The sequence below is a fragment of the Afipia sp. 1NLS2 genome, assembly GCF_000178995.1.
Classification (GTDB): Bacteria; Pseudomonadota; Alphaproteobacteria; order Rhizobiales; family Xanthobacteraceae; genus Afipia.
The window spans coordinates 392,609-504,225 of record NZ_ADVZ01000001.1; the positions used below are offsets into that span (position 1 = coordinate 392,609).

Annotated in this window: 108 protein-coding genes, 1 tRNA gene and 1 pseudogene (2 of these 110 running past the window's edge); 42 read left to right on the top strand and 68 right to left on the bottom strand. The window is 62.4% G+C overall.

Translation table 11 applies throughout. From position 1 onward, the window contains the following. Positions 1-487 carry the 5' portion of a M3 family oligoendopeptidase gene (locus AFIDRAFT_RS01880; protein WP_009337308.1) on the bottom strand. It extends 1,385 nt beyond the left edge of the window, so only the first 487 of its 1,872 coding nucleotides appear in the window; it begins with the start codon at positions 485-487; its stop codon lies beyond the left edge, outside the window. Positions 488-616: 129 nt separating this feature from the next. Here AFIDRAFT_RS01880 and AFIDRAFT_RS01885 point away from each other — a divergent pair, with 129 nt between their 5' ends. The 3 genes from AFIDRAFT_RS01885 (at position 617) to AFIDRAFT_RS01895 (ending at position 6,383) form a co-directional block, all read left to right on the top strand. Continuing rightward, complete coding sequence (locus AFIDRAFT_RS01885) at positions 617-2,113, top strand: sigma-54-dependent transcriptional regulator (RefSeq protein WP_009337309.1); 1,497 nt, start codon at positions 617-619, stop codon at positions 2,111-2,113. 288 nt (positions 2,114-2,401) lie between these two features. Continuing rightward, positions 2,402-4,534 (top strand): L,D-transpeptidase family protein, encoded by a 2,133-nt coding sequence (locus AFIDRAFT_RS01890; protein ID WP_009337310.1) that lies wholly within the window; start codon positions 2,402-2,404, stop codon positions 4,532-4,534. A 277-nt stretch (positions 4,535-4,811) separates the two neighbouring features. Next, complete coding sequence (locus AFIDRAFT_RS01895; RefSeq protein WP_040297715.1) at positions 4,812-6,383, top strand: peptidoglycan L,D-endopeptidase MepK; 1,572 nt, start codon at positions 4,812-4,814, stop codon at positions 6,381-6,383. 16 nt (positions 6,384-6,399) lie between these two features. Here AFIDRAFT_RS01895 and AFIDRAFT_RS01900 read toward each other — a convergent pair whose 3' ends face one another. From AFIDRAFT_RS01900 to AFIDRAFT_RS01910, 3 genes are all read right to left on the bottom strand, one after another. Then, positions 6,400-7,365 (bottom strand): sensor domain-containing diguanylate cyclase, encoded by a 966-nt coding sequence (locus AFIDRAFT_RS01900; protein WP_009337312.1) that lies wholly within the window; start codon positions 7,363-7,365, stop codon positions 6,400-6,402. 115 nt (positions 7,366-7,480) lie between these two features. Then, the gene (locus AFIDRAFT_RS01905; RefSeq protein ID WP_009337313.1) at positions 7,481-7,750 is read right to left on the bottom strand and encodes a DUF2312 domain-containing protein; all 270 of its coding nucleotides are present in this window, start codon (positions 7,748-7,750) and stop codon (positions 7,481-7,483) included. A 179-nt stretch (positions 7,751-7,929) separates the two neighbouring features. Continuing rightward, a complete protein-coding gene (locus tag AFIDRAFT_RS01910) occupies positions 7,930-8,232 on the bottom strand; it encodes a DUF1244 domain-containing protein (protein WP_009337314.1) in 303 nt (100 codons plus the stop codon). A gap of 156 nt (positions 8,233-8,388) precedes the next feature. Between AFIDRAFT_RS01910 and AFIDRAFT_RS01915 the strand changes: the two genes are divergently transcribed. Together AFIDRAFT_RS01915 and pyk are read left to right on the top strand one after the other, a co-directional pair. Beyond that, positions 8,389-8,964: a DUF1036 domain-containing protein gene (locus AFIDRAFT_RS01915; RefSeq protein ID WP_009337315.1), complete on the top strand. Its 576-nt coding sequence runs from the start codon at positions 8,389-8,391 to the stop codon at positions 8,962-8,964. Next, positions 8,961-10,397: a pyruvate kinase gene (pyk, locus tag AFIDRAFT_RS01920; protein WP_009337316.1), complete on the top strand. Its 1,437-nt coding sequence runs from the start codon at positions 8,961-8,963 to the stop codon at positions 10,395-10,397. The genes AFIDRAFT_RS01915 and pyk overlap by 4 nt, the downstream gene beginning before the upstream one ends. A gap of 2 nt (positions 10,398-10,399) precedes the next feature. Here the strand turns inward: pyk and AFIDRAFT_RS01925 are convergent, their stop codons facing one another. From AFIDRAFT_RS01925 to AFIDRAFT_RS01940, 4 genes are all read right to left on the bottom strand, one after another. Further along, complete coding sequence (locus tag AFIDRAFT_RS01925) at positions 10,400-10,780, bottom strand: hypothetical protein (protein WP_009337317.1); 381 nt, start codon at positions 10,778-10,780, stop codon at positions 10,400-10,402. Positions 10,781-10,860: 80 nt separating this feature from the next. After that, positions 10,861-11,493: a tetratricopeptide repeat protein gene (locus AFIDRAFT_RS01930; protein WP_009337318.1), complete on the bottom strand. Its 633-nt coding sequence runs from the start codon at positions 11,491-11,493 to the stop codon at positions 10,861-10,863. 107 nt (positions 11,494-11,600) lie between these two features. After that, positions 11,601-11,726, bottom strand: a complete 126-nt coding sequence (gene ykgO, locus AFIDRAFT_RS01935) for a type B 50S ribosomal protein L36 (protein ID WP_002718645.1) — start codon at positions 11,724-11,726, stop codon at positions 11,601-11,603. A gap of 212 nt (positions 11,727-11,938) precedes the next feature. Then, positions 11,939-12,883 (bottom strand): LysR family transcriptional regulator, encoded by a 945-nt coding sequence (locus tag AFIDRAFT_RS01940; RefSeq protein ID WP_009337319.1) that lies wholly within the window; start codon positions 12,881-12,883, stop codon positions 11,939-11,941. A gap of 151 nt (positions 12,884-13,034) precedes the next feature. On the opposite strand from AFIDRAFT_RS01940, the gene AFIDRAFT_RS01945 reads away from it, so the two are divergent. Beyond that, positions 13,035-13,736 (top strand): pirin family protein, encoded by a 702-nt coding sequence (locus AFIDRAFT_RS01945; protein ID WP_009337320.1) that lies wholly within the window; start codon positions 13,035-13,037, stop codon positions 13,734-13,736. A gap of 159 nt (positions 13,737-13,895) precedes the next feature. Next, on the top strand, positions 13,896-14,495 hold the full coding sequence (gene wrbA / locus AFIDRAFT_RS01950; RefSeq protein ID WP_009337322.1) for an NAD(P)H:quinone oxidoreductase: 600 nt from the start codon (positions 13,896-13,898) through the stop codon (positions 14,493-14,495). 32 nt (positions 14,496-14,527) lie between these two features. Here the strand turns inward: wrbA and AFIDRAFT_RS01955 are convergent, their stop codons facing one another. Beyond that, the gene (locus tag AFIDRAFT_RS01955; RefSeq protein WP_009337323.1) at positions 14,528-14,947 is read right to left on the bottom strand and encodes a DUF3175 domain-containing protein; all 420 of its coding nucleotides are present in this window, start codon (positions 14,945-14,947) and stop codon (positions 14,528-14,530) included. 86 nt (positions 14,948-15,033) lie between these two features. Here AFIDRAFT_RS01955 and AFIDRAFT_RS01960 point away from each other — a divergent pair, with 86 nt between their 5' ends. Continuing rightward, the gene (locus tag AFIDRAFT_RS01960) at positions 15,034-15,771 is read left to right on the top strand and encodes a haloacid dehalogenase type II (RefSeq protein WP_009337324.1); all 738 of its coding nucleotides are present in this window, start codon (positions 15,034-15,036) and stop codon (positions 15,769-15,771) included. On the opposite strand, the gene AFIDRAFT_RS01965 is transcribed toward AFIDRAFT_RS01960, so the two are convergent. Then, positions 15,772-16,008, bottom strand: coding sequence for a DUF3297 family protein (locus AFIDRAFT_RS01965; protein WP_009337325.1), 237 nt, complete (start codon positions 16,006-16,008; stop codon positions 15,772-15,774). It lies immediately after the preceding gene. A 313-nt stretch (positions 16,009-16,321) separates the two neighbouring features. Here AFIDRAFT_RS01965 and tkt point away from each other — a divergent pair, with 313 nt between their 5' ends. Genes tkt through AFIDRAFT_RS02000 form a run of 7 tightly spaced genes read left to right on the top strand, consistent with a single transcriptional unit; the run spans position 16,322 to position 25,919 of the window. Next, positions 16,322-18,418, top strand: coding sequence for a transketolase (tkt, locus tag AFIDRAFT_RS01970; protein WP_009337326.1), 2,097 nt, complete (start codon positions 16,322-16,324; stop codon positions 18,416-18,418). Next, entirely contained in the window at positions 18,415-21,258 is a 2,844-nt protein-coding gene (locus AFIDRAFT_RS01975) for a bifunctional transaldolase/phosoglucose isomerase (protein WP_009337327.1), read from the top strand. Before tkt ends, AFIDRAFT_RS01975 begins: the two co-directional genes overlap by 4 nt. 9 nt (positions 21,259-21,267) lie before the next feature. Then, positions 21,268-22,302, top strand: coding sequence for a phosphogluconate dehydrogenase (NAD(+)-dependent, decarboxylating) (gnd, locus tag AFIDRAFT_RS01980; RefSeq protein ID WP_009337328.1), 1,035 nt, complete (start codon positions 21,268-21,270; stop codon positions 22,300-22,302). Between the two features lie 14 nt (positions 22,303-22,316). Further along, the gene (gene zwf, locus AFIDRAFT_RS01985; protein WP_009337329.1) at positions 22,317-23,843 is read left to right on the top strand and encodes a glucose-6-phosphate dehydrogenase; all 1,527 of its coding nucleotides are present in this window, start codon (positions 22,317-22,319) and stop codon (positions 23,841-23,843) included. Next, a complete protein-coding gene (gene pgl, locus AFIDRAFT_RS01990; protein ID WP_009337330.1) occupies positions 23,840-24,580 on the top strand; it encodes a 6-phosphogluconolactonase in 741 nt (246 codons plus the stop codon). The genes zwf and pgl overlap by 4 nt, the downstream gene beginning before the upstream one ends. Beyond that, positions 24,580-25,119, top strand: a complete 540-nt coding sequence (locus AFIDRAFT_RS01995; protein ID WP_009337331.1) for a gluconokinase — start codon at positions 24,580-24,582, stop codon at positions 25,117-25,119. The genes pgl and AFIDRAFT_RS01995 overlap by 1 nt, the downstream gene beginning before the upstream one ends. Next, positions 25,116-25,919 (top strand): Cof-type HAD-IIB family hydrolase, encoded by an 804-nt coding sequence (locus tag AFIDRAFT_RS02000; protein WP_009337332.1) that lies wholly within the window; start codon positions 25,116-25,118, stop codon positions 25,917-25,919. The genes AFIDRAFT_RS01995 and AFIDRAFT_RS02000 overlap by 4 nt, the downstream gene beginning before the upstream one ends. On the opposite strand, the gene AFIDRAFT_RS02005 is transcribed toward AFIDRAFT_RS02000, so the two are convergent. Both AFIDRAFT_RS02005 and trhA read right to left on the bottom strand, forming a co-directional pair. Beyond that, the gene (locus tag AFIDRAFT_RS02005) at positions 25,916-27,724 is read right to left on the bottom strand and encodes a glycoside hydrolase family 15 protein (protein ID WP_040297965.1); all 1,809 of its coding nucleotides are present in this window, start codon (positions 27,722-27,724) and stop codon (positions 25,916-25,918) included. The two genes, AFIDRAFT_RS02000 and AFIDRAFT_RS02005, sit on opposite strands and share 4 nt — an antisense overlap. Positions 27,725-27,851: 127 nt before the next feature. Next, the gene (gene trhA, locus AFIDRAFT_RS02010; RefSeq protein WP_009337334.1) at positions 27,852-28,553 is read right to left on the bottom strand and encodes a PAQR family membrane homeostasis protein TrhA; all 702 of its coding nucleotides are present in this window, start codon (positions 28,551-28,553) and stop codon (positions 27,852-27,854) included. Between the two features lie 170 nt (positions 28,554-28,723). Here trhA and AFIDRAFT_RS02015 point away from each other — a divergent pair, with 170 nt between their 5' ends. From AFIDRAFT_RS02015 to AFIDRAFT_RS02030, 4 genes are all read left to right on the top strand, one after another. Beyond that, on the top strand, positions 28,724-30,187 hold the full coding sequence (locus AFIDRAFT_RS02015; protein WP_009337335.1) for a YcjX family GTP-binding protein: 1,464 nt from the start codon (positions 28,724-28,726) through the stop codon (positions 30,185-30,187). Next, positions 30,184-31,254, top strand: a complete 1,071-nt coding sequence (locus AFIDRAFT_RS02020) for a YcjF family protein (RefSeq protein WP_009337336.1) — start codon at positions 30,184-30,186, stop codon at positions 31,252-31,254. The genes AFIDRAFT_RS02015 and AFIDRAFT_RS02020 overlap by 4 nt, the downstream gene beginning before the upstream one ends. A 67-nt stretch (positions 31,255-31,321) precedes the next feature. Beyond that, positions 31,322-31,564 carry a hypothetical protein gene (locus AFIDRAFT_RS02025; RefSeq protein WP_009337338.1) on the top strand — a complete coding sequence of 81 codons (243 nt, stop codon included), beginning with the start codon at positions 31,322-31,324 and terminating at the stop codon, positions 31,562-31,564. Between the two features lie 211 nt (positions 31,565-31,775). Beyond that, positions 31,776-31,976: a cold-shock protein gene (locus tag AFIDRAFT_RS02030; protein WP_009337339.1), complete on the top strand. Its 201-nt coding sequence runs from the start codon at positions 31,776-31,778 to the stop codon at positions 31,974-31,976. Between the two features lie 183 nt (positions 31,977-32,159). Here the strand turns inward: AFIDRAFT_RS02030 and AFIDRAFT_RS02035 are convergent, their stop codons facing one another. From AFIDRAFT_RS02035 to AFIDRAFT_RS02045, 3 genes are all read right to left on the bottom strand, one after another. Further along, the gene (locus AFIDRAFT_RS02035) at positions 32,160-32,405 is read right to left on the bottom strand and encodes a hypothetical protein (protein ID WP_009337341.1); all 246 of its coding nucleotides are present in this window, start codon (positions 32,403-32,405) and stop codon (positions 32,160-32,162) included. Positions 32,406-32,528: 123 nt separating this feature from the next. Continuing rightward, positions 32,529-33,296, bottom strand: coding sequence for a hypothetical protein (locus AFIDRAFT_RS02040; RefSeq protein WP_009337343.1), 768 nt, complete (start codon positions 33,294-33,296; stop codon positions 32,529-32,531). A gap of 57 nt (positions 33,297-33,353) precedes the next feature. Continuing rightward, positions 33,354-34,112, bottom strand: a complete 759-nt coding sequence (locus AFIDRAFT_RS02045; protein WP_009337344.1) for an N-acetylmuramoyl-L-alanine amidase — start codon at positions 34,110-34,112, stop codon at positions 33,354-33,356. 98 nt (positions 34,113-34,210) lie between these two features. Between AFIDRAFT_RS02045 and AFIDRAFT_RS02050 the strand changes: the two genes are divergently transcribed. Then, positions 34,211-35,056 carry an alpha/beta hydrolase gene (locus tag AFIDRAFT_RS02050; RefSeq protein ID WP_009337346.1) on the top strand — a complete coding sequence of 282 codons (846 nt, stop codon included), beginning with the start codon at positions 34,211-34,213 and terminating at the stop codon, positions 35,054-35,056. 4 nt (positions 35,057-35,060) lie between these two features. Here AFIDRAFT_RS02050 and AFIDRAFT_RS02055 read toward each other — a convergent pair whose 3' ends face one another. The 13 genes from AFIDRAFT_RS02055 to AFIDRAFT_RS02115 all read right to left on the bottom strand — a co-directional run bounded on the left by AFIDRAFT_RS02055 (position 35,061) and on the right by AFIDRAFT_RS02115 (position 51,129). Beyond that, positions 35,061-36,074 (bottom strand): LLM class flavin-dependent oxidoreductase, encoded by a 1,014-nt coding sequence (locus tag AFIDRAFT_RS02055; protein WP_040297718.1) that lies wholly within the window; start codon positions 36,072-36,074, stop codon positions 35,061-35,063. 56 nt (positions 36,075-36,130) lie between these two features. Next, complete coding sequence (locus AFIDRAFT_RS02060; protein ID WP_009337349.1) at positions 36,131-37,042, bottom strand: ketopantoate reductase family protein; 912 nt, start codon at positions 37,040-37,042, stop codon at positions 36,131-36,133. Positions 37,043-37,139: 97 nt separating this feature from the next. After that, a complete protein-coding gene (locus tag AFIDRAFT_RS02065) occupies positions 37,140-38,342 on the bottom strand; it encodes an NnrS family protein (RefSeq protein WP_009337351.1) in 1,203 nt (400 codons plus the stop codon). A gap of 171 nt (positions 38,343-38,513) precedes the next feature. After that, complete coding sequence (locus AFIDRAFT_RS02070) at positions 38,514-39,239, bottom strand: Crp/Fnr family transcriptional regulator (RefSeq protein ID WP_040297967.1); 726 nt, start codon at positions 39,237-39,239, stop codon at positions 38,514-38,516. Positions 39,240-39,352: 113 nt separating this feature from the next. Further along, positions 39,353-39,904, bottom strand: coding sequence for a DUF2478 domain-containing protein (locus tag AFIDRAFT_RS02075; protein ID WP_009337355.1), 552 nt, complete (start codon positions 39,902-39,904; stop codon positions 39,353-39,355). Continuing rightward, entirely contained in the window at positions 39,873-40,445 is a 573-nt protein-coding gene (mog, locus tag AFIDRAFT_RS02080) for a molybdopterin adenylyltransferase (RefSeq protein WP_048756846.1), read from the bottom strand. The genes AFIDRAFT_RS02075 and mog overlap by 32 nt, the downstream gene beginning before the upstream one ends. A gap of 5 nt (positions 40,446-40,450) precedes the next feature. Further along, positions 40,451-40,807, bottom strand: coding sequence for a hypothetical protein (locus tag AFIDRAFT_RS02085; protein WP_009337359.1), 357 nt, complete (start codon positions 40,805-40,807; stop codon positions 40,451-40,453). A gap of 12 nt (positions 40,808-40,819) precedes the next feature. Beyond that, positions 40,820-41,644 carry a peptidylprolyl isomerase gene (locus AFIDRAFT_RS02090; RefSeq protein ID WP_009337372.1) on the bottom strand — a complete coding sequence of 275 codons (825 nt, stop codon included), beginning with the start codon at positions 41,642-41,644 and terminating at the stop codon, positions 40,820-40,822. Between the two features lie 5 nt (positions 41,645-41,649). Continuing rightward, positions 41,650-42,402, bottom strand: a complete 753-nt coding sequence (gene narI, locus AFIDRAFT_RS02095) for a respiratory nitrate reductase subunit gamma (RefSeq protein WP_009337373.1) — start codon at positions 42,400-42,402, stop codon at positions 41,650-41,652. 13 nt (positions 42,403-42,415) lie between these two features. Further along, positions 42,416-43,117 carry a nitrate reductase molybdenum cofactor assembly chaperone gene (gene narJ / locus AFIDRAFT_RS02100; RefSeq protein ID WP_009337374.1) on the bottom strand — a complete coding sequence of 234 codons (702 nt, stop codon included), beginning with the start codon at positions 43,115-43,117 and terminating at the stop codon, positions 42,416-42,418. Next, a complete protein-coding gene (gene narH / locus AFIDRAFT_RS02105; protein WP_009337375.1) occupies positions 43,117-44,637 on the bottom strand; it encodes a nitrate reductase subunit beta in 1,521 nt (506 codons plus the stop codon). The genes narJ and narH overlap by 1 nt, the downstream gene beginning before the upstream one ends. Continuing rightward, complete coding sequence (locus AFIDRAFT_RS02110) at positions 44,634-48,377, bottom strand: nitrate reductase subunit alpha (protein ID WP_009337376.1); 3,744 nt, start codon at positions 48,375-48,377, stop codon at positions 44,634-44,636. The genes narH and AFIDRAFT_RS02110 overlap by 4 nt, the downstream gene beginning before the upstream one ends. A 10-nt stretch (positions 48,378-48,387) precedes the next feature. Then, positions 48,388-51,129 (bottom strand): nitrate/nitrite transporter, encoded by a 2,742-nt coding sequence (locus AFIDRAFT_RS02115; RefSeq protein ID WP_009337377.1) that lies wholly within the window; start codon positions 51,127-51,129, stop codon positions 48,388-48,390. A 210-nt stretch (positions 51,130-51,339) separates the two neighbouring features. Here AFIDRAFT_RS02115 and AFIDRAFT_RS02120 point away from each other — a divergent pair, with 210 nt between their 5' ends. Both AFIDRAFT_RS02120 and hemN read left to right on the top strand, forming a co-directional pair. Further along, positions 51,340-52,038 (top strand): cyclic nucleotide-binding domain-containing protein, encoded by a 699-nt coding sequence (locus AFIDRAFT_RS02120; RefSeq protein ID WP_040297720.1) that lies wholly within the window; start codon positions 51,340-51,342, stop codon positions 52,036-52,038. Positions 52,039-52,174: 136 nt separating this feature from the next. Continuing rightward, positions 52,175-53,527: an oxygen-independent coproporphyrinogen III oxidase gene (hemN, locus tag AFIDRAFT_RS02125; RefSeq protein ID WP_040297721.1), complete on the top strand. Its 1,353-nt coding sequence runs from the start codon at positions 52,175-52,177 to the stop codon at positions 53,525-53,527. A gap of 9 nt (positions 53,528-53,536) precedes the next feature. Here the strand turns inward: hemN and AFIDRAFT_RS02130 are convergent, their stop codons facing one another. The 4 genes from AFIDRAFT_RS02130 to ubiT are packed head-to-tail and all read right to left on the bottom strand — an operon-like array spanning position 53,537 to position 56,490. Then, positions 53,537-53,977 carry a hypothetical protein gene (locus AFIDRAFT_RS02130; protein ID WP_245258098.1) on the bottom strand — a complete coding sequence of 147 codons (441 nt, stop codon included), beginning with the start codon at positions 53,975-53,977 and terminating at the stop codon, positions 53,537-53,539. Continuing rightward, a complete protein-coding gene (gene ubiV, locus AFIDRAFT_RS02135) occupies positions 53,974-54,918 on the bottom strand; it encodes a ubiquinone anaerobic biosynthesis protein UbiV (RefSeq protein WP_009337381.1) in 945 nt (314 codons plus the stop codon). Before ubiV ends, AFIDRAFT_RS02130 begins: the two co-directional genes overlap by 4 nt. 49 nt (positions 54,919-54,967) lie before the next feature. After that, a complete protein-coding gene (ubiU, locus tag AFIDRAFT_RS02140; RefSeq protein ID WP_009337382.1) occupies positions 54,968-55,945 on the bottom strand; it encodes a ubiquinone anaerobic biosynthesis protein UbiU in 978 nt (325 codons plus the stop codon). Further along, positions 55,936-56,490 (bottom strand): ubiquinone anaerobic biosynthesis accessory factor UbiT, encoded by a 555-nt coding sequence (gene ubiT / locus AFIDRAFT_RS02145; RefSeq protein ID WP_009337383.1) that lies wholly within the window; start codon positions 56,488-56,490, stop codon positions 55,936-55,938. Before ubiT ends, ubiU begins: the two co-directional genes overlap by 10 nt. A gap of 122 nt (positions 56,491-56,612) precedes the next feature. Between ubiT and AFIDRAFT_RS02150 the strand changes: the two genes are divergently transcribed. Together AFIDRAFT_RS02150 and AFIDRAFT_RS02155 are read left to right on the top strand one after the other, a co-directional pair. After that, positions 56,613-58,142 carry a UbiD family decarboxylase gene (locus AFIDRAFT_RS02150; protein ID WP_040297723.1) on the top strand — a complete coding sequence of 510 codons (1,530 nt, stop codon included), beginning with the start codon at positions 56,613-56,615 and terminating at the stop codon, positions 58,140-58,142. Next, positions 58,139-58,744 carry a UbiX family flavin prenyltransferase gene (locus AFIDRAFT_RS02155; protein WP_009337385.1) on the top strand — a complete coding sequence of 202 codons (606 nt, stop codon included), beginning with the start codon at positions 58,139-58,141 and terminating at the stop codon, positions 58,742-58,744. The genes AFIDRAFT_RS02150 and AFIDRAFT_RS02155 overlap by 4 nt, the downstream gene beginning before the upstream one ends. Positions 58,745-58,749: 5 nt before the next feature. Here AFIDRAFT_RS02155 and AFIDRAFT_RS02160 read toward each other — a convergent pair whose 3' ends face one another. Continuing rightward, the gene (locus tag AFIDRAFT_RS02160; protein WP_009337386.1) at positions 58,750-59,793 is read right to left on the bottom strand and encodes an FAD-dependent oxidoreductase; all 1,044 of its coding nucleotides are present in this window, start codon (positions 59,791-59,793) and stop codon (positions 58,750-58,752) included. A 28-nt stretch (positions 59,794-59,821) separates the two neighbouring features. Then, positions 59,822-60,835, bottom strand: coding sequence for a cysteine synthase A (cysK, locus tag AFIDRAFT_RS02165; protein ID WP_009337387.1), 1,014 nt, complete (start codon positions 60,833-60,835; stop codon positions 59,822-59,824). 200 nt (positions 60,836-61,035) lie between these two features. Here cysK and AFIDRAFT_RS02170 point away from each other — a divergent pair, with 200 nt between their 5' ends. Then, positions 61,036-62,085 carry a tellurite resistance/C4-dicarboxylate transporter family protein gene (locus AFIDRAFT_RS02170; RefSeq protein WP_009337388.1) on the top strand — a complete coding sequence of 350 codons (1,050 nt, stop codon included), beginning with the start codon at positions 61,036-61,038 and terminating at the stop codon, positions 62,083-62,085. 18 nt (positions 62,086-62,103) lie between these two features. Here AFIDRAFT_RS02170 and AFIDRAFT_RS02175 read toward each other — a convergent pair whose 3' ends face one another. From AFIDRAFT_RS02175 to AFIDRAFT_RS02215, 9 genes and pseudogenes are all read right to left on the bottom strand, one after another. Then, positions 62,104-62,343 carry a hypothetical protein gene (locus tag AFIDRAFT_RS02175; protein WP_009337389.1) on the bottom strand — a complete coding sequence of 80 codons (240 nt, stop codon included), beginning with the start codon at positions 62,341-62,343 and terminating at the stop codon, positions 62,104-62,106. Then, positions 62,337-62,723 (bottom strand): metal-sulfur cluster assembly factor, encoded by a 387-nt coding sequence (locus AFIDRAFT_RS20455; protein ID WP_433994105.1) that lies wholly within the window; start codon positions 62,721-62,723, stop codon positions 62,337-62,339. Before AFIDRAFT_RS20455 ends, AFIDRAFT_RS02175 begins: the two co-directional genes overlap by 7 nt. A gap of 3 nt (positions 62,724-62,726) precedes the next feature. Beyond that, a pseudogene (locus AFIDRAFT_RS20460) lies at positions 62,727-62,978 on the bottom strand (NifU N-terminal domain-containing protein); the annotation flags it as partial. Between the two features lie 62 nt (positions 62,979-63,040). After that, the gene (locus AFIDRAFT_RS02185; protein ID WP_009337391.1) at positions 63,041-63,574 is read right to left on the bottom strand and encodes a DUF2249 domain-containing protein; all 534 of its coding nucleotides are present in this window, start codon (positions 63,572-63,574) and stop codon (positions 63,041-63,043) included. A gap of 20 nt (positions 63,575-63,594) precedes the next feature. Further along, positions 63,595-64,944 (bottom strand): hypothetical protein, encoded by a 1,350-nt coding sequence (locus AFIDRAFT_RS02190; protein ID WP_009337392.1) that lies wholly within the window; start codon positions 64,942-64,944, stop codon positions 63,595-63,597. Between the two features lie 62 nt (positions 64,945-65,006). Then, complete coding sequence (locus AFIDRAFT_RS02195) at positions 65,007-65,267, bottom strand: DUF2249 domain-containing protein (RefSeq protein ID WP_009337393.1); 261 nt, start codon at positions 65,265-65,267, stop codon at positions 65,007-65,009. A 348-nt stretch (positions 65,268-65,615) separates the two neighbouring features. Further along, positions 65,616-66,437, bottom strand: a complete 822-nt coding sequence (locus AFIDRAFT_RS02200; RefSeq protein ID WP_009337394.1) for a universal stress protein — start codon at positions 66,435-66,437, stop codon at positions 65,616-65,618. A gap of 279 nt (positions 66,438-66,716) precedes the next feature. Next, a complete protein-coding gene (locus AFIDRAFT_RS02210; protein ID WP_009337396.1) occupies positions 66,717-66,998 on the bottom strand; it encodes a DUF2249 domain-containing protein in 282 nt (93 codons plus the stop codon). Beyond that, complete coding sequence (locus AFIDRAFT_RS02215) at positions 66,979-67,392, bottom strand: hypothetical protein (RefSeq protein WP_040297725.1); 414 nt, start codon at positions 67,390-67,392, stop codon at positions 66,979-66,981. The genes AFIDRAFT_RS02210 and AFIDRAFT_RS02215 overlap by 20 nt, the downstream gene beginning before the upstream one ends. Positions 67,393-67,545: 153 nt before the next feature. Here AFIDRAFT_RS02215 and AFIDRAFT_RS02220 point away from each other — a divergent pair, with 153 nt between their 5' ends. Continuing rightward, a complete protein-coding gene (locus tag AFIDRAFT_RS02220) occupies positions 67,546-67,866 on the top strand; it encodes a DUF6522 family protein (RefSeq protein WP_009337398.1) in 321 nt (106 codons plus the stop codon). Positions 67,867-68,066: 200 nt separating this feature from the next. Here AFIDRAFT_RS02220 and queD read toward each other — a convergent pair whose 3' ends face one another. The 3 genes from queD to AFIDRAFT_RS02235 all read right to left on the bottom strand — a co-directional run bounded on the left by queD (position 68,067) and on the right by AFIDRAFT_RS02235 (position 69,855). Continuing rightward, complete coding sequence (gene queD, locus AFIDRAFT_RS02225; RefSeq protein WP_040297727.1) at positions 68,067-68,435, bottom strand: 6-carboxytetrahydropterin synthase QueD; 369 nt, start codon at positions 68,433-68,435, stop codon at positions 68,067-68,069. A gap of 175 nt (positions 68,436-68,610) precedes the next feature. Then, the gene (locus tag AFIDRAFT_RS02230) at positions 68,611-69,096 is read right to left on the bottom strand and encodes a pseudoazurin (protein WP_009337401.1); all 486 of its coding nucleotides are present in this window, start codon (positions 69,094-69,096) and stop codon (positions 68,611-68,613) included. A gap of 96 nt (positions 69,097-69,192) precedes the next feature. Next, positions 69,193-69,855 carry an alternative oxidase gene (locus tag AFIDRAFT_RS02235; protein WP_009337402.1) on the bottom strand — a complete coding sequence of 221 codons (663 nt, stop codon included), beginning with the start codon at positions 69,853-69,855 and terminating at the stop codon, positions 69,193-69,195. A gap of 275 nt (positions 69,856-70,130) precedes the next feature. Here AFIDRAFT_RS02235 and AFIDRAFT_RS02240 point away from each other — a divergent pair, with 275 nt between their 5' ends. Beyond that, complete coding sequence (locus tag AFIDRAFT_RS02240; protein ID WP_009337403.1) at positions 70,131-70,829, top strand: Crp/Fnr family transcriptional regulator; 699 nt, start codon at positions 70,131-70,133, stop codon at positions 70,827-70,829. A 23-nt stretch (positions 70,830-70,852) separates the two neighbouring features. Here the strand turns inward: AFIDRAFT_RS02240 and AFIDRAFT_RS19945 are convergent, their stop codons facing one another. The 3 genes from AFIDRAFT_RS19945 to AFIDRAFT_RS02250 are packed head-to-tail and all read right to left on the bottom strand — an operon-like array spanning position 70,853 to position 71,900. Beyond that, entirely contained in the window at positions 70,853-71,008 is a 156-nt protein-coding gene (locus tag AFIDRAFT_RS19945) for a hypothetical protein (RefSeq protein WP_009337404.1), read from the bottom strand. After that, entirely contained in the window at positions 71,005-71,307 is a 303-nt protein-coding gene (locus tag AFIDRAFT_RS02245) for a cytochrome C oxidase subunit IV family protein (RefSeq protein ID WP_245258100.1), read from the bottom strand. The genes AFIDRAFT_RS19945 and AFIDRAFT_RS02245 overlap by 4 nt, the downstream gene beginning before the upstream one ends. Positions 71,308-71,315: 8 nt before the next feature. Continuing rightward, positions 71,316-71,900 carry a cytochrome c oxidase subunit 3 gene (locus AFIDRAFT_RS02250; RefSeq protein ID WP_244469034.1) on the bottom strand — a complete coding sequence of 195 codons (585 nt, stop codon included), beginning with the start codon at positions 71,898-71,900 and terminating at the stop codon, positions 71,316-71,318. Between the two features lie 223 nt (positions 71,901-72,123). Between AFIDRAFT_RS02250 and AFIDRAFT_RS02255 the strand changes: the two genes are divergently transcribed. The 4 genes from AFIDRAFT_RS02255 to AFIDRAFT_RS02270 are packed head-to-tail and all read left to right on the top strand — an operon-like array spanning position 72,124 to position 76,689. Next, the gene (locus tag AFIDRAFT_RS02255; protein WP_009337407.1) at positions 72,124-72,576 is read left to right on the top strand and encodes a c-type cytochrome; all 453 of its coding nucleotides are present in this window, start codon (positions 72,124-72,126) and stop codon (positions 72,574-72,576) included. A gap of 13 nt (positions 72,577-72,589) precedes the next feature. Further along, positions 72,590-73,939 (top strand): cbb3-type cytochrome c oxidase subunit I, encoded by a 1,350-nt coding sequence (locus AFIDRAFT_RS02260; RefSeq protein WP_009337408.1) that lies wholly within the window; start codon positions 72,590-72,592, stop codon positions 73,937-73,939. A 28-nt stretch (positions 73,940-73,967) separates the two neighbouring features. After that, on the top strand, positions 73,968-74,777 hold the full coding sequence (locus AFIDRAFT_RS02265; RefSeq protein ID WP_009337409.1) for a CbbQ/NirQ/NorQ/GpvN family protein: 810 nt from the start codon (positions 73,968-73,970) through the stop codon (positions 74,775-74,777). A gap of 7 nt (positions 74,778-74,784) precedes the next feature. Beyond that, positions 74,785-76,689, top strand: coding sequence for a nitric oxide reductase activation protein NorD (locus AFIDRAFT_RS02270; RefSeq protein ID WP_009337410.1), 1,905 nt, complete (start codon positions 74,785-74,787; stop codon positions 76,687-76,689). Positions 76,690-76,763: 74 nt separating this feature from the next. Here the strand turns inward: AFIDRAFT_RS02270 and AFIDRAFT_RS02275 are convergent, their stop codons facing one another. The 3 genes from AFIDRAFT_RS02275 to AFIDRAFT_RS02285 all read right to left on the bottom strand — a co-directional run bounded on the left by AFIDRAFT_RS02275 (position 76,764) and on the right by AFIDRAFT_RS02285 (position 79,434). Next, on the bottom strand, positions 76,764-77,705 hold the full coding sequence (locus tag AFIDRAFT_RS02275) for an SUMF1/EgtB/PvdO family nonheme iron enzyme (RefSeq protein ID WP_009337411.1): 942 nt from the start codon (positions 77,703-77,705) through the stop codon (positions 76,764-76,766). 7 nt (positions 77,706-77,712) lie between these two features. Beyond that, a complete protein-coding gene (gene nirK, locus AFIDRAFT_RS02280; protein WP_009337412.1) occupies positions 77,713-78,840 on the bottom strand; it encodes a copper-containing nitrite reductase in 1,128 nt (375 codons plus the stop codon). Between the two features lie 519 nt (positions 78,841-79,359). After that, positions 79,360-79,434: transfer RNA gene (locus AFIDRAFT_RS02285), tRNA-Val, on the bottom strand. Between the two features lie 147 nt (positions 79,435-79,581). On the opposite strand from AFIDRAFT_RS02285, the gene AFIDRAFT_RS02290 reads away from it, so the two are divergent. After that, entirely contained in the window at positions 79,582-80,034 is a 453-nt protein-coding gene (locus tag AFIDRAFT_RS02290; RefSeq protein ID WP_040297729.1) for a DMT family transporter, read from the top strand. Positions 80,035-80,037: 3 nt separating this feature from the next. On the opposite strand, the gene cpdR is transcribed toward AFIDRAFT_RS02290, so the two are convergent. Next, positions 80,038-80,406 carry a cell cycle two-component system response regulator CpdR gene (cpdR, locus tag AFIDRAFT_RS02295; RefSeq protein WP_002718512.1) on the bottom strand — a complete coding sequence of 123 codons (369 nt, stop codon included), beginning with the start codon at positions 80,404-80,406 and terminating at the stop codon, positions 80,038-80,040. Between the two features lie 187 nt (positions 80,407-80,593). On the opposite strand from cpdR, the gene AFIDRAFT_RS02300 reads away from it, so the two are divergent. Beyond that, complete coding sequence (locus AFIDRAFT_RS02300) at positions 80,594-81,481, top strand: N-formylglutamate amidohydrolase (RefSeq protein WP_197083237.1); 888 nt, start codon at positions 80,594-80,596, stop codon at positions 81,479-81,481. A 569-nt stretch (positions 81,482-82,050) separates the two neighbouring features. Continuing rightward, the gene (gene hisN / locus AFIDRAFT_RS02305; protein ID WP_009337415.1) at positions 82,051-82,833 is read left to right on the top strand and encodes a histidinol-phosphatase; all 783 of its coding nucleotides are present in this window, start codon (positions 82,051-82,053) and stop codon (positions 82,831-82,833) included. 4 nt (positions 82,834-82,837) lie between these two features. Here the strand turns inward: hisN and AFIDRAFT_RS02310 are convergent, their stop codons facing one another. Then, positions 82,838-83,734: a LysR family transcriptional regulator gene (locus AFIDRAFT_RS02310; protein WP_040297975.1), complete on the bottom strand. Its 897-nt coding sequence runs from the start codon at positions 83,732-83,734 to the stop codon at positions 82,838-82,840. Positions 83,735-83,830: 96 nt separating this feature from the next. On the opposite strand from AFIDRAFT_RS02310, the gene AFIDRAFT_RS02315 reads away from it, so the two are divergent. Then, positions 83,831-84,586 (top strand): sulfite exporter TauE/SafE family protein, encoded by a 756-nt coding sequence (locus tag AFIDRAFT_RS02315; protein ID WP_009337417.1) that lies wholly within the window; start codon positions 83,831-83,833, stop codon positions 84,584-84,586. Positions 84,587-84,601: 15 nt separating this feature from the next. Here the strand turns inward: AFIDRAFT_RS02315 and AFIDRAFT_RS02320 are convergent, their stop codons facing one another. Next, on the bottom strand, positions 84,602-85,546 hold the full coding sequence (locus AFIDRAFT_RS02320) for an alpha/beta fold hydrolase (RefSeq protein ID WP_040297733.1): 945 nt from the start codon (positions 85,544-85,546) through the stop codon (positions 84,602-84,604). Positions 85,547-85,820: 274 nt separating this feature from the next. Here AFIDRAFT_RS02320 and AFIDRAFT_RS02325 point away from each other — a divergent pair, with 274 nt between their 5' ends. Beyond that, entirely contained in the window at positions 85,821-86,285 is a 465-nt protein-coding gene (locus AFIDRAFT_RS02325) for an Hsp20 family protein (RefSeq protein WP_009337419.1), read from the top strand. A gap of 61 nt (positions 86,286-86,346) precedes the next feature. Here AFIDRAFT_RS02325 and AFIDRAFT_RS02330 read toward each other — a convergent pair whose 3' ends face one another. Next, on the bottom strand, positions 86,347-87,219 hold the full coding sequence (locus AFIDRAFT_RS02330; protein ID WP_009337420.1) for a sigma-70 family RNA polymerase sigma factor: 873 nt from the start codon (positions 87,217-87,219) through the stop codon (positions 86,347-86,349). 106 nt (positions 87,220-87,325) lie between these two features. Between AFIDRAFT_RS02330 and AFIDRAFT_RS02335 the strand changes: the two genes are divergently transcribed. Continuing rightward, positions 87,326-87,784 carry a carboxymuconolactone decarboxylase family protein gene (locus AFIDRAFT_RS02335; protein ID WP_009337421.1) on the top strand — a complete coding sequence of 153 codons (459 nt, stop codon included), beginning with the start codon at positions 87,326-87,328 and terminating at the stop codon, positions 87,782-87,784. Between the two features lie 42 nt (positions 87,785-87,826). Here the strand turns inward: AFIDRAFT_RS02335 and AFIDRAFT_RS02340 are convergent, their stop codons facing one another. Then, positions 87,827-88,624 carry a hypothetical protein gene (locus tag AFIDRAFT_RS02340; protein WP_009337422.1) on the bottom strand — a complete coding sequence of 266 codons (798 nt, stop codon included), beginning with the start codon at positions 88,622-88,624 and terminating at the stop codon, positions 87,827-87,829. 479 nt (positions 88,625-89,103) lie between these two features. Between AFIDRAFT_RS02340 and gltB the strand changes: the two genes are divergently transcribed. Further along, on the top strand, positions 89,104-93,873 hold the full coding sequence (gltB, locus tag AFIDRAFT_RS02345) for a glutamate synthase large subunit (RefSeq protein WP_009337423.1): 4,770 nt from the start codon (positions 89,104-89,106) through the stop codon (positions 93,871-93,873). Between the two features lie 131 nt (positions 93,874-94,004). Beyond that, positions 94,005-95,462, top strand: coding sequence for a glutamate synthase subunit beta (locus AFIDRAFT_RS02350; RefSeq protein ID WP_009337424.1), 1,458 nt, complete (start codon positions 94,005-94,007; stop codon positions 95,460-95,462). A gap of 68 nt (positions 95,463-95,530) precedes the next feature. Here AFIDRAFT_RS02350 and AFIDRAFT_RS02355 read toward each other — a convergent pair whose 3' ends face one another. From AFIDRAFT_RS02355 to AFIDRAFT_RS02365, 3 genes are all read right to left on the bottom strand, one after another. After that, positions 95,531-95,911, bottom strand: a complete 381-nt coding sequence (locus AFIDRAFT_RS02355; protein ID WP_197083236.1) for a DUF1236 domain-containing protein — start codon at positions 95,909-95,911, stop codon at positions 95,531-95,533. 194 nt (positions 95,912-96,105) lie between these two features. Continuing rightward, on the bottom strand, positions 96,106-97,671 hold the full coding sequence (locus AFIDRAFT_RS02360; protein WP_009337426.1) for an SGNH/GDSL hydrolase family protein: 1,566 nt from the start codon (positions 97,669-97,671) through the stop codon (positions 96,106-96,108). 162 nt (positions 97,672-97,833) lie between these two features. Beyond that, positions 97,834-99,192, bottom strand: a complete 1,359-nt coding sequence (locus AFIDRAFT_RS02365) for a lytic murein transglycosylase (protein WP_009337427.1) — start codon at positions 99,190-99,192, stop codon at positions 97,834-97,836. 263 nt (positions 99,193-99,455) lie between these two features. Here AFIDRAFT_RS02365 and galU point away from each other — a divergent pair, with 263 nt between their 5' ends. Together galU and AFIDRAFT_RS20465 are read left to right on the top strand one after the other, a co-directional pair. Then, positions 99,456-100,328, top strand: a complete 873-nt coding sequence (gene galU, locus AFIDRAFT_RS02370; RefSeq protein WP_009337428.1) for a UTP--glucose-1-phosphate uridylyltransferase GalU — start codon at positions 99,456-99,458, stop codon at positions 100,326-100,328. Positions 100,329-100,708: 380 nt separating this feature from the next. Then, positions 100,709-100,849, top strand: coding sequence for an AAA family ATPase (locus tag AFIDRAFT_RS20465; protein WP_156786827.1), 141 nt, complete (start codon positions 100,709-100,711; stop codon positions 100,847-100,849). A gap of 584 nt (positions 100,850-101,433) precedes the next feature. On the opposite strand, the gene AFIDRAFT_RS02375 is transcribed toward AFIDRAFT_RS20465, so the two are convergent. From AFIDRAFT_RS02375 to AFIDRAFT_RS02390, 4 genes are all read right to left on the bottom strand, one after another. Continuing rightward, positions 101,434-102,456 carry an ABC transporter substrate-binding protein gene (locus tag AFIDRAFT_RS02375; RefSeq protein ID WP_009337429.1) on the bottom strand — a complete coding sequence of 341 codons (1,023 nt, stop codon included), beginning with the start codon at positions 102,454-102,456 and terminating at the stop codon, positions 101,434-101,436. A 15-nt stretch (positions 102,457-102,471) separates the two neighbouring features. Further along, positions 102,472-103,230: an SGNH/GDSL hydrolase family protein gene (locus AFIDRAFT_RS02380; RefSeq protein WP_009337430.1), complete on the bottom strand. Its 759-nt coding sequence runs from the start codon at positions 103,228-103,230 to the stop codon at positions 102,472-102,474. Positions 103,231-103,261: 31 nt separating this feature from the next. After that, positions 103,262-104,740 carry a sensor domain-containing diguanylate cyclase gene (locus tag AFIDRAFT_RS02385; protein WP_009337431.1) on the bottom strand — a complete coding sequence of 493 codons (1,479 nt, stop codon included), beginning with the start codon at positions 104,738-104,740 and terminating at the stop codon, positions 103,262-103,264. A 168-nt stretch (positions 104,741-104,908) separates the two neighbouring features. Continuing rightward, positions 104,909-106,531: an outer membrane beta-barrel protein gene (locus AFIDRAFT_RS02390; RefSeq protein ID WP_009337432.1), complete on the bottom strand. Its 1,623-nt coding sequence runs from the start codon at positions 106,529-106,531 to the stop codon at positions 104,909-104,911. 219 nt (positions 106,532-106,750) lie between these two features. On the opposite strand from AFIDRAFT_RS02390, the gene AFIDRAFT_RS02395 reads away from it, so the two are divergent. Further along, on the top strand, positions 106,751-107,761 hold the full coding sequence (locus tag AFIDRAFT_RS02395) for a KpsF/GutQ family sugar-phosphate isomerase (RefSeq protein WP_009337433.1): 1,011 nt from the start codon (positions 106,751-106,753) through the stop codon (positions 107,759-107,761). 3 nt (positions 107,762-107,764) lie between these two features. Here the strand turns inward: AFIDRAFT_RS02395 and AFIDRAFT_RS02400 are convergent, their stop codons facing one another. From AFIDRAFT_RS02400 to AFIDRAFT_RS02415, 4 genes are all read right to left on the bottom strand, one after another. Further along, positions 107,765-108,208, bottom strand: a complete 444-nt coding sequence (locus AFIDRAFT_RS02400; RefSeq protein ID WP_009337434.1) for an NfeD family protein — start codon at positions 108,206-108,208, stop codon at positions 107,765-107,767. A gap of 10 nt (positions 108,209-108,218) precedes the next feature. Beyond that, a complete protein-coding gene (locus tag AFIDRAFT_RS02405) occupies positions 108,219-109,208 on the bottom strand; it encodes an SPFH domain-containing protein (RefSeq protein WP_009337435.1) in 990 nt (329 codons plus the stop codon). Between the two features lie 127 nt (positions 109,209-109,335). Beyond that, positions 109,336-110,361, bottom strand: coding sequence for a ferrochelatase (hemH, locus tag AFIDRAFT_RS02410; protein WP_009337436.1), 1,026 nt, complete (start codon positions 110,359-110,361; stop codon positions 109,336-109,338). A 72-nt stretch (positions 110,362-110,433) separates the two neighbouring features. Continuing rightward, positions 110,434-111,617 carry the 3' portion of a M3 family metallopeptidase gene (locus tag AFIDRAFT_RS02415; protein WP_009337437.1) on the bottom strand. The gene runs 919 nt beyond the window's last position, so 1,184 of the gene's 2,103 nt are visible here — the last part of the coding sequence; the start codon falls outside the window, past its right edge — the gene reads right to left on this strand; it ends in the stop codon at positions 110,434-110,436.

Sequence of the window (111,617 nt, forward strand, 5' to 3'; positions counted from 1 at the left end):
CCGGCACCTGCATCGCCTTTTCGATCAGTTCGTCGTCGATGCGGTTGAGTTCGAGCGTGAAGAACAGCAGATGCGTCGAGGCATTGGTGAGACGCTCTGACACATCGCCGTAGAATTTGGTGATCGCCGGATCGACCGTGTCGCCCGCATGGATCAGGCCCGCATAGGAAATCAGCCGTCCGGCGAGATCGTCGATCGCCTCAAAGGATTTCACGGCTTCCGCCAGCCACTCGCCCGCGCCGGGCTTGGAAAGCGCATCCGCGATCTTGCCCTTATAGGCCGCCTCGAACGCCACGCAGTCGGCATCGAGCTTGTCGAGGTCGCGCGCGATCTCCGGCGCGGTGATCGACGAATAGAGATCGCCCAGATTCCACTCGGGCAGCTTCGCCGTCTTCTTCACCGCCTTTTTGGCCGCGGGTTTCGCAGGCTTCGCCGCCTTCTTGGTCTTGGCGGGTTTACGCAGAGCGGAGGACGAACGTGCAGCCATTATGTGTTCCTACCCGTGTTGTTCGTGTGCTGGCAGCGCGAACGTCCGCCAACTCTTAAGAGGCCGTTAATCGGCATCGGCGAGAGTGCCCCGATTCGAGACAGATAAACCTGCTGACCGAGGAATTCCATGGCCGCGACTATTCTGATTGCCGATGACGATGCCGTCCAGCGCCGTCTGCTGGAAAATATGGTGCAGCGTTGCGGCTATCAGACCATCGTCGTCGAAAGCGGTGACGCCGCCATGACGGTGATCGCAGATGAGATGCGCACCGTCGATGCCATCGTGCTCGATCTCGTGATGCCGGGTCTCGACGGCCTCGGCGTGCTGTCGAAGATGCGCGAGATGGGCCTGCATATTCCGGTGGTGGTGCAGACCGCGCATGGCGGCATCGACAACGTGGTCTCCGCGATGCGCGCGGGCGCGCATGATTTCGTGGTCAAGCCGGTCGGCATCGAGCGGCTTCAGGTGTCGTTGCGCAACGCGCTCGACGCCAGCGCCCTGAAAGGCGAATTGCAACGCATCCGCCACTCGCGCGAAGGCCGCCTCACCTTCAAGGACATCGTGACCCGCTCGGAGGCGATGGGGCATGTGCTGGCGATGGGCAAGAAGGCCGCAGCCTCGGCCATTCCGGTGCTGATCGAAGGCGAATCCGGCGTCGGCAAGGAGCTGGTCGCGCGCGCCATTCACGGCTCCTCGGAGCGCGCCAGCAAGCCGTTCGTCACCGTCAATTGCGGCGCGATCCCCGACAACCTCGTCGAGTCGATCCTGTTCGGTCACGAGAAGGGCGCCTTCACCGGCGCCACCGAACGCCATGCGGGCAAGTTCGTCGAAGCCTCCGGCGGCACGCTGTTCCTGGATGAAGTCGGCGAACTGCCGCTCACCGCGCAGGTGAAACTGCTGCGCGCCCTGCAACAGGGCGAGGTCGAGGCGGTCGGCGGCCGCAAGCCGGTCAAGGTCGATGTCCGCATCATCTCGGCGACCAACCGCAATTTGCTCAACCATGTGAAGGCCGGTCATTTCCGCGACGACCTGTTCTATCGCCTGCATGTGCTGCCGCTGACGATCCCGCCGCTGCGGTCGCGGCGCGAGGACATCCCTCATTTGTTACGCCATTTCCTCGCGCGCTTCAGCGCGGAGGAAAACCGCGCCATTGCCCGCGTCGGCGCCGACGCCATGGCCCGCCTCGTCAATGCCGACTGGCCGGGCAATGTCCGCCAGCTCGAGAACGCCGTCTATCGCGCGGTGGTGCTGTCCGACGGCGAGGAGCTTCGGGCCGACGACTTCCCCGCCATCAATGGCGGCCCTCTGGGGCCGGACGCAGGTCCCGAGATCGGACCGCTGACGCTCGCGCAACCTGCGCGGGTGGCCGCCCATGAAATCCCGATCGCCCCTGCCCAGTCCGCACCGGCCCTCCTGCCGCACGGCGCCCTGACGATGCTGGACGAGGACGGCGAATGCCGCGCGCTCGACGAGATGGAAGCCGAGATCATCCGCTTCGCCATCTCGCATTATCGCGGCCAGATGTCGGAAGTGGCGCGGCGGCTGAAGATCGGCCGTTCCACGCTGTACCGGAAGATGGACGACATCGCCGCTGTTCCCGCCGGGAAGAACCAAGAATCCTGAAAAAGACCCCGCCCCTTCGAACCGTTGCGGCTTGGTGACAGACCAAGAGAAAGCACGCAGGGGTGGTTGCGGATCACCGTCAGCACGGTCAGTTTCCCGTGACACGTTCCGGCGCAAGCTAGGCGCATTGTGTCCGTGCGTGTACACTTGTTGATGGTGCGATGAATCGACCGGGCGCGATACGCCGGGGAAACGAACCGGTGAGAGCCGGGTTTCACCTGGGTGCGGGCTTAAATGAGACAAACTTGCTGTTTCAGGCCGAAACAGCCTCGCTCAGGGAACTCGATAATGCATGACTTCTCGACCGGCCGCAGCGGTTACGATCGCGTGCTGGCAGCCGTCGCAGCGACCTTCCTGCTGACCGGCACCGTAACCTTTGCTCATGCCGACCCGGCGAAGCCAGCGGATGCCTCCATCAGCGCCGCAGTTCCCACACCCGACACCTCGAACGTCCCACCGCCGACCGCGGCCGACGTGAAGGCCGATGCACCGAAAGCCGACGCCGCAAAGGCCGCGGACACCGCAAAGCCTGCTGCATCCGAGCCGGCCAAGACAGATGCAAAGGCGGACAACAAGCCCGCCGACGCGTCGAAGGCGGATACAGCTAAAACCGAGCCTGCGAAGTCCGAACCGGCGAAGGCCGATACGGCCACGACAGCGCCCGCCGCTCCGGCCAAGACGGATAATGCCAAGACCGAAACTCCGGCCGCTGCTCCTGCCGTCGCCACACTCGATCCGTCCGCCGAGGCGCTGCGCAGCCTGGTGACGACGAAGGCCGGCAAATATTTCGACCGCAAGAAAGAACGCGAGGCGGTGGAAGCCTTCTACAAGGACCGCAACTACGCTCCGCTCTGGACCAAGGGTGCCGCGGCAACCGCGCGCGCCAATGACGCGAGCGCGCGGCTGAAGAAGGCGGATGAGGACGGCCTCGATCCGGAGGATTATCCGGTGCCGAATTTCACCGCCGCCACAACCGCGGATGCGCAGGCCGATGCCGAACTGAAGCTGACTGAAAGCGTGCTCGACTATGCGCGCCACGCCCAGAGCGGCCGCATGCACTGGTCGCAGGTGTCCGGCGACATCCAGTACCCGGAGCACTACCCCGACCCGACCGAAGTGCTGATCAACGTCTCGACCGCGCGCAATGCCGGCGCGGCGCTTGAGACCTACAATCCGCCGCACAAGCTCTACAAGGAATTGAAGGCCAAGCTCGCCGAGCTGCGCGGCAAGACCGACGAAGGCAAAAAGATCGCCGACGGCGAGACGCTGCGCTTCGTCAAGCCGACCAAGAAGAACCCGAACCCCACCGTGATGGACGACGCGCGCGTGCCTGCGCTGCGCGCCAAGCTCGGCGTCACCGAGAATGCGAGCGACACGCACTACGATGCGACCGTCGCCGCCGCCGTGCGCAAGTTCCAGAGCGCGAACGACCTCAAGGCCACCGGCGTTCTCGACAACCACACGGTCGCGGCACTCAACGGACCGCGCAACGACCGCAAGATCGATATCATCCGCGTCAACATGGAACGCTGGCGCTGGCTGCCGCGCGATCTCGGCGCACCCGCGCTCGGCGATGCCTATGTCATCCTCAACATTCCCGATTACAGCCTCCAGTTGATGCATAATGGCGCAACGGCCTGGAAGACCCGTGTCGTTGTCGGCAAACCCGGCAAGCACGCTACCCCGCTGCTGACGGAGACGATGAAGTACATCACCGTCAATCCGACCTGGAACGTGCCGCCGTCGATCATCTACAACGAGTACCTGCCCGCCCTGCAGCAGGACCCGACCGTGCTCGAGCGCATGGGCCTCAAGCTCCAGCGCAATCCCGATGGCACTATCCGCATTTCGCAGCCGCCGGGCGAAGCCAACGCGCTCGGCCGCATCCGCTTCAACTTCCCGAACAAATTCCTGGTCTATCAGCACGACACACCGGACAAGTATCTGTTCGCCAAGAGCGAGCGCGCTTTCAGCCATGGCTGCATGCGGGTGCAGAATCCGGATCAGTACGCCGCGACGATCCTGGGTATCGCGCTGCCGAAGGATCATTACACGCCGGAGAAAATCCGCAGCATGTATGGCCACAACGAGATCAACATCAACCTGCCGACGCCGCTCCCGGTCAACATCACCTACCAGACCGCGTTCGTGGACGACGCCGGCAAGCTCGAATTCCGCAAGGACATCTATGGCCGCGATGCGACCATGATCAAACTGCTGAAGGAAGGCGGCCGCCGCAACCTCGAAACCGTCGTCGCGCATTCGCAGCCGAACTACGTACGGCCCACCGGCAACATCAATATTCCGGGCGACGGCTACGCGGACCGCTCCTCGGCACCGAACTTCTTCCAGATGCTGTTTGGTGGCGGCGGACGCGCCGAGGTCGAGCCGGAACCGCGCGGCCGGCGCCGCTACCGCTAAACGCATAAATTTTTCGGCTCGGGTTCCCCAACTCCGAAATCCACCTTACGCAATAAAATCAGGGCCCCGCCGCAAGCGGGGCCCTTTGCGTTAACCCTGTCTCCGGAGGCGATATAAATACCGGCCATTTTTTGCCACAGTCGGCCCGTTAGCTCTCGATTGCGTGATCGGGGATGGGGGTAAATTTCCATTAACCGGCCGACGTTACACACAATTCATCATCTCCGCTGCGTGGGGTAGCGGGGGTCTCTTCCTGGGCGTTCCAACAGGACGATAAGTGGCGGGCGATCATCTACGCGGCATTAGCCTTTGGCCTGTGCGGCACTCCTTGCGAGTGAGCGCAGCCGCTATGCTCCTGCTGTTCGCCGGCGCAGGCGCGGTGCATGACGCGACCGCCAGCAACGACACCCGCACCCTCTCCTTCCACCACACTCATTCCAGCGAAGACCTCACCGTCACCTTCAAGCGCAACGGTCGCTACGACGCCGACGCGCTGAAGAAACTCAACCACTTCCTCCGCGACTGGCGCAGCCAGGATTCGACCACGATGGACCCGCATCTGTTCGACATCCTGTGGGAGGTCACTCGTGACGTCGACGCCAAGCAGCCGATCCAGATCATCTCGGCCTATCGCTCGCCCAAGACCAACGCCATGCTGCGCCGCCGCTCGGCGCATTCCGGCGTCGCGCGCTTCAGCCAGCACATGCTCGGCCACGCGATGGATTTCTTCATTCCCGGCGTGCCGCTTGAGAAGATCCGGTTCGCCGGGCTTCGCCTGCAACGCGGCGGCGTCGGTTTCTACCCCACCTCCGGCTCGCCCTTCGTGCATCTCGACACCGGCAACATCCGCCACTGGCCGCGCATGACGCACGACCAGCTCGTGCGCGTGTTCCCGGACGGCAAGACGGTCCATGTCCCCACCGATGGACGTCCGCTGAAGGGCTACGATCTCGCGCTCGCTGAAATCCGGCACCGCAAGGGCGATGAGGCCACGACGGCCAGCAGCCGCAGCCTGCTCGCCTCCCTGTTCAAGGGCAAGCAAGCCTCAGAGGACGACGACGAATCCTCCGCCTCCACACCGGCTGCCGAAACACCTGCCAAGCCCAGTCTGATCGCCGCGGCGGCAGACAAGGTGAAGGACAAGATCGCCGAGATGGTGCCGGTGCCGCGTGCACGGCCGGTTCAGACCGCCAGCTATCGCGTCGCCTCCGCAGTCCCCGTCGAAATTCCGCTCGCTCCTGCCAAAGCAGCCAAACAGCCGCAGACCATGGCCGAGATGATCGAGGCCCGCGTCCGCTGGGATGACGCCGCGATGACGCCGAAGCCCGCATCGGCCGAACAGATCGCCGCTGTGAAGGCGCGTGCCGCCGATCCGCAATCCACCGCGTCGCTGCCCGCCAACGTCGCCAACGCGATGGCCTATGACGCGCCGCAACTGCTCGACCGCAACAAGATCGTCGCCGCAAGCGGACCCGTTCCGCCGACGCACATCGCTGCCCTCGCGCGCGATGCGATGTCGGTGCGCGCCAGCACCGTGCTCGGCAAGACACGGCGCGGCTTCTCGCATTCGCCCGCGACCATGCTGCGCCTCGCCAGCGCCGATCAGGTAAGCGACATCTGGCTGCGCGCGATGGTGCTGACGCCGAGCGCCAATAACGCGCTTTACACCTCGGTGATGGGCGACTGGGACATGAGGCCGATGGTCGCGCATTTCGTGAAGCCTGCGCGCGCGGTGACGATGACGTTCTCGCTCGATCCGCAGATCGGCCCCGCCTGTGACCGCTTCAGCGGCCCGGCGATCGCTTCAATGCCGACCACGACTTTCGTGCAGACCGCTTCGCTGCGGTAAATTCAAGAGGCCATCGTCAGGCGGCGGCTTCCGGATTCATCGAGCGGCTGCCCACTTCATCATTGAACAGATGAACTTTGTTGCGGCCGGCAGCCTTTGCGGCATACAGCGCAATGTCGGCATCCGCGAACAACTCGGTGATACGCCGGCGATGCGGACGGCCGATCAGGGCAGCCCCGATCGAAGCACCGACCTCGAGACGAAGACCATTCCAGAAGACCGGACGAGATAGCATCGCGACCGTTTGCTCCAAGACGCTCTCGATCCGTGCGGGATTCGTGGGGGCACGCAGGATGAGTGCGAATTCGTCGCCTCCCAGCCGGGCGACCAAGCCGGCATTGCAGAAGGCCCGCTTCAAACGCATTGCGATCTCGCGCAGACATGCATCTCCGGCCTCATGCCCGAACGTATCATTCAGTTCCTTGAAGCGGTCGAGATCGATGAGGACAAGCGCCGATGCAAAACCATGGTTCAGAGTGTCACCGATAACCTCACGGTAGCGCTGCTGAAACAAAGAACGATTGGCAAGCCCGGTGAGTGGATCGGTTTCGGCTTGCAGCCGCAGGCTCTCCATCGCTTGCCGGTCTGAGGTGATGTCCTGCTTGGAGCCGAAGATGCGGACAGGCCGCCCGTTCTCTCTCACCGCATTGATCGAAAGCCGCATCCAGCGCTTTTCGCCGTCCCACGTCCTGATCTCCGTATCGAGCGAAACGGAACGGCCGCTCCGGATCACCTCGGCGCGGGCGATTTCCATGTTGCGTCTGGATTCAGGGGTATAAAGGTCGACGATGCTCGCGCGCCGCAGCGCGCTGTCCATCGGATAAGCAAAGAGTTTGTAGACTCCGGACGTCCAGGTCAGGCGTTCCGTCTCAAGCTCGCATTCCCATGCGCCGATACGAGCATGACCCAAGGCCTGGTCATAGAGACGCGCGTAAACCTCAGCCCACTGAAGTTCCGAAACATGGCCTGCTTCATCTCTCATTCGCGACCGGTGGCCTCTGGGAGATTGTCTCTTTCTCCATGGTTAAGGCCACAGCGTTAACGAATCTTATACTTATTGCCTGCCTGGAGGCGCCATCCACAGGATGGTCTACGCCTCACAGCATGCCGAGTGCCTGCATGTAGGTTTCGAGGATGGTTTCCTGCTCCTCGCGCTCGTTGGCGTCCTGCTTGCGCATCCGCACGATGGTGCGCAGCGCCTTGACGTCGAAGCCGTTGCCCTTGGCCTCGGCATAGACGTCGCGGATGTCGTCGGAGATCGTCTTCTTTTCTTCTTCCAGCCGCTCGATGCGCTCGATGATGGCCTTGAGCTGATCCTTGGCGAAACGGAGGGCGACGTCTTCCTTCACGGCGGCGGCTGTGGCCATCGGGTACTCCTGAACTTTGATGAGGCGGCGCCGGCCGGGCGGCAAAGCGTCTTTCGTGACCACACTCATCCAGTCGGAGAGGCGGCGTCAAGGCAAGGCACCGCGCCGTCCACAATGCCCACAGGGTGGTTTTAAAAAGCTCGCGCCTCACGCTTTTTTTCAGCGTTCCGCGCGCGGCGTCAGTGACCGCTGGCGGCCTTCTTCATGGCCGCAATCTGCTCGGGTGTCGCCTCGCTTTGGTACTTCGCCTTCCATTCCTCGTAAGGCATGCCATAGACAGCCTCGCGGCCCTCATCCTTGGTCATCGGCACGCCCTTTTCGTCGGCGGCGTCCTTCATCCAGTTCGACAGGCAGTTGCGGCAAAATCCCGCCAGATTCATCATGTCGATGTTCTGCACGTCGGTGCGCTTCTGCAAATGCGCGACGAGACGGCGGAAAACGGCCGCCTCAAGCTCGGTCTGGGTGGCTTTATCGATGGCCATGATGCTCCTCATCCTCCGGCTGCGGCCCGAATGGCCGCCCCTGTTTCGATCTTCCGCTGGAAACTACAACCAGCACATAAACCCGGCAGCGGATTTTACCAGCCCCCGCGTTCCGCGCGATTGGAATTGCGCCCGCGTTTGAGATAGCCTGCGCCCATGCCGAAAGTGAATTTGCGGTTGCCCACCTTGCGCCTTTTCCTGCCTCTCCTGTTCGGACTAGCTCTCGCGCTTCCGGCGCTGTGCGCGTCCAGCACACCAGCGCGGGCCGATTTCCGGCTATGCAACAACACCTCGAGCCGGGTGGGTATCGCGCTGGGCTACAAGGACAGCGAAGGCTGGGTCACCGAAGGCTGGTGGAATATCTCCTCCCACGCCTGCGAAACGCTGCTCAAGGGCACGCTGGTGGCGCGCTATTATTACATTTACGGCCTCGATTACGACCGCGGCGGCGAATGGTCGGGCCAGGCCTTCATGTGCTCGCGCGACAAGGAATTCACCATCAAGGGCACCGAGAACTGCCTCGCCCGCGGCTTCGACCGCACCGGCTTCTACGAGGTGGATACCGGCGAGCAGCGCTCCTGGACAGTGCAACTGACCGAAACCACCGAGCAGAACCTGCAGCGGCAGCAACAGCCGACCCTGCCGGGATTGCCGAACGCGCCCGGCGCCGGCCAGCCCGGCGGCATTCTCCCCGCACCTGCCCCGCTTCCCGCACCGGGAACGAAGCAATGAGGCGGCTGCGTCGCGTCCGGATTCTCGCAACGCTCGGACCTGCCTCGTCCGACAGCGTCACGATTCGCAAGCTGTTCGAAGCGGGAGCCGACGTCTTCCGCATCAACATGAGCCATACCTCGCATGACAAGATGCGGGAGTTGATCGCCACCATCCGCAACATCGAGAGCAGCTACAACCGGCCGATCGGCATTCTCGTCGACCTTCAGGGCCCGAAGCTGCGGCTCGGCGCCTTCAAGGAGGGCGCGGCGATCATCACCAACGGGCAGAATTTCGTACTCGATTCCGATCCCGCGCCGGGCGACAAGACACGCGTCCACCTGCCGCATCCGGAAATCCTGCGCGCGCTGAAGCCGGGCGACGCGCTCCTGATCGACGACGGCAAGCTGCGCCTGATCGCGGAGGAAACCTCACACGATCATGCCGTGACACGCGTCGTGATCGGCGGGCGCATCTCCGACCGCAAGGGCGTGAGCCTGCCCGACACCGACCTGCCCGTCTCGGCCATGACGCCGAAGGACCATGCCGATCTCGCCGCGGCCCTCGACGCCGGCACCGACTGGATCGCGCTGTCGTTCGTGCAGCGCGCCGATGACGTGCACGAGGCCCGCCGCATCGTGCGCGGTCGCGCGGCGATCATGTCAAAGATCGAAAAGCCGCAGGCCATCGAACGCCTTGAGGCGATCATGGATGCCTCCGACGCCATCATGGTGGCGCGTGGCGATCTCGGCGTCGAAATGCCGGTCGAGCGCGTGCCGGGACTTCAGAAACAAATGACGCGCATGGCGCGGCGCATGGGCAAGCCGGTCATCATCGCGACCCAGATGCTGGAATCGATGATCGCCTCACCGGTGCCGACGCGCGCCGAAGTCTCCGACGTCGCGACCGCGGTGTTCGAGGGGGCCGACGCCGTGATGCTGTCGGCGGAATCCGCGGCTGGCAAATATCCCTCCGACGCGGTGATGATGATGGATCACATCGGCGAGGAGGTGGAGCGCGACCCGACCTTCAGCAGCGTGATCGACGGGCAGCGCCCCGCGCCGGAAGCTACCGCCGGCGACGCCATCGCCGACGCCGCGCGGCAGATCGCCGAGACGCTGCATTTGCCGGCCATCATCTGCTGGACCAGTTCGGGCTCGACGGCCATTCGTGTCGCACGCGAGCGGCCCCGCTGTCCGATCGTCGCGATCACGCCGAATGCCGTGGTCGCACGCAAGCTTGCCTTGTTGTGGGGCGTGCATTGCGTGGTGGCCGAGGACGCGCAGGACGGCGACGACATGATCCAGCGCGCGGGCCGCATCGCCTATCGCGACGGCTTCGCCAAGGCTGGCGAGCGCGTCATCGTCGTCGCGGGCGTGCCGTTCGGCACCCCGGGCACCACCAACATGGTGCGCATCGCCACTATCGGCTCGGACAGCGACGCCAATATCTGATTTCAGGCGGCGCTTGTCCGCTCAAAGTGGATCACCTGCCAGACGAACAGCACGACGCTCACCAGCACCATGATCGAGCCCGCGCCCGCCAGCGGCTCACCCTCATGCTTGCCCATATGGATCATGGCGACGCCGATCGCCATCACAATGGTCCCGGCGATCCAGATCATCACCTGCAGGCGTGCCACCCGTGCGGCATCGAGTGCCGGATGCAGGCGGTAGAACAGCCCGAACAGAAATAAAGACACCCAGCCGAGCAGGTTGAGATGGGCGTGGGCTGCAAGGGTTGAATGATCCTGCGAGATCGCCATCGCAAGGCCCCAGATCATTCCGAAGGTGAGGATCAAGGCGGCGACAAGGAAACTGAGCGACGAAGCTCTCATGATGCAATCCCCCAAATAAAGCCAAGACATAGCAAAACCGCCGCTCCACATGAAGCGGAGCGGCGGTCCGATGCACGGTTTCAAATGTCGCGGCCTTCGACCTTTTCCGACAGGGTCTTCACCATGTCCGGCACCTTGTCGAGGTGCGGATTGATGGCGAGCGCGCGGCGGAACACGTCCAGCGCATGCTTGGCGTCGCCGGTTTCCTCGAGGATGACGCCGAGCCCCGCCAGCGCACCGAAGTGGCGCGGCTCACGGCGCAGCACTTCCTCGATATCTTCCATCGCGCGGTTGTAGTCGTTCTTCTTGTAATAAAGCGTCGCGCGCCTGTTCCAGGCTTCCGTGTAATCGGGACGCAGCTTGATGATGGCGTCGAGCAGTTTCAGCGCGACGTCGGATTCGTTGTTCTCCAGCGCGATGCTCGCGCGCGCCATCAGCAGCGCGACAGTGTCGCTCGGCGTCTTCATCCAGATCGCCCAGATCCGCGCCTCGACCGCGCGCGCGCTTTCCTCGTCGGGCGCTGCCTTCAGCGCATCGAACAGAAAGTCGAGGCTCTTGCCATGGGCTTTGACGGACGGAAGCTGTTTCGGCGCTTGCGGCAGCTTCTGCCTGAGGTGGGAGTCGGGCTGCGCGGCTGCGGGCGCAACAGCAAGCAGCGCCGCGAGTACAAATCCAGCCGGAACATTCACGGCGACACGCCGGGTCAATTTCATGCAAGGATTTTAAACGCGCAAAACGCCGCCTGCAAAGGGCAAGCGGCGTCAAACAGATGTGATGATTTAGGGAGTGCCGGACAGCGTCCGGCAAACGTCAAAGGTGATTAGCCCTGACGCGCCTTGAAGCGGCGCTGCACCTTGTTGATCACGTAAACCCGGCCCTTGCGGCGGACCAGACGGTTGTTGCGGTGACGACCACGGAGCGATTTCAGCGAGTTACGGACCTTCATGGGACATGCTCTTGCGAAAGGCCGTATCGACAGGCCGAGTTGCATCAATATCTATGGGCGCCCGGGCGGCAGGGCCATCGCCGGGATGGCCGGTTTCTAGAGAGCGCAGGGCGGAATGTCAATGCAATCAAGGCTTTTTCTGAACGGCGGGGGATAAAGGAAGGCCATTTTCTCAAGTTTCATCACTGAAATCCTTGGGAAAATCCAGCCTCTCAGCCCGCCTCCGGTTCCCTGCGAGATTTTGCGGTAGCCGCCTTGCCCAGCCGGGCCAGATGGGTGGCGAGGAACTCGACCAGCGCCTCCACCCGGGCGGGGCGCGGACCGCCCGGCGGCATCACCAGATGCACCGCCCCTTCCGGCTGCTTCCAGCCCTTGAGGATGACCTCGACCTGCTTCCTGGCGATCGCCTCGCCGATGATGAAGTCCGGCAGGTCGGCAATGCCGAGCCCGGCGATCAGCGCGGGAAGCACCGCCTCGCCGTTGTTGATCCGCAACTGGCCGGAAGGCCGTACCGACACCGCCTCGCCCGCATCGTTGAAATAATGCCAGACCTCCGGCGTCGTCCGGTAGGCATAGGTAAAGCAGCGATGCTGGGCGAGATGCATCGGATGCGTCGGCCGTCCGTATTTCTTGAGGTAAGACGGCGCAGCCACGGTGTAGACCGGCATCGGGCAGAGCCGCCGCGCCACCAGCGAGGAATCCGGCAGCCGCGCGATGCGCACGCCGATGTCGAACCCCTCCCCAATCAGATCAACCATCGCGTCGCTCAAATGCAGATCGATCGACACATCCGGATATTGCGCGAGAAATTCCGGCAGGAGCGGCGCGATCACCCGCTGGCCGAATGTCATCGGCACCGCCAGCCGCACAAGCCCGCGCGGCGAGGCCGCCTGCGACAGTGCCTCGTTTTCAGCCTCTTCGCCGTCCGCCAATAGTTGCGCCGCGCGCACCGACAGCGCGCGACCGGCATCGGTCAGCGCCAGACGGCGCGAACTGCGGTTGAACAGCCGCGCGCCCAACCGCTCCTCCAGCCGCGTCACAGCCTTCGAGACTGTCGCTTTCGACAGAGCGAGTTCGCTCGCGGCGGCAGCGAAGGACCGCAGTTCCACCACCTTGGCAAAGATCGCCATCGCCTCGAAATCGGGAAGTTTCGACATGCCGGCTCCAATGCCGGGCGGGCACTCCGGCAATTATCATTGGTTTATATTTAGAAACGATGAGTTTCAATAGTTTCTATTTTTAGACCATGCGGAAAGGCCTAAATCAGCGCCATCGAAACCCACAACCCCAGGCAATGGAGGACATGACATGATCGAACTTCGTCCCTTCAGTTCTCTTGGCGGCGCCAACCACGGCTGGCTCAACGCCAAGCATCACTTCTCGTTCGCGAGCTACTACGATCCCGCCCGCATGAGCCACGGCGCGCTGCGCGTCTGGAACGACGACGAGATCGCACCCAACACCGGCTTTCCGGCGCATCCGCATTCGGACATGGAGATCATCACCTATGTCCGCGAAGGCGCGATCACGCATCAGGACTCGCTCGGCAACAAGGGTCGCACCGAAGCCGGTGACGTTCAGGTGATGAGCGCAGGCTCTGGCATCCGCCATGCCGAGTACAACCTCGAGCCGGTCAAGACGACGCTGTTCCAGATCTGGATCGAGCCGACGCAGCAGGGCGGCCAGCCGTGCTGGGGCGCAAAGCCTTTCCCGAAGGGCAATCGCTCCGGCAAGTTCGTGGCGCTGGCCAGCGGCTTCAAGGACGACGCCGACGCCTTGCCGATCCGCGCCGAAGCACGGGTGCTCGGCACCACGCTGAAGGCGGGCGAGAGCGTCGATGTGGCGCTCAACGATAACCACAAGGGTTATCTCGTGCCCGCGACCGGCGCGGTCGAGATCAACGGCGTCCGCGCCAATGCACGCGACGGTGTCGCGATCAGCAATGAGCCGAACCTGCGCATCACCGCGCTGGAAGACTCCGAACTCGTGCTGGTGGAGACGGCGGCATGATCGATCTCTTGCTCGCGATGCCGGTGGTGACCGCAAGCCTGCGGACGCTGCTCGGCCATGCCCGGCACTGCCGCGCGCGCCTGCACTGACACCAACGCCGTGGCCCTCACGGGCCACGGCCCCTTCTCTCAATCACCTTGAATTTAGTTGGAGCCTCCGATGCCAAAAGTTCTCGTTCTTTATTATTCTACCTACGGCCACATTGAAGCCATGGCCAACGCCGTTGCCGAAGGCGCGCGCGAGGCAGGCGCAACCGTCGACATCAAGCGCGTGCCTGAGACCGCCCCTCTCGAAGTCGCAAAAGCCGCGCATTTCAAGCTCGATCAGGCTGCCCCAATCGCCAAAATCGAGGATCTTGCGAATTACGACGCCATCATCGTCGGCACCGGCACCCGCTTCGGCCGCATCTCCTCGCAGATGGCGAGCTTCCTCGATCAGGCCGGCGGCCTGTGGGCGAAGGGCGCGCTGCACGGCAAGGTCGGCGGCGCATTCTCCTCGACCGCGACCCAGCACGGCGGTCAGGAGACGACCCTGTTTTCCATCATCACCAACCTCCTGCACTTCGGCATGGTGATCGTCGGGTTGAACTACGGCTTCGCCGGACAGATGGGCGTCAAGGAAGTGACCGGCGGCGCACCTTACGGTGCGACGACGATTACTGATGGCGACGGCTCACGCATGCCGAGCCAGAACGAACTCGATGCCGCGCGCTATCAGGGCCGCACCATCGCCGAAACCGCGAAGAAACTGCACGGCTGATTTTCACAAGGCGGCGTATCGCAATCTTTTGCCTACGCCGCCTTGCCGAAAGCCTTGCGCAATTCGCCTTTCGCAGCTTCCAGCTTCTTGCGCCGTGTGGCGGGCAGGTTCTTGCCTGCGCGGTTGATATAGAACACCAGCATCGACATCGCCGAGCGATATGGATCGCTCTTGCGCCGGTGGCTATGCTCGGCCGAACGCTTCAGTGACCGTGCGATCGCCTTCGGGCTATCCTGTTTGAAGACATTATGCTTGAGATCGAGCGCGTCGCTGGTCTGCGTGACGTGCTTCGACCATTTCTTCACCGGACGCTTTGCGGCATGTGGACCGGCTTTGCGCGTCCGCCGCGCCGTGGGTTTGGCGCTTGCCTTTTTGTTACGTGCCTTGCGCGCATGGGTGCCGCGCAATTTTGATGTTGCCGTCCGTTTGCGCCGTGTCGCGGTTTTTGCCATGGTTTGCGTCCTTCGCGATTGAGACGAGCACCTAACGCCTCGTGCCGTTTCAGGTTCGCAATCGCTCTTTGCAAAATGGACCGCCCATGACCATCAAAGCCTTCGTGTTCGACGCCTATGGCACGCTCTACGATATCCAGTCGGTCGCGGCCGTCACCGAGGAGGCCTTCCCCGGCCATGGTGATTTCATCACGCAGGTCTGGCGGATGAAGCAGCTCGAATACACCTGGCAGCGCAGCATGATGCAGCGCTATGCGGATTTCTCGGTCGTGACACGGGAATCGCTCGTCTATTCGTTGAAGCTGCTCGGCCTCACCTACAGCGACGCCGTGTTCGAGCGCATCATGGACAAATACATCCACCTCGACCTGTATCCGGACGCCAAGGCAGCACTTGCGGCCTTGAAAGGCCACAAGCTCGCCATTCTGTCGAACGGCAGCAGCCAGATGCTCAACGATCTGGTGAAAAACACCGGCCTCGATCAAACCCTTGACGCCACCATCAGCATCGACAGCGAGCGCATCTTCAAGCCCGCGCCGCAGGCCTACACGCTGATCGAGAAAAGACTCGGCGTGAAGCCGAGCGAGGTGATCTTCGTCTCGTCAAATCCGTTCGACGTCGCGGGCGCGAAATCCTTCGGCCTCAACGTCGCATGGATCGAACGCGTCACCCCGCAGGCGATGGCCGCCGAGATTAAGCCCGGCGCGCCGGTCGCTCCCGTCACCATGTTCAAGGCCGTGCGAACGCAGATGGACGAGTTGGGATTCCTGCCGGATCACCGCATCCGCGCATTGTCCGACCTGCCGAAGCTCGTCGGAAAATAATCAGCTCTTGAAGTACGGCTCGACGGTACCGGAAAATTTCATGGTGATCGGATTGCCGTGGCGGTCCTTCGCCGAGCCGACGCTCATGCGCACCCAGCCCTCGCTGACGCAATATTCCTCGACATTGGTTTTCTCGACGCCCTTGAAGCGGATGCCGATATCGCGAGACAAAACCTTCTCGTCGTAAAACGGGCTGTTGGGGTCCACCGAGAGGCGGTCGGGCAATTCCTCGCTCATCATCGTCCTTTAATTGTCGCCGCAGGCATGCCTGCCATGCGTTGCCGTGTGCCAGTTAAGGTCAGTCAGAACGGCAAATGTCCGCTTTTGAAATAATACATCGCGAGATAGCCGATCGCCAACCCGATCACCACACCTATTGCCACTCTCATGTGCGCCTCCGTTGCCTCATCATAGGCGCATCTTCACGTCGTCGCGACACCGCCCGAAACGGGAACCATCCCGTCTTACGTCCGTTTTATTCCAGTTATAGCTTTGCCGCCGGGGCACGGACGCAAGACAGACGTTTTCAGCCACGCCGGGAAAATCACCAATGGATGCTCCGCGCTCGACACCGAATGATCAACCACGCGCCCAGGCCGACATCGATCAGCTCTGCATCAACACCATCCGCACCCTCACCATCGACGCCGTGCAAAAGGCCAATTCGGGCCATGCCGGCGCGCCGATGGGGCTCGCGCCCGTCGCCTACACGCTGTGGCAGGAGGTGCTGCGCTACGACCCCGATGAACCGCTATGGCCAAACCGTGACCGCTTCGTGCTGTCGTGCGGCCATGCCTCGATGCTGCTGTATTCGCTGTTTCACCTGTCCTGCATCAAGCGCCTGAAGGACGGCAAGGCAACGGACAAGCTCGCGGTGACGCTCGACGACATCGAGCATTTCCGCCAGATCGACAGCGTGACGCCGGGCCACCCCGAATACGGCCACACCACCGGCGTCGAGACCACCACCGGTCCACTGGGACAGGGCTGCGGCAACAGCGTCGGCATGGCGATCGCCTCGCGCTGGCTGGGCGCGCATTACAACAAGCCGGGACACACCATTTTCGACTTCAACGTCTACAACATCTGCAGCGACGGCGACATGATGGAGGGCGTCGCCTCGGAAGCCGCCTCCCTCGCGGGCCATCTCGGGCTCGACAACCTGTGCTGGATCTACGACAGCAACACCGTCACCATCGAAGGCCACACCGAACTCGCGTTCGATGAGAATGTCGCGGAGCGTTTCCGCGGCTATGGCTGGCATGTCACCCATGTCGCGGACGCCAACGATTGCAACCGTGTGCGTGCCACGCTGGAGGAATTCCGCGAAACCAAGGGCCGCCCCACCCTGATTATCGTCAACAGCGTGATCGGCTACGGCGCGCCGGACATGCAGGGCACGTCGAAAATCCACAGCGACGCGCTTGGCGCCGACGAAGTGAAAAAGACCAAGGCGTTTCTCGGCTTCCCGCAGGACAAGGATTTCTACGTGCCGGACGGCGTGCGCGAACGCTTCCATGCCGGCATCGGCCAACGCGGTGCCGCCGCGCGCGCGGCGTGGGAAAAGGGCTTTGCGCAATACGCGAAGGAGTACCACCGCGAGGCCGGACAGATCGAACGCTGCCTGAGGCATGGATTACCCGAAAACTGGGCCAGCACCCTGCCCGTCTTCAAACCGGACGCGAAAGGCATCGCCACGCGCGAGGCTTCGGGAAAAGTGCTGAACGCCATCGCCGAGGAATTGCCGTGGGTGCTGGGCGGCGCGGCCGACCTCGCACCGTCAACCAAGACCAAGCTTACCAGCGAAGGCATGACCGCGCTGGAAAAGGCCACCCCCGGCGGACGCAACATGCATTTCGGAATTCGCGAACACGGCATGGGCGCCATCGTCAACGGCATGGGTCTGTGCCATCTGCGCGCTTTCGGCGCGACCTTTCTGATTTTCTCTGACTACATGCGTCCGCCGATCCGGCTCGCCGCCTTGATGCGGCTGCCGATCTTCCATGTCTTCACCCACGATTCCATCGGCGTCGGCGAAGACGGGCCGACCCATCAGCCGATCGAACAACTGGCAGGCCTGCGCGCCATCCCGAACCTCGTCGTGCTGCGCCCGGCCGACGCCAATGAAGTAAGAGAGGCTTATAAAGTCATCGTCAGCCTCAAGGACGAACCGGCAGCGCTGATCCTGAGCCGCCAGGCCCTGCCGATTTTCGACCGCGGTAAATATGCTTCCGCGTCCGGGGTCGCACGCGGTGCCTATGTGATGGCGGATAGCGACGGCGAGCCGCAGGTCATCCTGATCGGTACCGGCAGCGAGGTACAATTGTGCGTCGCAGCCTTCGAGGAGTTGAAATCACGCGGCATCCGCGCCCGCGTGGTCAGCATGCCGTCATGGGATTTGTTCGAAAAACAGGACAAATCCTACCGCGACACCGTGCTGCCCCCGCATATCACCGCGCGGGTGGCCGTGGAGCAAGGCTCCCCCATCGGCTGGGATCGTTACGCAGGCCCTTCCGGTGCCATCATCGGTATGCATACTTTCGGCGCGTCGGCTCCGCTGAAGGATCTGTTGAAGAAATTCGGCTTCACACCGGATAAGGTCGTCGAAGCGGCATTGCGTCAAATCGAACAGAACAAGGCATCATGAATCCTCTCAAAGAATTGCAGAACCATGGCCAGTCGATCTGGCTCGACTTCCTCGCGCGCGGCTTCATTGCCAAGGGAGAGCTGAAAGCGCTGATCGAGCGCGACGGCGTACGTGGCGTCACCTCCAATCCCTCGATTTTCGAGAAAGCCATCGGCACCGGCGACGAATACGATGCCGCATTCGCAAAGCTCCTGAAGGGCGGCGACCGCTCGGTGATCGATCTCTATGAATCCGTCGCCATCGAGGATATCCAGAACGCCGCCGACGTTCTGCGGCCTGTCTATGACGAACTGCATGGCCATGACGGCTACGTCAGCCTCGAAGTCTCGCCCTATCTCGCGCGTGACACCGAGGGCACGCTCCAAGAGGCGCGGCGGCTGTGGAAGGCGGTCGGCCGCAAAAACCTGATGGTGAAGGTGCCGGGCACAAGCGAGGGCCTGCCCGCGATCGAGCAACTCACCGCCGAAGGTCTCAGCATCAACATCACGCTGCTGTTCTCGCAGAAGGTCTATGCCGACGTGCTGGAGGCCTATATCTCGGGGCTGGAGAAATACGCCGCAACCGGCGGCGATCTCTCCAAGGTTGCCAGCGTCGCCTCGTTCTTCGTGTCCCGCATCGATACCGCCGTGGACCGCCAGCTCGATGACAAGATCGCCGCCGCCAACGACGATGACCGCAAGGCGCAGTTGGCTGCGCTGAAGGGCAAGGTCGCCGTCGCCAACGCCAAGCTCGCCTATCAGCATTATAAAAAGGTCATCGCCTCCGACCGCTGGAAGGCACTGGAGGCGAAGGGCGCGCGCGTGCAACGCCTGCTCTGGGCCTCGACCGGCACCAAGAACAAGGCCTACAGCGACGTGCTGTATGTCGAGGACCTGATCGGCAGGGACACGGTGAACACCGTGCCGCCCGCGACGCTCGATGCCTTCCGCGATCACGGCAAGGTCCGCGATACGCTGGAGGAGAATATTCAGGAGGCCGAAGGAATCCTGTCCGGCCTGAGGCTGGCCGGCATCTCGCTCGATGCCATCACTGACCATCTGGTGGACGACGGCGTGCGGCTGTTCTCGGAAGCCGCCGACCAGCTCCTCGGCGCGGTCGCCTCCAAGCGCGCGCGGATGCTGGGCGCGAAGATCGACACGCAGGCGCTTGCGCTCGGTGACGATCTCACCCGCACCACCAAGGCACTGACCGACGACTGGCGCGCCGAGGGCAAGGGCCGCAGGCTGTGGAAGCGCGACGCCTCGGTGTGGACCAATCACGACGAGGCCAAATGGCTCGGCTGGCTCGACGCCGTCGAGCGCGAGCAGGATTCGCTCAAGCTCTACCAGCGCTTCGCCGACGCGGTGAAGCGCGCGAAGTTCACCGATGCCGTGGTGCTCGGCATGGGCGGATCGAGCCTCGGGCCGGAAGTGCTCGCCACCACCTTCAAGCAGGCGAAGGGCTTCCCGAAGCTGCACATCCTCGACTCCACCGATCCCGCGCAGGTGCGGCGCGTCGAGAAATCCATCAACCTCACCCGTACACTGTTCATCGTCTCCAGCAAGTCCGGCGGCACCACCGAGCCGAACGCACTGATGGATTATTTCTTCGCGCGCGTGGAGAAGGTCAGCGGCCAGAAGCCCGGCGTGCACTTCATCGCCGTCACCGATCCCGGCTCGTCGCTGGAAAAGGTCGCGCGGCAGCGTAACTTCATCCACGTCTTCCATGGCGAGCCGAGCATCGGCGGCCGCTATTCGGTGATCTCGCCGTTCGGCCTCGTGCCTGCGGCCGCGGCAGGTATCGATCTTAAAAAATTCCTCGCAGCGGCGGGCGCGATGGCGCATGCCTGCGGCGCGGACGTGCCGCCGCACGAGAACCCCGGCATCCAGCTCGGCCTGGCACTTGGTGCTGCGGCCCGCGCGGGCCGCGACAAGGTCACGCTGTCGGCCTCGAACCAGATCGAGGACTTCGGCGCATGGACCGAACAATTGATTGCCGAATCTACCGGCAAGAACGGCCGCGCGCTGATCCCGCTCGCCGACGAGCCGCTCGGCAAGCCGGACGTGTATGGCGATGATCGCGTTTTCGTCGATCTCGCCTTGAAAGGCGACACCTCGCGCGAGGCCGCCCTCAAGGCGCTTGAACAGGCAGGCCATCCGGTGATCCGCATCGCGGTGACGGACGCCGCTCATATCGGCCAGGAGTTCTTCCGCTTCGAGATGGCGACGGCGGTCGCGGGCAGCGTGATCGGCGTCAACCCTTTCGACCAGCCGGATGTCGAGGCCGCCAAGGTCAAGACCCGCGAGCTCACCGCCGCTTTTGAAAAATCCGGCGCGCTACCGCAGGAAGAACCGCTCGTCACCGACGGCAACCTCGCGGTCTATACCGACCGCAACAACGCCGAGGCGCTGCGCGAAGCAGGCGCGAACGGCACGGTGGAATCGTGGCTCAAGGCGCATTTCTCGCGCATCGAGTCCGGCGACTACGCCGCCCTGCTCGCTTATATCGACCATAACGACAAGGACATCGCCGCGCTTCAGAAGGCGCGCATTGCCATCCGCGACAACAAGCATGTCGCTACCTGCGTCGGCTTCGGCCCGCGCTTCCAGCACTCCACCGGGCAGGCCTACAAGGGCGGGCCGAACACCGGCGTGTTCGTTCAGATCACCGCCGACGACGCCAAGGACCTGCCGGTGCCGGGACAGACGGCGAGCTTCGGCATCATCAAGGCGGCGCAGGCACGCGGCGATTTCGACGTGCTCACCGAGCGCGACCGCCGCGCCCTGCGGCTTCACATCAAGGGGGACGTTTCCAAGGGTCTTGCCGCCATCAACAGCGCGGTCGCCAAAGCACTGTCATAGGAAGACACCATGCAGATCGGACTTGTCGGCCTTGGCCGGATGGGCGGCAACATCACGCGCCGCCTGATCGAAATGGGCAAGCACGAGGTCGTCGTGTTCGACGTCAATCCCAAGGCGGTGGACGAACTGGCGCAGCACGGCGCCATCGCCACCGCCTCGTTAAAAGATGTCGCGGCGAAGCTGAAAGCGCCGCGCACCGTCTGGATCATGCTCCCTGCTGGCAAGATCACCGAGGACACGATCCACGCGCTCTCCTCCATTCTGCAAAAGGGTGACACCATCATCGATGGCGGCAACACCTTCTGGCAGGACGACGTACGCCGTGCGCAGGCATTAAAGGAAAAAGGCATCCACTACATCGATGTCGGCACCAGTGGCGGCATCTGGGGCTATGAGCGTGGCTACTGCATGATGATCGGCGGCGACAAGGCGAATGTCGACCGGCTCGATCCGATCTTCGCAACGCTCGCGCCCGGCGAAAGCGGCGTGCCGCGCACGCCCGGACGTGAGGCGCGCGACCCCCGCGCCGAGCAGGGCTACATCCATGCCGGGCCTGTCGGCGCCGGACATTTCGTCAAGATGGTGCATAACGGCATCGAATACGGGCTGATGCAGGCTTACGCCGAAGGCTTCGACATTCTCAAGAACGCCAACATCGAGGCGCTGCCGCCCGAGCACCGCTTCGACGTCAATGTTGCCGATGTCGCGGAAGTCTGGCGGCGCGGCAGCGTGATCTCGTCATGGCTGCTCGATCTCACCGCCTCCGCACTCGCGCGCAACGATAGGCTCGACCAATATTCCGGCTTCGTCGAGGATTCCGGCGAAGGCCGCTGGACCATTGCCGCCGCGATCGACGAATCCGTGCCCGCGGAAGTGATTACCGCCGCTTTGTTCGCGCGTTTCCGCTCACGCAAGGAACACACCTTCGCTGAAAAGATTCTCTCTGCGATGCGCGCAGGCTTCGGCGGCCACAAGGAGCCGCAGCAGCACCCTGACGCGCCAGGCGCCAAGGCGCCGGAGAAGCTCAAGCCCAAAGACGACTAAGCAGGAGTCTGCCCATGATGAATGCCGATACCGTGAACGCACGCGAGCGGATTCCGGATTCGTGCTGCTTCGTGATCTTCGGCGTCACCGGCGATCTCTCCCACCGGCTGGTCATTCCCGCACTCTACAATCTGGAAGAATCCGGCCTGCTGCCGGAAAAATTCTGCATCATCGGCGTGACGCGCACCGAGACCCAGAGCAAGACGCTCAAGACCGACCTGATGAAGGGGCTTGAGAAACATGCCACCCGCCCGGTGAAACAGGAGATCGCCGACAAACTGTTCGGCTGTCTCACCTCGATCCATGCCGATCCGAGCGATCCCAAATCCGTCGAGAACCTGAAGGCGCAGCTTGAAAAGGCCCGCAAAGACAAAGGTGTCACCAACCATCTGTTCTATCTTGCCGTGCCGCCCGGCGCGTTCAAGCCGATCAGCGAGATGCTGGGCGCAGCCGGCCTGCTCAAGGAAAAAGATGGTGCGTGGCGGCGGCTCGTCATCGAAAAGCCGTTCGGCACCGACCTGCAATCCGCCAAGCAGCTCAACGCTGATCTTCTCAAGCTTGCCGACGAGCACCAGATTTATCGCATCGACCACTATCTCGGCAAAGAGACGGTGCAAAACATCCTCGTGCTGCGCTTCGCCAACGGCATGTTCGAGCCGATCTGGAATCGCAACCACATCGATCATGTCCAGATCACCGTGTCGGAGACCATCGATGTCGGCACGCGTGGCAGCTTCTACGAACAGACCGGCGCGCTGCGCGACATGGTGCCGAACCATCTGTTTCAGTTGATGGCGCTGGTGGCGATGGAGCCGCCCTCGCGCTTCGATGCGCATTCGGTGCGCTCGGAGAAGGGCGAGGCGCTCGCCGCGATCCAGACCCAGACCGAGGCGGAGGCGCTGAAGAATTCAGTGCGCGGGCAATACCTCGCGGGCCGCATCGGCGACCGGCAGGTCGGCTATTACCGCCAGACCAAGGACGTCTCGCCGGACAGCACGGTGGAGACCTACGCCGCGCTGAAACTCACCATCGACAACTGGCGCTGGGCGGGCGTGCCGTTCTATCTGCGCACCGGTAAGGCGCTCGCCGCCAAACGCACGGAAGTCGCGATCCGCTTCAAGCAGGCGCCGTTCTCGATGTTCCGCACCACCGAGGTCGAACGGCTGTCGCAGAACTATCTGGTCATCGGCATCGAGCCGACCGAAGGCATCATGCTGCAGTTCAACACCAAGGTGCCCGGCCCACAGGTGACGATCGACGGTGTGGAAATGAAGTTCAGGTACAAGGACTACTTCAAGGCCTCGCCGAACACCGGTTACGAGACGCTGATCTACGATTGCATGATCGGCGACAACATCCTGTTCCAGCGCGCCGATGGTGTGGAAGCCGGATGGGCAGCGGTGCAGCCTTTTCTCGACGCGTGGAAGAAAGCCGGCGGCAAGGGACTTGCGATGTACCAGGCCGGCACCGACGGCCCCGAGGAAGCGCACGAGCTGCTGGAGCGCGACGGCCGCCGCTGGCGCGCCATCGATGGCGAATGACAATGCCCCGTCCGCGCATCATCATCGAGCGGGACGCGGTGGCCCTCGCCGAGCGGGCGGCGGAGCGCGTCGTTGCACGCGCCAGAGAGAACACCGGCGAGCCTGCGATCTGCCTCACCGGCGGCTCCACGCCAAAGCGGCTCTATCAATTGCTGGCGACGCCGGAATGGCGCAACCAGTTGCCGTGGCAGCGGGTGCAGTGGTTCATCGGCGATGACCGCTTCGTGCCGCCAGACGACGAACTCAGCAATATCGGCATGGCGCGCCATGCGTTCCTCGACGGCTGCGCGCCGCCCGAGAACATCCACGCGATCCCGACGGATGCAGCCTCGCCGGTTGAGGCCGCGCGGGCCTACGAACAGACCTTGCGCGAATTTCAGGCTCGCCATCGCACCGACGGCGCACCGCTGTTTGATCTCGTGCTGCTCGGCGTCGGGCCAGACGGCCACACCGCCTCGTTGTTTCCGGGCTATCCCGCCGCCTCCGAGACCGAGCATTGGGTTGCAGGCGTGCCGCAGGCGCATGTCGCACCCTTCGTGCCGCGCGTCAGCCTGACGCTGCCGTGCCTCGCGCAATGCCGCGAGATGCTGTTACTCGCCTCCGGTCACGACAAGCGCGCGATCCTGTCGCGCGTGCTCGCAGGCGAAGATTTACCAGCCGCACACGCGCAGTCGGCACGCGGCGAGACATGGTGGCTAATCGACAGGGCGGCAGCTCCAGAGTCCTGTGAGGCGTGATGGCAACCGATGCCGTCAGGATCATTGTCGTGATGGGCGTATCCGGATCGGGCAAGACCACGATCTCGGAGGCGCTTGCCGCGCGCACCGGTTTTGCAGAAGCCGACGGCGACGATTATCACCCCGCCGCCAATATCGAAAAAATGAAGGCTGGAATTCCGCTGACCGACGACGATCGCCTGCCCTGGCTGCATGCCATCGCGGACGCCATCGACCGTTACGCCGACGACAACACGCCGGTGATTATCGCCTGCTCCGCGCTGAAACGTGCCTACCGCGACATTCTCGTGCATGGCCGCAAGGATGTACGGATCGTCTACCTGAAAGGGCCAGCCGATTTGATCGCACAGCGCCTTAAGCATCGCAGCGGTCATTTCATGCCGCCAGAGTTGCTCAAGAGCCAGATCGACGCACTGGAACCACCGCAGCCCGGCGAACATATCCTTACAGTCGGCATCGACGCACCGGTGGAGCGCATCGTGGATACAATCATCACTGCCTTGCACCTCCCCGACAAACCAGGAGCCCGCACCTCATGAGCCCCGTTCGTCTGGTGGTTTCCGATGTCGACGGCACGCTGGTCACGCGCGACAAGCAATTGACACCCGGCGTCATCGCCGCTGTGCATCGCCTGCACACGCGCGGCATCGCATTCACAGTCGTCAGCAGCCGCCCGCCCTTCGGCATACGGATGCTGTCGGCGCCCTTGAAGCTCATGTTGCCGATGGGCGCGTTCAACGGCAGCACGCTCTTCAGCCCCGACGGCTCCATCATCGAGAACCACACCATTCCGCACGATGCCGTCGATGTCGCGCTCGACCTTCTCAACGAGCGGGGCGTGGAGATATGGCTGTTCACCGCGGAACGCTGGCTGGTGCGGCGCGGTGACACCCCCTATGTCGCGCGCGAGCGCCATACCATCGATTTCGAGCCGGAAGTCGTCGACGATAATGCGCTTCCGCGCGACGGCATCTGCAAGATCGTCGGCGTCAGCGAGGATTTCGAGTTGCTGGCAGCCTGCGAGCCAGACCTCAAAGCGGCGCTCGGCAAAGCCGCCCATGCGGCACGTTCGCAGAATTACTATCTCGACGTGACGCCACCCAGCCTTGACAAAGGCACCTTCGTCGAGGAAAGCGCTGCCCGGCTCGGCATTCCGCTCAAGGAGGTCGCCGTTATCGGCGACATGGCCAACGACCTGCCGATGTTCCTCAAGGGCGGGATATCGTTTGCGATGGGCAATGCCAGCGACGCGGTGAAGAAGCGCGCGACCTACACAACGTCATCCAATGAAGAAGACGGCGTGGCATCCGCCATCGACAAAATTCTGGCGCTTGCCTAGTTCTTCTTCGCGCGCTGCACGGCGGGTTTGTCGGGATGCAGTGCCGCAAAGATGTTCTGCGCGCTGTTGATCATCGCGATATGCGTCAGCGCCTGCGGGAAATTCCCGGTCTGCCGCCGCAGGGTCGGGTCGTACTCCTCCGACAACAGGCCGACATCATTGGCGATGCCGTGTACCCGCAAATAAAGCTCGCGCGCGTCGTCGACACGCCCGAGCAATACATAGACATCCGCAAGCCATAGCGTGCATGCCAGGAACGCGCCCTCGATCGGCTGCACTTCGCCGTCACGCGCCTCCTGCGGATCGTGCCGCAGCACGAATCCATCCTTCATCATGCGCCGTTCAATCGCGGCGATGGTGCCGATGATGCGCGGATCGTCCGGCTTGAGAAAGCCCACGGCGGGCAGCAACAGCAGGCTCGCATCCAGCATCTTCGAGCCATAGGCTTCGACGAAAGTATTTTCCTGCGCATCGAAGCCATTGGCGCAAATCTCGGCATGGATGCCGTCGCGGATGGCGCGCCATTCCTCCACCGGCCCTTTTCTGCCGAACTCTTCGACAGCAAGAACGGCTCGGTCAAACGCCACCCAGCACATGACCTTGGAGAATACATAATGGCGAGGCACGTCCCGCCGCTCCCAAATGCCGCAATCAGGCTCCATCCACACCTGCGCGAGATGCTTCAACAGCGCCGTCTCGACCGGCCACGTCTCGCCATTGAGCTGGATCTTGTGCACCCGCGCCTGATGGAAGGCGTCCATCAGCTCGCCATAGACATCGAGTTGCAACTGCGCGTGCGCGGCATTGCCGAACCGCACCGGCTTCGAGTTTTCATAGCCCGGCAGCCAGTCCGCCTGCCATTCCAGCAGGCGGCGCTGGCCGGTGATGCTGTACATGATCTGCATGTCGGCGGGCGCACCCGCCACCGAACGCAGCAGCCATTCGTGCCACGCGACGGCTTCCTCGACATAGCCGCTGTCGATCAGAGCGAGCAGCGTGAAGGTGGCGTCGCGCAGCCAGCAGAACCGATAATCCCAATTCCGCGCCCCGCCGACCTTTTCCGGCAGCGATGTCGTCGGCGCCGCGACGATGCCACCGGTCGGCGCGTAGGTCATGGCCTTCAGCGTGATCAGCGAACGCTGGATAAAGTCGCGATGCTTGCCCTTGAAATTGCAGCGAGAGGACCATTCCGTCCAGAACGACTCGGTCTCCTCCAGCGCGATCTCGATATCGATCGCCTCGGGCACCGGGAGATGCGAGGGATTGTAAGTCATCACGTAATGATACGTCTCGCCCTGGTGCACCTTGAAGTCGGAGACGGTGGTCATGCCTTCGCCGCGCATCTCGACATTGCTGCGCAACACCACCATGTCCGGCCCCGCGACCGCCTGCAGCGTACCGTCATCGAGCCGCCGCACCCATGGCACGTTGGCGCCGGAGCCGAAACGCAGCAGCAACTCCATCCGCATCTCGACCACGCCGGCATCGCCGCGCACCAGCCGCACGATGTCGGACGCCTCGCCACGCGGCGGCATGAAATCAATCAGCGTGCAGGTGCCGCTTTTGCAACTGAATGTGGTTTCGAGAATGAGGGTGCCGTCGCGATAGGCGCGTTTGGCGGTGACTGCCGCATCCTTCGGTGCAATCTTCCAGCGGCCATGCTCGGGCGTGCCGAGCATGGCCGCGAAACAGGCGTCAGAGTCGAATGTCGGCCAGCACAACCAGTCGATCGAACCGTCACGGCTTACAAGCGCGGTGGTGAGGCAATCCCCGATCAGGGCATAGTCTTCAATGGGAGACGGCAAAAACAACCTCGCAAACGGCATAATAAAACCGCGCCGAAAACGATGCGCGAAAACATAACCGCCGGGGCGTTGAAAAGTTCAACGTCCGCGTCTGAATTTCGTTGCAAGGTGAATGGAGGCGCAAGCCTCAGTTCGCGATCAGCACTGTATCGAGCACCGCGCTGTAATGGCAGGCAGCCGCGAGCAGCACGAAGCCATGCCAGATCGCGTTATGGAAGCGCAGCCGCTCCCAGGCATGAAAGATCACGCCGGCCGAATACAGCACACCCCCGATGGCGATCAGCCACAGCGTCGTGCTGGAGAGCGACGCCGCGATGGAATCGTAGGCTATCACTCCGCTCCAGCCGAGCGCCAGATAAAGTACGACGGCGAGCTTATCGAATCGGCCGGGGTAAAAAACCTTCAGCGCGATGCCTATCAGGGCAACGGACCAGACCCCGCCCATCAGCAGGAAGCCAAGCCTGCGGTCGGTCATCTGCGCCAAGAACGGCGTGTAGGTGGCGGCGATCAGCACGTAGATCGCCGAATGGTCGAACCGGCGTAAAACCCACTTCACCGGCGAGATCGGCCACAGATTGTAGATGGCCGAGAATGCCAGCATGGCGATGAGCCCCGCGGCATAGATCGAGGTGGTGACGAGATTGAGCGTCGAGGCATAGACCCCCGCGAGCACGATCAGCGTGGTCGCGGCGATCAACCCGAGCGACAGGCCGGTAACGTGAACGATGCTGTCGGCGATCAGTTCGGCCCGGTCGTAACACCAGTGCTTGGCTCCACGGCCGGGCAGCGGCGGGAAGGCCGTCAGATCTTTCAACCGGAAAATCGTCATCTATCAACCACTACGCTTTCGATCCAACCCTACGCCTTGACCCACAACAAAGCCCTACCGCCCCACAACGCGACAATTCCGGACGATCCACGTCATCTTGATTTTGGGTTCCATCATCGCCAGCTTTTTAGAGGTACCCACGCTATCCTCCCCTTTCATTTGATCGAATTATGGCACCAGGCCTGTCTGACATTCTTGACGATCTGCGGCTGTCGGCGCGCTCGCTGCTCGACTACAGCGAAAGCCTGCTCAACCCGACGGTCCGCCTCGGCGTCACAGGCCTGTCGCGCGCGGGCAAGACGGTGTTCATCACTGCACTCGTGCATGGCTTCCTGCGCGGCGGCCGCTTTCCAGTGTTCGAGTCGCTGTCCAGCGGGCGGATCGCGCGGGCGCGACTGGAGCCGCAGCCGGACGACGGCATTCCGCGCTTCGCCTACGAGGCGCATCTGTCCACGCTGATCGAGAAGCGGCTGTGGCCGCAATCGACCACCGACATCAGCGAATTGCGGCTCGCCATCGACTACCAGCGCGAGAACGGCGCGATGCGCACGCTGACGCTCGATATCGTCGACTATCCCGGCGAATGGCTGCTCGACCTGCCGCTGCTGCACAAGAGCTACGAACAATGGTCGGCGGAAAGCATTGCGCTGTCGCGGCAGGTGCCGCGCGCCGCGCTCGCCAGACCTTGGCATGAGCATCTTGAAAGCCTTGCGCCCGTCGCGCCGGAGAACGAAGCGGCGGCGGTGACGGCGGCAAAGCTCTTTACCGAATATCTGCGCGCCTGCCGCCACGAGCAATTCGCCATGAGCCTGCTGCCGCCCGGCCGCTTCCTGATGCCGGGCGCGCTTGCGAACTCGCCCGCCCTCACCTTCGCGCCGCTCGATCTGCCCACAGGCGGCACGCCTCCCGCAGGCTCGCTGTGGGCGATGATGCGCAGACGCTATGAGTCCTACAAAGACATCGTGGTGCGGCCATTCTTCCGCGACCATTTCGCCCGGCTCGACCGCCAGATCGTGCTGGTCGATGCGCTTGCCGCATTCAACGCCGGGCCGGAAGCCCTGCGCGACCTCGAAGGCGCGCTTGAAGGCATTCTCGATTGCTTCAACACCGGACGGCGCACGCTGTTGAGCATGATGTTCCGTCCGCGTATCGATCGCATCCTGTTCGCGGCCACCAAGGCCGATCACCTGCATCACCTGAGCCACGACCGGCTGGAAGCAATCCTGCGGCGGATGGTGGAACGCGCTGCCTCGCGCGCGGAATTCGCAGGCGCGACCACCGACGTGGTGGCGCTCGCCGCCGTGCGCGCCACCCGCGAGGCAAGCGTGCAGCATCACGGCGAGACGCTACCTTCCATCATCGGCACGCCAATGAAAGGTGAAGTCGCAGGCAAAGAGACGCTCGACGGCGAAAGCGAGGTCGCGACGTTTCCCGGCGACCTCCCGGCGTCACCGGATGCTCTGTTCAGCGAGGGGACGTTCAAGGGTTCAGGCTCCGCGCATCCCGGTGAAGCCGATTACCGCTTCCTGCGTTTCCGCCCGCCCCGGCTCGACGCCACGCAAGGCGAGCCCGCGCTGCCCCACATCCGCCTCGACCGCGCGCTGCAATTCCTGATCGGAGACAAACTGCAATGAGCGAGCGCAGCCATCCGCGCAAACCTGCTTCGTTCCGGCTCGACGATCCGCGCGTGACCGTTGCGGAAGCCGGCGAGAGCGGCCGTGCTTCGCATGGCGGCATCCGCATCACACCGGAACCGGATGCGCCTGCACTCCCGGCACCCGTCGCGACGCCTCACCCGCGCCGCCGCCGCTTTCCGTGGGGCGGGCTGTTCTGGACCGCGCTGGGCGGGCTTGTGGTGCTCGGCCTCGGCTTGGGTGCGGCCAACCTGATCGAGGACCTGTTCGCGCGCAGCGATGCGCTGGGCTTCACCGGCCTCGCGCTCGCGGTTCTGTGCGCGCTGGCCTTCGTCGTGATCGTCGCGCGTGAAGCACTCGCGCTCGCCCGGCTCGACACCATCGAACAGTTGCACGCCCGCGCCGACGCCGTGCTCGTCTCGGATGATCGCAAGGAGAGCGATGTCATCGTCCGCGATCTCTTGAAGGTCGCGCACGACAATCCACAACTTGCCCATGCCCGCGCGGTGATGCAGAGCCACACCCACGACATCATCGACGGCGCCGACATGCTGCGCCTCGCCGAACGGACACTGATGGCGCCGCTCGACCAGGAGGCGCGGCGGCTGATCTCGAGCGCGGCCTCGCGCGTCTCCATCGTCACCGCCGTCAGCCCTGGTGCTGTGATCGACATGCTGTTCGTGTTCGCGGCAGCGTTGCGGCTGGTGCGGCAACTCGCGCGGCTCTACGGCGGGCGACCCGGCACGCTCGGCATGATCCGGCTGATGCGACACGTCATCGCACATCTCGCCGTCACCGGCGGCATGGCGGCAAGCGACAGCCTGATCCAGCAGGTCCTCGGACACGGCGTTGCTGCGAAACTCTCCGCGCGGCTTGGCGAAGGTATTTTGAATGGCCTGCTCACCGCGCGCCTTGGCCTCGCCGCCGTCGACGTGACACGGCCGCTGCCGTTTTCGGCGCTGCCCCGCCCGGTCCTGTCCGATCTGGTGAAGGACCTGATGCGCCGCGCCGATCCGGCCGCCCGGATCGAAGCACAAAAAAATCCCGATTCCCCCGAACCGGAATGAACCCGCCCCGCGGGTCGCGCAACCAACGATTATCGGGCCAGTCCGGCCCTTTCATCGGAGAACGACCATGTTGCGCAAACTCACCCTTGGACTTGCCGCCGCCACCGCCCTGACCGTTGCCGCGCTCGCACCCACCGCCGCATCCGCCCATGGCTGGCATCACCATCACGGCTGGCACGGCGGCTTCGGTTACGGCCTCGGCGTCGGCCCGGTCTATGTCGGCGGCCCGGTTTATGACGACTGCCTGCGGCGCCAGCGCATCATGACGCGCCACGGCTATCGCTGGCGGACGGTGAACGTCTGCTACTGATCCGTGCGGTCACGAAGACCACTTTCCGGCCTGTCCCCCGGCCGGAAGGTGGTCTCTTCGCATTGCAATATACTCCCCGGCACACCGCCTCCGGCCCGGTACCACCCGGCGAATTCGGCTTTGCCGCTTTACCCCATGCATAAATTGCGTATCGTGTGCGCCGTTGGACACGCATCCGCGCGCCGACTGGTATCTTTCTGGAGAGTGACTAATGGCTAAAGGGACTGTGAAGTGGTTCAACCCGACCAAGGGCTACGGTTTCATCCAGCCCGCAGGCGGCGGCAAGGATGTGTTCGTGCATATCTCTGCGGTTGAAAAGGCGGGTCTGACTTCGCTGAACGAAGGACAGACCATCGAGTTCGAGGAAGTCGCCAACCGCGGCAAGACGTCGGCAGAAAACCTGAAGGTTTGATCCCGGCCTTCGCGAACCTGAAGTCTCTTCGGGTCCGCGCTCAATTCGGCACAAGATCGTTGATCGACTAAATCAAACCGACTGGGCAAGTCCCGAGGCCATCCACCGTCATTCGGTCGATTGGCCTTTTTATTTTGCCTGCATTTCGCTGGACCTACTGGCACAACAGCACAAGACGCAGGTTCAATACGAACACGGTCCCATCATGCGATCTTCGAGCGCGCGCCAGGCCCGCGGCGACATCCGCGGCATGCGCGGGTTATAGCTCGAACAATCCGTCGCCTTGTCGCCGGGCATCAGCACGCCGCCGCAATACGGACAGGCATTGTCATTGGCATGCGAGGGCCACACATCATCGTCTGCCTCGCGCACTTCCGCGGCAAAGAATTTGACGACGTTGTCCGGAGAAGAATTTATATCGCCCGTCATGCATGTACCTCATTGTCGATGAGGCGCACCATGCCAGCAAGATCATGCCGTAGCGTTCAAGCAAAGGCTCAAATTTTATCGGAGATTTTCAGCCCCGGGTTTACTCCCCGGTGAGGCAGGAACCTACCGTGCGATAATCAGGCCGCGGCTCGTGACCACCACCCAGCGCCCGTCCTGCCGGCGGATTGCATCAACCCGGCCCACGCCCGGCAATGGGTCGCCAGCATAGACCTCGAAAATACCGGCTCGGCCCTCGACCAGTGCGCCGCCATTGGCGACGGCGCGCACGACCCAGCCGTCGATGGTCGGCAATCGGGCGATCTGCGGCGCGGGCTTGGCCGGAACCGGCGCAGGCGCGGCGGGTGCGGGAATGCTGCCGGTCGCGTCGGCGGCTTTTATCTTCTCGAGCGCCTCGCCGAACTTGGCGATCTTGCTGGCATTGGTTTTGGCGGCGTTTTCAGCCGACATCTTCAACGACTGCAATTCGGAATTGACCTGCGCGAAAGCGTTATCGATCGCGCGGTTGCGCTCTGCCACGGCGGCCTGCGCCTTGTCATCCCTGCCGAAATGCTCGTTCGAGAACCAGGTGGTGCCGACGCTGCTCATCACACCGACAAGCGCCGCCACCCCGATCATCAGGGCCATCGAGGAGAACTGACGGGGGTTCTGCGGCTGCGGAGGCGCATCGCCGAACACGATATCTTCCCAGGAGCCCTGCGGCGGCAACCGCTGCAGCGTGATGTTTTTCGACCCGTCTCCGGAAAAATCCTTGGCCTTGCTCTCCGGAGAACCCTCGCTTTCGGCGCGTGCCGAAGCGGCGGGAACGAGCGACTGGCCGCCGCCATCACCCTGCGAATTGCCGGTATGGTGACTGTCGTCCTGCTCGTTCATGGCCCTGATCCCAAAGCTGTTTGACACTTTGGTAACCATGAATTTCTTGATGAATCGTTACGATCGGGCCGCCATCGCCTGCCGGGCCATCAGGAGCCGCAGCATCGTATCGATGCTGGAGCGATCCACTCGCCCATCGACCCGCGCGGGGCGGAAATGCCGCTGGAAGGCAGCGACGACGGCCTGCTTGGTCTCGCATGGATCGGAGAGCGCCACCCCGTATCCGTAAGTCGCGAGCGCCTCGACGAAAGCATCCAGTTCGCGCGGATTCGCTTCGAACCCCTCGTCGGATAGCGGCGCGGGCGCGACCCACAGCCCGACGCCCTCCGCCGCGAGCCTTTCCCACGGAAACCATTCGCCGGGGTCCTGCTTGCGCAGCGGCGCGATGTCCGAATGCGCCAGCACCTGATCGCGCGGGAGCGCCCGGCGTGCCGTGATGTCACTAGTGAGCGCGATCACCGCATCGATCTGCGCGTCCGGAAATGGCGGGCAGCCGCCGTCATGCCCCGGATTGACGATCTCGATGCCGATCGAGCGCGCGTTGAGGCCGCTCCACTCGCGCCAGCGCGAGACGCCCGCGTGCCAGGCGCGCTTGTCCTCGGCAACAAGCTGCACGATCTCGCCGCTCTCGCGCACGACATAATGGGAGGAAACTTTCGCCTCCGGGTCGCACAGCCGCGCCAGCGCCGCCTCTTCTTCCGGCATTCCGGTGTAATGCAGCACCACGACATCCACCGGACTCCCGTCACGCTCGTCGAAATTCGGCGAGGCGACGAAATGCGATGCGAATTTTGAGTCGGGGGCAGTGTCCGTCATCGCGCCATCAAGCCGTCGCCGCGATGCCACGTCAATGGCTGTTGGCCGGATGGAGCGGCTTTGCTAGCGTGGATTCTCTTTTCCAACCGGCTTTTCCGATGTCAGACACAAATGCTTCGCAGATCGTCTATCGCGGCATGACGCGCGCCCTGCTCGACGACGCCTACAACAACACCAAGGCCGTCGCCGACAGCCCGCAATGGCTCGTCGAATGGACGCATCGCAGCCAGGAATCCCGCAGGCGCTCCGATGCCGTGCTCGATTCGGCCTATGGACCACGCGAACGCCAGCGCTTCGATTACTTTCCCTCGGGCCGCAGCGGTGCGCCGCTGTTCGTCTTCATCCATGGCGGCTACTGGGTGCGCAACGCCATCGGGATGTTTTCGTTTCTCGCCGATGGACCGAACGCGCGCGGCATCGATTTCGCGGCTCTCGGCTATACGCTCGCGCCACAGGCACGGCTCGATGAGATCGTGGACGAAATCCGCCACGGCCTGACGCACCTGCAAAGGGCCACCGGATTCGGTTATGACCGTGAACGGATTTACGTCGGCGGCTGGTCGGCTGGCGGCCACCTCACCGCGATCACCGCCGATCATACGGCGGTGCGCGGCACCATGCCGATCAGCGGGATCTTCGACCTCGAACCGCTGTCGCTGAATTACCTCAACGATCCGCTGCAACTGACACCGGACGAGATCCGCGACCTCAGCCCGCAGCACCAATTGTGCGCGAGCCTGCCGCCCACCCGCATCATGTCAGGCGGAAACGAACTGCCCGAATTGCAGCGACAGTCCGCCGACTACGCCCGCGCCGCGCAGGCCGCTGGCCTCGACGCAAAGCTCTACGTGCTGCCGGGCCATCATCATTATTCGATCATGGACGAACTGGCGAAGCCGGACGGCATCCTGACGCAGACACTTGTGGAGCTCTGCGACCGGTAGGCCCTCACGCCAGCAGCTCGCGTACGCGCGGCATCACCTCGCGGCCGTAGAGTTCGATGCAGGTCATCAGCTTGCCGTGCGACAGCGTGCCGGCGCTGTATTTCAGATCGAAGCGCGACGCGCCGAGCGCCTTCACCGTCGCCGCGATCTTGCGCGCCACCGTGTCGGGCGAGCCGAGGTAGAGCGAGCCGCGTTCGATCTCACGTTCGAACTCCTCCTTCTCCATCGGCGGCCAGCCGCGTTCCGCGCCGATGCGGTCGCGCATACCTTTATAAGGCAGCCAGAATTCCTCGCGCGCCTGTTCGTCGGTCGCGGCGATATAGCCCGGCGAATGAATGCCGACCGGCTGCATCGGCGTTTTGCGCTGCTCATGGGTGCGGCGATAGAGATCGACATAGGGCGCAAAGCGCTGCGGATCGCCGCCGATGATCGCGAGCATCAGCGGCAGTTGATAATAGGCCGCGCGCACGACCGATTGAGGCGTGCCGCCGACGCCGATCCATGCCTTCAGCCGCCCGTGCTCGATGGGCGGGAAGATGCTCTGATTGACAAGCGGCGGTCGGATCGAACCTTCCCAGGTGACGGGCTCCTGCTTGAGTACCTCGACAAAAAGATCGAGCTTCTCCTGAAACAGCCGCTCGTACTGATCGAGCGGAAAACCGAACAGCGGAAAGGATTCGGTGAACGAGCCGCGCCCGAGGATGACCTCCGCACGCCCGTTCGAGGCGGCATCGAGCGTCGCGAACCGCTGGAATACGCGGATCGGATCGTCGGACGACAGCACCGTGACGGCGGTGCCGAGGCGGATGCGCGTCGTCTGGCCGGCAATCGCGGCCAGCACCGTTTCCGGCGCGGAGATCGCGAAGTCGGCGCGATGATGCTCGCCAAGGCCGATGAAATCGATGCCGAGACTGTCGGCCAGCACCGCTTCCTCGATCACGTCGCGGATCACCTGCGCGTGGGGCAGCAATTGCCCCGACGCATCGGCGGTCACGTCGCCGAACGTATCCAGTCCCATTTCGAGCAAGAGGCACCTCCGTCGCGGATAACAATGCGGCGGATGGGCCGCAGCGCCTATCTAGGTGCTTTTCCCGCGCGTTCCAGTTCGCGCAGTTTCACGGCCACCTGAAGCGCGAGGTTCGAGGGCGTGGGGATGCCGAATTCGGCCCCCTTGCGGACGATATGGCCGTTGAGGAAATCGATCTCGGTGGGCCTGCCGCGCGCCAGATCCTGCGCGGTGGAGGCATATTGATCCGGCATGACCTTCACCAGCGCGTAGGTCTTCTCGCGGATATCGGGCGAGACCGCGATGCCAAGCTCCGATGCCACCGCGATGCATTCGAGAATGGCGCTGTCCATCACCTCTTTCGTGCCCTCCACCTCGAACAGACGGCCGTAAGGCAGTTGCGCGATCGCCGACAGCGCGTTGTAGGCGCAGTTGATGATGAGCTTGTCCCACAGCCGCGGCAGCACCTCGCCCGACACCACGGTCGGGATCGCAGCATCCGCGAAGGTTTTCGCAATGTCATCGCTGCGCGGCGACGGGCCGATGATGAGATCGCCGCGCCCGTGATGCTGGATGTGGCCGGGCCCGCCCATTCCGGCCGCGACATACACGACGCTCGGCAGCACGACCTGTTTGAGCACGGCCGCGAGGCGTTCGGCATTGTCGACGCCATTCTGCAGCGAGATGACGACGGCATCGTTCTTGAGATGCGGCGCGATCTGTTGTCCCGCCTCCTCGGTGTCGGCGGACTTCACGCAGAACAGCACGACATCGGCCCCGGCGACGGCGGAGGGGTTGGTATTCGCACCGATCGGAATGACGCCATCGAAGATCGCGCTCTCAAACCGCAGGCCACCGCGTTTGGTGATGGCCTCGACATGCACCGGACGGCCGATCAGCGTCACCTCATGCCCGCCGCGCGCAAGCATGCCGCCGTAGAAACACCCAACGGCTCCAGCGCCCATCACTGCGATCTTCATGTCTGCTTCCCGTATTTATGGCGACAGACGATGTAGCAGATCGCACGAGCGGTCCAAAGTTAGCAGTTCGTGATACGTGACCTGCGCGTCAGAGATATCAGTCCCGATGTGAGGCTGCCCGCGGCCTCATCAGCGAAGGTCCATAGAAAACCGCGAAGCCAAAAAACGCGATCACCCAGGCCAACGCCGCAATATCCAGCAATGCGCCGCTCCAAACCGGGACCATGACCGCGGCGATGCGCGCGAGCGCGGCGATGATGACGGCCAGATAGATTCCCTGCGTCGACCACGAAGCCATCAGTTGCTGGCCGGTATGGCCCAGGCTCGCGCGCGTCATCACCGCCAAGGTCATGACGCCGGCGCCTCCCGCCATCCATGCATGGATGGCCGCGCTTGCGGGAAAAAGATCGAAGGCCGCCGCCGACGCCAGCAGAAAACCGGCCGGGATAAAAGCGTATCCGACATGCAGGATGAGAACGAGGCGCTCCTTGAATGTGCGATCCCCTGCCCACCGGCCGAGGCGAATGACATGCAGAATACCGGCCGCCGCAAGCAGGGCGCCGGCAAGAGGGCCGTCCCGATGAACAACCCACACCAGCAGCGTCACAGCGCTGAAGATGACGACCGCAGTATCGAATTTTGCAAAAGGAGACGGCAGGCGTCCCGGATTTTCGCGCACCAGCCAGTTGCGCGTGAAGCTCGGGATGATGCGCCCGCCAATCAGCATGATGAGCAGAACCACGACCGCGATTCCGACGCGAATGCCGTAATCCGCCGCGCCCGACACATGCGCCTCAAGATGAAACGCGATATTCCCGATGAGGAGCAGAACGACCAGCACGACGACCTTGAGATTACGCCAGTTCCGTCCCGCGAAAACCTCGCGCCCTGTGGCGGCCGCAATCAGCGCAAGAAAACTGGCGTCGATCAGCATGGCCGCGAGCCAGCCGATCCCCGCCGAACACGTCACGGAAAAACGTCCCAACAGCCACACGACGACCAGCACAAGCAACGGCCTGCCCTGTACCGGAAGCCGCCCGGTCCAACTCGGAATCGCCGTGAACAGAAAGCCGGTGATGACCGCCGGCAAATAGCCGTACAGCATTTCATGCACATGCCAGTCGCGCGGAACGAACGCGGTCCACAGCGTCAATTCGCCGAGAAACACCGGCAACCAGACCAGAATGGCAAGCCCCGCGTAGACCGCGCCCAGCAGGAAGAAAGGCCGGAATCCGTAAGATAGAATGGCGGGTCCTTGATAATCCCGGAGCCGCGGCACCGGCGAACGCTGTGTCATCATGCACCCAAGGCGGGATCGCTCCGGCAACTCCCCGATCGGCGCGTCCAAAAAACGAAGGGTTACATCCGCGCGACCGGTGGCCGGATCACGCTCTGCGAATAGTGAAAAGAAGCGCCGACAGAGATGACGTGGATCAATATCCGGCGTCTTTGCGGAAATAGCTGAACACGATCATCGCGCCCACGCCAGATCCTCGACGCGCGCGACATTCATCAAACGAACGCCTCTCGGAACGTTGACGATGAGTTTCTTCCGTTCCAGCCGCCGCAACGTGCGGCTGGCTGTTTCAATCGTCATGCCAAGGAAATCCGCGATGTCCCGCCGCTTCATCGGCAGCGGCAGGGTCTCCGGTATCTCGCCAAATCGCGCAAGCCGATCACGCCAGCCGATGAGAAACAGCGCAATCCGCTGCTCTGCCGAATGGCTCCCCAGCAACAACATCTGGTTTCTGGCCAAATGAAGCTCCCGCACTTCGAACTCATTCATGCTTCGCAGGATGTTCGGCTTGGATTCGACAAACCGTAAAAACTTGTCCCGGGAAAACCGGCAGGCAATAATCGGCGTAATGGCATCGGCCGAGAAACTGTAGCGGTCGGAGGATGTCGCTCCGAGAAAATCGCCCGGCAGGCCAAACCCGACAATATGACGCCGCCCGTCCGGCAACAGCCGATACAAGCGTGCGACACCCTGCGTCAGGTTGAAGACGTGGCGGGCCTTGTCGTCTTCGGAGAACAAGGCATCCTTCGTCGCAAAGTGCGTTTCCGGGCCAAGCCTTTCCATGGCGGAAAGCTCGGGCGCATCGAGTGCCGCGCAGATGCTGAGCGGCCGCGCCTGACAGTGCAGGCAGCGGCGCGGATAACCGCTGGGGAATTCTTCCGACAGGATCGATTGCGGCATCAGGCTCTGCCACGACGGATGCTTGGTTTCCATGCTCGTCCTCGCCATTTGCCCGTTACCTTCGTGTATCGGCATCCGTGAATACTCTTGTGTGACCAAAACCGGGCGGCGCTCTATCCGAGTCTCGCAAGCCAGCGCTCGATCTGATCGATGTCCCCCGGCAGCTCGGTCGCGAATTCATCTGCGAAATTCCGCCAGGCCTCAAGATTGCGCGCGGGAACGCCGATCACGACAGGGATGCCGCGCTCGAGCGCCTTGGCCATCACCCCGCACATGCCGCCTCCCTCCGCCTCTATTTTCCCGAACTTGTTCAGGACAAGAAGCGACGGGTTGGTCTCAAAGCCGCGCTCGATTTCCATCGCGGCTTCGAGCAAGGCTCCGACATCGAGGCGGCAGCCGCTCGCGCCCGAGCCACGGTCGTCGAACAGCACCGTGCGGCGTCCGCTGACGAGATCTTCCAGCACCACATCGCAACTCGGGTCCACGCCCTCGAATGCCGGGTATTGCAGAACGCCGGCCAGTGCCAGACCGCGTGCCTGGCACTGGCTGACGATCCATTTGAACAGCTCATCCGGATATTTGTCGTTCTCGTAGACGATCGCGCCAATATCCGGCGCGCTGTCCTGGACCGGCTCAATTGCCCGGGCGGAATGCAATGCACACATCGGAATCGACCTCGATTCGGCGCGCCCCGATCAGCTCGAGGCAATACGGAATGGCTGGAAAAATGGCGTTCAGGCAGACTTCGATAGCCGCCGGGCGCCCCGGCAAATTGACGATCAAGGAACGGTTGCGCGTCCCGGCGAGTTGCCGCGATAGAATCGCGGTTGGCACATGCTCCAGGCTGACCCGCCGCATCAATTCCCCAAAGCCAGCCAGTTCGCGGCCGATCACCATGCGCGTGCCTTCAGGCGTAAGATCGCGCGGCGCTGGACCCGTGCCGCCCGTCGTCAGAACCAGATCGCAGCCTTCACGGTCCGACAATTCGATCAATGCGCTGGCCACGCTCTCGGCGCCATCGGGCACGATCTTGAAAATGATGATCCAGTTTGAGCGGATGGCCTTCTTCAGAAAATCGCCGACGGCCTTCCCGCTCTTGTCTTCATAAATGCCTTCGCTCGCGCGGTCGGAGACGACAAGGACACCGATCCGCGCCAGCGTTCCCGATCCGACAAAAGAGTCCGGTCCGTCGCGGTCGATATCCATGTGGTTCATGAGCAGCCTCCATGTCCGCCGCAGGTGCAACCTTCATGAGAGTGGCCGCCCTCCTCCGGCGCAGCCGCCATCGCTTCGTCATGCTTCAGCGACCAGCCGACCATGTAGGTCAGGCATCCCGTGCCGGGATCGCTGGCGCGCTCCAGAACGTTCATCAGCCCGAGCCAGTCCTCGCTCTCCGCAAGGCTGGAAAAGCGCCGCACCGCTCCGGACGCATACTCACCGACGGTTTCGCCAAACCGGCTTGTCATGGCATCCACGCGGGCCAGCAACGCCACGTCGCCACAAGCAACCAGCGCTTCGGCGGCATTCGCTTCGTCATCAAAGCCGCGTATCACTTCACCGAGTTGCATGCCGGGCTCCCTCTATTGCACCAATGGCGTGTCCGTCGCCGCCAGCGAGATACCCGTGATCTCGGCTTGGCCCGCAAGGATCGAGATGTATTGCGCGAGCGCACGATGCTCGACGCTGGTGGCGAGATAACCCGCGATCCGTTCTTTCGCGAGTTCGAACGGCAACGTCTGCCCTTCGGCGCGGCGATCCAGCCGCACCACATGGAAGCCGTACCGGGTTTCTGCAATCGCCATCTCGCCCGGCTGCATCCGCTCCAGCGCCGCCTCGAATTCAGCCACGGTCTGGCCGCGCGAGATCTGACCAAGACGGCCGCCCTCCGCCGCGGAGGTCGAACACGCCGAATGGTTCGATGCCATGTCGGCAAAAACCGCCGGATTTTCCTTCACCGCCGCGAGAATGGTTTCGGCCTGCTCACGCGCCGCCACCCGTGCCGCCTGGTTGTCACGTGGCGCGGCGATCAGGATGTGGGCGGCCTCGTAAAGATCGCCGAGCCGGAAACGCTGAATGTTCTGTTCGTAGAAGCGGCGGCAGGCCGCCTCATCCGGCTCCGGCGTCTTGACCTCGCGCTCGACCAGCGCGCGCATCGCGGCTTCCTCGGCGGTTTCGCGCCGCCCATCCGGATCGCACAGCGCCTCGGTTTCGATGCCGAGCCGAGCTGCTTCCTGCAACAGCAGTTCGCGCACCACGAGTGCGCGCGCCGCCGCCTGCCAGGCATGGATCGGCTTGTCCGCCGGATGGTTCTGCACCTCCTGCGCGATGGCTTCGCGGGAAATTACCACGCCGTTGACGCTGATTGCCTTCGGCTTCGGCAAAGCAGTTGAGACCGAACAATCCATGGCCTTTACTCCGCAGGCTGGATCGGCGGCGGGGCGGGCATCCGGGTTGCCGCGACAGGCACCGGGCCGCTGCCCGGACGGCTGCGCACAACCTGATAGCCGCGGCGGCCGAGGTACCAGACCGGTGCGCTCCAGATATGCACGAGGCGCGTGAACGGGAAGACGAGGAAGATCGTCATGCCGAGCATCAAATGCGCCTTGAAGATCGGGTGCACGTCGAGGACATAGTGCGCAGCATCCGGCTGCAACGTGACGATGGCCTGCGCCCAGTTCATGAACTTCACCATCTCATGGCCGTCGAGATGTCCAGCCGACACCGGAATGGTGGCTAGGCCGAGCAGAAGCTGCGCGAACAGGATCAGGAGAATCGCGGTGTCGCCGAACGACGAGTTGGCACGGATTCGCGGATCGAACAGCCGGCGATGCGTGAGCAATGAAATGCCAACAAGGCACATCAGACCGGCGATGCCGCCGGCGGTCATCGCCAGTATCTGCTTGAAGGTGTGCGAGATGCCCATCATGTCGAACACCCAGATCGGCGTCAGCAGGCCGACGAAGTGGCCGCCAAAGATCACCAGAATTCCGATGTGAAACAGGTTGGAGCCCCACATCAACTGGCGGCGGCGCAGCAACTGGCTCGAGCCACTGCGCCATGTGTATTGCTCACGGTCGAAACGGAACAGGCTGCCGAACAGGCAGACGATGGCGCACAGATACGGATACCAGCCGAAGGCGATGGAATTGAGCGTCGTGTACATCTGTCCCTCCTTCTCAGGCTGCCGGTGATTTGACGGCGCGCGAGGCGTGGCGCAGCCGTGACTGCAATCCGTCGCGGCCGCATGACGATTGGCTCTGCGCGGCGGGTCCGAAATTGACTTCCTCTTCTTCCCACGCGGCATCGAGCGCTGCGAAGTCCATCGGATCTGGGTCCGGCCCCTTCAACAATTCCTCGACCGCATCGCGCTCGGGCTGCTGCTCGGCAATCGCAACCAGTGCATCAAAGACAGCCTTGTAGTTCGATTCGCGGCGCTCCAGCCGCTCGGCGATAGCGGCGAGAATGTGCGCGGGTTGCCCCAGCAATTCGCGCGCCGCCGCAATCGGCTGGGTCGACAGAAATTCGAGGAACAGCGGAATGAAATCCGGCAGATCATTCGCGGTGATGAAGAAGCCCGCGTTCTCATACAGCGTCTTCAGATCGACCATCGCCTGGCCACGGTCGCGGCTTTCGCCGTGAACATGCTCGAACAGATGCAGCGCCAGCGAGCGGCTGCGGTCGAACAGCAAGCCATAACGCTCCTGCAGATCATAGAGATCGCTAGCCGCCAGCTCATCAAGCAGCACATCGAGCTTCTCGCGCGCGGCGAGCGGCACCAGCGCCTCATCATCCAGCACCGCGCCGAACAGCGGCGCGGCTGCAACGAGGTCTTCCGAAGGATAGGTCAGAAGCGCGGACAACACCTTGAACGTCTTCATCACACCACCTCCATCGGGTTCTTGGTCTTGCGGGGCGAACCGAACAGATTGACCTCGGTTTCGCCGCCGCCGCAGCCATTGCCGAACGAGAAGCCGCACGAGCCGCGCATGTCGTAGGCGTCGGCACCGAGTTCGCGGTGCGCGGTCGGGATCACGAAACGGTCCTCGTAATTGGCCAGCGCCATGATCTTGTACATCTCGTCGATCTGCGCGCCCTTGAGGCCGACACGATTGGCAATGGCCTCGTCGATCACGCCGTCCACCGTCTTGGCACGCATGTAGCTGCGCATCGCCAGCATGCGCTCGAGCGCGAGCGCCACCGGCTCCTCGTTCCCCGCGGTCAGGAGATTGGCGAGATAACGCATGGGAATCCGCAGCGAGCGGACATCGGGCATCTCACCGTCGAGGCCGATCTTGCCGGCCGACGCCGCCGAAGTGATCGGCGACAGCGGCGGCACGTACCAGACCATCGGCAGCGTGCGGTATTCCGGATGCAGCGGGAACGCGACCTTCCATTCCATCGCCATCTTCCAGATCGGCGATGCCTTGGCGGCTTCCAGCCACGCATGCGGAATGCCCTGACGCTCGGCTTCGGCGATCACGGATGGATCGTTCGGATCGAGGAAGACGTCGAGCTGCGCCTGATAGAGGTCGCGCTCGTCCGGCTTGCTGGCGGCTTCTGCGATGCGGTCGGCATCGTAAAGCACGACGCCGAGATAGCGGATGCGGCCGACACAGGTTTCCGAGCACACCGTCGGCTGCCCCGCCTCGATGCGCGGATAGCAGAAGATGCACTTCTCGGATTTGCCCGACGACCAGTTGTAATAGATCTTCTTGTAGGGGCAGCCGGAGACGCACATGCGCCAGCCGCGGCACTTGTCCTGATCGATCAGGACGATGCCATCCTCCTCGCGCTTGTAGATCGCGCCGGATGGGCACGACGCGACGCAGGTCGGGTTGAGACAGTGCTCGCACAACCGCGGCAGATACATCATGAAGGTGTTTTCGAACTGGCCGTAGATGTCCTTCTGCACGCCGTCGAAATTGTAATCCTTCGAGCGCTTGGCGAACTCGCCGCCGAGGATTTCCTCCCAGTTCGGCCCCCACTGGATCTTCTCCAGCCGCTCACCGGATATGAGTGAGCGCGGCCGCGCGGTCGGCATCGCCTTCATGTCCGGCGCGTTCTGCAGATGCTCGTAATCGTAGGTGAAGGGCTCGTAGTAATCGTCGATTTCCGGCAGGTCGGGGTTGGCGAAAATATTCGCCAGCACCCGCCATTTACCGCCGATGCGCGGCGCGATCGAACCGTCGCGCCGGCGCACCCAGCCGCCTTTCCAGCGCTTCTGGTTCTCCCAGTCCTTCGGATAGCCGATGCCGGGCTTGGTTTCGACGTTATTGAACCATGCGTATTCCATGCCTTCGCGGCTGGTCCAGACATTCTTACAGGTCACGCTGCAGGTGTGGCACCCGATGCACTTGTCGAGATTGAGCACCATGGCGATCTGGGAACGGATTTTCATTCTGCAGCCTCCAGGCTTGCGCTCGATGCGGCGACAGGCTCGTCCAGCCAATCCACCTTTGTCATCTTGCGGACGATCACAAATTCATCGCGGTTGGAGCCGACGGTGCCGTAGTAATTGAAACCGTAGGCCTGCTGCACATAACCGCCGATCATATGGGTCGGCTTGAGCACGACGCGGGTCACCGAGTTGTGGATGCCACCGCGCTGGCCGGTCTGCTCGGAGCCCGGCATGTTCACGATCTTCTCCTGGGCGTGATACATCATGCACATGCCCTGACGGACGCGCTGCGACACCACCGCACGCGCTACCAGCGCGCCGTTGGTGTTGAACACCTCGATCCAGTCGTTATCGACAAGGCCCGCGCTCTTCGCATCGATCTCGCTGATCCAGACAATCGGCCCGCCGCGCGACAGCGTAAGCATCAGAAGATTGTCGGTGTAGGTCGAGTGGATGCCCCACTTCTGGTGCGGCGTGAGGAAGTTCAGCACGATCGACTTGTTGCCGTTCGGCTTGCGGTCGATCACGGGCTTCACCGACTTCGTGTCGATCGGCGGCCGATAGACGCAGAAGCCTTCGCCGAACGCCCGCATCCACAGATGATCCTGATAGAGCTGCTGACGGCCGGTCAGCGTGCGCCACGGGATCAGTTCGTGAACGTTGGTGTAGCAGGCGTTGTAGCAGACGCTTTCCGACTCAAGCCCCGACCAGATCGGCGAGGAGATGATCTTGCGCGGCTGCGCGACAACGTCGCGGAAGCGGATCTTCTCGTCCTCCTTCGGGATCGCGAGATGGGTGTGGTCGCGGCCGGTGAATGTGCCGAGCGAACTCCACGCCTTCACCGCAACCTCGCCATTGGTCTCCGGCGCGAGCGAGAGCAGCACCTCGCAGGCGTCGATATCGGTGTCGATCTTCGGCAGGCCCTTGCTCGGCCCCTCCTCGGTCACGACCCCGTTGAGACGCTTGAGCAGCGCAACCTCGTGCTCGGTGTTCCAGTTCATGCCTTTGCCGCCATTGCCGAGCTTGCTCATCAGCGGGCCAAGCGAAGTGAACTGCTTGTAGAGATTCGGATAGTCGCGCTCGACCACAGCGACCGCCGGCATGGTCTTGCCGGGGATCGGATCGATCTCGCCTTTCTTCCAATCCTTGACGTCAAACGGCTGCGCGATCTCGCCGGGCGAGTCGTGCATGATCGGCGTCAGCACCACGTCTTTCTCGACGCCAAGCACCTCAGGCGCGACCTGCGAGAACGACTTCGCGATGCCCTTGTAGATTTCCCAGTCGGAACGCGACTCCCACACCGGATCGATCGCGGCAGTCAGCGGGTGGATGAAAGGATGCATGTCCGAGGTGTTGAGATCGTTCTTCTCGTACCAGGTCGCGGTCGGCAGCACGATGTCCGAGTACATGCAGGTGGTGGACATGCGGAAGTCGAGCGTGACGAGAAGGTCGAGCTTTCCTTCCGGCGCCTCCTCGTGCCAAGCCACCTCGGACGGCTTGCGGCCGCCGACATCGCCGAGATCCTTGCCGATCACGCCGTGGCTGGTGCCGAGCAAATGCTTGAGGAAATATTCGTGCCCCTTGCCCGACGCACCGAGCAGGTTGGAGCGCCAGACGAACAGATTACGCGGCCAGTTCTTCGGATTGTCCGGGTCTTCGCAGGACATCTTCAGTTCGCCGGACTTCAGCGCCTTGGCGACATAGTCCTTGGCTTCCATGCCCGATGCCTCTACCTGCATCGCCACGTCCAGAGGATTGGTCTGAAGCTGCGGCGCGGACGGCAACCAGCCCATGCGCTCGGCGCGGACGTTGTAATCGATCAACGCGCCATCCCACGGCCCCATCGGCGCGGTCGGCGACAGCACGTCCTTGACGTCGAGCGTCTCGTAACGCCACTGGTCGGTGTGCGCGTAAAACGCCGAGGTCGAGTTCATCTGCCGCGGCGGCCTGCTCCAATCGAGACCGAAAGCGAGCGGCACCCAGCCGGACTGCGGCCGCAGCTTTTCCTGACCGACATAATGCGACCAGCCTCCGCCGGACTGGCCGACGCATCCGCACATCACCAGCATGTTGATGATGCCGCGATAGTTCATGTCCATGTGGTACCAGTGATTAAGACCGGCGCCGACGATCACCATCGAGCGGCCGTGGGTCTTCTCGGCATTGCGGGCGAATTCGCGCGCCACCGTGATGATCTGATCGCGCGGCACGCCGCTGATCTGCTCTGCCCAGGCCGGCGTATAGGGCTCGATCTCGTCGTAACCCTTGGCGATGTTCTCGCCGCCGAGGCCACGATCAATGCCGTAATTGGCGACGAACAGATCGAACACCGAGGCCACCAGCGTTTCGCCATCGGCAAGCTGCAACGTCTTCACCGGAATGTTGCGCGTGAGCACGCCCGGATGATCGGTGCCGCGAAAATGGTCATGCTCGCGATTGCCGAAATACGGGAATCCGACCTTGGCGACGTCGTCCTGAATATCCATCAGCGACATGCGCAGCCTGGTGTCGCCGCCCGCCGCCTTCTCCTCGAGATTCCAGTTACCTTTCTCGCCCCAGCGGAAACCGATCGAGCCGTTCGGCGCGACGATTCCGCCGCTGACCTCGTCATAGGCGACGGTCTTCCACTCTGGATTGTTGGCCTCATTGAGGCCGTCGACGAAATCCGACGCGCGCACGAAGCGATCCGGAATGTAATGATCGCCCTGCTTCACCAGCCGCACCAGCATCGGCATGTCGCTGTAGCGGCGCATGTAGTCATCGAAATACGCCGTCTTCCTGTCGATGTGGAATTCGCGAAGGATGACATGGCCCATCGCCATCGCCACCGCCGCATCGGTGCCCTGCTTCGGCGACATCCACATGTCGGCGAATTTCGACGCCTCGGAATAATCCGGGCAGATCACCACGCTCTTGGCGCCCTTGTAGCGCGCCTCGGTGTAGAAATGGGCATCCGGCGTGCGCGTCTGCGGCACGTTGGAGCCCCACAGGATCAGGAATCCGGCGTTGTACCAGTCGGCACTTTCCGGCACGTCGGTCTGTTCGCCCCAGGTCTGCGGCGAAGCCGGCGGCAAATCGCAGTACCAGTCGTAGAACGACATGCAGACGCCGCCGAGCAGCGACAAGTAGCGCGCACCCGAGGCGTAGCTGACCATCGACATCGCCGGGATCGGCGAGAAGCCGAACACGCGGTCGGGGCCGTGAGCCTTCACCGTGTACGCATTCGCCGCGCCGATGATCTCGTTGACCTCATCCCAGTTCGCGCGGACGAAGCCGCCAAGGCCGCGCCGCTTGGTGTAAGCGGCGCGCTTTTCCGGATTCTCGACGATCGACTTCCACGCCGCGACCGGCGTCAGCGTCGCCCGCGCTGCGCGCCACAGCTTGAGCAGCCGTGAGCGCACCAGTGGATATTTCACGCGATTGCCGGAATACAGGTACCAGCTATAGCTCGCGCCGCGCGGACAGCCGCGCGGCTCGTGGTTCGGCAGATCGGGCCGCGTACGCGGATAGTCGGTCTGCTGGGTTTCCCAGGTGACGATGCCGCCCTTGACGTAGACCTTCCACGAACACGAGCCCGTGCAGTTCACGCCGTGCGTGGAGCGCACGATCTTGTCGTGCTGCCAGCGCTTGCGGTAGCCGTCCTCCCACGACCTGTCTTCCGTCGTGGTGATGCCGTGACCGCCGGCGAATTCGGTTCTGGTTTTCGTGAAGAACGAAAGCCTGTCAAGAAAATGGCTCATCAGCCTCTCCTTACTGGGCCGGCTGGGCAACCGCCGTTGCGCCACGCCGCTCGATGTCATGAAGCAGGCCGCCCTTGCGGGTGTAGACAGCCCAGGTGATCGCCACGCAGGTGACGTAGAAGATGAAGAAACCCCACAGCGCCGCTTCCACGCCGCCGGTCATGTCGATCGACGTGCCGAACGATTTCGGGATGAAGAACGCGCCGAACGCAGCAATCGCCGAGGTAAATCCGGTAATCGCGGCGGATTCCTTCTCCGTCTGACGCGCGCGCGTGGCGGCGTCGGCCTCCGGCATCAGGCGATCCATTTCCTTGCGCATGATGTTCGGGATCATCTGGAAGGTCGACGCATTGCCGACGCCGGTGACGAAGAACATCAGGAGGAACATCGCGAAAAAGCCCCAGAACGCACCGGGCTGCTCCCTGATGCCGGTGAAGTAAAGGATGCCGAGCACGCCGGCCATCATCAGGATGAACACCCACAGTGTGACACGGCCGCCACCCCACCTGTCGGCGATCCAGCCGGTGCCCGAGCGTGACAACGCACCGACCAGCGGCCCCAGAAAAACGAACGGCAGCACATGAACGTCCGGGAACAGAATCTTCGCCAGCAGCGGGAAGCCCGCCGAGTAACCGATGAACGAGCCGAACGTGCCGGTGTAGAGCCAGCACATCACCCAGTTATGCTTGCGCTGGAAGATCACCGCCTGATCGGCGAACGACGCCTTGGCCGAAGCGATGTCGTTCATGCCGAACCACGCGGCGAATGCGCTGGCGGCAATGAACGGGACCCAGACGAAACCGGCGTTCTGCAGCCACAGCGGCACCTGATGCGGACCGTCCGCGACCATCACCGGCTTGCCGCCGAACCAGCCGAGCACGCCGGCGGTGATGACGAGCGGCACCACGAACTGCACCACGCTGACGCCAAGATTGCCGAGGCCGGCGTTCAGCGCGAGCGCGTTGCCCTTCTCCGCACGCGGGAAGAAGAAGGAGATGTTGGCCATCGAGGAGGCAAAGTTGCCGCCACCTAAGCCGCACAATAGCGCCAGCGCCAGGAACACGACGTAAGGCGTCGAAGGCGACTGTACCGCATAGCCGATTCCGACCGCCGGGATCATCAGCGACCATGTCGCGAGCGTGGTCCACAGCCGTCCGCCGAAGATCGGCACCATGAACGAGTAGAAGATGCGCAGCACCGCGCCGGAAATGCCCGGCAACGCCGCCAGCCAGAACAGCTCGGCCGTGGTGAACTTGAACCCGACCGATGGCAGCTTCGCCACCACCACCGACCAGACCTGCCAGATCGCGAACGACAGCAGCAACGACGGAATTGAAATCCACAGATTGCGCCGCGCGATGGCGCGCCCTTTTGTTTCCCAGAACTCGCGATCCTCCGGCCGCCAGTCGGTGAGCACGACGCCTGCCAGCGCGCCGATGTGCTCGGGCTTGTGGATCTCCTCCATTTCGGGGAATTGCGGCAGCTTCCGCAGCGCCTCGCCGGCAAGACCGCGCTCCATCTGCCGTACCGCGAGATGCATCCAGAGCAGCGAGACGGTGACGATGAGGAACAGCAGCATGAAGCAACTGGTCCATAGCCCGGTCAGATCATTCAGCGCACCGAAGGCAATCGGCAGCACGAAACCGCCGAGACCGCCGATCATGCCGACAAGGCCGCCGACCACGCCGACATTATTGGGGTAGTAAACCGGGATGTGACGGAACACCGCCGCCTTGCCCAGCGCCATGAAGAAGCCGAGCACGAACACCGTCACCGTGAACGGCACCACGCCCATTTCCAGGTGGAAGCCGACCGAGCCGGTCACGGTCCGCACCACATAATCCGTCGGCGGATAGGACAGGATGAACGTACAGGCGACACCAACCAGCAGAGACCAGTACATCACCCGCCGCGCGCCGTAGCGATCGGCGAGGTGCCCGCCATAGGCGCGGAAGATCGACGCCGGGATGGAGAACATCGCCGCAATCATGCCGGCGGCCTTCAGATCGACCCCGTAGACGTTGATGAGATATTGCGGCAGCCACAGCGCGAGCGCCACGAACGCGCCGAACACAAAGAAGTAATAGAGCGAGAAGCGCCAGACCTGGATGTTCTTGAGCGGAGCAAATTCGAGCCACATGCTCTTCGGCTTCTCGCCGCGTGCGCGCCGCTCGCGCATCACCGGATCTTCCTCCGAGAAGACCCAGAAGATGACCGCCATCACCGCAAGAGCCGCCGCCCAGACCTCGGCGACCGCCTGCCAGCCGAACGCGACCATGACGAACGGAGCGAGCAGCTTGGTGACCGCAGCTCCGACATTGCCCGCGCCGAAGATGCCGAGCGCAGTGCCCTGCTTTCCTGCCGGATAGAACCGCGAGACATAGGCGACGCCGACCGCGAAGGAGCCGCCCGCGATGCCGACGAAGAACGCGGCGACCAGGAATTGCGGATAGGTGTGCGCCCAGGTGAGGAAATAAGTCGCGACCGCAGCCGCCAGCATCACGATGGTGTTGACGCGGCGCCCGCCATACTGATCGGTCCACGCGCCGAGAACGAGGCGGATCAGCGATCCACTGAGGATCGGCAAGCCGACCAGCAGGCCGAACTCGGTCTCATTGAGGCCGAGCTTCTGCTTGATGCTGATGCCGATGATGGAGAAGATCGTCCAGACTGCAAAGCAGACCGTGAACGAGATCGTCGAAAGCCAGAGCGCCCGCCCTCGCGCGGCGTTACCTTGATTGGGCCCACTCACGGAGCATCTCCAAATCAGTTGCGATCGGAGATTGCTGCCCGGGCCATGGAATTGATTTGCGTTGGATCAAGCCATAATGATCGTCCCTGACTTATATAAATAGAGGCAGTTCAGCTTGACCCAGTCCTCATGATGAGTGATGTTTGGGATACTTGAATTTGATAAACATCACACCTCATCTATCGGCCACGATGAAGCGGAGCGCCGGCATTGCGTCCTCATGAAACCGAAGAGCTTCGACAGCTTCCACTGTTTTCCGCAATGAGTCCGGAAAATATGGAGCGGCTGCTGGACGCCGCATTGCTGCAGAAATTCCCGGCAGGCGTCGTCCTGATTCATGAAAACACCCAGGCCGATTTTCTGCATGTGCTGATCGACGGCCTTGCCGAAATTTATACCGAACAGGGTGGCGGAGAATGGGGCATCTCACTGATTAATCCGGTCTCCACCTTCATTCCCGCGGCCATCATCAGCAACCAGCCCTACCTGAGTTCGGCAAGGACGTTACTCGAATCGCGTGTCCTGCTGATTCCGGCCAAGCGAATCCGCGAGATTTTCGATCAGGACATCGTCTTCGCCCGCGTGATCGCGAAAGAGCTTGCACGCGCGTATCGCGGATCGGTCAAGAAGCTCAAAGGATACATGGCCAGGTCAAGCGTCGAACGCCTGGCCAACTGGATACTGACTGAAGCCCAGAAAGATACCCATCAGGGAAACGTCGTCATTCCCTTCGACCGCGGCACGCTGGCATCGCATATCGGTACCACGCGTGAAAACCTGTCGCGCAACCTTGCGTATCTGACAGACCATGGCGTGCGGATTCGCGGGCGCGAAATCGTCATCGACGACAAGGATCAACTCATCATCTTCGCACGCCCCCAGCGGTTAATCGACGACCCCGCGTCCTGAAGCTGCGCCCCGTCACGCAAGACACCGCAACAGCACCGATATTGCGTTAACGCAAAGCGGGCGAGGCGGATTTGCTGAATGCTGTTTCGCGATCCTGACATCGGAGAGATCGCACATGACCCTTCCCCCCATCCAGATGCGATCCGACCTTAACCATCGGTATGGCGAAGAGCGTCTGCCGCGCTACACCAGCTATCCGACCGCGCCTTACTTCTCCGAATCGATCACGCAACACACTTACCGCCAATGGCTTGCAGGAATCCCGCAAGGCAAAACAGTGTCGCTCTATCTGCACATTCCGTTCTGCCAATCCATGTGCTGGTATTGCGGCTGCAACACCACCATCGTCCGGCGCAATGAGCCCGTTGCCGAATATCTCGCAGCATTGAGCCAAGAGATCGAGAGGGTGACGGACCATATAGGGCAACGGCTCAAGGTCGGTGCAGTGCATTTTGGCGGCGGAACGCCAACGATCATGACGCCGGACCAGTTCTCGGACCTCATGACTGTCCTGAGACAAAAATTCAATTTTCTGTCCGACGCCGAAATCGCCATCGAGATCGACCCGCGCAGGCTGACCCGCGAGATGTCGCTTGCACTCGGCGCGAACGGCATCACGCGGGCAAGCCTCGGCGTCCAGAGCTTCGATCCCGCCGTTCAGCAGGCCGTCAACCGCATTCAGAGTTTTGAAGACACCGCCGCCGTGACTGAAGGATTGCGGGCGGCGGGTATCAACAGCATCAATTTCGACCTGATCTACGGCCTGCCGCATCAAACAGTGGCATCATGTTTCGATACCGTTCAGAAGTGCATGCAGCTTCGCCCCGACCGCTTCGCGGTTTTCGGCTACGCCCATATCCCGACGTTCAAGAAGCACCAGCGCAAGATCGACGAGGCCGCGCTTCCGGATGGAGAGCAGCGCCACCTTCAGGCCAACATGATCGCCCATTGCCTGACCAATGCTGGCTATCGGCAGATCGGCCTCGATCATTTTGCTCTTCCCGCCGACAGCCTGACGACGGCACAGGCGGCGGGACACCTGCACCGCAATTTTCAGGGTTACACCACCGACGACAGCGACATCCTGATCGGCTTCGGCGCAAGCGCAATCGGGCGGCTGGAACAGGGCTACGTTCAGAACGAAGTCGCGCCCCTGACCTATCGGACGCAGATCGGTAACGGCAACCTTCCGACCCGCAAGGGTTATGCACTGAGCGCCGACGACCGCCTGCGCGCAGACATCATCGAGCGGATCATGTGCGATTTTCGCGTCGATCTACAGCAGGTCTGCGCGAGACACGGCACAAGGCCGGAGACTTTGCTGCGATCGGCCGACCGCCTGGACATGCTGATCGCCGACGGCATCGTCCGGATCGAGGGATCTGTGCTTTCGGTCGAGGATGACACACGCCACCTCGTGCGCAGCGTCGCCGCCGCATTCGACGCCTATCTCGGCGCACCCGGTCCGGTCTATAGCCGCGCGGTGTGACGCCGGCAGCTACCGTTTGAGCACGCTGACCGCGCGCGGCAACTCATTGCGAGGGCAATTCAGGGTCGGCGGCTCGATGTCGCGCAAGGCCGCGGCACCGGCCTCCGCCGATCGGCCGATCTCGTCGAACAGAAGCGCCATTTCCGTGAAAACCGTGCGGTCCTTCTCGTTCTCCGTCAGTTGATCGAGCTCGGAGAGCAGCATGAGAATGGCGTCGATCCGGTCTTTGTGATCGCGCGCGCGAAGCAGCGACCGCCTCGACAGGCGCTGCTCCTCAAGATTGGAGAATCGCTCGAGAGCATCGCTGAGAATCTCGCGGCAACTGCAGTCGAGATCCATGCGCGTCAGCACGGTCTGCAATCGCCCGATCAAATCCAGCGCTTCACAGGTACGGCCCTTCTCAACCATCACCGCCTCCTCACCACATCGCGCCACGTCGTTGCGCTTCACTGTACGGCGTCCCGCATCTGCGGCTCGCGAATACGCGACTCCGCGCCTGCCTCATTGGCAACGAACACCGCCCCCGCCTGCCCGTGCACGAAGCCATTCGCGAATGGCACATCGGGATAGATGCACGACAATTCATGCATGCCGTCTTCATGGGACCGGCCACCGTCGATCACATCCCGGAAGACCCGAGCCACCGCAACCATGTCGCATTGCTGCGGCGACAGGCGAAGCGCGCCGACACCGGCCATCGCAAGATCGTCCACCTCTCCGAGCAAATTCGCGCAGGCATGGGACATGGTCTGCACGCCGTTCATGGCGAGGAACGGCTCACCGTCGAGCGTGGCGACAGCCAATCCATCGGGGTCCTTCTCGCAGACGAAACGGCAATTGTCCTTCGACAGCTTGTGAAGGCGGGCATGATAACAGCGCGCGGAAATAGCAAGCGGCACGCGGCCAAACGCGAAGACCTCCGTCGTCACGTCAGGCAGAGCCGTCGCGATGGCCCGGATCGAATCCATCGGCAGTTCGGGCGGCAAGCAAATTCGTTGCGCGCCCCGGCGCGCAAAATAGGATGCCGTCGCCTCGTTGTAGATGTTGACGAACGGTCCGATCGCGTGCGGACGATCCGCGAGCGATCCAAGGCAAGTGAGGTCGTTCGCCTCCACCATGAAATCGGTGTTCTCGGCTAGTTCCGCCATCTGCTGACGCTCCCGCTTCAGCGACACGAGAATCAAGGATCCAAGAACTACCTGCTTGCCGCAGGCCGCGAGCCGTTCGATCACCGCAGGCATATGCTCGGCGAAAAACGGCGAGCGCTTCGAGCAGACGATTTCGCCGATGACGGCCACATCCACAGGAGCCTCCTCGGCCACGCGGAAATAGAAGTCCCGCCACTGATCGGGAGCCCAGTTGTAGAGCACAGGCCCAAGGGTCAACTGCATCAACGCAACCTCTTATGAAATGCGCCGTCAATGGCGGACGGGGATGACATCATCGCCAGCTCTTGCGATAGGCTCCTGCCGTTGTTGACTGGCCTTCGGTGAGGGCGACAAGATCACCGGACGGGCTTGCAAAATCGCTTTCCAGTCCCGCGAGAATCTGGCGGAAGCTGCGGACCACGCGCTCGATATAGGCGCGGCCACGTTGCCGGCCTTCGATCTTGAGCGCCGTCACGCCTGCCTTTCGCAAGTCCGGCAACATGGATGTCGCATCGAGACTGACCGGGTCCTCGAAAAGATAGCCGGCGCCGTGCTCGGTCTGAAAACGGCCCTTGCAAAGCGTCGGGTATCCGACAGGCTCTCCCGCAGCGAACTTGTTGACTGTGAACGCGCCAAGGCGCGAGATCAGTTGCCCATCCTGCTCGCGATAATGAACATGGCTCGCGGGCGAGCAGACGCCATTCATGTTCGGAGATTCTCCCGTGGCGTAGGAGGAGAGCGAGCAGCGCCCCTCCTCCATCACGCAAAGACCGCCGAAGACGAAGACTTCCGTCTCGCAATTGACCTCCCGCGTGATCGCCGCGATCTCGGGCACACTCAGCACGCGCGGCAGAACAACCCGGCGCACGCCAAATGCCTTCACGTAGTAATCAATCGCATCCGGATTGGACGCCGCCGCCTGGACCGACAGATGCAGGCGCTGATACGGATGATGCCGGACCGCATAGTCGAGAACTCCGACATCCGCGACGATCAGCGCGTCCGCCCCGGCGTCAGTGGCAGCGTCTACCGCGCGTTCCCACACGTCGAGCGATCCCGCCCGCGCGAATGTGTTGATGGCGACAAGAACCCTGACGCCATGGTTGTGGGCGTAAGAAATTCCGGCCTTCAATTCCTCGGGGCTGAAATTCAGGCCGGGGAAATTACGCGCGTTGGTTTCATCGCGAAATCCGCAATACACTGCATCCGCGCCCGCATCGACGGCAGCCCTGAGCGCGGCAGGCGTACCGGCAGGGCAGATCAATTCCATGGCCGCCCCTCTGCTGCCAGCCCGCTTTGTTGCTGACCGGGCGGACTGCCGATGACACCACGCAGAAACTGCGCGGCAATGGGCGACAACGGCCCCAGCCAGGCGATAGATTCCGCGACGATGTCGATCCCGGCTTCATCGATCGCATTGCGCAACGCGACCGCAGCCTCCATATCGCCCTCGACCTTAATATCCCGGGAAAAGAACAGCGCGTCGCCATCACAGGAGCCATCCACGAGGCCAATCAGCGCCGCGATGGTCCCCGTCACCCTGACGTCGATCTGCTGCGGCATCGACCTGACTGCGACAACTTTTGGATTGACCCGCGCGGGCTCGAGCACGAAGACAAAGGGCAAGTCTGTCGGGTCCAGTCCAAATCGTTTGGTGGCGTGAGTGCCGAGGCGATCGAAGATTTGCGGGTGCCGCTTCTGGATTCCATGCAGGCATGCGCCAAGCACAGGCTGCAACGGCAGCAGCGGCAGGTATTGCCCGACAAACGCCAACACCGGCGGCACTCTCGAAATGAACGGGCCGGACGCCGGCATCAGAGTCTCCTCTGTGGCGTTCATATCATCCGCACCAGGGGAATTCCTTGCTCTAGGACAACGAATGTTGAGGCCTTCTGCTTCAGGAAAGGCGCAGGAAATCCTTTCCGGAGACCACGCCTCTGTTGCGTCGCGACCAGCCACTTTTCAAAGGCCTGCGCAGCTTTCTCTCCTATCTCGAGACCCAAGGCCAACTTGTCCGCATCCGCGAACCGGTCTCGGTCGTCCACGAGATCACCGAGATTCACAGGCGCGTGCTTCAGCGCAACGGTCCCGCGCTGCTGTTTGAATCACCCATTAAGGCCGACGGCGCAGCCTCCGAGATGCCTGTCCTCGTCAACCTGTTCGGCACGCGCGAGCGCGTTGCCTGGGGACTTGGCGTCGACCCCGAGCATTTACCGGTCCTCGGCCAGGCGCTCGCGGAGTTAAGCGAACCGGAGCCGCCGCACAGTCTCGCGGACGCGATGGCGAAACTGCCGCTCGCGCGCGGGATCATGGCGATGCGCCCTAAGTCCATTGATACACCGCCCGTGCATGACATCGTATGGCGAGACGATTCAATCGATCTCACCCGATTGCCAGTGCAGGTTTGCTGGCCAGGCGAACCCGCTCCGCTCGTCACATGGCCGATGGTCGTCACCCGGCCGCCGGACGACGAGACGGACGCCAACGTCAATGTCGGCGTCTACCGCATGCAGGTGCTGGACCGCGATCGCCTGATCCTGCGCTGGCTCGCCCATCGCGGCGGCGCGCGCCATCATCATCTGTGGAAGGCGCGCGGCCTCGACATGCCGGTCGCGATCGCGATCGGCGCCGATCCGGCGATGATGCTCACGGCGGCGCTCCCCTTGCCGGAAACGCTTTCGGAATTTCGCTTCGCCGGTCTTCTGCGCGGAGCGCGCCTGCCGCTCGCGCGCTGCATCAGCGTTCCGCTGATGGTGCCTGCGGAAGCCGAGATCGTCATCGAAGGTACCGTCTCTCCCGACGAAACGGCCCCCGAAGGGCCGTTCGGCGACCACACCGGCTATTATAATGCCGTCGAGAATTTCCCCGTGATGCGCGTATCCGCCATCACCATGCGCTGGAAGCCGACTTATTTTTCAACCTTCACCGGACGCCCGCCGGATGAGCCGTCCCGCATCGGCGAAGTTTTTAACGAACTTCTTGTGCCGTTGGTGAGAAAGCGGATTCCGGAAATCGTCGATCTGTGGCTGCCTCCCGAAGCATGTTCGTACCGGATCGCAGTCGCGTCGATCTCAAAGCGCTATCCGGGACAGGCGCGGCGGGTGATGCTCGCACTGTGGTCGATGCTGCCGCAGCTCACCTACACGAAATTCCTGATCCTCGTCGATCCGGACATTGATGTCCGCAACTGGTCCGATGTGATGTGGGCGATCGCCACGCGCTCCGATCCATCGCGCGATCTCGTGACGCTGACCGATACGCCGATCGACTATCTCGACTTCGCGTCCCCGAAGCCCGGCCTCGGCGGCAAGGTCGGCATCGATGCGACCACGAAGCTGCCGCCCGAAACGGATCGCGAATGGGGCCGGGTCCTTGACATGGACGAAGCCGTGGTCGCGCGCGTGAGCGAGCTTTGGCAACGGCTCGGCCTTCCATCAGACTTCGAATCCACGGAGAAACAACAATGAGCGGCCGCTTGCGAATCGTGGTCGGCATCAGCGGCGCCTCGGGTGCGGCGCTCGGCGTACGCGTCGTCGAATTGCTGGCGGAAACCGGCCAATGCGACATCCATCTGGTCGTCACGCATCATGCCGAACGAACGCTGCTGCACGAAGTGGGTCGCAATGCACTGTCGGCGCTCGCTGCAATGGCCACGCGCCATCATGCGGATGAAGACATCGGCGCGAGCATCGCCAGCGGCTCTTTCCGAACAGCGGGCATGATCGTCGCCCCCTGCTCGATCCGCACCTTGTCCGCGATTGCGACCAGTGCCGCGAAAAATCTTCTGGTGCGCGCGGCGGACGTTCAGCTCAAGGAGCGGCGCAGGCTCGTGCTGATGGTGCGGGAAACGCCGCTGCATCTCGGCCATCTGCGGGCGATGACCGCTGCCACGGAAATTGGAGCGATCATTGCGCCGCCGGTACCCGCTTTTTACCACAAGCCCGCGTCAATGGCCGCAGTGATCGACCAGATCGCGCGCCGGGCGATCGATCTTCTCGACCTCGATCTTCATCTTCCTGTCCATGAATGGGAGGGTGAAGACCGCATCCGGGATGCGGGCCAACGATAGTCCGATCAGGACATCAACTCGAAGGACGAGCGCATCACTTCGTTATGGATGAATCCGCGCTGGACATAAGCAAGCGTCATCTCGGCCAAGGAAGGCGCGAGCAGGAAGCCGTGGCGATAGAGCCCATTGACCGATATCTTTTTCCTGCTCACCACGATGCGCGGCAGATGATCCGGAAACGCAGGCCGAAGTCCCGCGCCGACTTCAAGGATATATGCATCCCTGAAGGCCGGATGAATGACATAGGCCGCGGTCAGCAATTCAAGGGCTGAGCGCACGCTGACGGCGGTATCCTCGCTTTCAATGCTGGTGGCACCGATCATGAAGCAATTGTCCTCGCGCGGAATGACATAAATCGGCCAGCGCGGATGAAGCAGGCGGACCGGGCGCGACAGTTTGAAATCCTGCATCTCGACGACGACCATCTCGCCCTTGACGCCACGCAGATCTGAAAACTTGTCTCTGGCGGCAAGACCGCGGCAGTCGATCACAATGCCGTCGGTTTCAAGCGCGAGCTTGTCCAGATCGCAGTCCGATTCAAACCGGATGATGCCGCCGGCGGCGACGAACCTCGCATGCAGTTGCGGCAACACGGCGCGCGGCTCGACATGCCCTTCTCCCGCGAAAAACAGGCCCGCGTGAAACCGTCCATACAGCGCCGGTTCAAGCTCTCCGATCCTCTCCGCGTCGAGGCGATCATGGCCCGTCGTCACCCGCGCGAAGCGTTCGAAGTCCGGGCGGTCACGCGGCTGAGCCACGACAAGGGAGCCGTTAAACGACGTGCCAGGAAGATGCTGGCGCCACAGTTCGAGCGAGCGGGTCCCGAGATGCGTGATCAGCGGCTCGGAGACTTCGCCTTCGCACCATGGCGCCAGCATGCCCCCTGCCCAGTGGCTGGTCGCATAGGTCATCTTGATGTCGTCACGATCAAGCAGCGTGACGTCATAGCCCGCACATGCAAACAGCAGCGCCTGCCAGCTCCCCGCAACACCGGCGCCGATCACGGTGACGGAAGACTCTCCTTTCGGAGAAGGCGGCTCTCTCAACATCATCCCTGTCCCGAACTGGATACGCGGGTTACCGCCTCCGCTTCGTTGTATTGGCGATCTTCCATGGCTCCAGCCCGTCGAACAGCAACGTCGACAGATAACGCTCGGCGAAGGACGGAAGCAGCACGACGAGGTTCTTGCCCGCATTCTCCCGCCGCGAGCCGATCTCGGCCGCCGCCTGCAACGCCGCGCCGGACGAGATGCCGACCGGCACGCCTTCCAGCCGCGCGACAAGCCGCGCATTGGCGATCGCATTCTCATCCGAGACCCTGACCACCTCGTCGTAAATCGCGGTGTCGAGGACTGCCGGCCTGAAGCCCGCGCCCAACCCCTGAATCTTGTGCGGCCCGGGCTCGCCGCCCGACAGCACCGCCGAAGTCTCCGGCTCCACCGCGACGACCTGAACCGACGGCTTGCGGCTCTTCAGCACCTGCCCGACGCCGGTGATGGTGCCACCCGTGCCGACGCCCGCCACGAAAATATCGACCGTGCCGTTGGTATCGTTCCAAATCTCCTCGGCCGTGGTGATGCGGTGGATTTCCGGATTGGCCGGATTTTCGAACTGCCGCACGATCACCGCATCGGGCAGCGTGGCGGCGAGCTCCTCGGCCCTCGCGATCGCGCCCTTGATGCCCTTGGCGCCATCGGTCAACACCAATTGCGCGCCCATGAACACCAGCATCTTCCTGCGCTCCACCGACATGGTCTCAGGCATGGTCAGGATCAGCCTGTAGCCCTTCGCCGCCGCCGCAAAGGCCAGCGCAATGCCGGTATTGCCGGATGTCGACTCGATCAGCGTGGTTTTCCCCGGCGCGATGCGGCCGGCCGCTTCCAGCGCCTCGATCATCGCGACCCCGATACGATCCTTCACCGAGCCGATAGGATTGAAGAACTCCAGCTTGGCGATGAGATTGGCGACGACGTCTCTTTCCTTGGCGAATTTATCCAGCCGCACCAGCGGCGTATTGCCGATCGTCTCCGTGATCGAACCATAAACGCGGCCACGACCCGGTAGATTCAGGGGAATAGCAGGCTTATTCATCGGTCCGTCCAATATCTCCGGCTCACGGCACGATAAAATCGTCGCTCGATCATCCGGTCTCTTAATCCTATCGGGCGATGGCCGGCGTTTCTTTGCTCCGGCGCAAATTTGCATTGATGCGGCTGCCGTATAGAGATAGTCCGCAAGAGTATGAGGCGACGGCGGGCGCGGAAGCGCCGCCGAACGCCAGGAGATCATCGATGACCGTCAACCCTCGCAGAGGGGGCCTCGCCTTCAATCTTGAAGATCTGTCGCCTGCCTATTTCGGGCTGGTCATGGCCACAGGCATCGTCTCGCTGGCCGCCTTCATGATGGAGCATCCGGACATTGCGATTGCGCTGTTCTATCTGAACATCGTGCAGTACGCCGTCCTTTGCCTGCTCTACGGCTTGCGGGCCTGGCGTTACCCGCAGCGATTCTTCGGCGACATGATCGCCCATCTTCGCGGGCCAGGTTATTTCACCACGGTGGCCGGCACCGGCATTCTGGCCAGCCAGTTCATGGTGCTGCACGAAAATGTCGCGGCCGGCGTGGGACTATGGATGTTCGCCATCCTGCTCTGGATCGGTTTGACCTACACCATCTTCACGGCCTTCACCGTGAAGCGCAGCAAGCCGACGCTCGACAAGGGCATCAACGGCGGCTGGCTGCTCGCAGTCGTCGCGACACAGGCTCTTTCCGTATCCAGCGCATTGCTCGCTTCGCGCATCGGGCAGCCCTACCGGCTCGAGCTCAACCTGATGGCCCTGTCGATGTGGCTATGGGGCGGCATGCTGTACATCTGGATGATGTCGCTGATCTTCTATCGCTATGCGTTCTTTCAATTCTCGCCCGGAGACCTCGCTCCACCCTACTGGATCAACATGGGCGCGATGGCGATCTCGACACTGGCCGGCTCCCTGCTCATCCAGAACGCGCCGCACGCACCCTATCTGGCGTCGCTGCTACCCTTCCTGAAAGGCTTCACGGTGTTCTATTGGGCGACCGGAACATGGTGGATACCGATGCTGCTGCTGCTCGGCATCTGGCGTTACGGCTATAAGAGATTTCCGTTCGAATACGATCCGCTGTACTGGGGCGCGGTGTTTCCGCTCGGCATGTATGCGGCTTGCACCTGGCAAATGGATCGCGCCATGGAGTTCGGCTTTCTGGCCGGACTGCCGCGCGTCTTCTTCTATGTCGCGCTGGTGGCATGGACGATCACGTTCGTCGGCATGTTGCGCACGCTGGCGCGCGGGCTGAAGCACTAACGACGCAGCACAATGCCCTCACCAGCTGAGCTTGCGTGTCAGGCGGTGAAGAAGGACGTCGAAGCGGCGTGACGCCGCAGGATCGCTGACGCGCAGCATCACGCAGGCTTGCCCGGCGAGACGGCAAGCCTGCTCGACTTCTCCAGCTGCGGCGAGAGCCGTCAGGCTTGTCAGCAGAATCTCGGGCAAGCGCGCGTCTCCCGCGGTCACCTCATCTTCGCCCGGACGGCGCGCTGGCGCGGCGGCCTCGCTCACCATTGGCTCCCGATCCCCAGATGCGCTTTCGCTTCGGGCGTCATCATGTCCGGCGTCCAGCGCGGCTCATAGGTCAGTCTGACATCGACAAACTCCACCCCGTCGACCGAACTCGCCGCCTCGCCCGCGCCAGTCTTCAGATAATTCGTCGCCGGGCATCCCGGCGTGGTCGTCGTCATCGTCACGATGGTGACGCCGCCATCCTCGACCGTGACATCGTAAACGAGGCCGAGATCGACAATATTGTAGCCAAGCTCCGGATCGATCACCCGCCGCAACGCTTCGCGAATCTGTCCGGTGGCGGTCGCATCGCCCTCCTCGCCTGATGCGCTGGCGTGGGCGGAGGCGCCGGGCGGCGTCCGCACCACCGGCGCGCCGGACATGAAGTGCTCCATGATGGCTCCAAGGATCGCAGGCTTGAGATGCTGCCAGTCCGAGCCCGACCGCGTCACGACGATCGAATCCTTGTTGAGCAACACGCCGGCGACACCGGGGATTGTGAAAAGCTGCTCGGCGAGCGGTGAGGAAGCGGCCTGCTCTTTCGTCTTGAGATTGAGCGTGCCCTCGGGCAGCACCTCACGGCCCGGGAGAAATCTGAGCCGTTCGGAATCCTGCGTCTCTTCCGTCTGTATGAACATCGCACACCTCCTGCGTGAGACCTCGCGGCCGCGGTGAACCAGCGCCTACGAAAACCGTTCGTTCATGCGGCGGCCATATCGGCCGCGCCGATCCGCACCAGGATCTTGTAGGTCTTGCCGTCACTCTCGAAGCCGCCACGCCAGGCATGGCCACGCTTCGCAAGCTCAGGAAGCAGGAAAATCGGCTCGCGGCACAACAAGGCGGACAGCACCTCGCCCTTCTTCAACTCTTCCGTGGCTGCCAGTATGCGTACCATCGGTTCCGGCGGATCGAGATCGCGGTTGTCGAGATGTCGAGCGGGATCGGGCCATTCCGCTGTGTCCTGTGCGGGCGCAGCCACCGGCGGCTCCGATTTTGCCGCTCCCTCCGCCGGACGGAAAAGAACCTCCCAATCCCCCCCGCCGATCTCGCGCGCTTCATGACTGAATCCCTTGGAACCGAGCACGCTGAAAAGCGGCGTGGGCTTGAAGGTCGCGAGCAATTTCAGCCCCTGCCCCGGCTGGAGCTTGGTTATCGCCCCCATGATTTCTCCAAAGGGTTCGCCGCCATTCCGAAGTATTGGCCGGACATCCAGTTCAACGAACGATGTTGTCATCGCATAATCTCCTCTTTTGATCAGGTGTGGCACGACAGCAGAAGGTGGGGGAGCTGGACGCCCTGCGGCAGGCGCGCCTCCGCCTTCACATCCGCCAGACGGCGTGTACGTATCAGTTGCGCGGTAATGCCTGTGGTCCCAACGGCCATGACAACGGCGGCGAACCGGAAGGCAGTCGGCGCATCCGCAAGAAGCGCAACAGCGCCGACCCCAACCGCGGCAAAATAGAGAACGAACCACTTGATCGCGCGCGCCTCCACCACAAGGTCCTGCACGCGCGGCGTCTGGATCTTGCCGAGCACCGGCCCATAACATTCAAGCCAGGTGAGAAATGCCACGATCTTGTAGAGCTGGGAGAGGCCAAGCCCCGTCAGCCAGCCGAACGCGACCAGAAAGACCACGGCGCCGACGTGATCGCTCAAGCGCCCCAATGCCAGAAGAACCACGATGAGCATGACCGAAGCCGCAAGATAACCAAGAGCGATCCCGGCCGTGCGACTGTTCAGCTCGATATTGCGGCGCTTGCGTGCACGATAGAGATGAACGGCATCGAGGCCATAAAATGCGAATGCCGGAAGTGCGACGGCCAGCGCGGCAAGAAATGTCAGCGACAGGTTGCCTTCAAAAAGAACCGTGACAATCCCGCCGATAATTACGATCGCGAGCGCCGCCGTACCCAGTGAGAACGCGCCTTTCGGTCTCGCGCCATCAAGCTCCGGCGCCAGCATGAACATCGCGAGCAGCCGATAGCTCACGCCGACCGCCGTGAAGGTGAGCCAGCCGCCGAGGCCCGCGATCGCATGAATGGGAAGCCCTGCTCCCACCAACGCAAGGAGCGGCCTGGATTGGATCACACCGCCCAATACGAGAGAGAAGATCACCCCCAGCGCCACCGTTGCCACGACGCTCGCAAGACCCGCCGCGACGAACCACGCCGGCAACGGCACGACCTTCGACGCAATCATCGTCCGTACGAGATTGTACAACACCAGCGCGAAACCGAGGCTCAACAGGATGGCAGCTGTCGTGAAGAACGGAAAGCCAATGTCGATGCGCCCGCCGAATTGCAGAAACGCGAGAATCAATGCCGCAAGACCCGCAACCAGCGAAACAAGCGCGGGTACCGCGAGCGCATTGCTATGGAGCGGTTGCGCCACAAGAACCGGCAGAAACTGGAGAAGCGCGCCGCACATCAAGAGGCTGAGCCAGCCGATGGCGACGACATGAACGAGGATCAGCGTATCGGGCGATGCGATCGCCACGGCCGGAAAACCGAAGCCCGTGGCCATCATGATTTCCGCCGCGAGCAACGCAACGAGCGCCGCGGCAAAATAGGACATCGACCATCTCGACAGTGAAACGCCGACCATGCAGACCTCCTTTCAAGGCCCGCGCCGGTGCATGGAATTCCGGCGCGAGCCTTGGGAAAGACTCAGGCGGCCTTTGCGAGCTTGCCGATTTCCACCTGCCAGACCTCCGGTCCGCGCTCGACATAGGTCCAGGAGAACTGCTTCGGATATTCAGCCTCGAGCTGATAGTAGAGTGGTTTCGGATCGTGATCGTTGACCAGGATGAAGCTGCCGCCGGGCGTCAGCTTGTTGACGAGTTCGAAGATTTTCGCGTGCCGCTGCGCCGGGATCAGGGTGCGCACATCAACCTTGTTGACGCTCGAATTCTTGGTGGCATCGGTCATATTCAGGCTCCTACCATGGGATTGATCTCAATCGGCTGGCGCTTGCGCCGCACCGCGTCCGCGAACGCGCGGAACATCGTCTCCCGAAGACCACTGCGTCTATTGATGTCTGCGGCCTGCTGTCTTCAGATGGACTGGAGCATCGTCCCCAAAAGATACATTGTCAATATATGTTTTAAGGGCAATTTCTGCCGCCGCAATCTGTAATGTCCCGATCGCGCGGGTATCTTTGCAAACGGCAAAGGCCGCCGATACTTTTGCGGTCGAGAATTCTTGCTTCACAAAATCGAGATCGGGGATGTCATGACGCGGAAACGATCGCCGCGCCTGCTTCTGTCGTTAGGCGTCTCAGCGCGACAAAAGTACACATCGCGACGGGCGGGTGATGAAATGCTGCGTCACCCCGCCAAGAACCCACTGCCGCAACCGTGAGTGACCGTAGGCGCCAGCAACGATCACGCCCGCGCCCATATCGGATGCGATAGCCTCCAGGTTCTCCGGCGTATTGGTATCTTCCCTCGTGATCGCGGAAGCAGCTACGCCGTGTCGGAGCAGCCAGGCCGCCACGTCATTGGCCCGCTCGCTCGCCGCTGGTTCGCTGAGCGCATCGCAGACTTCGGCGACGGTGACTTCTTCCGCCTTTTGCAGAAGCGGCAGCGCATCGGCAACCGCGCGCCGCGATTCCCTGGTGTCTTTCCACGCAACGAGAATCCGGCGCACATCCAGCCATGTCGCCGAAGCCGGCACGACCAGAACCGGGCGCCCAGCCTCCATCACCAGATCGGATGGGCTGGCCATGGCGTAAGGATCGCTGTCTCCATCCTCCTGTGCGGCGGTGACAACGATATCGACGCTACGGGCTTGTGCCGGAATGAAATCCTTGGCGATGGTCAGGCTGTCGCGCCATTCGATGGTCTTGATGCGTCCATCCAATGCGTGGCGGAATTCCGCCTCCGCATTGGCCAGGCTTTTGCGAAGGCCCGCTCCCTCGCGCTCCAACAGTTCGGCTCCATACGAGCCGTCGGTATAATAGAGTGGCGCAGGCAGTATTGTTGCCGCCATTCCGATCACACGCGCATTGAAACGCTCAGCGAGTTCGGCCGCGACTGTCAGACAAGCTCTATTCGAGCTGCCGACCGCCATGCTGACGCCAATCGATTTGTACCCCATGGTAGCCTTCCCGTGCTCAGCGGGCCTGAATGGCTAATGATAGCGGCCCGGGGCAGGCATGGCATGAGCTAAATCAAACGGAACGCCATATTTTATGCGCGGCTGCGACCGCCACCCAGTCCCGAAGCAGGCCCCTGTCCTCCTTCGAAAAGGCGGCCCGGCGCCTGATATCTTCCAGCGTCTCGCCGGGGTGGCACCTGGCGAAGTCCCTGCCGATCAGCGCCTCCAGAGAGCTCCATTCCGCTTCGCTATCAGGCAGCACGTACCGATGCGAGTTGCTTAACATTCCGGCCTCCCATCCTCGCGGGCACCTTCGTGCGCAAGCTGACGCAGGCGAACGCGCCAGCGATCGGGGCCTTGTTCCAGATAAGACCACCCGCATCGTGAACCATGAGATGCCTCCAACTGCATGCGCAGCCGCCTGGGATCGTGGTCAACGACGATCTGCAACGACTGATCCGGCGTCAGATGTTCGAACAGGCGGAACAGGATTGCATGACGGTGTGGCGGCTCGATGTCGAGAACGTTGATCACCCGCTCGTCAATGCGCGGTTCGGTCATGTCCGGCCTCCTTGGAAGCGATAGCCGACGCAGGATGATCGGCCTTCCATTCGAGCTCGAGAAACAGCGCTTCGACGTGGCGGATCAGCTGTTCCGCCTCGTCAGGCCCAAGCAACCGCTGCAAAGCGGCATGGAAGTATGGCTTGAGGATCTTCCCGGTCACGCCGCGTTCGGCGCACATCAAATCGACGATGTTGCGTGCCAGTGACGAAAGTCCGCCCGTCGTAGTTGGGTTCAGAATGATGTTGAGTTCGCGCTCCACCTGGGCCCAGTTGGCGCGCGAAATGTGCGTCAGCACGTTGCTGATGTGCGGATGCCCGCGAAAGACAGCAAAAATACGGAACGCAAGCTCCGCCGTTGAAAGACGGGCGGGCGTCGCAAGGCTGCGATCCATTGACGGCGGCGATGGGAGCGTCTGACAAAGAGCCGGGCTATGCGCGGAACGGGACCCCGTCTGCATTTCCATATGAATGGTCACGGTTGATCTCCTGCCTAAAAGATGTACTTTAAGTATATCTTTTATGGTGTTTTGGCAAGGAGAAATGCAATGGCCAAGGGTCTCAAGGAGAACGGCCTGGCGGCAACCCACCAGGGCGCAGTCGACATCCGCGACGATACATTCATGGTGGACGCAGCGCTTATCGGCGAACTGCTGGGTCTTTCTGCCTCACGCGTGCAGCTCCTGATGCGCCAGGGAGACATCACCAGCGTCTGCGAGCGTGGATTCGAAGAACACGCCGGAGAATTCCGCCTCAGCTTCTTTTACAGCAATCGCCGCGCGCGCCTGAGCACGGATCTGGAAGGCCGCATATTGCGCAAGTCGATCATCGCCTTCGGCGACCGCCCGCTGTCAGAGACGCCAGCCTGAAACAGATGCCGCGGAATTTCCTGCTCTCACAAAACAGGGAATTTTGCTGAACCGAACAATGAATTGCACCCGGAGCATCTGGCTTTTGTTTCTCCAAATGCCAGCACCAAAGCCACCGCTGACCACCGCCAACACTTATCTCAATTTGCAATCGGGCAGGGTCAACGCGTTTACGTTGTGCCGAGAGTCAGAAATCTTGCTCATACGATTGGATCGAGCCCATCGTATTCCGCCCAGCAATCGGGCGTCTCGTAGACTCTGACGCTGAAAAGTTGCGGCAGTCGTTGTTTTGCCTTCTCCCATATCCAGATGGCGATGTTTTCGGCCGTGGGATTTTCCAATCCAGGGACATCATTCAGACAATTATGATCGAGCCTCTTGAGAAGCGGCTCAAACGCTTCTTCCACATCGAAAAAGTCGACCACGAATCCTGTATGCGGATCGGTGGATCCGTTCAGAACCACCTCTATCCGGTAGGAATGACCGTGCATCCGATGGCAGCGATGGGCCGGCGAAACATTGGGAAGCCGGTGCGCGGCTTCAAATCTGAATGCCTGGGATATTTTCATCGGACACCAAAATGTTGTGATAACCCGCGCACGGATTCTTCCGAGCCGGCGGCTGACGTGGAATCAGATTAATGCCGCCCATAATATAATGGGCGGACGCCTGACGCCCGCCCATTCCGCTCCTGATTATCGACGATCCCGGCAACCGCCGATGATCGGCCTTGCGTAAATACGCTCAGCGAACCGCCGCGCTCTTTATCGATGATGGGCCTTCCGCCCGCTGAGACTGATCCAGAAGCGCCGCCATCCGCTTGGCCGGGGCTGGCGGAATCTTCACCTGCCGGACCGCATCGAGATTCGGCGCAGCGTTTCCGACCGCGATCAGACCCACCATTCCCATCCCGAAATGCGGAAGACAACGATAGCCATAGAGACCCGGCGTCTGGAAAGTGACTTTCAGCTCCTCTGAAAGCTTGCCCTTAAAAGGTTGCGCTCCATCCGGAAGCATGCCGGGAATCGTTTCCGCATCATGCCCCTTGTCCGTAGGGATGAAGCGGACCGTATCTCCCGGCTGAACGCGGAGAAAGGCGGGCTCAAACATCATGACCTGCCCATCCGATCCCTTGTTCAACATCTTGACCTCAAACTCTGCCGCCTGGGCAGAAATTGAGAGCAAAACAGCACTCACGACTCCAAGCGTCAACGCACAATACTTTTTCATGATTCGACTCCGTTGTCGTCACAACCGTGACTTCGGCGTCGCTGCTAGCGCGATTTCCGATGAGCGTTTTTGTTCTAGAGCAAGCTGCGCGACGAATCAGGAAATGCTGCTGATGCGATCGGGGAATGTCTGTCCCTGCATGAGTGCATCGGCAAAAGCGTGATGGAGATCGCGGTGAATTGCCTCATCTTCCAGCATCGACGCGATCATATCGCGAACCTGCGCATCGGGCGCCAATGCCCAATAGGCAATCGCCAATGCCGGAGCCGGCTGCATCGCGCGCTCGCCGGATTCGATTTGCGACAGATACTTTGAATACCCCTGAACCGCCTGCTCGGCAAAATACGCGGCCAGACGATGGGCCGTCCCGGCCGAGATGAGGTACAGAAAAAAATAGGCATTATAGAAAATACCTTGCACGAGAACGATCAGGAAGCGTTCCCACGCATTTGGCTTCGCCAGCGCCACAAACGCCATGAGATGCGTGCGCTGGCTTTCCGCCTCATCCATGAATGTCCGAACCCATCCGCCGTCGTCGAGCATCCGCCGCAAGCACTTGAGGTGGAGCAGGGTTGCCACAACCATCGGCGGCACGGCTGTCACCGTCTCCAGAACAATGACCTGATCGCCGTAGCGGCTATTGAAAAAAGTATTCCCTGCCATCCATGCAACCAGCCGCGCCAGGCCAAATGCAATTCGGTCGGGGATTCTCTCGGGAGTATGATGGCGAAGCAGGTTCGTCTTATCGATATTGAGCATATCTCGTACCTGCTGCCGTAGCCCTGAGGCCGGTTGAGGCGATCTTCCTTGCGGACACAGCCATGCCGGGCCCGCATTCTAAAACCTGACCTGTTGCAAACAGCCGGTCTTTGTTCTGGCGCAAAGAGCTTCACTCAAATATCGGCCCCAATCTGCGCGCCCCCTCAATTACGAGGCCATATTATTGCGTTAGCGCAATCAATCGAACATCGGAGTGAAGTACATTGCGGCGGTGATCATTCATCATCAGACCTGAAACCGACGAAGCCCGTCACATGGCGCATCATTCCGACCTCAATATTCTCGGTCGGACCGAGTTGTTCCGTGATGTAACTCCGGCGACATTGATCGAGATTCAATCTGCGGGGTTTCGCACCAAGCTCGCCAGCGGCGAGGTGCTATTCCAGCAGGGCGACAGTGCATCATCCCTGTTCAGCGTCATTGCAGGTCGCCTTCGCGCCACCCAAACGACTCCGGACGGTCAGCAGATCATCATCCGCTATCTCGCTCCGGGGGAAATGGCCGGTCACGCCACTCTCGCCCGTGGCGTTGTCCATCCCAGCACGGTCACAGCCGTTGACGATTCTCATTTAGTCGGCTGGAGCAGCGAAACGATCTGGAAAATCATGGAACAGCACCCGGCTGTCACCATGAACGCGCTTGCCGTGCTGTCGGCGCGCTACCATGAAATCCAGCTTCGGCTTCTTGAGCTTTCGACCGAGAAAGTCGAACGTCGCATCGGCCATACCGTCCTGAGGCTGGCAAATCAGGCAGGCCGCCGTACCGCACGCGGGATTGAAATAGCGTTCCCTCTATCTCGCCAGGATCTCGCCGAGATGGCCGGCACGACACTTCATACAGTCAGCAGGATCCTCAGCAGATGGGAGGACCTTGGTATCGTCGATTGCGGGCGACGTCAGGTGGTCGTGTGCAAACCGAACATGCTGGAAACTATTTCCGACGAACCGAGCTAGCCAATGCACCCCTCCTTCCACTTCTACTGTGAAAGAAAAAGCATTGTCGCGATGGCAACTGACATAAAAGCAGCTGCAAAAGCTCCCGGAAGATTCATCGCGCCCTTGCGATACATGAAGACGATAAAGGCAAGAATCGCCGGAGTGGAAATGACCAATCCGAGCTGTGCTTCATTCATCGTATGGCCTCATAGCTCAGGAGTATGCATCCCCCATGCGCAAGGGTGCAGCCAATGGCATGAATGGCGAGAACCGATCCGCCGAGCATGACCAGATAAATCGAGAACAACAGCCGCCATCCGCGTGAGCTCGAACGCAGATCCAGAAAATAATTCAGGATCGCCGAGGCTTTGAAGCCCGCGACCGCCAGAATCAACGCGGCTTGAATCATGAATGGCAGCAGGCGGCCTTGCGATGCGCCCACGCTCATCGTTGCGATCGTCAACGCGACCAGCACAATCCAGATTTTTGTCAGCACCGCCACTGTCAATGCAACAGGTAGACGATCGGGTAAATCAGCACCCAGATCATATCGAGCATGTGCCAGAAGGCCGCCCCTGTTTCCATATTCTCCACGCTGTTGGCGAAGAAGACGATTCCAAGGATCAGAAGGCCGAGAACGATATGCAACGCGTGAAAGCCGGTGATCATAAAGTACAGTCTGAAGAACGTATTGGTTTCGATACCAATTCCTTCGTTGAAAAGCTGCGTGTACTCCACACCCTTGATCGCGAGGAAGATTGTTCCAAGCACCATCCCGGCAGCAAGGAACAACCTGCCCGGCCCGTTGTGCCGCCGTTGAAAAACAGCGGCAGCGACGAGAAAGCCGCTGGTCACCAGTACAAGCGTATTGATTCCGGCAAGCAACGCACTGAGGTGGAATCGCGAGTTGTCGAATAATTGCGGATCCAGCACACGCGCGACGGAAAAGCCAACAAGAAACACCCCGAATACGGCGATCTCTCCGAGGATCAGAATCCACATCATTGGATTGCCAGGCAGCGCAGACAACGGCCCCCAGTCAGCGGGCGCCACCGCCACCTCCACGTTGTCATTCGAGCGCTGGATCAAGCCTGTCTCCACCATGTCAAAACAATCGCATCGCGAAAACCCGGATCGGGTTGCGCGCAAATGACATGAAGCTCGACTTCCCTCGCCTTCCTTGTTCTGGCGCAAAGAGCGAAGCAAATTTTTACCTATATTCCGGCCGCGTCGGACAACCGCTCCGGCAAATGAACACTGACGCCGCAGAACGACATACGGGTCTCTGCTTACACAAAGGAACGGCTGTTCAATGAGTGAGAGATTTACCAAAGCGGCCGCCAGAAATATTTTCTATGGGGGCTCGATCTTCTTTTTTATCGTCTTCATAGGCCTGACAGCACAGACGCACTACTACATCCGCACATCCAGCACAGACGAGGCAACGCTGACGGATAGCGTTCAGCGCGGCAAGCACGTGTGGGAGAAGAATGCGTGCATCAACTGCCACACCCTGCTTGGCGAAGGCGCTTATTTCGCCCCTGAACTCGGAAACGTCTGGGTGCGCTATGGCGGCCGCGAGGATCCCACCGGCGCACGGGAAGCGCTGACGGCCTGGATGCACTCGCAGCCGAGCGGCATCGAAGGACGCCGGCAGATGCCGGATTTTCACCTGACCGATCAGGAAGTGAACGATCTGATCGATTTCCTGGAATTTACCAGCCGCGTCAAAACGCAAGGCTGGCCGCCGAAGACCTCGGGCTGAGGAGCCAAAGACAATGAAATATCCAACTCAACGGGTCGCTCTGGCCTACTTCACCTGCGCCATGATTCTGTTCGGCGTGCAGATCATATTCGGCACATTGGCGGGCACCGTCTATGTCTTCCCGAATTTCCTCGCCAACATCATCCCCTTCAACGTCTTGCGCATGATCCACACCAATGCGCTGATCGTGTGGTTGCTGATGGGATTTTTCGGCTGCGGCTATTACCTCATTCCCGAGGAGGCCGAACGCGACATCGAGAGCCCGTTCCTTGCCTATGTGCAGCTTGGGCTCCTGATGTTCGGTGCGCTGGCGGCGGTCGCCGGCTATCTTCTGGGCGTCCATGAAGGGCGCGAATTCCTTGAGCAGCCGCTCTGGATCAAGGGCGCGATCGTCGTGGTGGCGCTGATCTATCTCTACAACGTCTCAATGACGATCCTGAAGGGCCGCAAGACCGCGATTGGCAACGTGCTGCTGCTCGGCATGTGGGGCATCGCGGTGTTCTGGCTGTTCGCCTTCTACAATCCGGGCAACATCGCGCTCGACAAGGTCTACTGGTGGTACGTCGTCCACCTCTGGGTCGAGGGCGTGTGGGAGCTCGTGATGGCATCCGTGCTCGCCTTCCTGATGATCAAGATGACCGGCGTCGATCGCGAAGTGATCGAGAAGTGGCTCTACGCCATCGTCGGCCTGGCACTGTTTTCCGGCCTGCTGGGCACCGGACATCATTATTACTGGATCGGCGCGCCGGGCTACTGGCAATGGATCGGCAGCATCTTCTCGACCTTCGAGGTCGCGCCGTTCTTCGCCATGGTGATCTTCGCCTTCAATATGGTCTGGAAGGGCCGCCGCGACCATCCCAACAAGGCAGCGATGCTGTGGTCGCTCGGTTGCACCGTCGGCGCATTCTTCGGAGCCGGCGTGTGGGGCTTCATGCACACGCTGTCCTTCATCAACTATTACAGCCACGGCACCCAGGTCACTGCAGCCCACGGCCACCTCGCCTTCTTCGGTGCCTATGTGATGCTCAATCTGGCGATGATCTCCTACGCCATGCCTTATTTGCGCAACCGGAAGCCCTACAACCAAGTGCTCAATATGTGGAGCTTCTGGATCATGACGTCTGCCATGGCGTTCATGACTTTCACCCTGACCTTCGCCGGTGTCGTGCAAGTGCACCTGCAGCGCGTGCTGGGCATGAGCTACATGGAGGTGCAGGACCAACTTGTGCTGTTCTACTGGATGCGCCTCGGCTCCGGAGTGTTCGTCCTGATCTCGTGCCTGCTGTTCCTTTACTCAATCTTCGGACCGGTGAAGGAGGAGCAGCCAGCTCACATCAGCATGCCGCTGCAGGCGGCCAAGTAACGGCTTCAATGCCACAAGGAATACTTCCATGCTGAAGAGCGTCAACACTGCGGAAAAAGAACCTGACTTGCCGTTCTATGCACCGACCGGCTCGGAATGCGAGATTTTCGAACACGCTTACCGCAATCACCTGCCGGTCCTGCTCAAAGGACCGACAGGCTGCGGGAAAACCCGCTTCGTCGCCCATATGGCGGCGCGGCTCGGCCGGCCTCTTTATACTGTGTCGTGTCATGACGACCTGACCGCCGCCGACCTGACCGGCCGCTATCTCCTGAAAGGTGGCGATACCGTCTGGGCGGACGGCCCTCTCACGCGCGCCGTGCGCGAAGGTGCGATCTGTTATCTCGATGAGGTCGTCGAAGCGCGCAAGGACGTCACGGTCGTTCTGCATCCCGTCACAGACGACCGGCGCACATTGCCGCTCGAGCGCACCGGCGAATTGCTGCAGGCTCCACCTGAGTTCATGCTCGTGGCCTCCTATAATCCCGGCTACCAGAATGTGCTGAAAACATTGAAACCAAGCACGCGACAGCGTTTTCTGTCCATGGAGTTCGGCTTTCCCACGCTGGAAGTCGAGGCCGCGATCGTTTCTCATGAAAGCGGCCTGCCGCAGGACCGCTGCATTCCTCTGGTCAAGGTCGCCCAGGCGCTTCGCGGCCTGAAGGGACAGGACATCGAGGAAGGCGCTTCGACGCGGCTGGTGGTTTACTGCGCCGTGCTGATCCGCGACCGCGTGGATTACGACACCGCGCTGCGCGTCGCCCTGATCGAGCCGCTATCCGACGATCCGGAAATCGTGGATGGATTGAAGCGCGTCGCGCAGATCGCACTGGGATAGTCTTCCAATGTCACTCTTCGAGCCGGAAGAGACGATCGGGCGATACTGGCATCGTCTGATCGGCTCGTCCCGCAGCTATCGCGGCTATCCCGACGCGGCTGTGACGCTCGACAGCATGCGCACACGCATCGGGTTGTTGTTCCGGGCCTTCGGAGGCGATGGCGCCATTCGCATCGTGGCAGGCGCCGCAACTCATTCCCGGCACAGGCTGAGCCTCAAGCAGGCCGTGGGTCTCGGAACAGAGGCGCTGGAGCGCCCGACACTCGATACCAGCACGCTGCGCCTGCCTGCACGGATCGATCTGTTCCCCGACAGACGCGACAACGAGGCGCTCTATGAATGGCTGGCCGCATGGTTCGCCCATGCCACGGAGCCGCGTCATCACAGCGACCCGTTGCGGAGCGACCTTTATCGTCTGCAAGCGGCGCTACGGACAACGCGCGCGGCGCTCGCTGCATGGCCGGGCCTCGCACCAATCTACGCACGATTGCGAGCCGCAACGCTGCAGGTGAGGCCCAGGCGCGGATTGCCCAAGATGGAGGCCGAGATCGAGGCGGCTATCATCAGCCTGCTGAACGCGGCCACACCGGAGCATGACGGAATCCTGCAGGCCATCGCCACGAATACCCAATTCGATACATTTGTCGCGCCGCGCGGTTACCGGACATGGTTGCCGGTGCCGATGTGGGGTGAGATCGCCGCCGATGGCGCCGGCACGCCCGATACCGAGGCCGACGATTCCGGCGGCGATGCCATTACCCCCGATGCAAAGCGACGCACCGGCATCAGGAAATCGACCGACCGCAGCGACAGGGGCGATCCACTGATGTTGCATCGTTTCGAGACCATTTTCAGCCTTGCCGAAATGATCAACGTCAACCGCGAGGTCGAGGACGACGACGAGGACTCCGCTCGCCAGGCCGCCGAGGACACGCCGGAGCTGACGATCGGCTCCAACAAGAAGAACCCTGCAACGCGCCTGAAAATCGATCTCGATCTGGCGCCGCGCGAGGCAGAAACAACGCCTCTGATTGCGGAACGGGTTTATCCGGAGTGGGACTGGAAGCGGCAAGCCTACCGCCCCGATTATTGCCGGGTAATCGCCGGGCCCGCCCCGGAAGAAGGCGAAGACTGGTCGGCAGATCCCCTTACACAGCGGAATATCCGTTACGTGCGCCGTCAGTTCGAGGCCCTGCGGCCACGCCGCCAAACCATCCACGCCCAGCCCGACGGCGACGATCTCGATCTGTCCATGCTTGTCAGGACGATCGCCGACCGTCGCGCCGGCGAAGCCGGAACCGATCGCGTATTCATCGATGCGCGGCCGGCAGCGCGCGATCTCTCACTCGCCGTCCTGATGGACGTTTCGCTTTCAACCGACGCATGGATGCAGGATCGCCGGGTTCTTGATGTCGAGAAAGGCGCGCTGCTGGCGCTGACACATGGTCTCACGGCATGCGGCGACGAACACGCCATCTATACGTTCACCTCGCGACGCCGCACGAGCGTGACAGTCTCAACGATCAAGGAGTTTGACGAGCCTCTCGACCGGCGGATCATTCGCAGAATCGAAGCGTTGACGCCGGGGCAATATACCCGCATCGGAGCCGCCGTTCGCCATGTCACCACAGAACTGGCACAGCGGCCACAACGGCACAAGCTACTGTTGCTGCTGACCGATGGAAAGCCGAACGACATCGATCATTACGAAGGCCGCTACGGAATCGAGGATACCCGAATGGCGATTCGCGAAGCCCGAAAGGCCGGCTTGCGGGTGTTCGGCGTCACCATCGACGAGAACGCCCGCGATTACTTTCCGCATATCTTCGGGCGCGGCGCCTATTCGATCGTCCGGGACATCGCGCGACTTCCCGCAGCTCTGCCAGCGATCTACCGCCAGATTACGACATGACCCAGAACGCGCAACGTAACCGCGGCATTCCTTTTTGTATTTGATACGATAGCGCGGGGCCGTCAGCTCCCGTGTCAGGCCGCTGGCTTCAATTGCTCGAATGCGCGCCCCACCATACGCTTCAACCATGACCGGTCATCGCGAACGAGGCGAAATCCCAGATTATCGGGCGGCGTACCAGTGCTGCAACCGCCGCCTCGCGCATCGCGAATGAACGAGCTGACATAGCTGCGATGCGCACCCTGGACCACGCGCACGCCGCAGTTTGTCGTGGCCTCACCGACAGGGCGATTCTGGGAATCCAGATCGTGCCGGATGAAGCAGGTATCGGTCCATTCCCAGACATTTCCGGCAACATCCAGCAAGCCATGCTCGTTGATGCCAAAACTTCCGGTCGTACGCGGCCCGCGGTCACCATTGCGCTCGCGCGCGGATTCCTGCTCGTATTTGGCAAGCCAGCGCTGGCTGAAATCCGTCGTATCGGTTTCGATCGCATCGTCTTTGGCGCGCGATCCCGCGGCAAAGACCCATTCTTCGTCTGTCGGCAAGCGCCACACTTCGCCGGTCTTCCCGGACAGCCATTGCGCATAGGCGATGGCATCCTCCCAGCTTACGCCGGTCACCGGAACGTCGGATCGCAGCGAACCAGCCTGTGCGATCACCCGGCAAGCTCCATCCTGCACACAACGGCCGAAGTCCGCTTCGCTGACTTCTGCTTTCATGATGACCAGTGAATCCGGAAGTCGCGATCGAACCAACGGCGCGTTCACCGGCATCCGGTCGCGGCTGAAATCGCCAGCGACGCGATAGGAGAATTCCGCAGGCGCGAGCGTGACGGTTTCAATCGCGGTCACCGCCTGACCCGGAGCGCGATGAAAAGCGAAAGGCGCTCCGGCCGCAGCCAACGGCAAAAACGAGACCAGTGTGATTTTGAGAAGGGCTTTCGTCGAAAACAGCGTCAGCATGATATCGGCCCCATCGGCAGTTTCCCGAAGCGGGAAACTGCCTGCCTTCATTGCGCTATCAGATGTTCCCTTGAGGCCTTTGCAAGGCACCAAGCTTGTCGGCCGGCTTGATCGGAGACGGCGGCTGAACCTGCTTCATCAGATCGTCATCCCACTTGCCATCGACCTTGAATTGCGCGGTCGCGCCAAGCTCCACAGCCTCGATCAGGTTGTGATTCACATATGCGTAGATGCCCGGCTGGCGGAACGTGTAGAGCGCAGCTCCCGCAGAGCCTCCACGAATGAACCACGTCTCGAGATCCTTCTCGGGCGGATTGGCGAACTTGCCCGTCTCCCACACATAGTCTCCGTGCCCGCCGATCAGATGAGGCCGCGTGTCCCGGTTTGCCTGGGAATGGATGATCAGCACCCTCTCCCCGACTTTGGCCTGAAGGGCGTTCTTGCCGGTGAGCGAATCGACCCGGCCGTTGAACACTTCATGGGTGGGAATGAGCTTCCGCATCACTTCGACCGTGTCGGGATAGGAATCCCCCGCCGATGCATAGGTCTTGTACTTACCCTTGTCATCGCGCGGCACGTAGAAGTCCTGCTCACCGATGTAGTACGCCTTGTCGTAGTGCAGCGGCTTCCCGGTCTCGTCCTTCAGTCCATCGCGCGGCAGCACCATGACGGCACCGTTCATGCCGGAAACGACATGCCAGGGAATCATCGAGCCGCCCGGCGCGCAGTGATAGACGAACACGCCGGCACGAGTTGCCTTCCATCGCAACACCACCTGTTCGCCGGGGTTGATCAACGTCAACGCACCGCCGCCGAGCGCGCCAGTGGACGAATGGAAGTCGATGTTGTGCGCCAAAGTGTTGGTGCTGGGATTGATCAGCGTCAACTCGACATAGTCGCCCTGATGCACCACCATCATCGGGCCCGGCACCGAGCCATTGAAGGTCATGGCATGAATTTTGGTGCCGTCATTGTCGATGACCAGCTCCTTCTCCTGAACCTCCATCCTGAACTGGATGACGCTGGGAGGAGCCTTGGTGGCCTGTTCATGCGGATGAATGAAAGGCGGCGCGACCAGATTGACCTTGACGTGTGGCAGGGATGACAGTTCGTCCGCCAATGCCGGAGCTGTGACCAACAGTGCTGAAACGGCGGCGCAAGCGAGCATTGTACGGCGGGTAAGCATGATAACCTCCATCACGGCTTGAATTCCGTAATGGACAATCTGCCGTAAAGCCTCGCTCCTCTTTGTGGAGCGACAAACTCAAGCAAACTAAAACAATCATTCGTACGATATAATTTTACCGAAAGCCCCGATCGCCGCGCGAACATGAATTTGAATCAATGACTGCACGGCTGCATTCCCGACAGGGCACGCCGGACCATCATCAAAATTAAGAACGATCAACGCCTGCAATTGCGGCTTGATCCTCGTCAACGACAGGATCGCGGATGGTCTAAGACCAACAGACAATCGCCACCATAAAAAGGAGCGTTCAACGGCTCGCGCTCACCCGCGACATGGATCGGTTTACGCAACACACGATCCGCCACCTCATGGCAACGCACGTTCGCAGGTCGAGGGAAACGCCGGTTTCGTGGAAACGGCGGGACTTATGGCTCGGCCACGACGAGGGCCGAATGACCCGACGACCTGGAGGCAATCGGGATGTTACGAAAAGTCCCGGCGCTTAGCAGGGAAAGATGGTGGGCGCGACAGGGATCGAACCTGTGACCCCTTCCATGTCAAGGAAGTGCTCTCCCGCTGAGCTACGCGCCCGGTCCAACCCGGTCCATCTGTTCGGGAAGCCGACCCTATATCGATTTGGTCCCAGCGGCGCAAGCCGCGATGTCCGAAAGTCGCCTAGTCCCTGACCGCCACGGAAGGCCACTATTGGCCATCAAGCGGGATTCGTGGGGTATCAGCATGGGGATTCTGGAATTTCTCACTCTGGCGGCATTCGCCATCGTCGCCGGGGCGTCGATCGTTTTCCAGGCCGCCGTCAATGCCGACCTGCGCGCGGCCCTCAATTCCGCCTCGTGGGCGGCTTTCATCAGCTATGTCGGCGGCGCGATCGCGATGGCGGTGTACGTTTTCATCAGCGGCTCGTCCTGGCTGACGGGCGCCGATATCGCCAAAACCTCGTGGCTGTCATGGTTCGGCGGCCTGTTCGGCGCGGTCTATGTGGTGGCCGCGATCCTGCTTTTGCCGCGGCTCGGCGCGGCCACGCTGCTGGCGCTGTTCGTCACCGGCCAGATGCTGATGTCGGTCGCGCTCGACCATTACGGCATTCTCGGCGTGCCCCAGCACAGCATCGACCTGCCGCGGCTGGCCGGTTGCGCCCTCTTGGTGCTCGGGGTGGTGCTGATCCGGGCCTGACTCTCAGGCGGCCAGCATCTTGTTCACTTCGCTCACCAATTCGCGCAGATGCACAGGCTTGGCCAGCACCTTGGCGTTCTTGGGGGCTTCCGAATCGGAATTCAGCGCCACCGCAGCGAAGCCGGTGATGAACATGATTTTGATGTCGGGATCGAGTTCCGAGGCCCGGCGGGCGAGCTCGATCCCGTCCATTTCCGGCATCACGATATCGGTTAGAAGCATTTCAAAGGGTTCTTCCCGCAACCTCTGATAGGCTGACAGTCCGTTGTCGTAGGACGAGACCTGAAAACCGGCATTCTCCAGCGCTTTCACCAGAAAGCGGCGCATGTCGTTATCGTCTTCGGCCAGGAGAATTTTATGCTGGATATTCATGGCAGTCGGGAATCCGGGTTGGGAATTTCGGTTGGTTCCCCCATCTGACCGACAGAGGGTAAATTTCGGGTGAAGGTGCCCTCGCTCTTGCCCGAATGGAAGCCTTTATGGACAATCGGGATGCTGTAGAAAAGGGTGTCACAGCCGGCCACCGTGCCGAGGCGTGGCTACCCGAAGGAGCCCAATGATCGACGAGTTTGACGACGCAATTTCTCCTCCGTTCGAGATTCACGAACCGGAAACGTGGCGCGCCCCGATCATCTTCAACTCACCCCATTCCGGCTCGGTCTACCCGGCAGAATTCCTCGCCGCGACGCGCATCGACCACGACATGCTGCGCCGGTCGGAGGATTCCTTCATGGACGAGATCGTCGGCCACCTCGCCGACGAGGGCTTTCCGGTGATGCGGGTGCACTTTCCGCGCTGCTATGTCGACGTCAACCGCGAACCCTATGAACTCGATCCCCGGATGTTCGACGACCGGCTGCCGAGCTTCGCCAACACCCGCTCGATGCGGGTCGCGGGCGGGCTCGGGACCATTCCGCGCGTTATCGGCGACGGGCAGGAAATCTATCGCGAGCGGCTGTCGGTGAACGAGGCGCTGGCGCGGATCGACCTGCTCTACAAGCCCTATCATCGCGCGTTGCGGCGGCTCGCGACCAAGGCGCAGCAGTTGTTCGGCTACGCCATCGTCGCGGATTGCCACTCGATGCCATCCGTCGGCGTGTCGCGCGAGGACAAGCGCCGCCCCGACGTCGTGCTCGGCGACCGCTACGGCACCTCATGCGCGGCGGCGCTCGCCGATACGGTCGAGGACATCTTCACCAACCTCGGCTACAGCGTCGGGCGCAACAAGCCCTATGCCGGCGGCTTCATCACCGAGCATTACGGCAATCCCGCAAGCGGCCTGCATGCGATCCAGATCGAGCTCAACCGCGCGATCTACATGGACGAGCGGCGGCGCGAGCGTGGCCCGCAATTCCGGAAAGTGGCGGCCGATTTCTCCGCATTGGCGGAAGAACTGACAGCATTGCGTTTCGATGCATCCGGCCCGTTCGAGGCAGCGGCGGAATAAAGCCGATCCATCCCGACGCTCGGCGCGGCTCGAAGCGCATAATTCTGCGTGGCTGGCAGCGGGCTCGATAAAAAACATGCGGGCAAGAAAAAAGGCCACTCGCAAGCGAGTGGCCTAAGTCTAGGGAGGAAACGCCCAAGGAGGGCAGCAACAGCGCATCGCGCTATCGCGTTGCATCAATATGCATTGCACCGCACCCAAATTCAAGTCCAATCGTTCAATTAGCCATGCGTTCAGAACATGCCGAAACGGCAAAACTGCACGACGGTTCGCAATAACGACTCTGTGATTTCAATCAGTTATAATGTTAACCGCATGGCCGGACAGCAAAATCTTAGACCAAGTTATGAATTATGAAGTCAGTCTTATGACGGCCATTCATGTTGCGGCGCTTGAATAGAATCTTTGCTCAGAAATTGTGCGCGTTGCGTATTCTTTTGCTGTCCGGCGTTTGCTCCGGGCTACACTCTTTTTCAGGGCGTCGGATTCCGGGACGCTGAACCAGGACTTCCAGGCAAGGCAGCGACGCGCCGCACAGGCCAAAGCAGCAAACAACAAAAAGGTTCTCCGTGACGGTCATCGATTTTACTGCCTTCATCGAACGCCTGGCTTCGGCCTCCGGCGACACCATCCTGCCGTTCTTCCGCACCTCTCTCGGCATCGACAACAAGAATGCCGGACGCGATCTCGACCCCGTCACCGAGGCGGACCGCGGCGCGGAAGCGGTGATGCGGCGGATGATCAAGGAGAGCTTTCCCCAGCACGGCATCATCGGCGAGGAATTCGGCACCGAGCGCCCCGACGCCGAATATGTCTGGGTGCTGGATCCGATCGACGGCACCAAGTCGTTCATTTCCGGGATGCCGATCTGGGGCACGCTGATCGCGCTCACCCATCGCGGTCAGCCTGCCTATGGCATGATGCATCAGCCCTATATCGGCGAGCGGTTTTCCGGCGACAACGGCGCGGCACTCTATCAAGGCCGCACCGGCAAACGGAAACTCTCCACCCGCCGCTGCGCCTCGTTGGCTGAGGCGACATTGTTCACAACGAGCCCCCGCCTGATGAACGACGCCGACCGCGCGCAGTTCTCACATGTCGAGCAGGAAGTGCGGCTGTCGCGCTACGGCGGCGATTGCTACTCCTATTGCATGCTCGCGGCCGGTCATCTCGATATCGTCATCGAGACCGAGCTGAAGCCGCACGATGTCGCGGCGCTGATTCCGATCGTGCACGGCGCGGGTGGCATCATGACCACGTGGGAAGGTGAAGGTGCCGAACACGGCGGGCGTATCGTCGCCTCCGGCGACAAGCGGCTGCACGACACCGTCCTGAAGATGCTGCAGGGCTGACGCTTCACGCCTGCGCGACCGTTTTCAGATAATCCAGAAGCTGCCGCGCCGCCTTCGGCAGGGCGTGGCCGGCGCGCGTCGCAATCGCCAACTGCCGGTCCGCCCACGGATCGCTGATCCGCACCGCCTTGATCTTCATGGCCTGCGCGCAACGCCGCGCGGCGATCTCGGGAATGATCGCAACACCCGCGCCCGCCTCCACCAGCCGCCCGATCGCGTCGAACGTCTTGATCCGCGCGCGCATGTTGAGCCGCCGTCCGAGCCGCGCCGCATGGGCGGCGAGATGATCCTGCAGCGCGGAGCCTTCCGAGAGGCCGACAAAAGGGCGATCCGCGATCCCGGCAAACCCGATCTGCCGCCGCCGCGCCAGTTCGTCGGTGCGCGCGCAGATCAGCACCAGCCGGTCGCCGCAGAAGCGGAAATGATCGAGTCCTTCGCCCATCGCGCTTTCGACGGCGACGCCGATATCGCCGATGCCCGAGGCCAGCGCCAACGCGATATCCGCGCTCTTGCGCTCCTCGACATCGATGCTGATCGCCGGGTGCTTCGCCAGAAACGGCGCAAGCGTTCGCGGCAGATGCTCGCTGGCCGCCGAGGTGTTGGCGAGGACGTGGATATGGCCCCTGACGCCGCCGGTATAGGACGCGGCCTCGCTGCGCATCTCGGCCACCTGATGCAGCACCAGCCGCGCATGATCGAGCAGCTTTTCCCCGGCCGGCGTCAACTTTACGCCGAGCCGCTGCCGCTCCAGCAGGGTGACGCCAAGCGCCTCTTCCAGATGCCTGATCCGCGCGCTGGCGGAGGCGAGCGCGAGGCCTGCGCGGCTCGCGGCGCGGGTGATATTGCCCGCCTCGGCCACGGCGACGAACAGGTTGAGGTCGATGAGATCGAACGGCCGCACCGGCACCAGCTTTTCCACCAGCCTTCGGCCTATCCGAAGGCTTTCTCCGTAACCTCCAGATTGTGCGGAGCCGCCGTCCCGGTCAATGTGCGCGCCATGCTTGACCCGATTCTCTTCGCCATCGCTTTCGTCTTCATGCTTGCCGGATTCGTGAAAGGCGTGATCGGCATGGCGTTGCCGACCATCGTCATCGGCCTGCTCGCGACCAGCATGCCGCCGGCCCACGCGATCGCCATCGTCATCGTTCCGGCGATCCTGACCAACATCTGGCAGACCTTCAGCGGCCCCTATCTGAAGGACATCGTCAGGAGGCTGTGGCCGCTCTTGCTGTGCACCTGCCTCGGCGTCTGGTCGGGCATGGGTTTCCTGTCGGGCCCCTACGCGCCTTACGGCACCATCCTGCTCGGCATCCTGCTCGTGGTGTATTCTATCGTCGCCCTGGCGCGCGCCCAGTTCTATCTGCCGAAGGGGAAAGAGACGTGGATCGGCGCGGTCTGCGGCTACGTCTCGGGACTGATCGCCGCCGCGACCGGCGTGCAGGCGATCCCGACCATGCCCTACCTGCAGGCGCTCGGCATGGAACGCGACGAGTTCATTCAGGCGCTCGGCGTGTTCTTCACCACCTCGACCACCGCGATGCTGTTCAACCTGTCGCACGCGGGCTTTCTCACGCGCGACGTGGCCCTGCCGTCAGCCCTCGGCCTCGCGACGGCGCTGATCGGCATGTATCTCGGCCAAACGCTGCGGCGGCGATTGCCGCCCGAAACCTTCCGGCGCTGGTTCCTGTATTCGATGATTGCCCTTGGCGCCTATCTGGCGATCAACAAGATCGTGCAGTTGCACCTGCTGTAGGTCGGCAGGCGTATCCTAGAACAGCGGCGTGCCGGGAACGAAGGCGTCGAACGCGGCCCAGAACTGGGCGCGGTAGCGATCCTGCTCCTGCAGGATCTCGTGTTTCGCCCCCGCGATCACAAGATGCGATCCGGTTCGCAGATGATAAGCGAACTCCTCGATCGCCGCCGTGGACACCACGGTGTCATGGCTCGCCGCAATCAGCAGCAACGGCTGGCGAATGCGCGAGGGATAGGTCGTCGCGCGGAAGCCGAGGATGGTGCGGAACGCGGCATCGGTCCACCCGACCGTCGGCGAGGCGATGCCGAGCGTCGGGTCTTCCTCCAGAATAGAAGCATTGCGCGCATAGCGCACCGGATCGCTCGTCACCGGATTCTCCGCAAACGGCCCGGTGCCGACCAGCTTACTGCTGCCGCCCGGAATGTAGTTTCCGCCCATCCCGGCAAACCGCATGGTGCGGATCAAAGTGCGGATCGGCCAGCCGGTCGTGCGGCCCGGCAGGTCGATCATCGGCGCGGTCATCACGATACGGTCGAACCAGCGCGAACCGCCATGCAGCACCCGCAACAGCACCGCGCCGCCCATCGAATGCGCCAGCGCGAAATAAGGCGGCGGGCAGTCCGGCATCACCACCTGCTGCACGAAAGCGGCGACGTCGGCCTCATAATCCCTGAAGCTACGGACATAGCCCTTGCGGTAGTCGCTCAACTGCCGCGCCGAATGGCCTTGGCCCCGCCAGTCGATCATCGCAACCGCAAAGCCCCGCGCGCGCAGATCGCGCACCGTCTCGAAATATTTCTCGATGCACTCGCCGCGCCCGGTGAAGACACAGACCGTGCCCTTGCGCCCGGCGGGCGGCGCCCATCGCGCGAAACGCAACTCCACGCCGTCGCGGGCCTTGATGGTGCCGGAAACGACATCGTCCGGCACCGGATTGGCAGGAATGGAAAGCAGCGTCATGAAGGGAAAACCAGACGGGATGGCACGAATGTTAACGGGTCGGAACGCGCCGGAAAACTCGCCGCAGCCCCTCTTGAACACGTTTTCTGCTTCACCCATATCAGTTTCGTGCAGGCCAGTTAAGGCTGCACGCAGAACGAAAACCCGGCCAATCCGGCGGGTTGTCTGCTCTTTGGAAAAAGAGCCGCGCGTTGTGCTTGCGAGACAAACCTTCCGGCCGACAGCCGGAATCCCTCTCGTGTCATACGCGCCGGTCGCTCAATGGAGGACTAACATGCGTACTTTCGATCTCACCCCCTTCTATCGTTCCACCGTCGGCTTCGACCGGCTGTTCTCGCTGCTCGATCAGGCCGCGGGTGACGGCGGCAACGGCTATCCGCCCTACAACATCGAACGGACCGGCGAGAACGACTTCCGGATTACGGTCGCCGTCTCCGGCTTCTCGCAAAATGACATCTCCATCGTTGCGAAGGAGAACACGCTGACGATCAAGGGCGAGAAGGTCGCGAACGAGAACAGCCAGAACGAAGTGCTGTATCGCGGCATCGCCTCGCGCGCATTCGAGCGCAGCTTCCAGCTTGCCGATTTCGTGCAGGTGAAGAACGCCTCGCTCGAGAACGGCCTGCTTCACGTCGATCTCGTTCGCGAGATTCCGGAAGCCGCCAAACCGCGCCAGATTCCGATCAGCAACGGTCCGGCGCCGAAGCCCGTCACGACGGACGGCAAACAGGCGGCCTGATCGCCCGTCACGACGACATACGTCTCCCGCAACTGCGCCCCGGCATCCGCCGGGGCGTTTTTCATGTGTTGAGGATCGCGACGTCGAACCCCTTTATGCGGTCCGGGTCGGCGACGGCCTGAATGCCGGCAATGCGGTCGCCCACGATGCGAAGCTCCAGCACGAGGCGGAGCCGGCCGCCGAACACCACCGCAATCGCCATTGCACCATCGACCACCGCAGGCTGCGCCGCCTGCGCGCGCCCCTTGAAGGTGTTCGCCACCGCCTCGGCACCGCGCAATTCGACCGCGCCGCCCATTTTCGCCGCCACCGCATCCGACCTGAACACGACCTCCGGATCGAGCACCGACAACAGCGCTTCAAAGTCGCCATTCTTGGAGGCCGCAAGAAATGCATCGACGATTACGCGCTGACGGCTGAGATCGGCCTCGGGCGTCTCGACCTCGGGTTTTGCCGAAGCGCCTTGCACGCGGCGGCGAGCGCGGCTCGCCAGTTGCCGCGCGGCGGCAGGCTGACGCCCGACAATCGGCGCGATGTCCTCGAACGGCACAGCGAACATGTCATGCAGCACGAAGGCCAGACGCTCGGCCGGTGACAGCGTATCGAGCACGATCAGCAGTGCAGCGCCGATGGAATCCGCAATTTCCTGTTCGCCGTTTTCATTATCGGCGGGTTCCGGAACATGCGGCCCCAGCTGCTCCTCGCGCCGCGACTTACGCGCGCGCAGCATGTCGAGACAGATCCGCGCCACCACGGTCGTCAGCCAGCCGCCAAGATTTTTGATCTCATTGGTGTCGGCGCGGCCAAGCCGCAGCCACGCCTCCTGAACCGCGTCCTCCGCCTCGCTGCGCGAGCCCAGCATCCGGTAGGCGACGGCCCGCAAATGCGCGCGGTTGGCCTCGAACCTCTCCGCCAGAAAATTTTGTTCGCTCATCGGTCACATCTCCGCAGCCTGCTTCGTCACCTGCCTGACGAACCGATCCAGCCGAATGTGACATCGGCGGGAACCACAGCGTCAAAAAGTCAGAAGGAGATTTCCGATGCAAGCACGTATGAACAACCCGGCCTTGCTCAATCCCGACGCCATGAAGGCGCTCGGCGCCCTCAATGAAGCGGCGAAGAAAGGCAATATCCCCGTGACATTCCATGAACTGCTGTGCCTGCGCGCCAGCCAGATCAACGGATGCAGCGTCTGTATCGACGGCCATTGGCGGATCGCGAAGAAAGCCGGCGAAACCGATGAGCGGCTCTTTGCCGTCGCGGCCTGGCGCGACACGCCCTACTTCACGGCGGCCGAACGCGCAGCCCTCGCCCTCACCGAGGCCATGACGCGGCTCAGCGACAGGGCCGATCCCGTTCCCGACAAAATCTGGGACGAACTGATACGCCATTACAACGAGACCGATATCGCCTCTCTGCTGCTGACGATCGCCAGCATCAATGTCTGGAATCGCCTCAACATCGCGACCAAGCAGCAGGCGGGCTTCTGGAAGCCTTGAAACAAAAAGGGCGGCCGGTCATCGGGCGCCCTTTTTGTTGTCTCAATCCATCGGCTGTACCGGCGGCATCGGCCCGGTCGGCTTCAGCTCGATCGTGTCCGCATCCGGCGCAGGCTTGGCCTCAACCTTTGTCTCGGGCTTAGGCGTATCCTTGGGGGCCGAGCCGGACGTTCCGGACAATTGAGCCGTTTGTGCAGCAGACGATGGTGCCGACGGCTTGGCTGGCGCAATCGCAGTCGTCGTCGGATTGGGCTTCGGAGCCGTCTTCGCGATCGCCTTCGCCGCGCGCTTGAGCGGCGCCGCGTGATGCGCCGAAGCAGCCGGCACGCCATGGCTTGCCGTGCGCGACGGATAATCCCGGCGCGGCGGCGGATTGCCATAAGGCTGCGCGAACCGCGCGGGCGGCGGACCCGGCGGCCCATACATGCGGTCGAGTTCGTCGCGCAACCGCGAATCCATCCGCATGGCCGGGACGAAGCGGATCGGCTCGCCGGTGCGTGCATCGACGATCAGGCGTCCGTCGTCGCCGTTCTGGTTCAGCACCGCGACGGTGTAGACCCAGCCGCGCCGGAAAACCGGGCCGAGTTGGGAAAAGCCCTGCTGGCGCAGGATTCCCGGAATTTCATCCGGAGCGAGAATAACGGTGTCGTCTCCCATCGGCACCGGCTCCGGCGGCCCGACATACGCGCCACGGTCATATGCACCGTCATCGCTTCTAAGGACGTCGGCGGCCTGAATAATCTTGGCCTGCACAATCTGAATGACCTGAGCGCGCGCAGGCACGGTGGCGATGCCCGCCGCCATGACCGTTCCCGCGCAAATCGAAGCGAACAGCTTCATCGGCCGCCTCCCTGTCATCCACAGCCCCGAACTTCGACAGTTTCGGGACCTATCTTGCCGGGGATTCCGGCGAGGAATGGGCCGGGCTTGGGCCGGAACGAGATTCTTTGCGGCCAAAGATCTCGGGGAAAACGAGGCAATCTCTCACGTTGTGAGTCATGCATCCCGGCAGGGACTCCGATGTGCTTGTGTGATAGAAAAAAGTTTGGCAATCTCGGAGGTAGGACAGTAATACTGTCCCATATTTTGCCGGGATTTCAGGCAGGATGACGGGTCCGATTCCGGCTCCTGCCCGAAAAGACCGCTCGCTCGCGCCGGACAGGTGCCCGCGAGCCTGCACTTTTGACACGAGCTCGTCCCATTGGTGGGCGGTTCTCGGCCCAGGACTTCGGTCCATGGGAGTCCGAGCAAACCGCCAACGCCGTGGGTGCGGCTGGACGATGAGTAAAGAAGGCCCTTGAGAGGGTTCGAGGCACAAGATGAGCAAGTTCGAGCGCGACGCAGGCGGTGCCCAAGCACCAGGGATGGTTCAGGTTGGCGATGGCCGGCCTGAACGGACACAACATGGCGCCAGCGCTCACGCCGTCGAACATGCTCGCGAGCATACTTGGCGTCCGCCGGCCGAGGGTCTGTACGACCCCTCCCTTGAAAAGGACTCCTGCGGCGTCGGCTTCATTGCCAACATCAAGGGCAAGAAGTCCCACCAGATCGTCACCGACGCGATCAGCATCCTGTGCAATCTCGAACACCGTGGCGCCGTCGGCGCCGACCCGCGCGCCGGCGACGGCGCGGGCATCCTGGTTCAGATCCCGCACGATTTCTTCGTTCGCAAGACCAAGGAACTTGGCTTCTCCCTGCCGAAGCCCGGCGATTACGCCGTCGGCGCGCTGTTCATGCCGCGCGACGATTCCTGGCGCACCGTCATCCAGAGCATCATCGCCGATCAGGTGGCCGCCGAGGGCATGAAGCTGCTCGGCTGGCGCGACGTGCCGAGCGACAATTCCTCGCTCGGCGTCACCGTGAAGCCGACCGAGCCCGCGCACATGCAGGTCTTCATCGGCCGCGGCACCCTCACCGGCAGCGAGGAAGAATTCGAGCGCAAGCTCTACATCCTGCGCAAGTCGATTTCGAACGCGATCTATCAGCGCCGCGAACGCGGCCTCTCCGGCTACTACCCGGTGTCGATCTCGACGCGCACCATCGTCTACAAGGGCATGTTCCTCGCCGACCAGCTCGGCAAGTACTATCCCGACCTGCACGAGAGCGACTTCATCAGCGCGCTCGCACTGGTGCATCAGCGCTTCTCGACCAACACGTTCCCGGCCTGGTCGCTCGCGCACCCCTACCGCATGATCGCCCACAACGGCGAAATCAACACGCTGCGCGGCAACGTCAACTGGATGGCCGCGCGTCAGGCCTCGGTGAAGTCCGACCTGTTCGGCAAGGATATCGAGCGGCTGTGGCCGATCTCTTACGAAGGCCAGTCCGACACCGCCTGCTTCGACAACGCGCTCGAATTCCTGGTGCAGGGCGGCTACTCGATGGCGCATGCCATGATGATGCTGGTGCCCGAAGCATGGGCCGGCAATCCGCTGATGGATGAGGAGCGCCGCGCCTTCTACGAATATCACGCCGCCCTGATGGAGCCGTGGGACGGCCCCGCCGCGCTCGCCTTTACCGACGGCCGCCAGATCGGCGCGACGCTCGACCGCAACGGCCTGCGTCCGGCGCGCTATCTCGTCACCAAGGACGACCGCATCCTGATGGCGTCCGAAATGGGCGTACTGCCGATTCCCGAAGACCAGATCGTCACCAAGTGGCGGCTGCAGCCGGGCAAGATGCTGCTGGTCGATCTCGAACAGGGCCGTCTCATCCCCGACGACGAGATCAAGGCGCAACTCGCGGCGAGCCACCCTTATCGTGCGTGGCTCGACAACACCCAGATCGTGCTCGAAGAATTGCAGGCGCCCGCCGCCAAGAGCGCGCAGAAGTCGAACCTGTCGCTGCTCGATCGCCAGCAGGCATTCGGCTACACGCAGGAAGACCTCGCGGTGCTGATGACGCCGATGGCGACCTTGGGCGAGGAAGCGATCGGCGCGATGGGCACCGATACGCCGCTGTCAGCGCTGTCCGACAAGCCGAAGCCGCTGTTCACCTATTTCAAGCAGAACTTCGCGCAGGTGACGAACCCGCCGATCGATCCGATCCGCGAGGAAGCGGTGATGAGCCTCGTCTCCATCATCGGTCCGCGCCCGAACCTGTTCGATCTCGAAGGCATGTCGAAGAACAAGCGCCTCGAAGTGCGCCAGCCGATCCTCACCAATGAGGACCTCGAGAAGATCTGCTCGATCTCCGAGATCGCGGAATCGCAGTTCAAGTCGCGTACGCTCGACACCACCTTCCATGCGGGGCTCGGCGCCGCCGGAATGGAGCAGGTGCTCGATGAGCTTTGCGCGCGCGCCGAAGCCGCCGTGCGCGAAGGCCACAACATCATCATCCTGTCCGACCGCGCCACCGGCAGCGACCGGATCCCGATTCCCTCGCTGCTCGCCTGCGCCGCCGTGCATCACCACTTGATCCGCACCGGCCTGCGCACCTCGGTCGGCCTCGTCGTGCAATCGGGCGAGCCGCGCGAAGTGCATCACTTCGCCTGTCTCGCGGGCTACGGCGCCGAAGCCATCAACCCCTACCTCGCGTTCGAGAGCATCGTCGCGATGCGGGACCAGCTGCCCGGCACGCCGGACGGCAAGGAGGCGGTCAAGCGTTACATCAAGGCGATCGGCAAGGGCCTTTTGAAGGTCATGTCGAAGATGGGCATCTCGACCTATCAGTCCTATTGCGGCGCGCAGATTTTCGACGCCATCGGCCTGAAGACCGACTTCATCGCGAAATACTTCACCGGCACCCACTCCCGCATCGAGGGCGTAGGCCTCGCCGAGATCGCCGAGGAAACCGTGCGCCGCCACACCATGGCGTTCGGCGATGACCAGATCTACAAGGGCTTCCTCGATTTCGGCGGCGAATACGCGCTGCGCACCCGCGGCGAGGACCATGCATGGACCGCGGACTCGGTCGCCACGCTGCAACATGCGGTGCGCGGCAATTCGCAGGACCGCTATCGCGCCTTCGCCAAGCAGATCAACGAGCAGGCCGAGAAGCTGCTGACGCTGCGCGGCCTGTTCCGCCTCAAGACCGCCGAGGACGACAAGCGCAAGCCTGTGCCTCTCGACGAGGTCGAGCCCGCCAAGGATATCGTCAAGCGCTTCGCCACCGGCGCGATGTCGTACGGCTCGATTTCCCGCGAGGCGCACACCACGCTCGCGATCGCGATGAACCGGATCGGTGGCAAGTCGAACACCGGCGAAGGCGGCGAGGAATCCGACCGCTTCAAGCCGATGCCGAACGGCGATTCGATGCGCTCGGCGATCAAGCAGGTCGCCTCCGGCCGCTTCGGCGTGACGACGGAATACCTCGTCAACTCCGACATGATGCAGATCAAGATGGCGCAGGGCGCAAAGCCCGGCGAAGGCGGCCAGTTGCCCGGCCACAAGGTCGACGCCACGATTGCCAAGGTGCGCCACTCGACGCCGGGCGTCGGCCTGATTTCGCCGCCGCCGCACCACGACATCTATTCGATCGAAGATCTCGCGCAGCTCATCTACGACCTGAAGAACGTCAACCCCGAAGGTCAGGTGTCGGTGAAGCTCGTCTCCGAGATCGGCGTCGGCACGGTCGCCGCGGGCGTCGCCAAGGCGCGCGCCGACCACGTCACCATTTCGGGCTTCGAGGGCGGCACCGGCGCGTCGCCGCTGACCTCGATCAAGCACGCGGGCTCGCCGTGGGAAGTCGGCATCGCCGAAACCCACCAGACGCTGGTGCGCGAACGGCTGCGCTCGCGCATCGCCGTGCAGGTCGACGGCGGTTTCCGCACCGGCCGCGACGTCGTGATCGGCGCGCTGCTCGGAGCTGACGAATTCGGCTTCGCCACCGCGCCGCTGATCGCGGCGGGCTGCATCATGATGCGCAAGTGCCACCTCAACACCTGCCCGGTCGGCGTTGCGACGCAGGACCCGGTACTGCGCAAGCGTTTCACCGGCCAGCCCGAGCACGTCATCAACTTCTTCTTCTTCGTCGCCGAAGAAGTGCGCGAGATCATGGCGGGCCTCGGCTACCGCACCTTCAACGAGATGGTGGGCCAGAGCCAGATGCTCGACCAGACCCGCCTCGTCGCGCACTGGAAGGCCAAGGGCCTCGACTTCTCCAAGCTGTTCTACAAGCAGAAGGAAGAAAAGGGTCAGGTCATCTATCACAACGAGCCGCAGAACCATCACCTCGAAGAGGTGCTGGACCGCAAGCTCATCAAGGAAGCGCAGGCAGCCCTCGACCGTGGCGCGCCAGTGAAGATCGAAACCGAAATCCACAACACCGACCGCAGCGCGGGCGCGATGCTCGCGGGCGCACTCGCCAAGCGTTACGGCCACGCCGGCCTGCCGCACGACACCGTGCATGTGCACCTCAAGGGCACCGCCGGTCAGGCGTTCGGCGCGTGGCTCTGCAACGGCATCACCTTCGACCTCGAAGGCGAAGGCAACGACTATGTCGGCAAGGGCCTGTCGGGCGGCCGCCTCATCGTGCGCCCGCCGCAGAACTCCGCCATCGTGCCGGAAGAGTCGATCATCGTCGGCAACACGGTGCTGTACGGCGCGATTCAGGGCGAGGCTTACCTGCGCGGCATCGCCGGCGAGCGTTTCGCCGTGCGTAACTCCGGTGCGATCGCGGTGATCGAGGGCGTGGGCGACCACGGCTGCGAATACATGACCGGCGGCATCGTCGTCGTGCTGGGCAAGACCGGCCGCAACTTCGCGGCGGGCATGTCCGGCGGCGTCGCCTATGTGCTCGACGAGGACAACACCTTCGCCAAGCGCTGCAACATGGCGATGGTCGAGCTCGAGCCGGTGCTCTCGGAGGAGATGATCGCCGAGAGCGAGTACCACATGCACGAGGATCTCGAAGCGCACGGTCGCGTCGATGTGTTCGAGGACCTTCTCGCCGACGACATCAAGCGCCTGCGCGTGCTGATCGAGCGTCACGCCAAGTATGCCGGATCGAAGCGCGCCGCCGAGATTCTGGCGAACTGGAAGAAGTACCTGCCGATGTTCCGCAAGGTGATGCCGGTCGAGTACCGCCGCGCCCTGCGCGAGATCAAGGCAAAGAGGGAAGCCGAGCGCCCCATCGCGATCGGTGCATAGGGTTCAACGCGTCATTCCGGGCGGCCGCACGGCGGCCGATCCGGAATCTCGCAAACGTAGGATCAAGATTCCGGGTCTGCGCTGTTGACGCATCTCCGGAATGACTGAATGGATCGGGGCGTTAGGTTACTATGGGTAAGATCACGGGGTTTCTTGAGTTCGATCGTCACGACCGCAGCTATCAGCCTGTCGCGGAGCGTGTGAAGAACTTCAACGAGTTCGTCGTTCCGCTGTCGGAGAAAGAGCTGCGCGATCAGGCCGCGCGGTGCATGAACTGCGGCGTGCCGTTTTGCCATGGCACCGGTTCGGTCGCACCCGGCACGCCCGGCTGCCCGGTCAACAACCAGATCCCGGACTGGAACGATCTCGTCTACAGGGGCAACTGGCAGGAAGCCTCGCGCAACCTGCACTCGACCAACAACTTCCCCGAATTCACCGGCCGCATCTGCCCCGCGCCCTGCGAGGCCTCCTGCACGCTGAACATCATCGACAGCCCGGTCACCATCAAGAGCATCGAGCACGCCATCGTCGAGCGCGCGTGGGAAAACGGCTGGCTGCCGCCGGAAATCGCCGCCGAGAAGACCGGCAAGAAGATCGCCGTGATCGGCTCGGGTCCCGCGGGCCTCGCCTGCGCGCAGCAGCTCGCGCGCGTCGGCCATGAGGTTCATGTCTTCGAGAAGCACGCCAAGGCCGGTGGCCTGCTCCGCTACGGCATTCCCGACTTCAAGATGGAGAAGTGGACCATCGACCGCCGCATCAAGCAGATGGAAGCGGAAGGCGTGGTCTTCCACTACGGCAAGGCGGTCGGCGGCACCTCACCCGGCGCAATCGACCCGAAGGAACTGCTCAAGACCTATGACGCCATCGCGCTGACCGGCGGTGCCGAAGCCCCGCGCGACCTGCCGGTGCCCGGCCGCGAACTCGCGGGCATCCATTACGCGATGGATTTCCTGCCGCAGCAGAACCGCCGCGTCGGCAAGGAATCGCTCGACGGCGTGAGCGAGATTCTGGCCACCGGCAAGCATGTCATCGTGATCGGCGGTGGCGACACCGGTTCGGACTGCATCGGCACCTCGGTGCGTCAGGGCGCGAAGTCCGTGACGCAGCTTGAAATCCTCCCCGAGCCGCCCGCGCGCGAGAACAAGCCGCTGGTCTGGCCTTACTGGCCGTTGAAGCTGCGCATCTCGTCGAGCCAGGCGGAAGGCGCTGTGCGCGACTACGCCGTGATGACGCAGAAGTTCTCCGGCGAGAACGGCAAGGTGGCGAAGCTGCACGGCATCCATGTCGACGCCAAATTCCAGCCGGTGCCCGGCACCGAATTCGAACTCCCTGCTGACCTCGTTCTGCTGGCGATGGGTTTCGTGCATCCGGTGCACGAGGGGCTGCTGAAGTCGCTCGGCGTCGACCTCGATCAGCGAGGCAATGTCCACGCCGCGACCAGCGACTACAAGACCTCGGTCGCGAAAGTATTCGCCTCGGGCGACATGCGCCGCGGCCAGTCGCTCGTGGTGTGGGCGATCCGCGAAGGCCGCCAATGCGCTGCCTCGATCGACCAGCATCTGATGGGATCGACCACGCTGCCGCGTTAAGCCTCAATCATATACTCACGACAAAAACCCCGCCGTGCGAACACGGCGGGGTTTTTGCTTGCGCCGACTTACTCAACGACGCGGATGATCCGGCGGGTGCGCGGATCGACGATCACACGCTGGTCGTTGACCACGGCATAACGGTACTCGCGATAACGCGGCACCTCATGCAGCACCACCGTCTCCGGCAGCGGCTCGCCCACGGCGACACGCTCATGCACCACGACCGACGGCACGCGCTCGCCGCGCACCGAACTGATCACGGCATCCGGAATCGCGGCAGCCGTACCGACCGCGGCACCGACCGTACCACCCACGATCGCGCCTGGCGCGCCGAGAACCGCACCGCCCGCCTCCGCGCCGCCGCGCGCACTGTCGCGAACGACGTTCTGCGCGTGGGCCAAAGCGGGCGCCAGCACCAAGGCCGCGACTGCAATCGTTGTCTTCATCTTCATGACCTGTCTCCCTTGATCGATTGACGCATGTTAACCGGCAAGGCGAGCGGGCGTTCCGGAAATGACGGTCCCGATTCCGGGGCCAAAATGTGAGAAACATGCCGGAAACAAGGCGCAAGTTGAAACACGGCTTGTCCCGCAAGGCGCTGTCGCTCTTGCGCGCAAGTTCCGCGACGAGCGATATATTTTTAGCGGAAGAAAAAGAATCCGGAGCTTGCCGCCGAAGGCGCGATCGTGCGCGGCCGCTGTTGCTGCGGACGGCTGGGATCGAAGAAGCCGTTGTTCGATGTGGCTTGCGGCGCCCGCTTCTTCGGCTTCGGCGCGGCCGGCTTCTCGCCATCGAGCGTGGCGACACTGCCTGCCGGCGTCGGAGGCGCTTCGAGCTTGCCGATTTCGTGGCGCGGCCAACTGAAATCATCGGCGCGTCCCGCAGGCGGCGAGAGCGGCTCGCCCTTCACCAGCGTGCGCGCAGCCAGCGCATCGACCGCCGCTGGCCGGGAGCCCACGCCGCCGAGCAACTGATCCGCGCTGACGGACGATGCCACCAGCGGCACCACCGGCCCCGCCATCGGACGCGGACCGGCCACGCCCGGCTTGACGTTGACGCTATTGTCCGGCGCTTCGCTCGGCAGCGACAGCGGCGAGGAACGTGCGGCCAGCACGCGGCGGATCTCGCGTTCGGTGTAATGGGCGAGCTTGCGCGCACCCGCCTTGGTGAAGAACACGCCATCATAGGAACGCAGGCGGCGGATCTGGCCCTCGAAGTCCGGGCCCTGCTGCAAATAGCGGCCCGCGTCATCGACGAAGCCGTCCCACACATCGACATAGGTGATGCCGGCCTTGCCGGCGGCGTCACGGTACAGCGCATCGAGGAACAGCATGTCGGATGTCGATTTGGTGCCGCGCACGGCGGGCAGGCCGACCCACAACACCGGCACGCCCTTGGCCTTCAGGATGCCGATCAATTCCTCGATCTTGCGGTTGTAGAGTTCGACCCAGCGCGGATCGCGGAAATTGGCAATGCCGTTGGCAGCGGGCGCGGTCCTCTCCGGGGGCGCTGCGTCTTCCTCGTCATCGGAGCTGGCCGTATCCGGCGGCGCGGCTTCAGCCTCGCCGGGCTTGCTCGCGTCGGCCTTGTTGGCGTCAGGTTTGCCGTCCTTCTCCTTCGCGCCCTTCTTGCCCTTCTTCTTGTCCTTGTCGGTCTTCTCGACCTTCTCGTGGATCGGAATGCGGTCGTGCAGGCCGAGCATCACCACGATCACGTCGGGATGCTCGCTGGCGAGAATCTCCTTCGCGGCGGCCGCCCAGTCCGAGGGCTCGCCCTTGGGCTGGTAACGGATCAGGCCGGAGACCGTCTTGGCCTTGCGGATGACGCCAAGCTCCGGCGTCTCGGCCAGCGCGTCCTCGAGGCCGTAGGCCAGCCAGTCGGCCATCGCATCGCCGATCACCAGCACGTTCTGCTCGGCCACGGTGTCGCGCTTCTCGGGCGCGGGCGGATGCGAATAGTCCACGCGCGGCTGTTGCGGCTGCGGCGCGGGCGCCCGGTCGCCGAAGAAGCCATCGCGGAAGGACGGGAAGAACCCGCCGCCGCCCCGCGGCACTTCGCGCGGAGGCACCGGCCTGCTGCGGCCGAAGCCGAAATCGAACAGTTGCGCCGAGGCAGGCGCGGCCATGGCGAACGCCAGCAGGCCCGCGACCGCGAACACCGCAAGCCCCGCGCTTTCGCGCCGGATATATCGCCACCAATGTCGCATCGCGCCTTTCAGCCGGCTCCGTCGGGAACGCCTTTATACTAGCTGAATCCGGCCCGAAAAGGGGCAGTTACCGTCATTCCCGCGAAAGCGGGAATCCAGTTTTTTGGGAAGTGTGGGTCCCCGCCTGCGCGGGGACGACATGAAATGGTGCCTTTTACGGCCTCAGCGGGTCCGCAGCCGGTCGAGCGCGTCGGAGGAGGCAAAGCCGTCCGCGGGCGCGCCGATCGAGGCCTGATACGAGCGCAATGCCTTGCGGGTCGCGCTGCCGAGCTGGCCATCCGGTTCGCCCTGATAGAAGCCGCGCCGCGCCAGCAATTGCTGCAGTTCAAGCCGCTCGGCGCGGCTCAGTACCCGTTCCGAACGCGGCCAGGACTGCACAAACGGCCCGCCGCCACGCAGCCGGTCGGCGAAATGACCGATGGCGAGCGCGTAGGACTCCGCCGGGTTGTAACGCAGGATGGCGCGGAAGTTCTGAAGCATCAGGAAGCCCGGTCCCTGCGCGCCCGCGGGCATCAGGAGAAACGCGTGATCGCCCGGGCGCGGGAACGCCTGCCCGTTGGCGCGGCGCACGCCGAGCCGCTCCCACTGCGCGAGCGAAAGCATCTTGGAGCGGTCGGCCATCATGTAGTCGAAGCCCTGCGGCACCGCGACCTCGTAACCCCAGCCCTGCCCCGCCTGCCAGCCGTCGGTCTTGAGCTTGTTGGCGGTGGAGGCGATCAGGTCGGCGACATCCTTGACCGCATCGCGCCGCCCGTCGCCGTCGAAATCGACCGCGAAGCGCTTGTAGACCGTCGGCATGAACTGCGTCGGCCCGAACGCGCCGGCCCATGAGCCGACCATTTCGTCCGGCGTGAGGTCGCCGCGATTGAGGATTTCGAGCGCGGCCAGAAACTCGCCGCGGAAATAATTCTGGCGGCGGCCGATGCAGGCGAGCGTCGCGGTGGAATTCAGCACGCTGCGGTCGCCGCCCTGCGTCGAGTAGTTCGACTCCACGCCCCAGATCGACGCAATGATGTAGCGGTCCACGCCATAGGCGCGCTCCACCGCATCGAACTGCGGCTTGTACTGCGCGAGGATCTCGCGTCCGCGTGCGATGCGCGCATCCGTCACCAGCACGTCGAGATAGTCCCACACCGCCTTGGTGAATTCGGGCTGCGAATCCATGAAGTCCATGATCTTCAGATCAGGCTCGAGATTGGCGGTGAAACGCTGGAAATTCGCCTGCGTGACGCCACGGCGCGCGGCCTCCGGTCCCATCGACGCGACGCAGGATTTGAAATTCGCGGCGGCGGCGCGGATCGCGGACGCCGTCATCTCGGGCGAGCCGGAGGCGCCGTCCTCTCCGCTCCATTCCTTGGTCGAGGCGCGGCGCATCGGCGGCGCGGATTGCGGGATCGAACCGGTGAGTTCGGCGCGGGGCCCCGGCGAGCCGTCCGGAATGCAGGCAGACAAAGGCAGAGCCAGCGCGCCCAACGCCAGACCACCCGCCAAACCGCGCTTCATTCTCACCGGCAATGCCATGAAATTCCTTCCCGTCCCGTCAAGGCTATCAGGCCCCGAGACGGTTTCCACACCCTTAACATAGGGCCATTTTCATGATGTTTCAGGGGCGCCTGCGCCATTAACTCGCATGCGCGAAAGCCGATCCACTTTAAGCACTTGCCCATTTGCTGCCTTTGTTATCGGCTGCAAACAGGATAGTGAGGCGGTGACGTTGTTCCCGGCGCGAGCCCTCGCGCCTGCCGCCTTTTCATCGTGTCCCATCAGTGAGCCCGAAGAACCACATGAAAATTCGTAAAGCCGTATTTCCCGTCGCCGGTCTTGGAACCCGCTTTCTTCCCGCCACCAAGGCGATGCCGAAGGAAATGCTGACCGTGGTGGACCGCCCGCTGATCCAGCATGTGGTGGACGAGGCGCTGGAAGCTGGCATCGAACACCTCGTGTTCGTCACGGGCCGCAACAAGGGCGTGATCGAGGATCACTTCGACCGCCCCTACGAACTCGAAGACACGCTGGAAGAGCGCCAGAAGAAGAAGGAACTGGCGATCCTCGAGCGCGACCAGCCGGAAGCCGGCACCACCTCGTTCACGCGCCAGCAGCAGCCGCTCGGCCTCGGCCATGCGGTGTGGTGCGCGCGCGAGATCGTCGGCAACGAGCCTTTTGCAGTTTTGCTGCCGGACGTGCTGGTGAAGAACAAGCCGAGCGGCCTGAAGCAGATGATCGACGCCGCCAACGCGGCGGGCGCGGACAAGGCCAACATCATCGCGGTGGAAGAGGTGCCGATGGAGCACGTCCACATGTATGGCGTGGTCGGCGTAGGCCCAAGCAAGGGCGACCTGTTCGAATTGAACGGCATGGTCGAAAAGCCGAAGAAGGAAGTCGCGCCCTCGAACCTCTCGATCACCGGGCGCTACATCCTGCAGCCGGAAATCTTCAACATCCTGGAGACGCAGGAGCGCGGCGCGGGCGGCGAAATCCAGTTGACCGACGCGATGCTCACGCTCGCGGGCAGGCAGCCGTTCTACGGCTTCAAGTTCAAGGGCAAGAGCTACGACTGCGGCTCGAAGTCAGGCTTCCTCGCCGCCAACATCGCCTACGCGATGGACCGCGAAGACCTGCGCGGCGATTTGCTGAGCGAGATGAAGAAGTATGTGTAGTAAAGATTACGCGCTCAAATTTCGCAGACAATTCGGTCTATAGACGGGTCGCCTCGGCGATAGCCGGGCCGCGGCGCGTGCGATTTAATGTCTAACACTTTGACGTCCCTTACTTCGTCCAACTGAAAAATCCTCCAAGGGGTTGGACTGCCGCTCTGGCTTCCCCCACTCACCTGCCACGCTCTCATTATAGGGGCGTTCTTTTTGGAAAAACCCACGGTATGGATTTCCACAATCCTATCTTGGCTATTGTACAAAAATCGCAACTGCAATCCGGCCTTTAAAATCTCACAAGCAATCGAAACCAACATTTGAGTACTTCTCCCGCACCACAACCTCAGGTAGAATAAATATATTTGATCTATTTGAAAGAGGGCGCCATGCGATTGAAATCATTGTCGCTAAAAAATTTTCGTTGTTTCACCGACGAAGAAATCGAATTTGATGATTACACGGCGCTTGTCGGCGCTAATATTCCTATCGCTTCATTCGTGAGGGGCGCTGTCCGGAGGCGTTCTTGAGAGCGGAGTGAAGCGCGGCGCCCGCGCGGCTCGTGACGCACACGGCCACCCGGGAGGCTGAGGTTGACCCGCCCGCTCCCACTACGGGGAGATGCCGCTTGCGGCGTGGGGCGGAACGGAGGACGCGGCGCGAAAGCGCCGACGATGCGCCGCCTGGCCTTGCGCCAATCTGCGCATCCCGTTCCAAGCCTGCGCGGATCCTCGGCCTTAAGGAGAACGCCGCAGCGGATGGCATTCGGCGGTTCGCCGCCCGATGCATGTCCGCGCGTTGCGGGCGGAGCGTCGGCGCTGGCCCGCGACGTTGGTGGAGCGCCGCAAGGCGGTGCGCGCTTCGAGACCATGGCCCTCGCAAGGCCATGCGGAGCGCGACGACAACGATGTTGCGCCTTGCGGCGCTCCATCTCCCCTCGCCTTTCTTAAGACGCGAACGAGGACCGCCTCGCGCGCGTGTCAAGCGCGAGGGACTTTGCGACACTCACGCGCTTCGGTGCGGTGAGAGAATTCCACGTGGCTGTTTGAAAATTGAATCGGAATCGAGGGCGCTGGGTCCCCGCCTTCGCGGGGACGACGGGTGACGCCCGCCATCAACTGCCGTTCCGGCTGCCGAGCTGCGGGATGAACATGTCGGACCATTTTTCCGGCGCGGTCTTGATGATGCCGGCGGCCTGCATGAAATCGGCGAAGTTCTTCACCTTGTCCGGCGTGGTCGTGAACCGCGTGTCCGGATCGCCGAGGATGGTCATCACATCCTCCTTGGACACCTTGGTCTTGGAGGAGCGGACGAAGATATCCGCCGCTTCCTCGCGGTGATCGTGAATGAAGGCGTCGGCCTCGTCCAGCGCCGCCAGCATCGCCCCGGTGATCTTCGGGTTGGCGTCTACGAATTTTTTCGGCGCGTACACCACATCCAGCGTAATGTTGCCGATGTAATCCACCGAGCTCGCGACCTTGTGCACCTTCGGGTCCTTGAGCTCGAGGTAGGAGAACGGCGGCGAGGTGAAATGCGCGCTCACCTCCGAGCGGCCGGAGGTCAGCGCAATCAGGCCATCGGGGTGCGGCAGGCCGACGGTGAGGTGATCGAGCCTGGCGTAATTCTCGAAGCCGAATTGTTTCGCCGCCATCATCTGCAGCACCACCGCCGACAGCGATGTCTTGATGCCCGGCAGCGCGATCTTGTCGCCGCTCTTGAAGTCGGCAAGACCCTTGATCTGCGGGTTGTTGGAATTCAGATACAGCGAGGTCGCGCTCAGGGCGCTGATGCCGATCACCGCGGACTTCGGAATGGCTCTGGCCTTCGACCACAACGCGACGAACGCCGGCGCGCCGGTACCGGCGAAGTCGAGCGAGCCGGCCATCATCGCGTCGTTGATGTTATTGCCGCCGTCGAGCACCCGCCATTTCACCGTCACCTTGCCGAGGTCCGCCTTCTCCGCCTGCTTTTCAAGGAGCTTCCGGTCTTCCATCACGATCAGCGGCAGATACAGGATGCCGTAGCCCTTCGAGATCGCGACCTCCGAGACTTCGGCGCGCGCGGGCGACGCGATCCATGCCGAGGCGAAGGCAACGGCCAGCGCGGCCATGAGGGAATGGCACCGGACAAAGCTCATCGGAAATCCTCCCGCTTATCGCACCGCCGCCATGATCGCGCGCGCGAGCACCCGGCCGGTGCAGTCATAGGCGTCGCCCGACATGTGCAGCCCATCGAACGCCGACAGGCTGACGATGGAGACGCCCGCCTCCACCGTTTTATGCAGCATATCGAAACGCGGCAGATATGCCACCTGCTGGTCACGCGCGACGGCTGCGATCGCTTCCTGCATCTTGGCGTAGTCCGTGGTGAGAATGACCGGCGTGTATTGCTGGTCCATCAGGATGACGTCGGCGCCGTGCGCGCGCAGCATCGCGACACCGGAGGCGATCTTGTGCTCGAGGCTGTCGGCCCCCTCGCCCCAGGTGAAATCATTGCCGCCCATCTGCCAGATCACAAGGTCCGGCTGATACGCGAACACGTCGCGCGGAAAACGCGCGATGTTGCCGGGAATGGTATCGCCGTTGCGTCCGGAATTGACGATCTCGATCTGCATCGTGGGATCGAGCCTCAGCAACTCGCTGCGCATCACGCCGGGATAGGTTTTTTCCTTGCGTATCATCCACAATCCCACGGTGGACGACGAACCGATGGCGACAATCCTCAATGGCCGGTGTGCCTTGAGAGCTTCGGCGGTGTGCGGCAACGGCGCGCCGAGCGAAAGCCCCTCGTTCACAGCGAGGCAAGTTTCCGCAGGCGACAGGTCGCGGGCATCGCTCGCGACCGGCCATGCGGCCAGCGCGAGCGCAACACAGCACTGGAGGAGTCTCGGGAATCGGATGGCAGCACCCATCCGGGGAGTGTAGCAGCGGACGCCAGGCCAGTCAGGCGGCTTCCGTCACCAGATCTTCGTTTATCGCCACGCAGCGATTCCGGCCCTGCTCCTTGGCCTGATACAGCGCCTTGTCGGCTGCCGCGATCAGGGCCTTCGGCGAACCGGCCATATCCGGGATCAGGCAGGCGATACCGATCGACACCGTTGTCGCCCATTTATCCGCCGACAGATGCGCGACACGGTCACGTACTTCCTCGGCGAGCTTGAGCGCACCGGCAAGATCGGTATTCGGCAGCAGCAGCGCGAACTCCTCGCCGCCGTAGCGCGCGGCGCAATCCGAGGGGCGTTTCGCGGATTCGACAATGCACGACGCGATCCGCGCCAGCAGTTGATCTCCCGCCTGGTGGCCGAACAGATCGTTGAACGCCTTGAAATGATCGGCGTCGATCATCAGCAGCGACAAGGGCAGTTTCTGCCAGCCGCGCCGCCACTCGTCGAGAATCCGCTCGTCGAACCTGCGGCGGTTATCGATACCGGTCAGCGCGTCGGTGGTCGCAAGCTGCGACAGCCGCTTCTCGGCTGCCGCACGCCGCGAAATCTCGCGGGTGAGAAACAGCGTCACGCCGATGGTGAAGATCGACAGGATCAGCATTAGGCCGCCGATGATCAGCGTCTGCCGCCACCATGTCCCGTAAATGCTGTCCAGCGACTTTCCGACCACCACCACCAGCGGCCGTTCGCTGTTCTGCCAGACATACAGCCGCTCGATGAAATCGACACCGCTGCGAGTCTTCTCGAAACCGCGCGGCGCTTCGAGAATGCGGCGGACACCTTCCTTGGCGCCGAGATTCTTGCCGATCACGGCAAGATCGAATGGCCGGCGCATCATCACCACGCCGTCATGGCGGAAGATGGTGACGCTGTCCTCGGGAGCGAATGTCAGCTTGCCGAACAGATCAAGGAAATAACTATAGCGCAGCGAGCCGACGACGACGCCGAGAAACTTCCCGTCGTAACCGGTGATGCGGCGGCTCAACACCACCGCGAACGCATCCCGGTAAACCGCGGGGTCGCCGATATAGAGGCCGACATTCGGATTGTCGCGATGAACCTTGAAGTATTCCTCGTTGGCGCGGTTTTCTGGCGCCGGGTGCAGGGCACTCGAGTCGAGCTTCAGATTGCCGTCGGCATCGTACACCCGGATCGGGCCGTAGTACTTTGCGGTCGCCGCGTGATCGAACAGGATCAGATGCAGGATCGGCAGGCCGATGCGCTGGGTATCAAGCTCCAGCATGTTGGTGACGACGTTGCGCAGCGACAGATCATAGATCTCGAGGTTGCGGCTGAGATCGGCATCGATGGTCGCGGCCAGGTTCTCGGAGGACTGCCTGGCAAGCTCCTCCTTGCTGGTGCGGATGTCTAGCAGCACGCTGGCGCAGATCGTCATGAACGCCAGCGTGGCAAGCACGGACACGATCGTCAGAGCGCGTGGCGAGACCTGCCATAGCTTTGAGTCCGATCGATACATTACGCCCGCGCCTATCCCAGCGTTGAAAACCGGTGGTACGCTGCAAACTCTTGCCGGAATCCTTACGTGACTTACCGCCCTCGGAGGCGGTTAATACCGGGTTTCAGGATATCGGGTTTCGTTCAGAATTAAACTAGGAACCCGCAGCCAGGATCACTGAATGAGACGCTAGCGCTGCACCCGCACGCCCAGCATCACCACCGTCTCCGCCGAATTCACGCCCGGGGCATCGCTCTTCAGCCAGTCGCGCCGCACGGTGCCCTTGATCGCAAAGGTGCGGGTGAGCTTGTAGACCAGATCGGCTTCCGCGAAGTAGCGGCGGTCGAACCGCGTTCCCTCATAATCCGTGGTGCCATAGCCGAACTTGGCCGTGCCGATTAGCCAGCGGCGGAAGGCATGATCGACCTGAACGCTGTAGTCGCGCGCCAGCGAACCGGAGACGCCTTCCAAAGTGGTCTCGTTGATCGACGAGGTGGCATCGAGCCTCACTGTGGTGAGACCCGTCGCTGTCCACACCAGCGAAGCACTCGTGAGCAAGCCGGAGAGCTGCTTTAGCCGGGGGTCCTGATAGTCGCGCCATGAATAACCGGCGGCGACCTCGCCGGTGAGCAGCCGCGAGAACTCGAAGCTCGTTCCCGCCTTGACGTAAGCACCGTTGGAATCGCGCTGATAGCCGTTGCGGTCGAATTGCAGATCGTGCACGCGGGTATCGGCCTCGACCTCGGTGAACGGCTTCACGCCCGGCATCCAATCGTAGTTGAGCCGCGCCTGCGCACCATACTGATTGAAGTTGCGATCGTCGTTGCTCGACGATCGGCCGTCGGTCAGTTTGGAATACTGATACACGGTACGGTCGGCATTGCCGTTGACCTGAAGCTGCAGCCGATTGAAGTCCTGCTCGACACCGACCGTGCCGCCAAAATTGGCGTAAACTGGATATTTCGACAGGCCCACCTGAACGTCCGGCGAACCGGGATTATCGGTCGCAACCCGTAACCGCAGCGCGGACGTGATGCGGGTATCGCGCGTGACATCGATGCGGCCGGAGAGTTTTCCATTCACGTCAGGACGATCGAGATCCACCGGAGAACTGGTCTGATCGGGAAATCTGGTGCCGTAGCCGGTGAACGAACCGCGCAGATCGAGGTTGAGCGCGTGACGCGACCAGTCCGATGTCGCCTGCAACTCGGGGGCGACCCTGTAAATCGCCGAACCTCGCGGCTGCGAGAAACGGCCGGGATTGCTGTCGTAGCCGCCCGAGACTTCGACCGCTTCCTTCACCAGAAAGCCGCCGACATAATTGCCGACCTGCCCGAACGGATCGTCGTCGATTTTCAGGCGACGGCGTGGCGGCGCACCCTCAGCGGTGCCGGCGAATGAAGGCGACACCGGCGCTGTGACGCGCGGCGCCTGCAATGGCGGATTCGGCGGGTTGCCGGGCCCGACGAATCTCGGTTTCGGCGTGCCCGGATAGGGCTTCATCTTGCGCCTGCGGTTCAACGAGTCATAGCCGGTGTCCGCCGCGCCCGACGCGGGTGGATTGCCGTAAGCCCCGGGCACGCTCCCGGTCACCCCGCGGTCATTGACTGGACGCAGCGGTGAATCTTGCGCTGGCGCGAACCCGCCGATCGAGGGTGCCAGCATTGAGGATGTCAGCGCCTGCGCGAAACAGGGGCTGGACAGAAAGGTCGCTCCCAGCAGGGCGCACGCCAACACTCCGCACGAATGTCGTGCGGAGTGGTCTCGCCATTCCTTGGCCCCGAATTTCCTGGCCCCATGCCCAAAGGGCATCTTCAAACCTTCCCGGCAGAGCCGAAAACACAACAGTTACAATTGCTTGCAGCACAAAAGGCGCGGCGCTCCGGTGTGGAACGCCGTTAACAGAGTTAAAACAACTATGGTTAATGAGCGGTTGAGGAGGGCCTGTTCCGGATCGCCGGATGTGATTGAGCGTGCTAAAGAAAATACGCAGCAGGCAACCATCGCCGCCTGCCCTTTCGGACATTGCGCATGGCTTCTTCCAAACCGCAGACAGCTCCCGTGTCAGTGGCTCCTCTTTCTCCCGCTATCGAATCCGCGCTGCGCACGCTGGCGGCGGAAGCCGATGGCGTCGCCGCACTCATCGCCACGCTGCAGAACGGCCTTGGCGCGCCGTTCGCCGCCGCCACCGACCTGATCCGCAACGCCAAGGGCCGCGTCATCGTCACCGGCCTCGGCAAGTCCGGGCATATCGGCCGCAAGATCGCGGCGACGCTGGCCTCGACCGGCACCCCGGCCTTCTTCGTGCATGCGGCGGAAGCGAGCCACGGCGATCTCGGCATGATCACGCCCGACGACGTGATCATCGCGCTCTCATGGTCCGGCGAGACCGCCGAACTGCGCAGCCTCATCAATTATTCCCGCCGCTTCCGCATCCAGTTGATCGCGGTGACCTCGGAAAGCGAATCCACTCTCGGCGCAGCTGCCGATGTGGTGCTGGCGCTACCGAAAGCGCGCGAGGCCTGCCCGAACAATCTGGCGCCGACCACCTCGGCGCTGATGCAACTCGCGATCGGCGATGCGCTCGCGATCGCGCTCCTGGAAAGCCGCGGCTTCTCCGCGACCGATTTCAGCGTGCTACATCCGTCCGGCAAGCTCGGCGCAATGCTGAAATTCGTCCGCGACCTGATGCACAAGGACGAGTCGGTCCCGATGAAGCCGCTCGGCACGCCGATGTCGGAAGCTCTGTTTGAAATGACTTCGAAGGGTTTCGGCTGTGTCGCCATCGTCGACGGCCGTGGCGAGATCGCAGGCATCGTCACCGACGGCGACCTGCGCCGTCACATGCGGCCCGATTTGATGACCGCGACGGTCGATCAGGTAATGACCGCGAATCCGAAAACCATCAGCGGCGACCTGCTCGCCAGCGAGGCGCTGGAAATTCTCAATGCCTCGAAGATCACGGCGCTGATTGTCACCAAGGGCAAAACGCCGGTCGGCATCCTGCATTTGCACGATCTGCTGCGCGCGGGCGTGGCCTGACGCTTACGCGGGGCCGACGCGCAGCCGCGCGCCGTCGGCATTTTCAATTTTAACGCGCGTTCCGGCCTCGAGCGCCGGGCCCTCGACGCGCCAGACCGTATCGCCGAGCTTGATGGTGCCGAAGCCGTTCACGATCGGGGTTTCGAGCATCGCCACCTGACCGACCAGTTCCTGCGTCCGGCGATTGAGGAATTGATTGTCCTCGCGCTCCGAGGCGCGCGCGGCGAAGTGCCGCCACAGCGGCACCATCGAGATCGCAAGCAACGCGAACCCGACAAGCTGCATTTGCCAGGAGATGACGACACCGAACGAGAGCACGCCGATGATTAATGCGGCAAGGCCAAGCCAGAACATGAAAACGCCCGGCACGAGGGCCTCGATGCCCATCAGCAGGATGCCGAGAATGAGCCAATTCCATTTTCCGAGCGCAACAAGAGTATCGAGCATCGCGAATTCCTCAACCGAACGGCTTGGCCGGCGGCGTCGTGCCGGTGTTCGGCACGCTTGACCGCTTCGCAGCAGCCGACGCCACGCTCTCGCCGAACGTCGCCTTGGCGATCTCGCCGATGCCCGCAAGCGAACTCAACAGGCTGGTCGCCTCCATCGGCAGCATAATGACCTTCTGGTTCGATGATTCCGCGAACTGGCCGAACGCCTTGATGTACTTGTCGGCGATGAAATAATTCAGCGAGGCGACATCCCCCTTGGCGATGGCATCGCTCACCATCTGCGTCGCCTTGGCTTCGGCCTCCGCCGAGCGTTCGCGCCCTTCCGCGTCACGGAACGCGGCCTCGCGGCGGCCTTCGGCCTGCAGGATCTGCGCCTGCTTGGCGCCTTCGGCACGAAGAATTTCGGACTGCCGCTGACCTTCGGCCTGCAGAATCTCGGCGCGCTTGACGCGCTCGGCCTTCATCTGGCGGCCCATCGCCTCGACGAGATCGGCGGGCGGCACGATGTCCTTGATCTCGATGCGGTTGACCTTGAGGCCCCACGGCGACACCGCCGCATCGACCACGCGCAGCAGCCGCTCGTTGATCTCGTCGCGATGCGACAGCACCTGATCGAGATCCATCGCACCCATCACCGAGCGGATGTTGGTCATGGTCAGCGTGATGATCGCCTGATTGAGGTTGGCGACCTCGTAGCTCGCCTTGGCGGCGTCGAACACCTGAAAGAACGCGACGCCATCCACCGTCACGGTGGCGTTGTCCTTGGTGATGACCTCCTGCTCGGGAATGTCGATCACCTGCTCCATCATGTTCACCCTGCGGCCGATCCGGTCGAAGTACGGAACGATGATGTTGAGCCCCGGTTCGAGCGTGCGGGTGTATTTGCCGAACCGCTCCACGGTCCAGTCATATCCCTGATTGACGGTCTTCACACCCGCGAACAGCGTGACCACCACAAGCAGCAACAGCGCAATGGCGAAAATATCAAATCCGGACATCGTTCCTCCAAGGCCAGGCATGTGACACATCCCATGGGCGGCGCGGGAATATCATCGCACGCAGCCTATCACATTGTCTTTGCGGCAGGGTGTCCGGTTCGATCCGGGCAGCAGAAATGGAAGGAGATTAAATCCAGCCCTGCAATTCGCGCAGCACCAGTTGCCGGATCACATCCATGCCGCCGTCGCTGTCATTCAGGCACGGGATGAAGGAAAACTGCTCGCCGCCGGCATGGCGGAAGATTTCCGCGTTCTCCTGCGCGATTTCCTCCAGCGTCTCCAGGCAATCGGCCGAGAAGCCCGGCGTGAGCACCGCGATCCGCTTGACGCCTTCTTTCGCCAGCCGCTCCATGGTCTTGTCGGTATAAGGCTGCAGCCACGGATCGTAGCCGAAGCGCGACTGGAAGGTGAGGATCAATTCCTTGTCGTCGAGATTGAGACGATTACGCAACGCCTCGACCGTGGCGACGCATTGCGTCTGATAGGGATCGCCCTTGTCGACATATTTCTGCGGCATGCCGTGGAACGAGGCGACGATCACCTCCGGCTTGAACGGCAACGTCACAAGTTGCGCCTCGATCGAATTCGCCAGCGCATCGATATAGGCCGGCTCATCATAATAAGGCGGCACAAACCGCACGGTCGGCTGTGCGCGCATCGCGAGCAGCACTTCGGCCACCTTGTCGAATACCGTCGCGGTGGTCGCGGCGGCATATTGCGGATACAGCGGCACCACCAGAATGCGGTCGCAGCCCCTCGCCATCAGCGCATCGAAGCCGGACTGAATCGAGGGATTGCCGTAACGCATCGCCCAGTCGACCTCGACATGATCGTGATCCGCGATCGCGGCCGCGAGCTTGTCAGACTGCCCGCGAGTGATGGTCTTGAGCGGAGATTCGTTCAGCTCATTATTCCAGATCTTGAGGTAGTCCTTCGCCTTCCGCGCCGGACGCACGCGCAGGATGATGCCGTTGAGCACCAGCTTCCAGAACAGGCCCTGATTCTCGATCACGCGCGGGTCAGACAGAAATTCCTTCAGGTACACCCGAAGCCCACGCGCATCGGCGGTGTCGGGTGTGCCGAGATTGACCAGCAACACGCCGACGCGACCGGCGGGCATAGGTGCAGAGGATACGGATTCGACGCTCGACATCAGACTTTCCGGAAAAAAGACAGATCATCAAAAGCACGTCAGCCGCCCGGCGGCAACATCAACGGGCATAACTCATGCCGCCTCGGATTCATCGAGCAGGCCGCGTCCGCGCAGCAGCGCATCGGGCTCCGGCTTTCGCCCACGGAAAGCGATGTAGGCTTCCTCGGGATCGCGCGAGCCACCGGACGAATAGATGTCGTCGTGCAGGCGCTTGGCGACCTTCGGATCGAAGATGTCGCCCGCCTCCTCGAAAGCGCCGAACGCATCCGCGTCCATCACCTCCGACCACATGTAGCTGTAATAGCCCGCTGCGTAATGATCGCCGGAGAAGATGTGCCCGAACTGCTGTGGGCGATGACGCATCGCGATTTCGGCAGGCATGCCGATCTTCTCAAGCTCTTTCTTCTCGAACGCATGGACGTCGGTGATCGAGGACGCCGGCTGGGTGTGGAATTCGAGATCAAGTAGAGCTGAGGACACGAACTCCACCGTGGCGAAACCCTGATTGAATTTCCGTGCGGCGAGGAAACGCTTAAGCAACTCCTCCGGCAACGGTTCGTTCGTCTGGTAGTGGCGGGCAAACTTCTGCAGCACCTGCGGCTGCTCCTGCCAGTGTTCATAAAGCTGCGAGGGCAGCTCAACGAAATCAGTGAACACGCTGGTACCCGACAGCGACGGATAGGTCACGTTCGAGAGCATGCCGTGCAGCGCATGGCCAAACTCGTGGAACAGCGTGCGTGCGTCGTCGGGCGACAACAGGCACGGCTGGTTTTCCGCGCCACGCGAGAAGTTCATGATGTTGAGGATGACAGGATAAACCTCGCCGTCGAGCCGCTCCTGATCGCGCAGCGAGGTCATCCATGCGCCGGACCGCTTCGAGGGACGCGCGAAGTAGTCGCCGTAGAACAGCGCCTTGTGACGGCCCTGCGCATCCTTCACCTCCCAGACGCGCACGTCGGGGTGCCAGACCGGCACGTCCTTGCGCTCATCGAAGGTGAGGCCGAACAGACGGTGGGCGACGTCGAAGGCGGCGTCGATCATGTTGTCGAGCGCGAGATAGGGCTTGATCGCGGCATCGTCGAAATTGGCGCGGCGCTGGCGCAGCTTCTCGGCGTAATAGCGCCAGTCCCATGCCGCCAGCTTGAAGTTGCCGCCCTCTTCCGCGATCAGGTCCTGCAGGGCGTCGCGGTCCTTGAGCGCCTGCGCGCGCGCTGGTTTCCACACCCGCTCCAGCAAATCGCGGACATTCTGCGGCG

Coding starts and splice junctions, on each gene's coding strand:
- AFIDRAFT_RS01885 (WP_009337309.1), top strand. CDS start 617: ATGGCCGCGACTATTCTGATTGCCGATGACGATGCCGTCCAGCGCCGT.
- AFIDRAFT_RS01890 (WP_009337310.1), top strand. CDS start 2,402: ATGCATGACTTCTCGACCGGCCGCAGCGGTTACGATCGCGTGCTGGCA.
- AFIDRAFT_RS01900 (WP_009337312.1), bottom strand. CDS start 7,365: ATGAGAGATGAAGCAGGCCATGTTTCGGAACTTCAGTGGGCTGAGGTT.
- AFIDRAFT_RS01905 (WP_009337313.1), bottom strand. CDS start 7,750: ATGGCCACAGCCGCCGCCGTGAAGGAAGACGTCGCCCTCCGTTTCGCC.
- AFIDRAFT_RS01910 (WP_009337314.1), bottom strand. CDS start 8,232: ATGGCCATCGATAAAGCCACCCAGACCGAGCTTGAGGCGGCCGTTTTC.
- AFIDRAFT_RS01915 (WP_009337315.1), top strand. CDS start 8,389: ATGCCGAAAGTGAATTTGCGGTTGCCCACCTTGCGCCTTTTCCTGCCT.
- pyk (WP_009337316.1), top strand. CDS start 8,961: ATGAGGCGGCTGCGTCGCGTCCGGATTCTCGCAACGCTCGGACCTGCC.
- AFIDRAFT_RS01925 (WP_009337317.1), bottom strand. CDS start 10,780: ATGAGAGCTTCGTCGCTCAGTTTCCTTGTCGCCGCCTTGATCCTCACC.
- AFIDRAFT_RS01930 (WP_009337318.1), bottom strand. CDS start 11,493: ATGAAATTGACCCGGCGTGTCGCCGTGAATGTTCCGGCTGGATTTGTA.
- ykgO (WP_002718645.1), bottom strand. CDS start 11,726: ATGAAGGTCCGTAACTCGCTGAAATCGCTCCGTGGTCGTCACCGCAAC.
- AFIDRAFT_RS01940 (WP_009337319.1), bottom strand. CDS start 12,883: ATGTCGAAACTTCCCGATTTCGAGGCGATGGCGATCTTTGCCAAGGTG.
- AFIDRAFT_RS01945 (WP_009337320.1), top strand. CDS start 13,035: ATGATCGAACTTCGTCCCTTCAGTTCTCTTGGCGGCGCCAACCACGGC.
- wrbA (WP_009337322.1), top strand. CDS start 13,896: ATGCCAAAAGTTCTCGTTCTTTATTATTCTACCTACGGCCACATTGAA.
- AFIDRAFT_RS01955 (WP_009337323.1), bottom strand. CDS start 14,947: ATGGCAAAAACCGCGACACGGCGCAAACGGACGGCAACATCAAAATTG.
- AFIDRAFT_RS01960 (WP_009337324.1), top strand. CDS start 15,034: ATGACCATCAAAGCCTTCGTGTTCGACGCCTATGGCACGCTCTACGAT.
- AFIDRAFT_RS01965 (WP_009337325.1), bottom strand. CDS start 16,008: ATGAGCGAGGAATTGCCCGACCGCCTCTCGGTGGACCCCAACAGCCCG.
- tkt (WP_009337326.1), top strand. CDS start 16,322: ATGGATGCTCCGCGCTCGACACCGAATGATCAACCACGCGCCCAGGCC.
- AFIDRAFT_RS01975 (WP_009337327.1), top strand. CDS start 18,415: ATGAATCCTCTCAAAGAATTGCAGAACCATGGCCAGTCGATCTGGCTC.
- gnd (WP_009337328.1), top strand. CDS start 21,268: ATGCAGATCGGACTTGTCGGCCTTGGCCGGATGGGCGGCAACATCACG.
- zwf (WP_009337329.1), top strand. CDS start 22,317: ATGATGAATGCCGATACCGTGAACGCACGCGAGCGGATTCCGGATTCG.
- pgl (WP_009337330.1), top strand. CDS start 23,840: ATGACAATGCCCCGTCCGCGCATCATCATCGAGCGGGACGCGGTGGCC.
- AFIDRAFT_RS01995 (WP_009337331.1), top strand. CDS start 24,580: ATGGCAACCGATGCCGTCAGGATCATTGTCGTGATGGGCGTATCCGGA.
- AFIDRAFT_RS02000 (WP_009337332.1), top strand. CDS start 25,116: ATGAGCCCCGTTCGTCTGGTGGTTTCCGATGTCGACGGCACGCTGGTC.
- trhA (WP_009337334.1), bottom strand. CDS start 28,553: ATGACGATTTTCCGGTTGAAAGATCTGACGGCCTTCCCGCCGCTGCCC.
- AFIDRAFT_RS02015 (WP_009337335.1), top strand. CDS start 28,724: ATGGCACCAGGCCTGTCTGACATTCTTGACGATCTGCGGCTGTCGGCG.
- AFIDRAFT_RS02020 (WP_009337336.1), top strand. CDS start 30,184: ATGAGCGAGCGCAGCCATCCGCGCAAACCTGCTTCGTTCCGGCTCGAC.
- AFIDRAFT_RS02025 (WP_009337338.1), top strand. CDS start 31,322: ATGTTGCGCAAACTCACCCTTGGACTTGCCGCCGCCACCGCCCTGACC.
- AFIDRAFT_RS02030 (WP_009337339.1), top strand. CDS start 31,776: ATGGCTAAAGGGACTGTGAAGTGGTTCAACCCGACCAAGGGCTACGGT.
- AFIDRAFT_RS02035 (WP_009337341.1), bottom strand. CDS start 32,405: ATGACGGGCGATATAAATTCTTCTCCGGACAACGTCGTCAAATTCTTT.
- AFIDRAFT_RS02040 (WP_009337343.1), bottom strand. CDS start 33,296: ATGAACGAGCAGGACGACAGTCACCATACCGGCAATTCGCAGGGTGAT.
- AFIDRAFT_RS02045 (WP_009337344.1), bottom strand. CDS start 34,112: ATGACGGACACTGCCCCCGACTCAAAATTCGCATCGCATTTCGTCGCC.
- AFIDRAFT_RS02050 (WP_009337346.1), top strand. CDS start 34,211: ATGTCAGACACAAATGCTTCGCAGATCGTCTATCGCGGCATGACGCGC.
- AFIDRAFT_RS02055 (WP_040297718.1), bottom strand. CDS start 36,074: ATGGGACTGGATACGTTCGGCGACGTGACCGCCGATGCGTCGGGGCAA.
- AFIDRAFT_RS02060 (WP_009337349.1), bottom strand. CDS start 37,042: ATGAAGATCGCAGTGATGGGCGCTGGAGCCGTTGGGTGTTTCTACGGC.
- AFIDRAFT_RS02065 (WP_009337351.1), bottom strand. CDS start 38,342: ATGATGACACAGCGTTCGCCGGTGCCGCGGCTCCGGGATTATCAAGGA.
- AFIDRAFT_RS02070 (WP_040297967.1), bottom strand. CDS start 39,239: ATGCCGCAATCGATCCTGTCGGAAGAATTCCCCAGCGGTTATCCGCGC.
- AFIDRAFT_RS02075 (WP_009337355.1), bottom strand. CDS start 39,904: ATGTGTGCATTGCATTCCGCCCGGGCAATTGAGCCGGTCCAGGACAGC.
- mog (WP_048756846.1), bottom strand. CDS start 40,445: ATGGATATCGACCGCGACGGACCGGACTCTTTTGTCGGATCGGGAACG.
- AFIDRAFT_RS02085 (WP_009337359.1), bottom strand. CDS start 40,807: ATGCAACTCGGTGAAGTGATACGCGGCTTTGATGACGAAGCGAATGCC.
- AFIDRAFT_RS02090 (WP_009337372.1), bottom strand. CDS start 41,644: ATGGATTGTTCGGTCTCAACTGCTTTGCCGAAGCCGAAGGCAATCAGC.
- narI (WP_009337373.1), bottom strand. CDS start 42,402: ATGTACACGACGCTCAATTCCATCGCCTTCGGCTGGTATCCGTATCTG.
- narJ (WP_009337374.1), bottom strand. CDS start 43,117: ATGAAGACGTTCAAGGTGTTGTCCGCGCTTCTGACCTATCCTTCGGAA.
- narH (WP_009337375.1), bottom strand. CDS start 44,637: ATGAAAATCCGTTCCCAGATCGCCATGGTGCTCAATCTCGACAAGTGC.
- AFIDRAFT_RS02110 (WP_009337376.1), bottom strand. CDS start 48,377: ATGAGCCATTTTCTTGACAGGCTTTCGTTCTTCACGAAAACCAGAACC.
- hemN (WP_040297721.1), top strand. CDS start 52,175: ATGCGATCCGACCTTAACCATCGGTATGGCGAAGAGCGTCTGCCGCGC.
- ubiV (WP_009337381.1), bottom strand. CDS start 54,918: ATGCAGTTGACCCTTGGGCCTGTGCTCTACAACTGGGCTCCCGATCAG.
- ubiU (WP_009337382.1), bottom strand. CDS start 55,945: ATGGAATTGATCTGCCCTGCCGGTACGCCTGCCGCGCTCAGGGCTGCC.
- ubiT (WP_009337383.1), bottom strand. CDS start 56,490: ATGCCGGCGTCCGGCCCGTTCATTTCGAGAGTGCCGCCGGTGTTGGCG.
- AFIDRAFT_RS02155 (WP_009337385.1), top strand. CDS start 58,139: ATGAGCGGCCGCTTGCGAATCGTGGTCGGCATCAGCGGCGCCTCGGGT.
- AFIDRAFT_RS02160 (WP_009337386.1), bottom strand. CDS start 59,793: ATGTTGAGAGAGCCGCCTTCTCCGAAAGGAGAGTCTTCCGTCACCGTG.
- cysK (WP_009337387.1), bottom strand. CDS start 60,835: ATGAATAAGCCTGCTATTCCCCTGAATCTACCGGGTCGTGGCCGCGTT.
- AFIDRAFT_RS02170 (WP_009337388.1), top strand. CDS start 61,036: ATGACCGTCAACCCTCGCAGAGGGGGCCTCGCCTTCAATCTTGAAGAT.
- AFIDRAFT_RS02175 (WP_009337389.1), bottom strand. CDS start 62,343: ATGGTGAGCGAGGCCGCCGCGCCAGCGCGCCGTCCGGGCGAAGATGAG.
- AFIDRAFT_RS20455 (WP_433994105.1), bottom strand. CDS start 62,723: ATGTCCGGCGCGCCGGTGGTGCGGACGCCGCCCGGCGCCTCCGCCCAC.
- AFIDRAFT_RS02185 (WP_009337391.1), bottom strand. CDS start 63,574: ATGACAACATCGTTCGTTGAACTGGATGTCCGGCCAATACTTCGGAAT.
- AFIDRAFT_RS02190 (WP_009337392.1), bottom strand. CDS start 64,944: ATGGTCGGCGTTTCACTGTCGAGATGGTCGATGTCCTATTTTGCCGCG.
- AFIDRAFT_RS02195 (WP_009337393.1), bottom strand. CDS start 65,267: ATGACCGATGCCACCAAGAATTCGAGCGTCAACAAGGTTGATGTGCGC.
- AFIDRAFT_RS02200 (WP_009337394.1), bottom strand. CDS start 66,437: ATGGGGTACAAATCGATTGGCGTCAGCATGGCGGTCGGCAGCTCGAAT.
- AFIDRAFT_RS02210 (WP_009337396.1), bottom strand. CDS start 66,998: ATGACCGAACCGCGCATTGACGAGCGGGTGATCAACGTTCTCGACATC.
- AFIDRAFT_RS02215 (WP_040297725.1), bottom strand. CDS start 67,392: ATGGATCGCAGCCTTGCGACGCCCGCCCGTCTTTCAACGGCGGAGCTT.
- AFIDRAFT_RS02220 (WP_009337398.1), top strand. CDS start 67,546: ATGGCCAAGGGTCTCAAGGAGAACGGCCTGGCGGCAACCCACCAGGGC.
- queD (WP_040297727.1), bottom strand. CDS start 68,435: ATGAAAATATCCCAGGCATTCAGATTTGAAGCCGCGCACCGGCTTCCC.
- AFIDRAFT_RS02230 (WP_009337401.1), bottom strand. CDS start 69,096: ATGAAAAAGTATTGTGCGTTGACGCTTGGAGTCGTGAGTGCTGTTTTG.
- AFIDRAFT_RS02235 (WP_009337402.1), bottom strand. CDS start 69,855: ATGCTCAATATCGATAAGACGAACCTGCTTCGCCATCATACTCCCGAG.
- AFIDRAFT_RS02240 (WP_009337403.1), top strand. CDS start 70,131: ATGGCGCATCATTCCGACCTCAATATTCTCGGTCGGACCGAGTTGTTC.
- AFIDRAFT_RS19945 (WP_009337404.1), bottom strand. CDS start 71,008: ATGAATGAAGCACAGCTCGGATTGGTCATTTCCACTCCGGCGATTCTT.
- AFIDRAFT_RS02255 (WP_009337407.1), top strand. CDS start 72,124: ATGAGTGAGAGATTTACCAAAGCGGCCGCCAGAAATATTTTCTATGGG.
- AFIDRAFT_RS02260 (WP_009337408.1), top strand. CDS start 72,590: ATGAAATATCCAACTCAACGGGTCGCTCTGGCCTACTTCACCTGCGCC.
- AFIDRAFT_RS02265 (WP_009337409.1), top strand. CDS start 73,968: ATGCTGAAGAGCGTCAACACTGCGGAAAAAGAACCTGACTTGCCGTTC.
- AFIDRAFT_RS02270 (WP_009337410.1), top strand. CDS start 74,785: ATGTCACTCTTCGAGCCGGAAGAGACGATCGGGCGATACTGGCATCGT.
- AFIDRAFT_RS02275 (WP_009337411.1), bottom strand. CDS start 77,705: ATGAAGGCAGGCAGTTTCCCGCTTCGGGAAACTGCCGATGGGGCCGAT.
- nirK (WP_009337412.1), bottom strand. CDS start 78,840: ATGCTTACCCGCCGTACAATGCTCGCTTGCGCCGCCGTTTCAGCACTG.
- AFIDRAFT_RS02290 (WP_040297729.1), top strand. CDS start 79,582: ATGGGGATTCTGGAATTTCTCACTCTGGCGGCATTCGCCATCGTCGCC.
- cpdR (WP_002718512.1), bottom strand. CDS start 80,406: ATGAATATCCAGCATAAAATTCTCCTGGCCGAAGACGATAACGACATG.
- AFIDRAFT_RS02315 (WP_009337417.1), top strand. CDS start 83,831: ATGCTTGACCCGATTCTCTTCGCCATCGCTTTCGTCTTCATGCTTGCC.
- AFIDRAFT_RS02320 (WP_040297733.1), bottom strand. CDS start 85,546: ATGACGCTGCTTTCCATTCCTGCCAATCCGGTGCCGGACGATGTCGTT.
- AFIDRAFT_RS02325 (WP_009337419.1), top strand. CDS start 85,821: ATGCGTACTTTCGATCTCACCCCCTTCTATCGTTCCACCGTCGGCTTC.
- AFIDRAFT_RS02330 (WP_009337420.1), bottom strand. CDS start 87,219: ATGAGCGAACAAAATTTTCTGGCGGAGAGGTTCGAGGCCAACCGCGCG.
- AFIDRAFT_RS02335 (WP_009337421.1), top strand. CDS start 87,326: ATGCAAGCACGTATGAACAACCCGGCCTTGCTCAATCCCGACGCCATG.
- AFIDRAFT_RS02340 (WP_009337422.1), bottom strand. CDS start 88,624: ATGAAGCTGTTCGCTTCGATTTGCGCGGGAACGGTCATGGCGGCGGGC.
- gltB (WP_009337423.1), top strand. CDS start 89,104: ATGAGCAAGTTCGAGCGCGACGCAGGCGGTGCCCAAGCACCAGGGATG.
- AFIDRAFT_RS02350 (WP_009337424.1), top strand. CDS start 94,005: ATGGGTAAGATCACGGGGTTTCTTGAGTTCGATCGTCACGACCGCAGC.
- AFIDRAFT_RS02355 (WP_197083236.1), bottom strand. CDS start 95,911: ATGAAGACAACGATTGCAGTCGCGGCCTTGGTGCTGGCGCCCGCTTTG.
- AFIDRAFT_RS02360 (WP_009337426.1), bottom strand. CDS start 97,671: ATGCGACATTGGTGGCGATATATCCGGCGCGAAAGCGCGGGGCTTGCG.
- AFIDRAFT_RS02365 (WP_009337427.1), bottom strand. CDS start 99,192: ATGGCATTGCCGGTGAGAATGAAGCGCGGTTTGGCGGGTGGTCTGGCG.
- galU (WP_009337428.1), top strand. CDS start 99,456: ATGAAAATTCGTAAAGCCGTATTTCCCGTCGCCGGTCTTGGAACCCGC.
- AFIDRAFT_RS20465 (WP_156786827.1), top strand. CDS start 100,709: ATGCGATTGAAATCATTGTCGCTAAAAAATTTTCGTTGTTTCACCGAC.
- AFIDRAFT_RS02375 (WP_009337429.1), bottom strand. CDS start 102,456: ATGAGCTTTGTCCGGTGCCATTCCCTCATGGCCGCGCTGGCCGTTGCC.
- AFIDRAFT_RS02380 (WP_009337430.1), bottom strand. CDS start 103,230: ATGGGTGCTGCCATCCGATTCCCGAGACTCCTCCAGTGCTGTGTTGCG.
- AFIDRAFT_RS02385 (WP_009337431.1), bottom strand. CDS start 104,740: ATGTATCGATCGGACTCAAAGCTATGGCAGGTCTCGCCACGCGCTCTG.
- AFIDRAFT_RS02390 (WP_009337432.1), bottom strand. CDS start 106,531: ATGCCCTTTGGGCATGGGGCCAGGAAATTCGGGGCCAAGGAATGGCGA.
- AFIDRAFT_RS02395 (WP_009337433.1), top strand. CDS start 106,751: ATGGCTTCTTCCAAACCGCAGACAGCTCCCGTGTCAGTGGCTCCTCTT.
- AFIDRAFT_RS02400 (WP_009337434.1), bottom strand. CDS start 108,208: ATGCTCGATACTCTTGTTGCGCTCGGAAAATGGAATTGGCTCATTCTC.
- AFIDRAFT_RS02405 (WP_009337435.1), bottom strand. CDS start 109,208: ATGTCCGGATTTGATATTTTCGCCATTGCGCTGTTGCTGCTTGTGGTG.
- hemH (WP_009337436.1), bottom strand. CDS start 110,361: ATGTCGAGCGTCGAATCCGTATCCTCTGCACCTATGCCCGCCGGTCGC.